The sequence below is a fragment of the Ferruginibacter sp. SUN106 genome, assembly GCF_050611765.1.
Taxonomy (GTDB): domain Bacteria; phylum Bacteroidota; class Bacteroidia; order Chitinophagales; family Chitinophagaceae; genus Ferruginibacter.
In genome coordinates, this window is record NZ_JBODJC010000001.1 from 1 (window position 1) to 115,343 (window position 115,343).

A 115,343-nucleotide genomic window follows, 5' to 3' on the forward strand; every position below is an offset into this window, starting at 1 on the left:
CCATTAAAATTATATCGGGTAAATGAAGGGGATTAATTCTGGAAATCATATCCTTACCGTTTGCTGCATCGAAAAGAACCTGATAGCCTGGTAACAGGTTTACTAATGCGCTTAGCCCTTTACGGAACATGGCGTGGTCATCTATAATTGCTATTAATTTTGAGTCATGCATATGGCAAATTAACGCTTATCGTGGTTCCCTGATTAACAGAACTCTCAATTTTCCCATCGCCTCCCAAGAGGCTTGCCCGATTAATGATATTCTGCAGGCCAAGGCCGTCTTTTTTATTGATCAAATTGGTATCGAACCCAATTCCATCATCTTTTATCTCAAATCTAAATTGGGAAAGGTCATAATAGAAAAGTACTTCAATAGAAGTTGCTCTGGCATGTTTTAAAATATTCTGCAACCCCTCCTGTATGATACGTAAAATAATAAGTTTTTTTTGTTCTTCAATGCCTATTTCTTTTCCGAAGGAATAAAAGGAAGTTGTAATGGTACCCAACCGACCGATACGCTGTAGCTCATGATTGGTTATTTCAGCAAGACTGTTCAATTTTAAACGGTCGGTATTAAGGCTTTTGGCAATGTCTCGCAAGTCAGTCAATGCCTTGCTTATGGATTCCTTTATGTCACTAAGCAAGAGACGGTTTAAGTTTTCACCCTGTTCCATTATACTTATCTGCACCTTGGCAAGGCTCAACAATTGTCCTACGTTATCATGAATCTCTTCACTGATGATATTGAAGGTATGCTCCTGCATTTCAACCTGTGATTGCAACAACTGCTCCTTAAAAAGTACTTGAAGGTGTTCCTTTTCAAGCATAAACTTTTTCTTCCGGTTGTTGGCATAACTAATAAGGATGAGAATGAAAATTCCAGCGATTAGCAAAACAATAATGGCAGCGACTACGCCTGCAACGATCGAGTAGTTTTCCGTTGGCATATGAAAGCAATGATTAAGCAACCGTACAAAATCAGGTTTAGTGCGTAGTTGATATAAGTACCGATATCAAACCTTATTTTTTTATTATAAAGAGCCAGCAAATTCGAAAAATGATAAAATAAAGCGCTTCCAAAAGAGTATAATAGTATACCGGTAGCCAGCCAGAAATAACTATAACTCATCAAATGAATGTGTTCTTCGCTTTTCACTAGGCCAAACAAAAAATAACAGCAGATCACTGAAAGGATGATGTCGGCAACTGATTCTGAATAACTGTTGTAACTCCAGAACCTCTGGAAAAACAAAAGATTGATAACAGAAAAAATGAAAAAAAATAACCCAGCAGCGAGCAGCCATTTTTTTACTTTTTCCATGCCTCTAGCGAAAGAAAAAAACCATATAAAAAAAAGGTCACCAATTATCATCAGTAAGTTGAATGGGAGTGCGTTTGCAGGCCGGTGCAGATGAACATAAAGATACCAGCCGGTAGTTTCTGTACAAATAGAAATAAACAGGAGGACAATAAAAAGCTGCCATCGTTTAGTGTCTCTGTCTAACAAAAGCAAGGACATTATAAAGGCGCACCATTCGGCAAGTACAGTAATATTTAAATAGCTGTTGATCATTTAAGGTTCAATTATAGGGCAAAAAGTTGGGCACAATTGACCGTTATCAAGGATTAGTACCGCTCTTTTTTGAGCCCTGGTCATTTTCTTGAGATCATACGGTGTAAATGCCTTCATTGATCTTCCCTTGGTTCGCAAAGAAGCATCCAGCCTACAGTCATAATCAGGTTGGTCTTCTAAATAAAACACTTCTTTAGTTTGACCTGCATCAACTAAATAATCAAATTGTATAAAAAGCCTGTTTTTATAAACAGGTTTTGAACCACTGCCATCTTTGCCAAAAGTAGACAAGCTGATTTTATAAGCTGAAATATTTTTTCCGCGTGATGGTGATTGCTGGTATTTTTCCTCTTTTGTAAAAGCCTCGACAATTTGTTTCCAGGTATAAAAAATACTTTTTGTATCTGAATATCCGCCTGGGCTTGTAGCATCTGCATTTTCCTTGGCAGTCTTATCGAGCATTGTTTTTAGGCCAGGCTGATTTTCGGTACTAAAATTTGCGATCCAATCATGAGCGCATTGTGCACTAACGGGATATAACATGTCATCGTTGTTGTTTAAAAAATAAAAATCTGTTGGTTTGGAAGTCTCAAATTCGGTAGCAAAAAGCAATATCATCGTGCCCGAAGCAACACTTGCTGGCAGAGTTGTACCTGTGCAAGGACTATAACGAGCAAAATAGACCCTAATGCCCAAATGATTATTTATTTTAGAAATCAGGTCATCCATAGCTTTCCTTGTAAAAATATAGAACAGTGGCTGAGATCCATTTTTATCTACCAATATTTGATACTTTGATGGAATTGTGCTGGAAAATTCAAATATCCTTTCATTACCGGCTACCTTATCAACAAACATCTCAGGAATTGGAGGATAATTAATTCCTTGTGTACAATCAGCTTGGGCAGCACAGAAGGACCATGCAAAGGCCAGAATAGAACTTAAAAGAATGATGCTGGTAAATCTTTTCATAAAATAAAATTTACTGGTTTAAGATTATTGATGAATTTACTAACTTATAAATTCTGGTGCAAGTTGCAAATTCAATTTTTTTTCATTAATAGTTGATTTCCGCTAAAACCACCGCTCTTTTACGGGTGCAGATTCCGTGATAATACCCTCTTCATTTTTTTTTACTGGTAATAGCTTTACAAAATAACCGACAGTTTATTAATTGCTATTTTTTATAGCAGGCTGAAATAACTGCATGGGATCATTTTTTAAACCATAATAAAATCTACAACAATGAACAGTATTAAAACATTCAGGTTTTTTATTTTATGCTGCATTGCAGCGCTGGTGTGTTCATGTACAAACCTCGAACAGCAAGTGGACCGCTCAGTAAATGACCTGACGGCTGCAGAAAGGCGCATTGATGCCAATGTCGCCAATTCTGTGGAGGTACTTAAAGGTATTAAGGATGATTACCCGAAAGAAGTCAAAAGTATTATTAATAATGATATTGACCGGCTGTTGAAGACGACGATTGGTACTGCCGGTACAGAATTCAGGTGCGAGGCTGATTTTTTAAGAAAGCGTATAAAATTAGGCATACAAAACACCATTATAAAATTAAAGAATCTCCTTGTGAAAAAAGGAGGTACACCTGCTCCGCTGTTAACTTTTCCGCCTTCTTTTTGTAACTGCAACCCTGAACAGATAGATCTTAATGAAGCCAACACCAAGCCACTTATCATTTTTGGCTATGATTTCGACAATTTCAAAAAAATCAAAGTGATGGCAACTGCAATGGATGGCTCGAAAAAAGACATCAGTCAATTGCTTGCAAAGCCTTCTGATTACTCGCTTACTTTAGGAACTAACGACCAGTCAAATTTTAAAGATTTTAATAAAGTGGAGTTCTTTTTTAATGATACCAGTTTATATAGTTTGTTGATTATACCAAAGGCTCCGCAATTCTGCCATGAAGAAGACAAAGTGATTTCACCCGTCCCGCAAAGTATAAATTTTTTCGCAATTGGTTGCGGAGGAGATCCTGAATATGCGGGAGATGTTGATGTAAATATCAGTGCCAGGCTGGAATTAAGCACTGATCAAAAATCAATTAATTGCCATATTTCGTTCAGGGCAAATGAGAGTGATGGGGATACCCGAGGCTGTTACGAAGGTGATCAGATTGTTTATACCGCACCTACCGGGTTTAAGATAAAAAACATACTGACCCCAAAGATTTTTGGGTTAGCCTACACCCAGAAAGGTAATGATCCGCTTCCTGTCGGGGGAAATGGATTTGTGGTAAATGGAACAGTAAGAGCCGACCATAAGGGAGATGACGTTCCCGGTTACACAGGAGCACAGTTGAACCTTGCCAATATTACAGTGGCTTTAATTGAAGATGGGACAGATTGTGTGGAAAAGGCTGTGTATATAAAAGAACACCCTGTACAATTGAATAGTGCAGTCGAGCAGGTGAAAAAGATGGTTAGTGACAAACAATTGTTACTGATAAAACAGATTGATAACTCAAAAAAATAGTATCACCATGGATAATGTAACAGTAAATCCAGGAGAAAAGAAAACAGCCTTCTGGTATATTAATCTCAGTGGCAGACTGTTTTTTAAAATAACTAGTAAATCAGGTACCAATCGATTAAGTGCTTCCTGGATAAAAGGTCCTTTTGGTTCCGAAGAAAATATTGGAGAACTGACTGGTTCAGGAAAAATTGATTTCAAAGGAATATTGTGGGGTAAATTAAAAGTCTTTAATGCCGACTCCGCAACAGTGATCCAAGTTAGCGAAGATGCTTCGGTTGCACACAATTTTCCGCCCGTCAATTTTTAATACTGCGAATAAATTAAGCGTGTAAATATTGCCAATAGAATTAGCTAATAACTCAACCATGAAAAAATAGTAAAACCCCTTTTTATTGTGGCAGCAACATTTTATTTCTACCACCTCTTCATAACCAAAGTGAGCAAAACTTTTGCAAAGCACTATTCAAAAATCATTATTTAACTTAAAATAAATAACATGGAAGAATTAACAAAAGGCATAATGCCAAAGGGTGCAGAGCCACCCAAAATGCCAAGAGGTGCACAACCATCACCAAGATACAAACTTGCAGAAGCAAGTCCACATCAAATTATTGGACTTACTCCTGACAATTATTTACATGTTGCCCAAAACTTATCATTTTGGGGTAACAATATTTATGGGGATTGTGTAACTGCTGAAGAAGCCTTTGCAAAGGGATGTGGCAATCCCGAAGTTTTTATCCCCGAACAATTAGCAATTGATTGGGCAAGTGATAATGGTTTTTTAAATGGAGCTGTCATTTCAGAAGTGTTAGACAGAATGACTAAAGTTGGCTTCAGAATTAATGATTCCACTTATAATGATGGAAACTTTAATGGTGTTAATTGGACAAATACATCGGTTTTGCATAATGCTATTGCAATGGCCCCCGTTAAAATTGGTATTGCTGCTGACCAATTAGAAATAGCATATCATCGCAGACCAACAAATGCCGGTTGGTTTGCTACAGGATTCAGTCCTGAAGCAAATGAAGATCATTGTATCAGTCTTTGTGGCTATGGAACACTAGCCTGGTTAGCGTCACAATTTCATGTAACACTTCCATCTGGGTTAAATGGACAAGATATTGGCTATGCCTTTTTTACATGGAATTCGATTGGAATTATTGATAGAAACTCCATGCTGGCAATAACTCATGAAGCATGGTTAAGAAACCCTACCACACAAATTACTAATGTTTTTATTTTGAAATTACAAGCACATGGTGGAGAAACAGGAAAATATCTTTCACATGCTCACGCCAATGTATATCTTAATGACCACTATGGAGGATGGGGAGAAGCTTGGATATGTCATATTTTAGGAAACAATGAGATTTCTATTGAATGCCATGGAGCAGAAAAAGGATTATATCTATCGCATGCATATGGAAATATAGGTTTACAAAATGGATATCAGGGTGCAGGCGAGGCTTGGGCTATGCATAATTTAGGTGATGGCAAATTTTCGCTAGAATGCCTTGGAGGTGAGAGAGGTAGATATTTATCACATGCATATGGAAATATAGGTTTACAAAATGGATATCAGGGTTCAGGAGAAATGTGGTCAAACACTGGTCGTTATTAAATAAATTTTATTTTATGGAAGAAATAAGAAAAATAGTTTTTTGGATAGCTGGAATAATTTTATCTCTTATTATAGTTTCAATCATTTTTTTGACATATAGTATCTCAATGATGAAATTACCTTTAAGTCCAAATACTACTGTCAGCTCAAATACAAGTGAGCAGGAAGCAAAGACAAAAGAAATTGCAAATTACAAGCAAGTAGTTGAAATATTGCAATGGCAAAAGACAAATGTCTACGATTTTATAGTTATAAGAACGTTATTGCCCTTATTTAACTACTTTATTGCCTCAATTTTGGCTTTTGTCTTTGCCAAATCTGCCTATGAAATTTTTCAGATTTATTATGCAAGAAAGAAGGGGGGGTAAAGGCAAATAAGCGGCACACAAAAAAAATGCTTCAATTGGATCTGGTTGTAGAGTGCCCTCATGGAGTCAATACCTGCTCGAAATATGAACTTAACTGATCTTATTGGACGAATTTTTCCTGGTGCAGTTATTTACTGCACCAGATTAATAAATAAACTGGTACAAACCTATTTTTACCAGGTAACCGCTTTACATGGGGAGCTACTTTTTTTGTCACTACTGACTTGGAAGTTTCTGTTACGTTTTCCATTAGTGAGGTAATCCAGAAGCAGGCCTAAGACAAGTTGCACAGCTTCAAAATTTTTCTTACCAGCCTTTTTGGACAAGGCTCCCATATTTCTTGTCGCATCATATAATAAAGTCTCAGCGACCCAAAATTGCTGGGCAATTAAATTAAATACTCCCATACTGGGCCATCTTTTATCACTCTCCAGTTGGCAAGCAACAGTTCTCATATTACAAAGACCCAGTGGCTGCCCCAAACTTATATAAGCAACTTTACTATTTAAAAACCTTGACTATGCTCCTTGGTACATTCTACGTTTGATAGTTTTATTTTTTTTCTGACTCGTAGTAAAACAAGAGGCTAGTGATTAATCTATAATGAAAAGTCAGACTTCTTTTATTACTTTGCATTAAGAATTACTGCCACAATCATTAATCAGCAACTAAAGAATGAATTCGATTGCCTTTATTGATACTGAGATTGATCCCCAAAGCCGAAAGATTCTCGACATAGGAGGTGTAAAGGATAACGGCAGTTCTTTTCACTCGAATTCTGTTTCTGACTTCACCATCTTCCTCAAAGGTTCGCAGTTCGTTTGCGGACATAACATTTTCAACCACGATTTAAAATATATCCAGAAAGCAGTTACTGATGCCGGAATAAAATCGGCCAATATTATTGATACTTTATTTCTTTCCCCGCTACTTTTCCCTGCAAGGCCCTATCATGCCTTACCGAAAGATGACAAATTCCAAATGCATGAAATAAATAATCCGCTTAACGATTCTGTAAAAGCTAAAGATCTTTTCTTTGAAGAAATCGCAGCGTTTCAACAATTAGACGAAATACTTAAACAAATTCTGTATTTGCTATTGAATGACAAAAAGGAGTTCCACTCTTTTTTTCGTTTCATTGCATACACAATCATCGATACGAATCTTGAAAAACTAATTCGGGAAAAGTTTCATTCTGAAATTTGCGAACATTCAAACCTGGCAAAACTAATTTTAGAAAATTCAATTGAACTAGCTTATTGTCTGGTTTTAATAAATTGCCGAAATCGTTATTCAATCACACCACCATGGGTGTTGAAAAATTATCCCGAGATAGAGCGTGTAATGAACGCATTAAGAAGCAAACCGTGCTTAACGGGTTGCGTGTATTGTGATCAAGCTTTGGATATTCACAAGGGACTAAAAACATATTTTGGCTTTGATTCTTATCGAACATACGCGGGAGAGCAATTACAAGAAAACGCAGTTAAAGCTGCTGTTGATAACAAATCTCTTTTGGCAATTTTTCCGACAGGTGGGGGCAAATCAATTACATTTCAAGTTCCTGCTTTAATAAGTGGAGTTGCAACAAAAGGTTTGACTGTTGTAGTTTCTCCTTTACAATCTTTAATGAAGGACCAGGTTGACAATCTTGAAAAAATTGGAATTACAGAAGCCGTTACAATAAATGGTTTGCTTGACCCAATAGAAAGGGGGAAATCTTTTGAAAGAGTTGAAGACGGTTCTGCCTCATTACTTTACATCTCTCCGGAATCTTTGCGCTCCAAAACAATTGAAAGACTTTTATTGGGAAGAAAAATTGTTCGCTTTGTTATTGATGAAGCTCATTGTTTCTCATCATGGGGGCAAGATTTCAGAGTTGACTATCTATACATTGGAAAATTCATAAAGCGAATTCAGGAACAGAAAAATATTGAAGAGGCAATTCCAGTTTCATGCTTTACAGCAACGGCTAAGAGAAAAGTTATTGAAGATATTTGTGCTTATTTCAAAGACGAACTCTCTATTGATTTAGAAATTTTTAGTTCCAATGCTGCGAGAACAAATTTGCGATACAAAGTTTTTGAGAAGGGAGATGATGAAGAAAAATATAATTCTGTAAGAGACTTAATAGATGAAAAAAAGTGTCCTACTATCATTTATGTTTCAAGAACCCAAAAAGCGTATTCACTTGCAGAGAGGTTGACAAAAGACGGCTTCAATGCTAAACCGTATCACGGTAAGATGGATACAAAAGAAAAAACTGCAAACCAAGACGCTTTCATAAAAGGAGAAGTTCCCATAATGGTTGCTACTTCTGCTTTCGGGATGGGAGTTGATAAGAAAAATGTTGGGATGGTTATACATTATGATATTTCCGATTCGTTGGAGAATTACATCCAGGAAGCCGGGAGGGCAGGTCGTGATGAGAGTATAACAGCAGATTGTTTTGTATTATTTAATGAGGAAGATCTTAGCAAACATTTCATCTTGCTAAACCAAACTAAACTTTCAATCAAGGAAATACAGCAGGTTTGGAAAGCAATAAAAGACATAACAAAATTCCGTTCGTCGGTTTCAAATTCAGCATTAGAAATTGCAAGAAAAGCTGGTTGGGATGATAATGTAATGGAGATTGAAACAAGAGTAACAACAGCCATTGCAGCACTTGAGGATGCTGGTTATTTAAAACGAGGGCAAAATATGCCACGGGTTTTTGCTAATAGCATTCTGTCAAAGAATGCACAAGAAGCTATTGATAAAATATATGCTTCAAATAGATTTGATGAGAAGCAGAAAGAAAAAGGAATTAGGATAATTAAGAAGCTTTTTTCTAGTAAAAGCAGAAAACAAAGTAATGATGAGGCAGCTGAATCAAGAATTGATTACATTTCCGATCATTTAGGTATTGTAAAGGAAGAAGTGATAAACATTGTAAACTTGCTTCGTGAGGAAAAAATTTTAGCAGATGCAAAGGATTTAACTGCATTCATAAAGAAAGGAGAAAACATAAACCGCTCATTGAAGACTGTAGAGATTTTTAGTCAGATTGAAAATTTCCTTTTGCCAGTGTTTGAAGAAAAAGAAAGAACATTTCATATAAAGGAATTAAATGAAGATGCGGAACAAAAGGGTTGTAAAGAAGTTACACCTAACAAATTAAAGACCATAATCAATTTTTGGGCAATCAAGAATTGGATTAAACGGTACAACGAGGAATATTCAAAGAATCATGTTGTGATCCTTTGTGTTCAACCGAAAGAGTCATTAAAAGAAAAATTAGAAAAGCGACATGAATTAGCCAGTTTTCTTGTTGAATATCTCTATGCGAAAAGCAATTTAACCATTCCAGGAGTTGAAAATGAAAAGGAAGAAGTATTGGTTGAATTTTCTGTTCATGAACTAAAAGACGAATTTGAGAAAAAGCCGAAACTATTTGAAATTAAAGTTTCAATCGAAGATATAGAAGATACACTTTTTTATCTTTCAAGAATTGATGCGATAAAAATTGAAGGTGGGTTTTTGGTTGTTTACAATCGGCTTACTATTGATAGAGTTGAGCAAGACAATAAAAGACGATATAAAAATGAGGACTACCAAAAGTTAAATCAGTTTTACCAAAATAAGGTTCAGCAAATTCATATTGTGGGTGAGTATGCCAATAAAATGATTGGTGATTATAAAGGGGCATTACAATTCGTTGATGACTATTTCCAATTGAACTACACTTCATTTCTCAACAAGTATTTCAAAGGCAGTAGACAAAATGAAATCAAAAGAAACATTACTCCTGCGAAGTTTAGGCAATTGTTTGGTTCATTGTCTCCGACACAATTAGAAATCATAAAAGACAATGAGAAGAATACTCAAGACAATAAACCTAATCATATTGGAGTTGTGGCTGGACCTGGAAGTGGGAAAACAAGAATATTGGTTCACAAATTAGCATCCCTGCTCTTGATGGAGGATGTTAAACATGAACAATTACTCATGGTAACCTTTTCAAGAGCGGCAGCAACAGAATTTAAAAAACGTTTAATTTCACTCATTGGTAATGCTGCTCACTATATTGAAATAAAGACCTTTCATTCTTACTGTTTTGACTTATTGGGCAGAGTTGGAAGTTTGGAAAAGTCAGATGCCATCCTGAAAAATACTATTGAAAAGATTAGGAATGGTGAGGTTGAAGCAAACCGAATTACAAAAACGGTTTTGGTAATAGATGAAGCGCAAGATATGAATGCTGATGAGTTCGCATTAATTAATACATTAATAGAACAGAATGAAGAAATGGGAGTGATTGCGGTAGGAGATGATGATCAAAATATTTACGAATTCAGAGGAGCAAGCTCAAAATATTTGGAGGAGTTCATGACAGAAAGGAAAGTGGCCAAACACGAACTTATAGAAAATTATAGAAGCAAAAACAACCTGGTTGAATTCACAAACGGGTTTGTGAAAAAGATCCGCCACCGTTTGAAAGAAACTCCTATTGCAGCAAAACAAACCGACAACGGAAATGTCAAGTTGGTGCATTATCAAAATGGGAATCTTATTTCTCCATTAACGCAAGATATACTTTCAACAGAACTTGCAGGAACTACTTGTGTGCTTACAAAAACAAATGACGAGGCATTACAGATTGCAGGTTTGCTTTTGAAAAATGGAATGCAAGCAAAGTTGATTCAAAGTAATGATGGTTTTAGCTTGCAAAATCTTTTGGAAGTTCGTTTTTTTCTGAATCAAATTGACATAGGAGATGATATAAAAATTATTAGTGATGAAGTTTGGGCTTCCGCTAAAAGCGAACTAAGGAAAAAATTTCAGCAGAGTTCAAAACTGGAAGTTTGTAACAACCTCATTAAGCAATTTGAAGATAGCAATTCAAAGAAGAAGTATAAATCAGATTTGGAAGTTTTCGTAAGAGAATCAAAACTTGAGGATTTCTACAATGAAAACGGAGAGAAAGTTTTTGTTTCAACAATTCACAAAGCAAAAGGAAAAGAGTTCGATAATGTTATCATCATGCTTGAAAACTTCAATCCTACAACTGATGAAGCCAAACGGCAATTGTATGTTGCAATGACGAGGGCTAAACGAAATCTTACTATTCATTTAACTGGGAATTATCTCGACAACATCATTGTAAAAAATTTAGAAAGAGTTGAAGATAGGGAAAAACACATGTCTCCTAATGAAATGGTAATGCATTTGTCTTTCAAAGATGTTTGGTTAGATTATTTTCTTGCAAGGCAACATCTTGTTTTACAAATGACAAGTGGAGATACTTTGACAATAAACGGTGATGAATGTACAACGGCTAAAGGACAATCGGTATTGAAGTTTTCAAGGCAGTTCCTCAATACTATAGAAACATTAAGGCAAAAGGGTTATCACTTAAAACAAGCAAAAGTCAATTTCATTCTTTATTGGAAAAAAGAAGATACAGAACGAGAAGTGAAAATTATTTTGCCTGAATTATATTTTGAGAGATAAATTATATATTACCTGAATTGCAACCATTAATTGGTTATTTACGCCAACCCAATTTATTTAATTATAGGCAAATAAGAAATATTGCTTCGGTGTTCTCATCAGACAGTTTCTGGTGGTAGTTTAAGCCAGAATCATAGGTAGTTTGCGAATGGGCTATGGGCCAATTTGTCTGGATTTAATATTTTCCAGGCTTTTCTGGGTTAAAGACAATCTAAAAAATATGGGTAAACCAGGTAGACTCAGAGGTATACCATTTTTTATTTAGTGATTGATACATCTACCCCAATTTCCAATTATCGGCTCTTAATACGTCTTAAATTAGGTCGGTTCAAGTTTGGGTTTTCCAAATGTTTCAAGAAATTGCAGCCTGACCAAACTATTTTTAAATACATAATTCGAAGTTGACTATTTTTTATAACTAAATAATGGATTCACTGATTTAATATAAAGACTTCCTCCTTTTATAGGCAGCGCAAAACTTTCTCCAAGACAGTCAAAGATGCCATAATTCAGTAATTTTTTTATCAGTTTGACATCCGGATATTCGTACCAATATTCGAGTGTCAGGTATTCTTCGCCTTTTCTGTCTACGGTAACTATCCTCGACTCCAGTAATTTCTTTGGTGGTAATACTTCTTTATTATCCTTCAAAAGGAAAAGCTGCAGGTGCCTTTTGTTTTTTGGATTTAATATAACACGTTCTTTTATTAACCCCTGTTTAATATATTTGTTCAGTAAGGGGCCAGTGATATTGAAATAACTTTCCATTTCATCTGTTGAATACCAGCTTTCCTTGTTTTTTGCAAGGGCAGCCGGAATGATCTTTTCATTAATTGCGTTTTGGCAAATCATGCATTTAATGCCATACTTATCATACCATGAGTTGTCGCCTTTTGCGGTGCCCTCGCATATCTTACAACGATAACTGTTTTCGTCAAGATGATAACCTTTTGGAAATTCTTTTAGTTTCTCTTCCCGAATCCATTCTTCTTCCATTAACTCCAGGGAAATATCAGCTAGAATTTGTAGATCATGTATTGCTTTCCTGGATTCTTCCCAGAAGAATTCACGACCATGCTGCTCTTGCAGCATTTCCTTCATTTCCTGTATTTCTTTATCTCTAATGTTCCGGGGGTCTCCTGCAAACAATAAATCATTAGCCATGCTATTAAATTTATGTTTTTACATCAAAAAATGTTCCTTTTTACTATTGGTTGAATGAATTCCGATTAACCTTACAAGACTTTTTGCACTAACCTGATCTTCAAGTGTGCTGAGATAATTTTATTACAGATATTAGCTTATATATATTGTATTATGTAGTACGCAAAAGAACTTCAATCGGAAAGATTGATTGATCTTTTAGTGCCAATTAGGAGTTAGACTTAGTAATAGGAAAAGTCAGACAGATCTTGTTGCCTTGTATTTTCTTGGCGAAGGTTAATATGATTATATTAGGCGTTAGAATTAAGACTCCGATATATTTGAATTTATTTAATTTGAATCTTTGTTTTATATGGCTTTATTGTTAAATTTGAATTACTTTCATCGTTCTTAATTAATTGCCCTTAATTAGATGTTAAACCTAAGCCTTTCGGTATTTTAAGTAAAATGCCAGAACAATAAATAACCAGCAAAACCTAATGGAATTTACCCTTATAATAATAATCTGTTTACTGCTGGCAAGTACTATTTTAATAATTCTTTTCCGTCCGAAACCTAACAATGACCTTTTAGAAATTCAAAGTAGAGTATTGGAGCTTCAAAACAATCTGGCTAAAATAGAGTCCAATTTAAAGGATGACTTCCGTATTAACCGGGAGGAAAATGCCGGCATTGCAAAAGACAACAGAATTGAGTTAAATAATACTTTAAAAACTATTACAGAGCAAAGCCAAAATGCATTGAAGGAGATTAATAAAACATTGGAAGATAAGGTAGGAGCCTTAATTACTAAAATTGAAGAAAACAATAAAACTAATCGGGAGGAGCTTACAAAGAATATTACTGACTTTGCCGGGGCCAATATTATCCAATTAGAAAAAATAAATAACCAGGCAAAAGAGGATAACAGGTTAGTTCGTGAAGCCATGTCGACTTCTTTCAAAGCATTCCAGGATACATTTGAAAATAGTATTAAATCCTTCAACGATCTGCAAAGGGAAAAGTTTGGGCAGATGGATGCTAAACAGAACGACCTAGTAAAAAATACGGAGACAAAACTGGAAAGTATAAGAGTAACCGTGGAAGAGAAACTTGAAAAGACGCTCAGCGAACGCCTGGGACAAAGTTTTGAAACAGTCGGTAAACAATTAATAGAAGTACAAAAGGGCCTCGGTGAAATGCAAACCATTGCCAGTGATGTAGGTGGATTGAAAAAGGTATTGAGTAATGTAAAACTCAGGGGAGGAGTGGGCGAAGTGCAGTTGGCGCTATTATTGGAGCAAATATTAGCCCCCAACCAGTACGATGCCAATGTTCGTACCAAAAAAGGTAGTACTGAACCAGTGGAGTTTGCTATCAAGCTACCAGGTCGTAGCGAAGATGAAAGCTCATTCGTTTACTTACCTATAGATGCCAAATTTCCCAAAGACGCTTACGAGCATTTGATAGCGGCTTACGAAAATGCTATTCCCGATGATATTGAAGCAGCTACAAAAAACATGGAAGCTACAATCCGTAAAATGGCGAAAGATATCAGAGACAAATATTTAGACCCGCCTAATACCACAGATTTTGCCATAATGTTCCTTCCCTTCGAGAGCATTTATGCGGAAGTAATTCGCCGATCAGCCCTGGTAGATCAGTTAAGAACAGACTACAAAATAACTGTGGCTGGTCCAACAACCTTAATGGCTATTTTAAACAGCTTGCAGATGGGATTCAGAACATTAGCTTTGCAAAAAAGAAGCAGCGAAGTATGGGGCGTGCTTGCCACCGTTAAAACAGAATTTGAAAAGTTTGGCGGCATGTTAGAAAAAGCCCAGAAAAATATTCAAACAGGCCTGGGACAATTGGATGATGTTGTGGGCGCAAGAACCAGGGCGATTAAAAGGCAACTAAGGAATGTAGAATCATTGCCAGCTGGCGATGAACAAAATATATTGCCAGAAATTAAAGGCGATGATATTATAGAAATTGAAGAATAGAATTATTAATGGAACAGAAGATATCAATGGAAATTAATTCCGACATAAATATTTTAGGAGGCTTACCAGATTTAAGTTTGATTAGTTACTTTTTAGGTAAAGATAGAAGTGGATTATTATTGAAGGAAGATCATCACACTTATACATCTATTAAAACTGATAAATCCGTAAAACGTTTTGAAAAGGCTATATTTTCAACATTCCTGAAATTTAAAAACAGTAACATTGAATTGATAATAAGTTCAATGCTTAATCAGGAATCAATATCAAGTGATAGCCTTATACTATTATTTTGGAATTCATCATATAATAATGATGTTTTAAAATACCTGAATGAGAATTTGTATTTTGTATCTTTTTATAGTGGAAGGATTACAATAAAGCAGGATGATGTAATTGCTTGCTTAAAAGATTTAAAGGAAAGAGAAATCGAATTAAAAAAATGGTCGGATTCAACTTTGAAAATTACTGCATCCAAGTATTTAACATTGCTAAAAAAGTTTCATTTGATGGAAGGGGCTTTGCATAAAACTATTGTTCATCCATACTTAAACGATAAGATGTTTATATTGTTTGTATATTGGATAACTGCAATAGAGTCTAAACAAAATCTGATGGAAAGCAAGTGGTTGAAATATTCTTTTTGTGAACGACCTCTGTTTATTGAAAGAGTTCTGCAAAAGAAATTCTCAAAATACTTTCAACTACAATACACCGGCGATAAGCTAAATATTGAAACCTCAATCCCTTACGAAAATATTTACCATGCCATTAAATAATCCAGCGCATTTAATAATGGAGGCTAAACGTCTTGTCGAATCCGACAGGCGTTCAGAAATAAGATTAAATGCTAATGGAGGTAATTCAATTTTGCTAGTTTGCGAACCAATGAAAGAAACGGAATACATTGCCCATCTGGGAGAGATGTTACCTTCCGAGAAATATTCAATAATTGATTTGAACCAATGTCTGGTTGATTTCGTGACTGATCACAAAAATCAATTGATAGAATTATATAATTTACTTCAATCTGCTACGCATGAAATCTTTAAGGCTCCCGCTGGTGAAGAATCTGATGATTTATTTAAAGCAATCATTTCGCAAATTCAAAATGCATTACAAAATGATAAAGTACCAGTTTTAATAAATACTGGCTCATTATATGGAACGGGTATTCATAACATCCATATTATGGAAAATGAAATCGTAATGAAAGCGGCTTTACCAGTTATTATTCTATATCCCGGTACAATTGAGCCTGATAGAATTATGTTCCTGGGTAAGCATCCGGCATCTAAGTACCGTTGTATGATTATTCAATAAAAAAGAAATTTCTGACATGCTTATAAAAGATATACTAACAATTGATTTAACGGAAGACATTAAGAATGTTATTGACTTAGAAGATATTTCAGAAGCTGCCATTCAATCTGAAATAGAAAGCTATATTATTACAGACGGCCTGGCAAAGGAGTATGGCAATTTTGTGTCTATTTATACTTCTAATATTATCGAAACTGGTGTCTGGCTTTCTGGTTTTTATGGATCAGGTAAATCTTACTTTGGTAAACTGTTGGGGTATATGATGAGCAACAGGCTTATCAGTGGCACACCCGCCAGGGATAGAATACTGCAACGTTTTACAGGCATTGATGATGAAGCACTGGTAAAAAATTCTATTGCCAAATTGAATAGCATCAATTCCCGTGTGGTGTTTATGGATATTGCAAAGCAGGATACTTCCAAAGGCTTTGCTTATGCTTTATTCCGTAACTTTTTAAAATCTTTGGAGCTGCCAGAAAATGAACATGGCTTTTTATTGTTCTCCTTAATGTGCGATGCTGCTTATAGCAACGTAACCGATTTTGTGCAAGACAAGCTGGGCAAGTCATGGACTGAGTTAAAAAACAATCGTACTGTTTATATTGGTAAAATAAAGGAGATACATCTGAGCTTAGGTAATTCAGAAGCAGACTACAACAATATTCTTACTACCATCCGCAGGGAAATTGATGAGTTCAGTGCATCAAAGTTGAAAGAAGAATTAAACAACTATTTTAATGCAGTAAAAGACGAAAAAGTTGTCTTTCTATTTGATGAAGCCAGTGAAGCAATCAATCAAAAGAAATTCACTTTACTCGATTTAGAAGGTTTGAGTGAATCACTTTCATCATTAGGTGGTAAGGTTTGGACTATTGCCATTGCCCAGGAAAAACTGGATGATGTAATCAACAACTCAAATGTAAGCAAAGCTCAACTCACGAAAGTTACTGACCGCTTTAAAACTAAAATACACCTGGAAGCTACTGAAGTAGATGTGATCATTCGCAGCCGTCTTTTGAAAAAGAATGATGCCGCTGTGAAGAAACTAAAAGAGCATTATCAAAGTAACTCGGGCAAAATCGCTGACCATAGTGGGCTTACCGGTGCAGGTAAAACTGAATCGGTAGATTCATTTGTTACTTATTACCCATTCTATCAAAACCAGTTTGGTCTGTTGCAGAATTTTTTGTTTGGCAGGCAGGGCTATGCTTCTACCAAAGTCGCAGCAAGGGGCATGATTATAACTACTTACGATATTCTGAAACATGAAATTCAGAACGAGAAAATATACAATGTGGCAACAGGTTGGCAAATTGCTAAAGAAGCACAACCACAGCCGCCGGTAAGGTTGGTAAACCGTTTTTCTAATGCAGAGACTATTTTAAGAAATGAGAAAATAGATTTACCGGGCCGTCATTTGTTAGAAACGATTCACTTTTTAACGGAAGCAGAAGTTGCTCCAACGTCGTTAAGCAATATTGTAAAAGCATATATCAAAGCACCGGAAGACTTCCATGCTTCACAGGCTATAATTACCATGGCACTTGAAGCATTGGTGGAACATAAGATATTGCTACTCTCCAATGGCACGTATCGCATTACTTCTGATATTGAACAACGTTTGTTGGATGAAATGAACCAATACCCGGTTCAGATATTCAAGAAAAAACAGCAAGTGATTGCGGCCTTCAAAAATGCAGCCTTCATCAAGGCATTGGGTAAGATCAATGATAACAACACACCTTATGATTTCTATATAACATCTGACAATGATGACGAATTAACTAATCCGGGTTTAAAGCAATTGAAGCTAAAAGTGAAAAGCCTTTACAGTTACGGGGATGATAGAAGTGCAGATATAGAGCAGATAAAAACACAGTTCCAAAATGACAAGGATGTAATCTGGCTTGCACCCGACAACAATCATTTCAAAGAAATTGACAAGTTGCTGGATGAAATAGAACGCATTAAATACCTTGAAGAAAAATATTCAAATCCAAATTCTGATGAGGGTATTATTGTTCGGGCTTTCCAAGCGGAACGATCTACAAAGGAAAACTGGCTTAAAGAATTGGTAGAGCAATCATTGGTTGAGGGTAATTCCATCTATCTGTATAATACGGCTCAGTTAGATAAAACCAATTGGCAAACTACAGTCAATGGATTGCAAAGACAGGTCATTCAGAATGTATACAGCCAACGCCTTTCTGCTCAATTATCTGATGCTGTTGCCGACCGCATTATTAAAGAAGGCAATAACCAACGCTTGCATACATTCTTTACCGGGCAAGGTGCAGATTTTCAATTTTTCGATGCACAAGGAAATTTCATTGGAGAATCATTAAAGCCGGCTGAACAAATCTTATTTAAAATACGGAATACGTTTGTAGACGGTGCTACACTTGAAAAAGACCTGGAGCAACCACCTACAGGGTTTGGGTTTGGTACAGTAATAACCACAGTAGCAGCTTTAATGCGTGGTGGAAAAATAATGGCCAAGCATAATGGTTCTGAAAAATTCTCCTGGAAGGACGATGGTGTGGCAAACATATTTGGTAACGCAAGAGAATTTAGAAAGGCTTCATTTAAGGCGATTGCAAAATCATTAAACACTACACAAAAGAACAGCATAGTTACTGCCTTGCAGGAAATGGAATGTGAAACCCATACAGGTAAAAAGATCGATTGGAATACCAACGATTTTGATTTGGTAAATGCTGTTCGGGAATTGGCTAAACGTTTTTGTGATAAGGTGGATGATATGAAGCGACAGAATAAAGATTTTGATTCCTTATTCAGCAACCTTGAAAACAGTAAAGATCAGATAGGAAATTTCACCGGTGCTGTAAGTGAAGCAAATTACATTGATAAGGCAGAAAGCTACCTTACTCAAACAGATATGTATGCTAAAGCTGTTAAAGAAATAGTGGATGCAGAAAAATTCATTCGTAATAACCTCGATAAGATACGCCAATGGAAAGCTTTTGCTGATGGTGTTTCGGATGAGTTAACCAAGGCAGCAAAGGCAGATGTCAATATCACCACATTGGTTGCCACTTTCAGCAGCTTGTATAAAGGCGAAGTGGTAAAGAACTTCAAATCATTACAGGATACGGTTCAGAAAATAAAAGATGCTTATTTTCAATTGATGCAGACTGCTGCAACGGATATGGCAGCTAAATACAGCATATTGAAAAAAGATGCGGATGCTTTATTGAAAGAAATTACTACGCTGCCAGCAGGTTTGAATGATGAAGCAAATGCCAAAGCAAATAACATTCTGCAATACGCTTCACAGCGTACCGCTGCATCAGTTGATATTGATTATGATGTTAAGGACAAGCAAACCAGGTTCACCTATTCTGAAATGCTATCATTCATTCAGTTATTCAATAGTAATAAAACAGAGTTAGAGATCATCAAGTCGGGTCTCATTAAAACGGCTCCACCAAAGCCAGTACCGGGAACACCACCAACCCCAACCAAAAAAACATTCTCAGCTACCTTACCCGGTAAGAAGGTAAAAGTGAGTGAGTATAAGATTTGGTTGCAAAATGAATTGCAAAAAATATCAGGAGCTGCAGCCGATGATGAAATTGAAATCAACAGTTAATAATTTAAGATGAAGCTATCTGATCATACCGAACACATACGAAAACTAATTGACTCCGCTTTCAGGAACAGATTGGGACGTATGGGCATTACGATAAATAAGTATACAGCAATTGAAGAAGTTTTAAAAGAATACCGGGAGGATCGGGAACGAGTTGAGACAATAAGAGAAGTGTTTCTTGAAGAAACAGGAAGCATAGCCGATGCTTATGAAAAGTTAGTAGAGGAATTTACATTCACTTTGTTCAACCGACTGGCAGCATTAAAAGTAATGGAAGCCCACACACTACATTCTGAAATTGTTACCCGAAGAAGCCAGCACGGTGATCGTTCTTTTGCCCACAAACATTGGTTAGAACAAAACCCAGATGGCCGCAGTGAGGAAATGGAAGGCTTAGTTCGTTTTATGGAAGATCAATTGGCTTCATTGTCTACAGATATTCCTTTATTCAGTCCGCAGCATCCTTATCATTTGTTGCCTACTGCCATTGAGTTGAGCGGCATCATGAATGCCTTTAACCAAGTGGAAACAGATACCCAGGTAGAAGATGCCATTTGGCAAAGCGATGATGTTTTAGGCTGGCTTTACGAAAGTTATAATAACACAAAGAAACAAGCACACAAGGATAGTGGCGAAAAAACTGAGTTTAATAAAGTAAGCATACAAAGCCAGGTATATACCCCCCGTTGGGTAGTGAAGTTTTTAGTGGACAACAGTTTGGGCAAACTATATCTGGAAATGTACCCCGACAGCGATATTAAAAATCGTTACAAAATTGCAAATGCACCGAAGACAAGAACAAGAGAACCAAAACCGTTGACAGAAATCAGGATGATTGACCCAGCCACAGGTAGCGGAAATTACCTGTTGTATGGCTTCGATCTGTTTTACGATTTATATACAGACCAGATTGAAAACTATGGTGCAGATTATGACGACCGCAAAATTGCGGAACTTATCATTGCTAACAATCTGCATGGGGTTGACCTGGATGACCGTGCAATACAGTTGGCTCAATTAGGTTTGTACATAAAAGCTAAACGAAAAAAACGTAATGCAAAAATTGAACACTTCAATATTGTAAGCTCCGATTTCTATTTGCCGGAATATGCTGCTGTAAAGCATTTGTTTGAGAGTGAACAGCGATTAAGCCCTGAACTGGAAAAAATTGTAACCGACCTTTGGGCCGATTTACAGCAAGCCCACAAGTTTGGTGCGTTAATACGCCTCGAAGAAAAATTCAGTTTGCGGTTGCATGGATTGGTACAGCAATTTGGACAAACGCAGACAAGATTGTTTGAAGAACAAACATTAGCTAATTACGAAAATTTCCGAGATAACTTCTTCACCAATCTGCAAAAAGCAGTGGCAAAAAATACGGCCAGGCAAGGGCAAAACTTCCTGAATACAAAAACCCAAGATGCCATTACGTTTCTTCAATTGCTTACGCAAAAATATGATGTGGCGGTTGCTAACCCTCCTTATACAGATAGTGCTGACTTTGGGACTGAGTTAAAATTATTTATTGATGCAAACTACCGACAGCCTTACAGATTCAATACAAATCTTTATGGAGCTTTTATTAAACGATGTTGCGAGCTGACAGACCAAACAGGTTATATTGCTCTTATTCATCCCCATACCTTCATGTTTATTCGGGCTTTTGAACATGTAAGGAAGTATATTATTGAACATACCCATATAGATATTTTGGTAGACTATGGTTTAGATAGAGTAAATCTCTTTGGCCCAGGTATATTATTAGATGCGGCCTGGTATGTATTGAGCAAGAAAGCGAAAGATACAGATGGGCTTTACTTTAATATCACGGCAAACCAACAAGAAAAAGCAAAGCAGAAATCTTTAGAAGTTGCTTATGATGATACAATCAATAATAGGAAAAATAATAGAGTTTATTTATTAGATCAGTCAAAGCTGAAAATCATTGACGGTTGGCCATTTATCTATTGGTTAAGTGATGAGTTCAGAGAAACATTTATGGAAAAAAGTTTGAAAGAATATGTTTCAGCAGGAGGAGGGCTCACGTCTGGGAATAATGAAAGATTTTTGAGACTATGGTGGGAGGTAGACTCGGAAAATATTTCACAATCAATTGAAGATAATAATAAATGGAAAAACTATCCTAAAGGTGGTCCATTTAATCGATGGTATGGCAATAATTGGCTTGTAGTAAACTGGGCAAATGGAGGGTATGAAATTAGAAACTATAAGGATGATAAGGATAGATACAAAGCCACATTACGAAGTGAAAAACTATACTTCTTGGAGGGGGTAACGTACCCAAATGCTGGTTCTAAAGGTGCATCTTTTAGATTATTGCCGGAAAATTCAGTATTTGATAGCGGCAGTGCCGGTATATTTCCCAATAAAAGCGAAAACTTATATTATTTCTTAGGGCTGTTAAATTCGAAACTCGTTTTTTATATTCTTCATTGTTTAAATCCCACAGTTAATACACAAGTCGGGGACATTGAAAGAATACCATATGTCTTAGCACCCCAACTAATCATGGATAACATATCAGCTTTATCCAAAGAAAATATTGATATCAAAAAACTGCTTTGTACTTATAAGATCATAGAAACTAATTATGAGTTAAATCCAATTTTGGCTTATACCAATAGTTCTCCAAAAGAACGTTTAATAACCTACCTCAATTATGAAAATGCTCAAATAACTCAGGTGCTATTGAATGAAGCTGTTATCAACCAGCTTATTTTCCAAGTATATGATTTAAGTGAAGAAGATCGGCTTCAAGTGGAAACCAAGATGGGCAAACCAGTCTGTGAATTACCGGTGTTAAATGTTGCCCGAAAAGCCTACCAATTGGAACATGCATCAGAACAGGAAATTGTAAATAAGCATATAGCCAACCTTGAATCAATTGAATTTGATGTACAAAAAGTTCAGGCAATTAAATCTGAGTTTGGCTCTTTGTATCAAAGTAATAATGATCTCGAAGAATTTTGTATTCGTCACCAGGTAAATCCCATCAATGTTTGGTATTGGTTTAAAGAAAGCAAAATATTGCCGCAAGCCCGTGCTGCTGAAATAGCTTTGGAGTTTTTGGCAGATGCCTTTCGTACTATTTTAATGTCTGATGAAGATGGCATTGTACCCTTGGTTGGATTACCCGGCGAGCCACGTTTAATGGATCGATTTGAGGAATATTGTTCCAGCAAGGGTTTTACCTCGGCACAGATCATGCAACTAGATGCCTTGGTGGGCCGCCCCATCAATGAGTATGTAGAGCAATATTTTTTCAAAAATTTCAGCGATCATCTCAACCTGTTTATGTACCTGCCCAAAACACCATTCATCTGGCATCTCAGCAGCGGAGAGCATCAGGGCTTTGAAGCATACATCATTATTTATAAATGGAACAGGGATAGTTTGTACAAAATAAAAAGCAATTACCTCAGCAAACGTACCGAAAGCCTGCAATACCGCTTACAGCAAATTGCAGATAATACAACCGGCCAGGCACAAACAGAAAAAGAGACCATCCGCCTGCAATTACAGGAAATAGAAGCTTTCGCCAAAAAGATAGATGCATTGATAGCAGAAGGCTACGATCCTAAACTGGATGATGGAGTAGGTAAAAACATTGCACCACTTCAGGCAAAGGGAATGTTGAAAGCGGAAGTGCTGAAAGCTTCCGGTAAAAATTCTCAATTACAGAAATATTTAAATGCAGATTGGTAAACCTTTATTATGAAAAAAAATAAATTTTATTCATTGTTTAAAAACAAAAGTTTCTTTCAGCTATATAATATCGGCGGCGACTTGGATAAATTATTTGATTTACTAACTGAAGAGGAAATAGATAAGCTTGTAGAATTAAATGTTCAATTTATAAGAAGTTGTTCACCATCTTCAACGATAATTTTACAAGATTTAATTGTCAATGGGCGGCTGACAATCATTAATGTTGATGTAGAACAAAAAAAAGTATTTACTCCAAAGGAATTCATTGCTATTCTTCTTCATGAAATAGGACATGTTTTTAATCCTGGAATCTCTGGCATTGAAGCAGAATATGCAGCTGATAATTTTGTGAACAGTAAAGGTTATGCCTCATCAATTAAGAGTGGACTTGAAAGAGGATTAAAAAATAATTTAAGTGGGTTTGAACAAATTAGTTGTGATTTACGAATCGATAATCTTTTGAAAACAAAATAGGAGATCATGACAGAACAATGGCTGATACAAGACATCAAAAAATTGTTGCGACACCGCAATCGTGTTGTAATGCTGGATCCTACAGGCCAGTGTAGTTTTTCTTTGCCTATTCTGCATCAAAACCACATTAATGTAATTCAAACAGATAACAGTATTACTGAACAATGGCAGCAAGAAAAAGAAGAACTGATGTTACGTCATGAAGCTGAAACAACCTTTAAAGATGGCCCCGTTGTTTTTTATGTTACCCGCCAACAAGATAAACTTAGTTTCCTTTTTGATTATTGCTTCACACATGGCTGCCTCGATCTGAGCCATCCCCAGGATTGGCTAAAGAAAAAAATATTTAATCATGCCGGTTTGCAGGTGCAGCTAGATAATCCAATGTTACTTACAGCAGCAAAATTGGGCATTGGTAAAGACCTTGCCTGGTGGAAAAAGATAGTACAGGATTTAGAAGAAGTTATCAACCTTGATGATGAGTTGTTGCCATTTGTACACAACCCTGATGCTTATTTAAATACCAAGGATGCCGACATTAAAAGATTGTTTGAAGAAAAACTGCATGAATTATTAAGTCAACAATATATCAGCAAGCCGCCAAAGACATTAGCAGATGAAGTAGTGAAAAGAATGTTTGATGGTTTGGTAAATAATGAAATTTCTGAAACGCTGTTGGCTTTGTACTATAAATGGGCCGACAGTGCTACTTACCGTCCATCGTTAGATACATATATCCGCAACTATAAATTGAACGGAACTGCAAACCCCTGGAGTGCTCATCCTGATCATTGCTTTGTAAAACTGGACCTGCTTGCATTAAAACAAATTGCAGAGAATGTCCGGGATAAATCATTTGTAAGCGATAAACTACAAAAACTAAAGAAGCGGATTTTCTCATCCAAGGCTCAACTTTTTCTACCTGCATGGTGGCAGGATGTCTGGTCCTTATTTCATGCCGATACCAATCCACTATCAGCCTGCAATAACCTGAATGCTTTTGTAGAATATTATACCGGCACATTCTCCAAGGTGGATAGAGCCATACGGAATCTGTACGAAATCTTTTTAAATGACGCAACCATCATCCGTCCTTTGCAGGAATACTATGAAGGATTGAATCATTTGTTACTTCAAACCTGGTTTGGTTTTTATTCCGAATACAAATCAGATCAGCAAGGTTATTTGCCAAAGTTGTTTTCTACTGCAAAGCCTAAAACAGCAGTCATCGTTGGCGATGGGGTCAGGTATGAAATCGCTGATTTTGTAGCCAACGAATTGCAAAAGCATTTTAAGGTGGAGAAGCAAATCATGATGGCCGATATGCCATCTGAAACAGAACACAATATGAGCGCTTTATATGTAGGGAACAGGAAGGTTCTTCCGTTGCATAAAGACCGTGAAGCAAGTTTGTCGCAAACAACGAGTAAAACTATTGTTTATATTCCGTTGGAACAACTGAACTATGGAATAGAAGCGGATTATCTTCTATTAACTTACAAAGACATTGACAGTGTCGGAGAAAAATTACAACAGGCTGCTATTAAGTTATTCTCAGAGTTTGAAACAGTGTTAGTTGATAAAATTGCACTGTTGTTAAATATGGGCTATCAGGAAGTGCACCTCATCACTGATCATGGTTTTGTGCTTACAGGTTTATTGGATGAAGCAGACAAGATAGACCCAAATGCAACTGGTAAAAAAGAAGTGCATGAACGCTTCCTTCGCACACAAGATAAACAAACTAACGGCGAATGGTTAGCTTTTGAAGAACCTTATGGAGAGTACAACTATGTGTATGCAGCAAAGAATCATCGCCCATTTAAAACTAAAGGGGTATATGGTTTTTCGCATGGAGGGTTTACACCACAGGAGATTATCATACCAAAATTCAAGTTTTCCAAAATAAAATCCCAAACGTCACAGTTAGAGGTTTTTATTTCCAACAAAACTGATTTGAATGAAGTACCAAGTGAATTGTTTATAATCAGGTTAGATGCTCCGAAAGCACCAACTGACTTATTTGGTGGTATTAGAAAAGTGCAGATAAAGTTATATGCTGGCAATAAGGAATATCAGTGCAGCGACATAATTTCTATTGATGCCAATTCGATTGTGGATAAGGAATTTTCCTTTGGCAGCAATACTCAAGTACAGGCAGTGCTAATTGATGCAGCCACACAAGAACAACTGGATACAGCAATAATAAAAAAATCAAACCTCCGTGATTTAGGGGGCCTTTAAAAGAACAACAATTTCTTTTAGTCACCATAACAATTAATAAAAAAATGGGAAAGTTAACAGAAGAACAAGAAATGCTGACTGATCATAGATGGTTTCACCAATTGGCAGAATGGTTACTGGATAACCACAAGTCACTATATGAAGAATTGAAGCGAGAGGATGACTTAGAACTGTGGATAGTAAAAAAACTTGAGACAGCAATCGAAATGAGGGATGGAATAGTAGCCGATGGGATACATCCTAGCCAAGCTGATGAATTAGCAAAAGAGGATATGTTTTCTCTTTAAAGAATTATACTTGTTAAATTGATAAAATGATATCATTATGATTGTCTTAGATGAATTAGATAAAAAAGCATTAGATCACTTTAGAGGTTTTGTTGTGAAAAAGGATTTAGTAGGTATCATCAAAGGTGGTGCAAATGTACCTGCATTTGTATTGGAATATCTATTAGCTAATACTTGCAGTACTGAGGATGAAGAAAAGCTAAAAGAAGGCATGGAGAATGTTAAAAAAATTCTTCGTGATCATTATATCAATCCGGAAGAAAGCACCCTTATACAATCGAAGTTGCGTGAAAAAGGGAGGTATAAAATAATTGATAAAATTTCGGTTGAACTCGATCCGCAGAGAGACCGCTATTGGGCAAATATCGCTAATAGTAATATTAGAAAAGCAAATATCAGTGACGAATTGGTACGTACCCATGAGAAACTAATGCTTGGCGGCATTTGGGCAATTATTGAAATGGAATATGATCCGATGATTACAATTGGCTCAACAGTATTTCCTTTTGTGGTTAGAGATATTAAACCGATCCAGTTATCCAGCTTTGACAACACGAAAATTTCTGATAAAAGAAAAGAGTTCACTAAAGAGGAATGGAAAACCCTGCTACTTCGTAGTGCAGGCTATGAGCCACAAAGTGAAGGATTGAATGATCGTAGTTTGAATTTACTCTTATGCCGTTTAGTACCGTTGGTAGAAGCCAATTTCAATATGGTTGAGTTGGGTCCCAGGGCATCCGGCAAGTCCTACATCTATAAAGAAATTACACCCTATGCCATTTTGATTTCAGGTGGCCAAGGTTCAGTAGCTCAATTATTCGTGAACAATACTACTGGCCGTGTTGGCGCTGTTGGTTTGTGGGATGCTATCTGTTTTGATGAAAGTACAGATAAGTTATTCAAAGACCGTGATGCTATTCCTTTGATGAAAGATTACATGGAGTCCGGTTCTTTTTCAAGAGCAAAAGGAGGTGAGATTTCAGGTTCTGCTTCAATCATATTGAATGGTAATATCAATCAGCCTGTTGAAACTGTTTTGCAAACTTCTCATTTGTTCAGCCCTTTATCCGATGAAGTGAATTATGATACGGCCTTTTTAGATCGTATTAATTTATTCTTGCCCGGCTGGGAAATAAGCAAATTTAGCTCTAAGAATTTCACCAATCATTTTGGTTTTAGTACAGATTTCTTTTCTGAAATACTAAAATCGCAGCGAAAGACTACTTACTATGATGCCATTGATAATTACTTTACGCTTGGTGCTCATCTAAAGCAAAGAGATTCTAAATCGGTTCGTAGAATTGTTTCAGGCTTCATTAAGCTACTGCATCCTGATGGCATTTATACAAAGGAAGACATTAGAGAATACTTGGTAACAGCAATGGAAATGCGTAGGAGAGTGAAGGAACAGTTGAAACGTATTGGCGGCATGGAGTTCTGGGATACCAATTTCTCATACATTGACAAGGAAACACAAGATGAAATTTTTGTTGGCCTGCCCGAAGAAAGAGGCTCATCTCTAATTGAAAGTAATCCCTTGCCACCCGGAGTATGTTATACAGCAACAAGCGATGGAGAAAACAATTCCTTAGTTAAAATTGAAGTGGTGGCAATCCGAGGTAGTGGTAAAGTAAATGTGACGGGTACAAACAGCCAAGAAGTAAAGGAGAATATAAAAAATACCTACAACTATCTCCGGGCAAATGAAAAAAGTATTCTCAATGAACAGCATTCGCTTGCTGGTTACGATTTGAACATCCAAATTAGTAACCTGATGGGTGCTTACATTTTTGGCGGTATTGGAAGTGCTGTTTATGTTGCCATCATCTCAGCTATCTATAAAAAAAATCTCAAAGCTGGGTTGGCTGTGTTAGGAAATATCTCAATTGGAGGAGCAGTAGAAAGAGCTCAAAACTTTGCTGATAAGGTAACATTGCTTTCAGAAAATGGGGCAAAGACAGTATTAGTACCAATGGATAACTTAGGGGAAATGACAACATTACCTTCCAATATTTTAGGTAAAACAGATACTCCTTTTTATGGGAATAGTCAGATGTTGTTGCAGAAGGCGGTACTAGGGGAGTGATATTTCTTCGATAAATAGCGATGACAAGGTATATCAATTCAGCAGAATGTATTGGAAAAACGTAAGCCAGCAGAACCTGCCCATTAAAATCAAATATCACGAAATGGTGGCCGAGGATATTCCATTGCCCCACCCACGAAAAACTACCTGACCACGGCAAGGAGAGCCTGTGGTTTTTATAAAATAGTATCTGAAAATATATGCCAAACTGGTTTGATAAATCGGATAATGAAATCTTAGCTGTTATTAAAAAACAATTAGAAATTGGAGATGACCTAATTGTTGTTGGCAGGTTTGTCAACTATAAGGGCAAGGACAGTTTTATTAATATCAGAAACAAAAATTTTATTCCCCTGACTTATGTTGGTCAAGGGAATGAACATATTGGGCAAAAAATAAAAATTGAGATTAGAGAAAAGCATTCATACATTTTGCAAAATGAATGGTATGAATTCAAAATAAAATTGGGTGAAGAAGGTTTGAGGAAATTTCTCAATAATCCTACCCTGATTACCATTGATTTAAGTTTTGAACCAAAACTATTTCAACCAAAAGAAAAAGAATTTGTTCTTAACCTATACACCCGAAAGGCACATCAAAATTTGGAAAGTGACAGAAACAATATTCAGTCGTTAAGAATTATAGAAAGAGAAATAAATAGAGTTAAAGAAGCATTCATTTATGAGTTGCTTCAAAATGCTGATGATTACCCCTTACCAAATAAAAAGGTTGATGTAAAAATATTTACAACTACAAACGAATTTATTTTTTCACACAATGGAAGCCCCTTCAAGTTCAATAATGTTTATGCACTCTGTAATATTAATGATGGAGATAAACAAGATGATGTTGACAAAATAGGGTATAAGGGAATTGGCTTCAAAAGTGTATTCGCTTATTCAGAAAAAGTATTGGTAAAGTCAGGTAAATACATTTTTAAATTTGACAAAAAACACCCAGAATTCCAAAGGGAAAAACCTTTTCAGATCATTCCAATTTGGATAGAGAATTTAAGTGCATTGAAAGAACTGCCAATTAAAGAGAATGTGAATGTTGTTATTGAATCTAAGCTTGGTAAAAGTAAAATTGAAGAATGGAAAGTATTATTGAATGACATTTTCTCACAAGAATCTAGTACACCAGTAATTTTATTTTTGCGAAATATCAGGAATGTTTCTATTGACAGAGTTCTTGTTTCACAAACAACTAGAGAGTGGTGGATTCGTGAATTCAAGCTAAAACTACCAGAGGAAATAAAATCAGAGATTAAGAAACTATTTGAAACAAACACAGGAAATATCCCTGAAAAACTTGTAGGAGTTGATGAAATAGAAATTCAATTTTCATTGAAACATTCAGATTATCAAATCATTCCTTTATCCGAAGCAATTCTGTACAATTACCTTCCTACAAAAGTAAACTTAGGATTTTCCTTTCTTGTAAACTCCGATTTCATTCCGACTGGTGATAGACACTACTTGTTTGAAAACGAGTGGAATAAATATTTGATGAAAGAAGTAGGCAAGAAATTCTTTAACTGGTTAAATACTCTTTTCACTGTAAAGCATAAAACAACAGAACAGATAATCTTCAAAAGAGATTACTTGAAATTGTTGCCAGGTTTATCGAAGAACATTCAAGAACTAAGATCAAAAACATCCAATAATTTGTTTCTTTTGGAAGCGTTCAAGCAGGGTTTTGATTTGTCACTTTTAGGAACTGAGACCAATCCTGCAATTCCATTTATCCCTACACAATCAGGAACTTTAGAAATTCTTTCAAATATTTTCATTGACGAAACGGGTTTGGCTGATTTATTGAAAGAAGATTATTTCACACTTACCGGCATCAAAGAAAAGTTGATTCACAATGAAGTTGGTGAAGGGATTGAAAAAATAAAAGCACTAATTACAGAATACGAACAAGGAGTTGTTTACGGAGTTGGAGACTTGAAAACCGACCTTAAAAAAGTTGAGTTTCAAGAGTGGTTAAAGATTCCATCAAATAACTTCAAGCTCATTCACTATTTTAATTCAAAAGAAGAGTTACAGAGTTTGATTGTAACAGAAAAAATAATTTTATCAGAAGGCAGACAACTACACAAATCATCTTCATTGTTTGGTAGAATTCCTGAAGAAGTAACTTTTATACCAACTGAAAAGATAAACAGTGAGCTTTTGACTTTATTGGATGAGAATAAAATTTCCCTGGTACTAAGAGAGTTTAATGCAGTCAAATTTTACAATAAAAATATTTTAGGAAAGCAGAAGACTGTAAACGCTGCTTTAACAGATGAAACAGATCTTCTCAATTTCTGGAAATTCATATTTGACCACTGGAATTTATTTGAGAAGGAAAAATTAATAACAGATTCATTACAACAGTTTGAAGTTTTATGCAAACCAAAAGGGGGAAACGAATTATTAAAAAAAGTTATTTCATCCGCTTACTTGTCAGCTGAATTTAATTTTGCCAATGAGATTGAAAGTGTCGTAAAAGATATCAGCACCGATGCAGTATTTATTTCTGAAAAATACATTGAGAAGAAAAGAGAAGCAGAAAAATGGAAAAAGATTTTCAAACAGGCAGCGGCAATTACCGACTTACAAAAAGTAATTGAAGTTTTGTTGCCAAAACTTCCAGCAATTGAAGTTCCTAAACACTTTGAAATAACAAAACAAATTTTCAGGTTTTGGAAAGACTCTACAAACAAATTATCAGATGCGCAAATTGGGTTAATAAAAACTAATCTGAAAATAAAATGCGGTGACAATGAGTTCCGAAAATCAACTGAGTGTTTTATTTCTGACTATTACAACAACAATCAACTTATTTCCTCATGGCTTGCCAATATAGAACTTACAAATCAAATTGCGCAAGAGTATGCACCAAAAACTAATCAGATTGCAGAATGGAAGAATTTCTTTGCGCTGATTGGTTGTGTTGAGTTATCAGACAAGCAACATGTATTTGATGCTAAACTTAATTTCTTCATAGACTTGCAGGATCAAATGCAAGCAAGGCATTTTGAATTATTAAAAAGTATTTCCGAATTACATAAAGGCAAAAAAGAAAATGGTTTAAACTTCGATTTCGAAAATTCTTTGTCTCAAATTAAATTACAAACAAGTAATGCTGAATGGCATTTGCCAAATAACATTCATTTGTCAAACCACTACAAACCAAAGTTGAGTTTACAGAATGAGGAAGCAATAAATTCCACATTACATTTTCTATGTGAGAAATACTTTCCAACTGAAATTGAAAAGTACTTTCTAATTGAAATGGGAGTTAATGACAGTTTTAAATTCTCTACAACTGAGCTGAAGCGTAACGAAATTCCATCTCAATATAGGCAAGCGTTTGAAAGAAAGAGTAACTATGTCGTTCAAAATGCTGCACGGTATGCAAATCAACATAGGTTGGTAAATCACATTGACTTGAATTACAAATCGTTGTTAAACGAATTCAAATATGCTGAAATATTTTGGAGCGAAGTAAAAAAGCAAAACTCAAAGCACATAAAGTATTTATTTGGAGAAAGTACATACAAGATGGCTTTTAATTCTGTTTCGTTTGAAAACTTTGTGGTCAATTACATAAAACAAAACGCAACTCTTCCAAATCAAGAAGATAAATTGAGAAAACCAAACGAATTGTATTCTTTTCAACTGATCGATTATATTACCGATAAGAATGATTTGCAGAAATTTGACTTGAGTGAAATATATTTTAACAATGACGAAACAAAATCACTGGAGGATATTTTAGGCATTCAGAAACAACTTTCCCAAAAACATTGTATTGAGTTATTAAGTAGAACAGAAAACAGGCTAACATATGAATATATAACGAAACTTCAACTTGTAAATATTCTATCAGTTTATGCTCCAAGCGATGATGAAAAAGCAGGGTTATTTTTACTCAATAAACACCTTGAATGGAAACCTATATCTACATTGTTCATTTCAATAGATGAACAATTTCAAATTGAGCCAGATCAACAACTTCACGAAGTTTTTCATTCTATGGCAGATAATTTTGATATTCAAAAATTATCAGAAGATAATCTGGTTCTGAAAACAACCCCAAAAACTCTAACAGTTACAGAAGAAATTGGGCTGTTCTTTAAAAGTAAGGCAAAATTTATCGCCTTCAAAATTGACCATTCAAATTATGTGGAGATTGAAATGGAATTAATTGAAAAGGTTACTCAATTTAGATTTTATGAAGTAACATCTATCGCAATGGTGTTTCCTGAAATCAACCCGATTTACAAGATAGAAAGTGGCTTTCATTTTAACGATGCGGAAAATGGAGTTCTTTATAAAGACAACTGGAAAACAAATGAAGAAATTAAGGACTTCTTATTTCGGCTAATCCAACATGAAAAAATTGAAAGGTTATGGTTTGAAAATTTAATTAATCGCTGGGATGATGAAAAGATAATTGAAAAGCTAAATGAGGAAGTCGGAGCAACGCCTAAAGAATGGAATCCTGCCCAGGAACAAGAGAAAGAAGAACCGTTAAGTGACTATTTAAAAGAAGTACATGACTTCATTGAGGGAATGAGAAAGGTTGAGGATATTTATGATGCTGATAAAATTGAAGAACTTAAATCCATTTTAGCTACCTTTAAAAACCAGCCTGAGGAAAAGAAAAAAACGTTTAATCTGCTCGCAAAATTGAAGCTGTGTAAACGTCTTGGTTTGAATTATAATAATGAATGGGGATTTAATAAGATAGAAGAAGGGACAAATAAATATTTCATACATAGTGCTAGAGGCTCATTTGCATATATACATCCCCATGAAATTATACAAATGAGAGATAATCAATTTAAAATGGCAATCGATTACGGAACAAAGGACATTAGAATATATAATTCATATTCTGAAATACTGGAGCTTTATCATAATTATTTAATGCTTTATCAAGGTAAGCCAAGTGAACAGGAAATTCTTCGAATATGTGAGGAGAACCAAGGTAAAGGAAAATTTCATTTCTTAATTGTTGATCGGGAAAAGCAAACAGATGATGCTTTAGCAATATTAAAAATACTTAATACTGATAATTATGAATAGGTTGAATCATCTTAAACATATTGAACTTATTCGGGATGAACTTATTTATCAAACAAATGAATTTAATAAATTACTTAATACACAGGCCGCAAAAATGTTTGTTAATGGACAATTGTATTTATGCCGTTACCAGGGTTTTGACGAAGCCAGAGGAAATCTGATTGTTAAGTTTGACCATAAGGTATGTTTACCTCCGAGGAAAAACGAACACTTTCAGTGTTTCGTTTCCGAGATTCAGAACGACGCAGTGAGAAATTGGGGCGGGTTAACCTACAAAGATTTAAGAACAAAAGTTACTGCACAATTTGAATCAAAAACAGTTTTCTTCACTTATGAAAAGGATCACTCTATTGTTGGCTTATCCGGTGTAAAAGTTGAAGATGTCGAAAAATATCAGAAGAATGCATTGGTATTTTTAGCACCAACTGACCCCCCACTAAATTATCTATTAAATCTTTTGAATTTCTTAAAGGAAACACCTGCAAATTCAAATGAGATATTGTCCTTAGATATTAATGAAGTAAAATGGAACCCTAAACCATTAGTTGTCAATGAAGATATTGTAACAAATATTCAAACAGATTTAATTCAAAATGAAATAATAATCGTACAAGGTCCACCCGGTACGGGTAAAACATATTTAATGGCGCAACTTTGTAGTGCGTTTCTAAAAACAGATTATAGGATATTAGTAACTGCATTAACCAATAGAGCTTTAGTTGAATTGGCGGAAAAGGAGCATTTGAAAACCGGATTAGCAGAAGGTAAGATATTTAAATCAGCTCTGACAGCCGATGAATCTAAGAACAAGAAAATAAGAGGTATAAAGGCTTTTAAAAGCCTTAGTCAGCAGAAGCCTCAAATGCTATTGTCAACCTACTACATCATGTCTCAGATTGCTGCAAAAGCAATGGTTGCGGATCACTTTGATTACATTATCATAGAAGAAGCAAGCCAGGCGTTTTTATCAACGATTGCTTTAGCGAGAAAACTGGGCAAGAAATGCATAATTATTGGCGACACAAAACAGCTTGAACCAATATTCCATAAAGAATATGCACAGGAAGATATAAACAATTGCCACTGGATGGTTTGTGGGTTAAAAGCAATTAGCTACTATTTGCCTAAAACAAAGCAATACATACTTACAAATTCATACCGGCTTACACAAAATAGTGTTGATGCAACTAACTCGTTTTATTCTGGAATGCTAAAGAGCAAATCAGATGCCCTGCTTCCATTGAACTTCAGCCAGTTTCCATTGCTAAAAAATACATTCCAAAATAATGGGGGTACTTCATTGAAGATGTTTGAATTACCAGATGGTCGAATACCTTCAGGCGAGTGTTCTAAATTTATTGTTGAATTGGTTAATGAGTTAAAGCAATATAATGCTAAAGCTGAAATCGCTGTATTGGCATTTAACCGGGATACAATTCGTTTTCTACAAAAAGAGATTTTTTCTAAATGCTCAAATACAGAAGACGTATTGGTAGAAACAATTGACAGAATACAAGGCTTAACAACAAACTTTTGTATTTTCTTTATTCCAACTGAAAGCATACCGTTTGCTTTACAAATCAATAGGTTTAATGTAGCCACTTCCAGAGCCAGGTTCTGTACATTGCTTATTGCAGATAAAGACATACTTCACTTTAAGTCGATTTCGGAAGAGGTGTCAAATTATTTTAAACATATACAAACGAAATAGTAAAATAAAAGAAATTAATATGAAAGTAAATGGGGCATTAATAATGTATGATTTATACACTCAATTCATTGAAACTTGCATCCTGCAAGGGAATAGCTTACTAACAGATGATAAGGACATTTTTACCATTGCAATTACTGATGAGGTTATTGAGAGATTTATTACCAAAGGCTTGGTTGGTGGAGATAACTTTGAAACAAAGATTCGCAAACAATTTGAGGGTGCAGATTACAAAACCCTTCTATTCTTTGCTCATGCAAATTGGCTTTGGGCAATGTCTCCAAGTGATATAACTCAATGGAGGAAACAGCAGGTTGTTAAGGACGTGATGAATGATCAGGGTATTATTTTGCATCAGGATAAATTTCCAGCTCAGGGTTTTGGTTCGGCAGGTCAATGGCATCGACAAAATAAACATGCCGAAATTACTTTCATCATATTTCTGATTAAGCAATTGCTTTTATCAAAGGAAGCTGGTAATTTAAAAACAGTTGAAGATGCCAATACCATTGCCGAAAAGATTTGTTTGAAGTGCAAATACGATTGGGATGGCGATAAAGAATTTATTGATGAAGCAATTTGGAAGGCAATTCCGGAAGGAAAACTTGCAATGTATAACATTTTACCTCATTTATGCAATCCAACCCATTATGAACCAATAGCATCAGAGAATCATAAACATAGAATTATTAATACATTCCACAGCTTACTGGCGGATGCACCAAAAGATATACTGGATGGTAATTCAGACGAGAAGATTTTAGCCATTCGACAGAAAATTGCAGAATACTGGGGTGAACCAGATTTTAGTTTTTACGAGGCTGAATTAATAGAGATATGGAATTATTATAGTGGAATTTCTGACTTCGATGCTTTTCAAGCAATTCAATATAAGAAAGCCATAATTTTTTATGGTCCTCCTGGCACGAGTAAAACACACTCAGCGGAGCAATTGGCTACCAACTTGATATATCAGCATTATTTTGCAAAACCAGAGAATGTAAGGGCTTACTTTAAGGATAACCCGGAAATTAAAAAAGATCGTATCCATCACCTACAACTACATCCAAATTACACCTATGAAGATTTTATTGGCGGTACGCAATTTAAAGATGGGAATACAATCAAACAGGAAGGTTATTTATTAGAACTATTAAAAAACGTAAGAAAGGATGATTACCCAAATGTTCTGATCTTGGATGAAATAAACCGCATTGATTTATCACGATTGTTTGGTGAACTGTTTTCAGCTTTAGAAAAAAGAGAAACAGATATTGCAACTTCAGTTGGGAATTTCATCATCAATGTTCCAAAAAACCTTTATGTTATTGGAACTATGAATGAAATTGACTTCTCATTAGAAAGGCTTGATTTTGCTTTGAGAAGAAGGTTTGTTTGGTTTTTCTTTGGATATAATCAGGAAATATTGAAAAACATACTTCGTCAAAAGCGTACTACATTAGGTAGCAATATTAAAGATGAAGAAATTGAGGAGTACATAGCAAAATGTACAGCTCTAAATATTGCAATTGAAGGCATTGAAGAGTTGGGAAAACAATATCAGATTGGGCACACATTTTTTGCAGAGATTGTAGATATTCATGAATCATTTAGAAACTTAGAAGGGTTCCCCCGTCTTAAACTGTTACGTAAAAACGCCTCGGTAAAAGTTCTTTGGGATATATCTGTTAGGCCAATGTTAGAAGCATTTTTAGGGAATATGGATAGGGCTACAAAAGAAGAGCATATTAATAAATTGGCTCAAATTCTATTGCCATAATGCAATTAAATGACTGTATAAATATTGAAACAAAAGATTGCAGCTTGATGCAAATTCCTTCTGAACATTTGGAAGCAATAAAGTCATTCAACACAAATGCTGTAGCATTTAATTGTTTTAATTTTAAAACAATTCCATACACAGAAGAAAGTACTTCTTTACTTGAATATGATTACAAAAATAATTCATGGTGGTCAAGTAGGTATATAGGCGAGGCAAACTTTAAATACAACGCTCAAGAATATAAATTGACTATTCAACCAAGATTTGGTGAATTATTTTTATTTAGGATGTTCGAGGAAATATTTAGTATTCGGCTTACCCATTCAACAAATAAAATTACCAAGTACAATGATATTCAATTTTTGATCCGAAAGGTAATCTCATTTATTTGGGTTCAGCTTTTAGCAAATGCAAATAAGCATGGTGTGCCAAAGAAAAATGTTACTCGTTCTTATCAAGGTTCAAAAATCAAAGGTAAAATTGACATCACAAAAACGATTCAGTCTTTGACAAAACGGAATTTAATTTCATCATCATACAAGGAGAAAGCTGTTGATGCCACAATTTCTAGTATCATTTTACGGGCCTACAAAATACTTAAAACTGATTATGGATTAGACAGCATAAACTTACCTGATAACGCACAGGATGCTTTAAATGATTTGTTTGCGGAAATGAAAGATGTAAATAATGTAAATAATCATCAATACCGGAACATTGTTTACAAGGATATTTATGTTTCTTTTAAACCATTAGTAGATTTTTCATGGGATATTATTCAAAGGAAAAATATTCTCAATCAAGAAAAAAGTAATAAGCAAAATAAAGGGTTTAGTTTTTTTATTGACATGGCAGAAGTATGGGAATTATATCTTAAGTCGCTTTTGAAAAGGAAATTGCAACCAGAAGGCTGGAAGCAGGTTGATGTGAAACATTTTGTATACAACGATAAATTTTATGGTAGAAGTATCATACCTGATATTGTTTTATTAAAAGCAAGCCAAAGCGTTGTATTAGATGCTAAATATAAGCGGATGTATTTTTTTGGAAAGGAGTTAGATCGTACTGATTTCTTTCAAATTCATACTTATTCTGGCTATTATTCAATAAATAGTAATTTAATTGCGGCTGGCTTATTATATCCGATAACTTCAAAATCAGATAGTATTAAGTTGTTATCTCATCATTCCAAAGGGTTGTTTGGCGAAACAGCCTCAAGCACAAATTTTATTGTAGATGGCATTGATATCTCATTTTTAAATGAAGATTCAATTTCTCATGATGAGAAGATAGTTTTGATGAAGGAAAAAGAAACTCAGTTTATAGACCGTCTGGCTTTGACATTAAAAGGCACAATCAATTAGGCATTTTACAAACAACAAAATAAGCCACATTTAACGGACTCAAAAACAAGGCCTGTACTGTGTAAGAATTTCAATCCCTATTCTCTCCGTCAAACCTTCATGTTTCCAATCCAACGGATGACAACTGGCACTACATTTAAAAAATAAAATAAACTGCAAAGATAGCACCGGCACAAAGCCAACGCTTCCCAGCATAAGCACAAGGCCAACAGACAAAACCATCCTTTATACTGCCACCAACAATCCCGGTGCTGTGAGGGTGCGGTTATTTTGTTTAAATCTATCACTCTGGCAGTCCTTGTTCAGGTTTGGCTAGTTGGTAGTATTAGATTGTCATGCTGATCCATTTTATCTGTTAGTTAAATTTTTTCACGACAGCTGACAGATTGAATTACCTCGCCATATTAATCTCCCAGTCAGGGTTATCACTATTCAGTTTTATATTATTCGATAAAGAAACTGGAATGATACCGTACTGCTTGAAGGACACCTCCTGCATTTCAGTCGTTTGGTCGTTTCACCTACGTGGAATCAGTCATTCAGTTGTTAGCATCCTGCAATTATTATCCTGCTCCGATTGCCCAACGGCAGCAGGTCAAAGCTATCCTAAAACTCAGATTGGGAAGTTATAAACCTTGGCTTCTATTTACAATATATGTTCATGAAATATGTAGTATAAGTATATTATTTTTTTTAATAAAAAAAATCTGATACATATACGTGTCAATTAACAAATGATGTTTATATTGTATGAGAATTGATTTACAATAAATATTTCAATTGTAGGCCTAAAAAAATAGCTATTTGTCGAGTAGATTCTTTCTGGGGAATTTTGAAAATAGCTTTTTCGCAAATAAAACTTAATATTTTAAAGTTATGTGGTTTAAAACTGAAGGCCATATAGAAATTGAAAATGGCAAATTGCAATTTGCAGGAAGAGACCTTGAGACTATTGCAAAGGAGTTTAACACACCAATCTATGTGTGCAATTTAAAAAGGATAAAGGATAATTACACCAGAGTAAAGACGACGTTTCAGTCTTATGCTATTGATGGGGTTGGTTCCAAAATTTACTTTGCAATGAAAGCAAACGGTGCGGAAGAAATTTTGAATGAATTGAAAACATTGGATGCAAACATTGAAGTATCTTCTCCTTTAGAATTAGAACGATTGTTAAAGCTGGGCTTTGACTCGAAGAAAATTCTGTTTACAGGAATTGGTTTTGGATTGCATAATACAAAGACTATTGCAGAATCAGGGGCATTGATAAACATTGATTCCTTTTCACAATTAGAGCATTTCAAAGAATTTGCACCGCTTGATATTTCCATCCGCTTAAATCCCGGAATTACATTGGGATTCAATGAACGACTTGAAATGTCCGGAGAAAAAGTTGGAGCAGGTAAATTGGGCATCCATAAAGACAAAATTATTAATGCATATAAAACTGCAAAAGGGTACGGTTTGAATCCAGTTGGCTTACATCAACACATCGGTTCAAATTGGTCTGCAGATAAGCTTCCAACTTTTTTCAAAGCAGTTGAGATTGCACTAGATGTTGTGAAGGAGCTGAAGCAACACGGTATTGAAATAAAGCAATTCAATTTGGGTGGTGGTTTAGGAGTTAGAAGTTCAGAGACCTTGAGAGAATTTCCTTTGGATGAATACTGCAAAGGCATTTGGAATTTAGTAAAGAAATCAAACTTAACTTTTGAGTCGGTGAACATTGAACCTGGGAGATATATAGTTGCTGATTCTTCAGTTTTATTGGCTACTGCCAACATGGTTGAAGAAAAGGGGGGCAGAAATTACGTTGGGTTAGATTGTGGTTTCAATACTTTTAATCACAAATTTCTTTATGGCATTGAGCCAGAAATAAGCAATGTTTCAAAGTTCAATGAAAAAGAATTTGACGACTATTGCGTAGTTGGATATTTGGGTGAATCAGGCGATGTTTTCAATGAAATAAAGGAACTTCCTAAAACTGATATTGGTGATATAATTGCAATTTTTCCTGCTGGAGCTTATTGTGCTTCTGAATTAGCAGACTATCACATGCAACAACTTCCCAAACAATTATTCTTAGATAAAGCAAAAAAAGAATTTGATATTTTCCCATTCTGTAAAGTTTGCCCAAAAAATTGTTGCTATATCGGAGCTGTGAATGTATTGCCTGATGAATACAAAAAAATAGTTGAAAGAACAGGCAGAACTGATGTATTCAAGGAGGAAGAAGGCTATTTCATAATTAACAAAAAAAAGGGGGAAGGCTGCCCTTTTTTATCTAAGGACGGAGTTACTTGTTCGATACAAGATATAAAGCCAACCGATTGTAAAGTTTGGCCTTTATACTTTGACCAAAATGGAGGTGTTGAACAAAATACAATCAGCACTGATTGTCCAGCACACAAATTTATGCCCTACGACTATTTAAGGGAATTGCAAGTTAAACTCAATGATATCCCGCAAAATTTGCGCAAAACATTCTATAACGATACTTTTCGCTTTGGATATAAAGTTGAACCTTTTAAAATAAAAAAAGATGATAACTGACAGCAACAACTCTTCGGAAAAATATAAATCCATTTACTCAACACTATTTGGGTTGGGAATAACCTATTTTCTGACTCATGCCTTCAAATACTGGACTTTTGTCTCAGGTCCAGAAGGAATTACTTGGAACATCAATATTGTAATGTTTGTTACTATTCAATTATATTTCTTCATCAACTATTTTCGTTACTTATTTGGACTTAGGAGATTTGCAGAAATGACAGGGGAGAAATTTATTCCCAAAGAAAGTGATTGGATGTCAACAAAAAGCAATTTGTTCGTCACTTCTGTAAAAAACATTTTGAAATTGCTAATTGTAAATGTCGGAGTTTTCCAGCTGCTTATTTTCTTTGCTATATCTTTCATAATAATTCCTGAAGTAGGCATCGAGTCTGTAGACTCAAGAAATGTATATAAATATTTAGATAGTAATTTAGTGGGGATTTATAAATGGTTTTTTAAATTAGACGTACTACTATTAGTCTTTGATGTTTTTGCTGTTATAGGGTTTAGATATTTAGATTCAGACATACAACCGAGTGAAAAGAATGAAGTTTCTATTTGGGTTTTAGCAAATGGTATAGAAATAGCATGTTGCCTTTTGGCTTTACTGGTTTTAAGAAATGGTAGCCAATCAGATTACACAGTAGCATTTACTTTTGTAATAATAAAATTCTTTATGCTAATAACTGAATTATTGGGTGGCTACTACATATTTCAGCGAATAAAAAACTCACTTCAACCCAAAATTGAAAATGCTGAAACTAAATAAAATTGGAAAATCATTCGGCTCAATTACAGCTTGCGATTTGATTGATTTGTCAATCAAACAAGGAGAGTTTTTTTTTATTCTTGGTTCAAGCGGTTGCGGAAAATCAACTTTGCTTAAAATCATTGCGGGACTGTTAAAACAAGATTCCGGCGACATAGAATTTGATGGAGTTTCATACAATGAAATCCCGCCTTATGAAAGACCGTTCAACATGGTATTTCAAAATTATTCTTTATTTCCTCATTTATCAGTGTTTAATAATGTTGCCTTTGGTTTGAAAATGAATAACACACCGAAGATTCAAATAAAAAGGAAAGTTGAAGAAACTCTTTCACTCTTTCAAATTTCAGAGTTAGCAGGCCGCAAGCCTGACCAGTTAAGTGGCGGACAACAACAAAGGGTTGCTTTAGCAAGAGCAATTGTAAATCAACCCAAGATTTTATTGTTGGATGAACCTTTATCAGCATTGGATGAAAAGTTAAGATTGAGTATGCAACAAACACTTAAAGAACTCAAAGCTAAATTGAATACAACTTTCATTTATGTAACCCACAACCAAGAAGAAGCTCTTTCAATGGGTGATAGGATTGCGATAATGAATAAGGGAAAGATTGAGCAGATAAGCACGCCAAGAGATATTTATTATTCACCTTTGACAAGGTTCATTGCGGAATTTATGGGTGAAGTAAACATTATTAACTATCGTGTCCTTTTCACTGATTGCAACATAGAATCAACTGAACAATTCAATGATGAGAAAGAATTTCTTTCGTTCAATCCTGATGGACTGAAAAGAAAAGAAATTGAAATTGTAAGACCAGAGGATATTGAAATTAATTCACAGCCGCTTAATATAAGTGAATATGCAGAAGTGAAAAAAGGGAAGGTAATTCAAATATTATTCAAGGGAACTACAACAGTATACATAGTGCAATGCGAAGATGGAATGGTAATGAAGTCAACAGATTTCAATGTAGGGTTTATAGGAAATATTTTAACTGACACTGAAGTTTACATAGGTTGGAAAAAAACAGCAATAAAAAATGTTGAAGCATAAAATTACATACAGCAGATTAAGGAATTTATTCCTTCTACCTTCGGTAGTATGGATAGCAGTTTTCTTTGTTGCACCTGTAATACTTGTGTTGGTTTTTAGTTTTTTCGAACGAGGTATTTATGGTGGGATTGAGTATAATTTTACTGTAAAAAACTTTTTATTGATTTTTGATGATTTGTATTACAAACCCGTCACGAGAACATTTTTTGTTGCTTTGTTAAATGCTACGATTTGCCTTTTGGCAGGTTATCCATTGGCTTACTATATCTCAACGCGGGGTAGCAACAAATTCAAGAATACTTTACTCATTCTTGCATTACTTCCATTTTGGACAAACTTCCTGATTCGGACATTTTCTTGGATGATGCTTTTAGGAAATGAAGGTCTAATCAATTCCACCTTAATGAAAATGCACTTGATACACGAACCATTGCAACTGCTTTTTACTCCTTTCGCAGTTCAACTTGGATTGCTTTACAATTATTTGCCGTTTATGGTTTTGCCTCTATATGCTTCAATAGAGAAGATTGATAAGAATTTATATTTAGCATCAAACGACTTAGGGGCATCGGGATTAAAAACATTTTGGAATGTTACATTGCCATTATCAAAGCCGGGAATTTTGACTGGATTATTTTTAGTTTTCATACCAACATTAGGTGAATTTGTAACACCTGATTTATTGGGCGGAGCTAAATCACCAATGCTTGGAAATATTGTCAAAGATCAATTTCTAACGGCAAGAAATTGGCCTTTTGGGTCAGCTTTAGTTTTTGTCATTATGATGCTAATACTTTTATCAATCATTCTTAGGGACAAAGTTTTCAAAATTCAATCAACATGAAGAAGAGGCTTTTATCCACATACTCATTGTTTGTATTTGCATTTCTGTATTTGCCTATTCTTGTATTGGTTATTTTCTCTTTCAATAAAGACAAAATAAATTCATCGTGGAGTGGCTTTACTTTGAATTGGTATTTCCGACTATTTCAAAACGAAGATTTACTAAATTCATTTAAACTTAGTTTCATGATTGCATTCACTTCTGCAATCGTGTCAACAGTCATTGGCACATTCACAGCGTATGCTTTATATAAATTTAATTTCAGAGGAAAGAAAGCATTTCAATCACTTTTAAATTTGCCAATCATTACCCCTGACATTGTAATTGGCATTGGCCTATTACTTTTCTATGTAATGATAAATTTTACACTTGGTTATTACTCTGTTTTATTTGCTCATATCACATTTAACATTGCATATACGACTCTAATCGTTTCAACAAGGTTCCACTATATTGATGTGAATCTTGAAAACGCTGCAATTGATTTAGGTGCAAAACCCTTCCTGGCTTTTCGGTATGCAATAGTTCCTGCAATAATGCCAGGGATAATTGCTGCAATACTAATTGCCTTTACGCTTTCTTGGGACGATTTTATTGTTTCATTCTTTACCTCGGGTGTTGGAACAACTACGCTGCCTGTTAGAGTTTATTCGATGATTAAGATGGGGGTAAATCCCCAGATAAATGCTATATCAACAATTACTTTGATTGTATCTTTGATATTAATAATAATTGCACTGAAATTACAAAAAAGTAAAATTGCAACTTAAATAAAATCAGAAAAATGAAAAATAATACGCCGGTATTTTCACTAATTTTAGTTGTATTATCAACTACAATTTTATTTCAATCTTGTTCTAATAATCAACAAGGCACAGAAGAGAAAAAACTTTCAGACAAATTGAATATTTATAATTGGGATGGTATTTTGGCACCGAATACTGTTCCTGATTTCGAAAAGGCAAACAGTTTAAAAGTTACCTATGATCTCTATGCAAGCAACGAAGAATTGCTTGCTAAACTACAAGCAGGGGCTAAAGGTTATGATTTAATTTTTCCAAGTGATTACATGATAGATATAATGAAAAAACAGAATATGCTTGAAAAGATTGACTTTTCAAACATTCCCAATTTCAAAAATATCAGCCCGAAATTCAAAGGACTTCCTTTTGACCTTCAAAATGAATATTCAGTCGCTTTTGAATATTCAGCTGTGGGAATTGCAGTTGACACTTCAAAAGTTAAAGGCTTTAAGAGAAGTTGGAGCATGTTGTTTGATGAAAAATATAAAGGACATATTTCAATGTTGGATGATATTCGCTACGGAATGGTTCCAGCTTTAAAATATTTAGGTTACTCAATAAACACAACTAATGAAACGGAATTGAATGCGGCAAAAGAGTTGATGATTAAGCAAAAGAGATTGGTTAGAGCATATTCAAGTGACACTTATAGAGATATGCTTAAATCAGGTGATGTATGGATTGCAGAAGGTTACACTGGCGATGTTTACCAAGTGATGAGAGAAAACCCAAACATTATTTATTTCATTCCGGATGAAGGTTCTGCATTAGCAGTTGAAAGTATGTGTATACCCAAAGGTGCTCCACACAAATACACAGCAGAATATTTTATGAATTACATATTGACACCAAAAGTTCATGGCACAATCACAAATAATTCTTTGTATGCAAATCCTAATGATTCGGCGAAGGCTTTTATTGATTCGAAAATTGTAAACGACAAAGCTATTTTTATTGACAATACAATTATTGACAAAAGTCAATACATTCAGGATGTTGGCAATTCAACCAAGTTTTATGATAAGGTATGGACAACCATTAAATCAAACTAATTTATATTAAGATAATAGTTTCCTAATCAATGGGGCACTAGGTCTGTAATCTAACTTGTGTCGATTGGAATATCTATGCGTAGGGTATAATTTAGGAAGAATTGAACTAAAAATGCCGAAAAAACATTGTTAATTTTATATAACCTTAGTTTTTTGCCAGAGAAGTCCATGCATTTTCCACAGCGATAAGATTTAATTTAAATTAACATACCTCCTAAAACTTCTTTTATCCCTATGTCCAGATATTTTCCTGACCATTTGCTTTCCTAAATGAAGCTGCTGGCTTATTGAAATAAATGCCCTGTGGGCCATATGTGTTGTAATGATTTCATGTTACCGGGAAACTTCGATACGCAAAAAACTCGCTCTTATAATTTAATGCGCCCGTTCGACTGCTGTTAATTACTTTATGTCTTCAATTCTTACGTATTCTTAAATAAGCGAATACTCTGAGCAACACTTTTTACCTGATGTCTTTCAATGAAATTCAATATATCAGAAAGTTTATAATAAAGTTTTCCACCAATTTTCGAATAGGTAATCTGCCCTTCTACTCTGAGATCGCAGGCGTGTCTTTTTGAGATTTTTAAGAAGTTGCAAAAATCAACCTCATCCAATATTACCTGATCAGGTGGTCGTTGCATATTATAAAGTTCATGACGAAGTTCTCTAAAGAACTCTTGGGCTGAAGTACTTTGAAAAATTTCGGAATTTTGCATAACAATATAAGTTTAACCTTTTTGGTTTTAAAGTAAAAAAAATCTATGATTTTTCAAATTAAATATTGATAATTTATTTGGCACGTAGTTAAGAAGAATCCTGTCCTTTCTTCGTCTCTTCATCAAAATCACATAATTATATTACAAAAAAAATGGTGAAACATTTCGATTTTTCCTCTAAAAATGTTGCTTTTTTATAGATTTTATTATAATAGTTTTGAAAAAAGTAATCAATAAAATCCCTTTACGGACAATGGCATTATACAATCAAAAATAGAGTATCGTAAAATTCATATCGGATTTTATATTTGTTCTACCCTGCGAATGAATGAGCCATCTATTGAGTTAATCAAAAAAAATAAAGTAAATAATCTGCTTATTTATCAGAGCAATCTTTCAATCATCTTAAGAATTCATGTTCGGCATTAATGAAATGATAGACGAAGTTTTTAGTTTTTTTTGACAAAAAAGGGAAAGAACACAATATGCAAGCTATATTAGAATTGTTGTTGCCCCATATTCGTAATCAGTATAGTTATTCTTGTAGCTTCAGTTAGTTTGAACAAGCGACTTTGTAGTATTTTGAATAACGGGCTGTTATTGTGATAAAGCCAGCCGTACTACAGATGACAGTTAATAACTGTTTTCAAAATTTATTTGAGACATCAAATGGTAAATATTCTCTCCTCAATACTAAGCAAACCACTCGAATTTTCTGTTATTATTTTAAAATGGTGATACACTATATTCCCGTTTTCATCAAGCTTTTTGAGGCTGGCGAATTCTTCGAACTTTCCGAGATCTTCCTTTTCCGGGAACCGGATATCATCGGCATTTGTTTTCCTGGTAACCAGCTTTCGCCAATTTCCGGTACTGGTCATGCTATAGAGATGGTAACTTCCGTTGTGTACAGTTTTCTCCCATTTCAAAACCAAATCAGCGATACGGATCGGTCTATTATCCGGCCCCATAATAACCGTTCCTTTTTCCTTCGTAATAACTGGTGCGGGGGGATTGTTCTGATCAATGATACTGGCTACAATAAGCTGGCTGGGTAAGGAAGGAACGTATTCGGAATTCCCATTTTCGTTTTCTATTTCACGCAAAGCGACTACCCTGTAATACAATGGCTGACCGAATGGTGGTATCGGGCTATCGCTAAAATCATCTGTCAAAACGTTTGTATCGGTTTCGGCAACCTGTTTCATGTTTTGAATTTTTACGGCAGCAACCGGATCGTAAGCGCGGTATAAGCGGATTTTTTTTACCCGCTCAGTTTCAATAAACGGGATAACAGAAATAGAAACCGACTGGGAAGAGTTTGTGGTATTGCCATTTCCATTTGCCTGTTCTTCGACGATCTCAACATGACCAATCTTTGGACTTTCCGGCGGAGTGGTGTCGACTGGTTTTACCAGCACTACGGCAGAGCGTGCAGACAGGTTTGAATTGACGCCAATTTCTTTTACAAAATAGAAGAAAATATTCCGGTTATTTCCTTCAAATGAATAATCCGTATACCGGACATCGGTAAACTTGTCCGGTACAGATAAATTTACCGCCATGGGAAATGGATCGAATCCCTGATCGTTGGCATTGAGCAAATGCCCGGCAAGGTCACGCAATCGCGGCAATGCCGCTGAGGTCTGCCCGGTATATTTCAAAAATTGAAAAATGACCGGAACCTGTGTAAGTGGTGAGAATGCGTCTTCGATGGCCCTGGTCACAAAATGTATCTTGTCAACCAGTTTTTCACCGGCCTTTAACGGAAATGGATTGGTTATACATTCTTCAATCGGTTTTAAAGGATCAGGAATAAATACGTTTGTATTGGGATTGTCCGGATTGGGAAACCTGTAATTTCCAAATAACAGGAAACTATTATTTGCTGCATCTGTTTCCGCGTTTAAAAGACTTATCCATCTTGATGCAAACTCGGGGTCGGTCGATATCCTTACTTTTAATTCCTGCATTACCAGTTGCAAGGTGCCGGGTGCATAGATTGCTGAAAGAATGGATGAATCGGTTGCCCTGTATACCAGCATGGCAAAAGGTATCCTGCCATCGCGGTCGTCCAGTTTTATATCCAGTGTATATGTTGATTTCTTAAAAACGTCCGGTCGGGTGGCGTAGGCCGGAGAGGATACCTGTACCGGCGGCAATGGCAGTGCGAGATTTCTTGCCAGCAATACGGCCGGCGAAGTAAGCGGCGAGTTCAATGGAATGGTGGAGTCGATACTTCGTGCAGCAAGGTAATTATGATTAAAGCTCTTATGCTGTGGCGGCATGATGGCATGGCTGTCAAATACACCGGGTTCGGGAGAAAGATAGACACGATAACCCGGGTGGAAATTCACCAATTGATTTCCTGTGTCAACCCTGTTATCCTGATCAGTAAAATACCCGGGATCAAAAGCCACCAAACCGAGTGGGGAAGTGGACGTGATAGAGATGACGGCAAGACGTTTTTTCCGGGTATTATCAACCTGGAGGAAAAGCCGTACTGAACCCTTTGTCCAATTGACCGCAGGATCGGGATGAGGGTTGAGATCGGTTCCGGGTTGAAATAGTATCTTATATCCTCCAGTGGGGTTTCCGTCGGCGTATATTTCCCGGATATCCGCCTGGCCGTAGATACCTCCGATAAATTCTTCGTGCTGGCTCCCATCCGGTTCTATCACTATTTCTTTCGTTTTGCTGAATGGGATCAAGGTTACGGTTTGGCTTAGTCTCGTCCAGGCCGGATCGGAAGCATCATTTTTTTCGATAATGGAAAATTTGTCACCAACACGCGGTTTCTGATGATCAGGGAATAATACTACCGGTTCGGAAGGACTTACAGATACGGGTACACGCATCTGTGTATTCCTGACGGTTATAGCAGGCGGATTGATGCTAACGATCGGGAATTGCCCGACTCCGGTATTGAATATACTGCCGGTGTATTTTGGAATGTCTGCTGCAGCGATCACCGGTGTTATTGTTACCGGCTTAGATACACTGCTGATCGTAAATGGGTCCATTATCACGAGCGATTCGTCTTCCTTTCCAGTGACAGGCAGCACTTCTTTAACCAATCCTTCGATTTTAGCAAGCGGTGTTTTTCGAAAGAAAAATTCGACTTTATCCGCAAACTGGTAAGCGTTGTTTTGAAAATTATCCCAATCAAAGACCACACGGGTCTTGCAATGATCACCGTCTGGATCGGCCTGTTCTGCAGCTGCCAGATCCTGCTGTTCAACAGAGGTGGTGAAAATGAGCGGATCTTCTTTTTGAATGTATTGCACCGCAAGGTTGGAAGGAGGAAAAAGCGTATTTCTTTTTTTAAATAAGGTAATATCCGTAGCGAGAATATTACTGATTGGCGACGCACGACTGAACCAATTGATCGCATACACGCCATATTCGTGTATGCCTTGTTCGATCTCACCATGTGTATAGAAAAATGACCGTTCATGATCGGGGATCGTAATGACTTCATTCACGCCCAGCGGATCAGTAAAAGTGGGGTCATTCAAAATTTCAGGACTATGAAAAAGGGTTTCATTTTGCCGGCGGTATTCTATACCTGCTGTGCATACGGGACTGTAAATGGTACTGTCGAATGCATCATTAAGGGGAATTGAATCCCTGACAGGTTGCGGAAGCTGCTGATTCTTTTTGTGAAGATTGATGTACCTGGTATTTTCGAAGAACGAGTAACCCATCGGATCGGATAATAAGACGGGATCATTACCATCTTCATTCGTTTCAGCGTAATGACCGTAAGAAATTCTTTCCAGTAAAGGAGTGCTGGGCAGCCGGGACTCAAATTCGGTTGTTGGCAATGACATAAAAATGTGATCGTTCAAAGCACCAGACATGGGAAGGGGAGCCAGGGTTTGATAAAATGCAGCATAGATAAACCCGTTGTCACCTGACGTATTTTTGTCCAGGTATCCTAATCCCAGCATCCTGGCCACATGGAAATCGGAAGCGGCAAGCTTCAGCATGTCAAGCATGCTAACTGTTATCCCGGGCATATCATCGGGAGACGATTTCAGATGAACGAGGGCGCTAGGATTATCTTTCGAACTTAATTCAAGGTATTTTTCAACGGCCGCTTTCAATCCCTCTTTCTCTAAAAGCCACTTTGTCGCATAATTAGCCGGGTTCACTTGTGCCACATCGTTATATTTCGGCCAGCTTAATTGCAAAAGACCGCCTGTATATGGAAATCCCTGCAACCTCGTGAAAACCTCATTGTCATCGAGGCTAAGACCAAAATCTTCCACGTGTTCCCATCTTTCGGTTTGTTGCACACCATCGAAATAATCCTTATAGGTCTGTATGAACAGGAAGGATGGCCCACCGAACTCACGCGAATGGACAAGCCGTAATGATTGAATATTCTCACCTGTTATTTGTACCTGGCTACCACCTTCGAATGGATGAGCCGAATCATAATACGATCGCCTTATCACTTCCCTGGACGAGTTTTCCATCGTGTTTTTAAGTGAAATACATTCCACATGCAGAAATTCGTTATCAGGAATAGCATTCTCATATATGATGGCAGCCTTAAAAAATAGTTTACGTGGTATACTTATTTCTAGCAGGCCGGTGTATTTGGTTAAGAGATCTTTAAGGGGATGTGTGGAAGACAATCCTGGTATAAGCTGGCCAAGCTGGACCGGATCGGCAAACCTGAATTCGACATTATTTGTTTTATTCGTATGGGTAATTTCGGCTTCATAAGTGACCGTATCGCCAGCATGGAAAAACTGGCCCGGTAATACGGGAGCGTTAAGATCAATTTTTGTAAACCATTTGGACTGATAACTGGTTCGATAAAGCGATACAAAATCGTTCTCGCGGTTAAAACTTCCTTCTTCCATGCCTACCGGCTTGAACAGCTTTCCTTTTGGGATATGCTGGGTTCCTAATTCACGCAGGTAATCCCATCGCACATGTATACCGCGCTCGGATCCGTCATCTCCCCTGGAACCAGCCGCCTGGCAATACAGGAAGGGGGATTGTAATCTCACCGTATTCGTAACAGGAATAGTAGTCATAAAAATGATTTAAGGTATCACCTTTTGTTGTTCAAGGGTTAAGGGGACATTGACAGATTGACCGACCTGGTATACTTTACCATTAAACAGGATATGCCGGAAAAGAAGGTTGATCGTTCTTTCAGGCAGATCCATATTATCATTCGATATAAAAACAGATGCACTGTCATTTCCAAATACGTACCGGAATAGTTCCGATGGATTGGCCGGCTCACTGACCCGGAGCGTTCGCTGAAGTTCCGATGCTGGTAATTTGGGATCATTGAAAGGTTCCGGGCTCCTTGCCAATACACCTATGATCCGCGACTTTTGCTGGCCGGTTATGGTAAAACGTATGATCGCGAATTCTGTATTTGTCAGCGCCTCCAGTTGTTTCAAACCAAGTACACCCGATACGATACGATCGAGGACAGAAGCGTGACTATTGAAAAGTGGATCGGCGGCGGGAAGCTTATCCTGTAGCAGAGCCTGCATTTTTTCAACCAACATCGTTACCGATTCCGGTGCAGCCACTTCAATGTTGATCGTGTAAATGGCCTTGATAATGGTTTCCTGATCGCCCGATCGTTGGCGGCTGATATAAGAATTCACATGTTCGGTAAAATCGCCGTATCGTGATGTTTCGAAGGGATATGAATGGACCGTCGATTGTTTTTCACCAGCATTTTTCCCATGCACAGCGTTGAAAACAGCCGTATATAATTTTTGAGGGGCAATATCATCCTGGCGCTCCAGTATGGCACTCAGGGTAGGGGGCCTGAGCAATGCTATATTCTCACGACAGGGCGTGTTGCCCTGGTGGAGTATGTTACTGATGATTGTTATATCAGGCGTTCCCGTTTCTATCGAATCTTTTCCTTTGTGAATGATCCAGCCCAACTGTTGCGGTGCAATGATATTCCCGTTTTGTTTGTCCAGCGGATCTTTTATCAACGACAACAGCTTGTATTCTTCAGGGTCATTTCCCCTGTATTCCCCCCAGGTAGTAAAGAACTCATAGACATAGGGAATTGTAAAAAACAGTCCCAATTCTGGCTTTTTATAATAAAGCGGTTTTGCATTCAGCAGTTTTCCATCAGCATTGGGGAACGATCTTCCGTAATCTATATAGTGTTTGAGATTGGCCAGTTTATATTGATCTTCTTTACCTTCCGACAGGAGTTGCTTGTATTGTGTATGCTCCTGGTGAAAGAAACCTAGCGAACCGGCCGTACGGAAAACGGCAGTGGAGGAATTCCTGAAGTCAATTCCCTGGCCCGGGAGGGAATCGTTGGTTGTGACTTCAATGGCGAAATAGCTGTTGGGACGCCATAAAGGTGGCAGGGTTTCATTGATGGCCATAGCCAGGGCGTTCAGGTCCGCATCGATCGTCTCCTGGTTATTTTCTTCCACTATAATATTATGGGCAGCCTGTGCACGGGTCAGCCAGCATACTTTATGCAGGAAGATAAAACACCGTCTATCTTCCAGTGCCCTGGTCGAAAAAGGTGAAGACAAAAAAGCCAGCCATTTTTCCAATGTCTTTTTTTCGGCTTCAGTGGGATTGGGGTGCTTCAACATAGCACTTCCCGGTTGGGTTAATAGATGAATATAATCCGGGATACTGATTCCGGAAGATATATCCGCATTGCAGGAGGGGCTTTGAATCCCGATTTTATCAAAAGCTATTTCACTGCTTTCAAATACGATGGGATTTTGTAATTCTATAGTGCTGTATTCTTTTGTTTCAATAAGCCGGTAAGAGAAATTGATTATTCCACTGATGGTTTTGGGTTCGATAAATATCTTTTCGTAATAACTTATCCTTACCGGGCGAAGTGATGTCAGAAGAAGTTCAACGCTGACGATGGGCTCGGGAAAAAAGAGTTCCGAAGCATGACCCACATTTATTTTCAGCGACTGATTTACCAGGAAAACATTAGGAATTGAATCGACAACGCCATCTTCACCCCGTAGGAACAGTATTATTCCGCGATCGCGGACCGGTTGTTCGGCAGGGTAGATGGTCAGCGGGTCGGTCCCGATCCAGGTTTGGCAAGTGCGTACGGCCGGTACAGCCGGGCAAAGTATATGATGGGACAAAAGACCTGATTTCTCCGGAATGATACTGTTCGTAACTGAGAATGGGCTTTGTGAAAGTATCCTTAAGGAAGTGTATTTGCCTGGTTGATTATTATATTGCCAGTGTCCATACGGAAAGGCCGATATATTCGAAGGTGTAAGACCGCTTTTTTCAAATGATACTTTGAGTGCCTCCCATACATCATAGGTCTCCCACCGTTTAGATGATCGGTTCCAAATATAAAGGGAAATATTTTCTACGAGGAGGTCATGAGATAACTGGGGATACCGGGCTCTTACCGGGGCCACATTTTCCCTGAAAGAAGGCAAGGGGTTTAAACCGCCACCGTACCGGGTTGTAAATGGTTTTACCGGCCGGCTGAATTCGATATCAAAAAAACTATCCATCGGGATCCGGAAATCATTCCATCGGCTATCGTTGGTTGGATCTGGATTCCACTGTAGAAAAGTTTTACCCTCGGGTGGTTCAATGGTATTTACCATAAAAGCTTCCTGCGACAACATACTGATAGCTTTGAATGGCGTTTTGCCTGTATTGCCTTCTAATAAAGGAATTTCTACTGGTCGGAACTCCGTGTTAAACGCCCATACCAGTTCCACTCTGATGCGGATCTTTAAGAACCAGGCGAGCCGGAGCTTGAATTCCATGTAGCCTGCCAGTACAAATGGCGAAGGCGCTTCAGCGGATACCCCGACAGCTGCCTGTGCTGCATAACCGAATCTTCCAACCGATATACTTACGTTGCCGGCCATTAAAACGGCACCACCAATCTGTACAGGTTTGAAACTGATAGACCCTCTTGCATCAATAAAAGCGACAAAACCGAACCGGACAGGTCCAAGGTTTTTTTGAATGGAGAGTTTGGCACCTCCACCGGCCCTGACGCCGGTATGGTTGATCATCATGAATGCGTACGCATCGAATATCCGCAGCATCCTGGCCTGGATACGTTTTTCTTCCGGCTGATCTTTCCCGAGATTGATATACCATGCGGAGGAATCATTGAAAAAAAAGCCTGCCTGCAGGTCGCCCTTCATATCCAGGATATCACCGCGGTGGCTGCCGTTATCGGGCACAAGGTAATTGATGCCAAGGGCCGCCTGTATCGATTCTTTATCAATAAGCAGGAAACCGTAGAATGGAGGATCTTCTTCATTGTCCACACCCAGCCGTTCATGCAGGATATTCGCTTTGCCCTCCACCAGCAATAATCCCGGCAGGCTCAGCAGAACAAATACTTTACTGCTGAACGCCCAGCCGTTGTCACCCATTGTTGCAATGCTGGCCCCGGCCCCGAGTGAAACACCTTCTTTTTGCGGATCGAACTTTTCAATTACTATCCCGTCCTTTTTTGATTTTGGTACTTTCTTTTTCAGGAATTCATACCAGCTATCTTCCTCTTTCATTCCGATATAGGTCTTGGAGGGGATATAATGACTTCCCAACAATCCCCTGAACCCATAGATGCCCAGCCCGGTGGAACCCAACGGGATCGGCGTCGGGATGTCCAATTCAATATCGACGATGAAAGAAGGTATCTTCGGACTGAGTTTCATCGACGCTTTCGCTGCAATCGATAACGAGCGGATATCGAGTGTTACCGAACCATAATATTCGGGTGGCTGCGAAGATTCTACACCATTGATATCCGGCCCGGCGCGAAGCGAGAGGTAGCCTTTTATAATTATATCGGCTTCCTCGGCAGTAGCATTCCCGGGGATACTGATGTCTACACCGATACCGACGATACGCAGGTAACAATGAAATTTGTGAATGTCGGCCGTGAAGTGAAATTCCACACCGTCTCCCCGGACAGACACGCCGGCTGAACCCGTATTTAATTCGCCGTTGAATCCAAGACAGTAATATTGCCTGTTCGTTCCATTGAATATACCTCCATGTGATCCGAACGATATATGCGATACTGCCAATGATACAGGCCCGATCGACATATGCAGGTTGGTGGGCAGGGTAATACCTCCGCCAGCGAATTCGATCTTCCCATCCTGCCATATTCGCAACCGTTTCACTTCGATCGGTTGCTTGATAAAATCGATTATTTCTTCTCCCGGCACAGTCGCTGTTATCTGTATGGTGCCGCTGACATCGAGGTACCAGCGCTTATCCTCTCGGCCGATACTCAATGAATGTATGGCAATATCGAGTGCATCAGGAATGCTGAATTTAAGCGGGTTCGAAGTGGCATCGGCAGAAAGTAAGAAATTACCATGGTTGTCGAAACTTGCTGTTACATCCAGGGTAGCGGCGTTGCCTGTATCTCCGTCCCTGAATCCAGGGACGATAAGTGTTCCTTCGATCTTGCTGGAAATAATGGTGTTTTGTTTCAATTGCAATTCAAAGCGATCCAATGTCAATGCGAAATGTTCATTATTGCCCGGCTCACCCAGTTTGAAAAGGGGACCTTCCTGCCCGGCTTCTTTGGCAAGAGAGAGCAGGCCGGAAATTCCTCCTGTTCCGATCAATACATTTTCCGCCTTGATCTGTGCTCTTTTCGAAGTGGGGTCTTCGTCCTGGTTCCAGAATGCAGGAAACCCGATCACGCCTTCACTTACGAATACACCCATGAAATCTGCAGGCCGGTTATCTGCTATGGCTTCAGCGATATTACTGGTTGAACTGAGGTCCAGTTTCATTTCTGTAAATGCCAGTGTCAGCCCCGTATTCCCGATCTGTGATTTGGAGAAACTCAGACTCTTCTCACTGTCAAAAACAAAGCCTCCCTCTGAAGAAAAGCCCATACTGCCGACACTGAATTCAAGGCGGGAGCGTATAGCGGGATCTTCGAAAGGTTCGTTATTTGTATCCAGGGGAACCAAGTATTCACGCGGAAACTCGATCGCCAGTATGACCTCGTCAAGAGAAGCCTCTACGTCTAGTTGCGGTTTGAACAGTTCTAAAAAAGACTGGGGTTGTGAAGTACCGGTAGCATCTGCTAAGAAGGAAGCCAATGCCTCCTCTGCTTCGGCAAAGTCGGCATTGGGAGTAACAACAAAGTCTAACAATACCCTGTCGAGGAATATACCTGCATTGACCAACGCCAGCATTATTTCATCCATTGTCGTTTCAGGATTGGCAACATAGGGTATTTCCAATGACGTACCGGATAGCTGGAAGTGCTCGTTAAAACTGGCGATGAGATCTTTCACAGATAGTTGTGTTTCTTCTTTTTCTGGGTCGATCCGTTCCAGTATGTCTTTTATAGTATCGTTGCCCCCCGGAAAGTCTGATTCGATACCGAAGTCCGCGATCACATCGGCGATAGTAATTGCTGCTTTTGCCAGTTCGACCCCGAAATCATCGAATGACTGGATGTTAATGGCTTTTAGTTCGGCAGGTGTGCCCGTTAGTGCGTAGTAGTCATTAAAAATCGCAATATATTTTTCAATCGTAATTTCTTTAAAAGGTATATTCCCTTTTTCAGACCTGCCGAGTTGAAGTGCGATGGCTTTTAAAAACGAAGTGTCGTCGATCTGGATAGTGTTTGTAATGAGATCGGCAAAAGCTTCAGCCGAAAAGGAAAACTGCGTGGGTGTGAAAGAGTTAGTATATCTTAATATGCCCAGTTGCCAGTTTATGCGCAAGTCAAGTCTGTTATTGCGCGGTTGCCCGGTTAGCGCATCATTCGGATTCAGCAACAGCAGCAAGTTTGTACCGGGTAACTCGAAGCCGATCTGCCTGTCGAGAAGCAGTGTTAGCCGGATATCTTTTTTATCACCGTCACGTGAAGAATTCATCCGGAAATTGTCGTAATAAGTATTGCTAAGAACGGACGTTCCAGCATCTTTAATAAATCCAAGGCTGTCCGGGAGATCGTCCAGTGTGACAAGTGTAGATAGACTCGGTAAATATCTTTCCATAATACTTATTTTATATCCGCGATTTTGGCGCGGGTAGAATTGGTATATCTGAAAACATCAAGTGTGTTCATTAGATTCAATACTTCTGGGATATTGGCAAATTTCGATTTCCGTACAGCATATACCAGGTAACGGTAGTCGTGCGTGTTGAAAGCGTGGATGAATCTTCTCGTGGATTCTCCGAGGCTAGGGTTTTTTGTATGGTAAGGGTTGAGACTACCGGCACCCTTATTATAAGAGGCTCGCAGGAAAACTACTTTTTCAATTTCATTGAGGAACTGATCTCCATTATCGTTATAAAAAGGTTTAAAGAATGGCTGGTAGATGGTCAATAACAGGGGTAGATTTTTTTCCGTTGTATAACGAATAGCGATCGCATTCAAGGACTTTTCTAAGTATTCATTCTTCATCAGTTTCACAGTTGCCGGTACCATTTTCTGGTAATCCATCAGGATATGCTTCCAAAACATGTCGAAAAAGGGGTAGAAATGACGCATTGCATCTTCCTGTATTTTTCCTATTGCTTTTACAAGTATCACATCAAACTCATTGAGAATTTTTGTAGTTTCTGGATCTGGTGAAATATATGCGAGCAAATTTTTTTTAGGCGTTTTTTCTTCTAGGCGTTTTCCTATGTCATACCCCAACCCGAATGTTATACCGGACTCGTTTCCTGAATTTCGCGGCCAGGAAAAATCGTAGAGATAGAATTCTTTTTTGTCGACTTCTTTAACAACAAATCCTCCTTTCCCTTTTATTTCAACGTACTTGGCACCGTTTTCCAGGGCTGTTTTCTGTATTGTTGTTATTATGTTACTCTGTAACAATTCTTCAAGATCTCTAGGACTGCCTTTGTCCACTTTGCCCCCCTTCACCGGGAGATGTGGCCGCGGATTGTATTTTTTTCTTGCGTTTTCGTATTCAAAATTCTTAACCATGTAAGCGGGAGTAACTGATCCAAACAACTCATGTTGCTGAAGACCCATTAATCGGTAATAATCTTTGTCGGAGTCCTTGAAATCGCCTCCTGCATAGTCTTTCTTCCATTTACCAGCATAATTTAATTCAGAGATATTTTTAATCGACGCGGTTCTGATTGAATTGGCGATTTTATAGCATTCATCAAATTTGGTGTAATAGGGATTGTTATCGTTGGTATAAGGTTGTGCTGCAATATTCTTCATGTAGAAAGGAAATCTGAATGCCATCTGGAAGGTCAAATCATCGATATTATTACTATAGAATGCATCCCTGATCTCCTGATTAAGCAGGTCTTTAGCCGTATCTGGGCTGCCAGGTGTAAGAGTTTCTGCCAAGCTGATAATATCTTCAAGGCCCTTTCGGATAATGTTAAGATCGGGGCCAAAAGGTTGATCACCAGAAACAGCGCCGGGGATGATATGGTTGTTCCAGGTTATCTTATCCTCAATCTTTAGAAATGCAGCTTCCGCATAGGCGTCTGTAAAAAAATTTCTGCCATCAATACTCCTCGCAATGATTCCTGTTTTAACAGTATTGCTGAGAATTTTACCCTGCACCTTCCTGCTGCCTTTCAATAAAAGGGTGACCTCAAAATAGTCGCGTTCTTTTGCCGTTACTTTGCGGATACCGGGTATTGTTTCATCATAGATTAAGAATGTCTTACTGCCTGGAATAAAATTAGCCGGATCGCGGATAAGATCATTGATCTTTATTTTCTCTGCTGTGGAATAAGCAACCGAAAAGAAAAGATCGATTGGGGAGGGACTCAGCCCGATTTGATCTATTGGATCCTTTATTCTCAATTCAAGAACCCGTTTCTGATTTGCCAATTCGATCTTGCGGATAAAGATCGTTTTCATCGGTACCTTATTGAGTCCCCTCAGAAGTATTGACTTCCCACTCTTTTCCGTTATCATCCATTTGAAATTATAGTCCGATATATCAGCCAGGTGATTATAAAAACAGGATGTTTTTTTGGGTTCGGGTCTCACCACTTCAAGGATAGCGGTCTTGCCTTCCCGCTGATCGATACCCTTGTTATCAGTTGGCATTTTAGGAATGAGTTTCACCTGCGACTTATAAGCAAATAAAACTTGGCCGCATTCATCGTTGATGGCACCAAGATCCACGGCAAACCCCACCTGGTGAAACTCTGCATAGCTGGTATAAGGCCTGGTTCTTTCGCTCATATTGTCAAGTTCTAAATTTATAATTCTGATTGTTCCGGTAGATGAATCTGGTTGGGTGAGAAAAGAGTCCCGAAACCGATCAGGACAGTATCGTTGGGATTACCGATGTATTCGGGATCTTCCAGCGCTTTTTTAGTCTGATATCGCAAAACCTGTACACGCAGATAAGATGCCACCGGTACTTTTACACCCTGATCGTCCACGGCTGATACGGCAAACTGCAGATCCGTGGTCCATCCGTTTACGACAGTACAGGCAGAAAAAAGAATATCCTGCCGGATAACCGGAAAAAGATCGGACCAATAGCCGCATTGCAAGGCGATCATTGGCGTGGGGTTATTTTCCGGTGCAATGGAAAGATTTATGATAAAAAAAGATTGGCTGTTCTTCACATGCGGGCTGTCGAAGCCTGCCAGCAATATATGGAGTGGAAAAGAAAATTGATTCCTGTAATTAATAGGAAGCGTAGAAGAAGCAGAGGCTGCGTTCGCTGTGATTTTAATCGTGGGATCCGCGCTTGCAAACCAATCAAGCGGGTTTCCTTCCTCATTTCTTAGGTCAACATATACCGTATTCTTTGTTGTAAATTTTTTTAACACAGGATAGATTAGATCCGATGTCATATTTTTTTTATCAATAACCACTTCTAAAGCTGCACAAAAACTTCCATAATACGCGGCAGGATCAATATACGCCAGAACGGATGACAGGGCTACATCTTCTTCTCCCGTTGTAGTCGCCGGGATATCGATTATATTGACATCTTTCTTTGCAATACCGATGCTGGCATTATAGCCGGGTTCGTCAAGAATTATCTCGAAGCCATAATCTGTGGATGCCCCACCGGGAACAAGACTGTCAAACCGGCCAAGACTAGTTCCAGCCCATACATGATGGAAGGTATTGTTCTTATCGAAAAATAAATTGTCAATAAGCATCGTATCCGGCAACTGCCCATAATTAAACACGGCTGCATTCTTACCTTCCTTAGCTTTCAGGATATGACTTATCAGTTCACTATCATTGGGTGCAGCTTCTTTTATTTCATCTTTGCTTTTTTTATAGAAATCATCTCTCTTCAAACCCCTGTAAATGAAGTATCGTACTGGTGGCAATCCCTTTGGTAACGAGTCGGGTTTTAAAACCAGGTTGATCTTACTGGTGCCGGCTTGTTTTACGAGGAAAATATGCCCAGACGTTACCGCAAAAGCCATGGGTTCCGCGGAAATGGCTACGCCATTAAAAACGGATGTAACACGGAATTGTGTCGGTGACATGGGGCCATAGCTATTACCAGCAATTTGCCCAGGTAAATCTTTTTCGGAAGAAAAAAAATGTAAAGTTGCCATTTAGGTAAAAAAGTGAACTGAAGGAAAATTTTCGCCTTCTAGTTATACAATAGAAAAAATCACAATTAGTTAAATTTATAAAAAAAAATAATATTAAACTTTTATTTTTTTGTGTACATGATCTAGGCCATGTTAAGAAAAGATACTATAGTCGAAATACTGTTAAAGAAAATTCTTACGAAAATGAACGAGGCAACAAATTGCTCAACTGTTTTAATCGCATTAAGAGTCGTAGGGTGTACTAAAGCAGCTGCCCGCACTTAAAAATTTAGAAATTTATTGGGATAGTAGATACGCCAAACCCACCACTCTCAAACACGGAACAAGAACATCATTTAGATTGTTTCAAAATTTTGTTATACCAAATAGCTTTGCAGTAAGGCTCTCATTGCGAAAAATAATTCCGTATATTAATAGTCCCAAAATCAACATTGTTACTCACATAATAGGCAACCTGTGGCATACTCTAATATTAGACTTTGCTTATCTATTTTTTGCAAACAATTAATTCCAAATTCAAGAAACATACTTATTAATGATTCCCCAGATCGTTTCCATTTATGGACTGACGACACTCTCATATTTCATTCTAGGTCCTTACCTAATATTTCAATAAAAATTTCTCTAATAAGATGGATATATTCAATGCGAGAAGGTTATATCAATAAACTAAATAAAGTCCTGATCTTTCTCCGTTTTCGCACCAAAATAAAATACTTCACTTTCAAAATTAAAAGTGGTGAAATATTTTGAACTTTGCTTCGAAAAACGTCGTTTTATATTTATACTAATACAATAGTTTGAACTAAACAACTACACGGTCTACTAAATGAACAATCACATAATATTATTAAGTGCGGTAGTCGCTAATAATAAACTTGAGATTTTTAATTTAGGCCAACATAGATGCCCATGCATTTGTCACAGCCACAAGATGAGATTTATTTAAATTAACATATCGCCTAAAACTCCTTTCATCTCTATGTCCAGATATTTCCCTGACCATTCGCTCCGCTACTCCAAGTTGCAGACTTATTGAAATGAATGTCCTGCGGGCCATATGTGTAGTGATGATCTCATGAAGACGCCAGGAAACTTCAGTTTTAATATTGTCATGATATTTTACCTTTTTTACAATTCTGTTCAATCCCGCCTGTTCTGCAATTAGTTTTAATTCGCGATTTATGACCTGATTGCAATAATGGGGTAAAGGAGTTGGCAAATGTTTGTATCTATCAAGAATACGAATTGCATTTGGATTGAGTGGTACTGAAATATGCGCTCCGGTTTTTTCAGCAATATAATTCCAAATTAACATTCCCATATCGACTGCTATGTCTTCGTTTTTAATTTTTTCAATGTCCCCATACCTTGAGCCCGTATAACATTGAAATAAGAAAACATCTCTGACCTGATTATGATATGGGTTGTTAGAATTAAATTGCTCTAATAGTTTTAATTCATGCTGGGTCACAATATTTACTAATTGCTCGGTCTCAGCAAGTTTAATTTCATCTAATTCAGCCTTTATTCTGAATCCCTTCTTTTTTAAATGAGTAAAGAATGTTTTTAGAGCAACGATATATTTGCAAACGGTATTATCGTTTAAATGTGAATTATCCCCAAATCTTACATCATTCATAAGATATAGCTTGAATTTTTTTAGCCAGTCGGTATTGTATAGCTCAGGAATAAATTTATCATGCTTTTGGAATTTAATAACATGTGAAATCGTCGAACGATATTTTTTTACCGTATTAAGTTTAACACTTGCTCCTCTTTTTGTTTTATGGTCGAAAAAAAATTGGTTTAATATTTCTTTCAAACTATAAGCTTCATTATTATTTCTTACTTTACGAAGAATTAATTCATATAATTCATCCTTTGAAACGGAACGATACTCTTCCCTTGCACTACTTATGAGTTTTTCTATTTCTGTTTTTTTTGCATCAAGCCATTCCCTGTCTACTATAGACTCCACAGGAGTTTCAGTGAGAATCTTTATTCGCATTGTCACCCTATCCCATAAACGTAGTTCAATAAATTTTCCGGTAGAAAAAATTTCTCTTTTCCCATCATAGGCTATTGAAATGATTATTGACCTTCTTAAATTCATTTCCAGATTGTACTGGCTTCGGTTTTCTTTTTTTAGTATCTGAAGAAATTCTTCTTTCGGTACGTTCTTTAAATAGTAATTAACTTTTGACATATATTTGATTTTTGGTTACACTTTGGCTACAATTTTTCTTGTAAGTGTAGTGTTCCAAAAATCAATAATTGTCACTAAATAATTGATTGTCAGGATATTTATATCAGGTTATTCCATATGTTATCACATGATGTTACCTGTTCAAAATAACTGGCGAGGCCACACAAGAAGAATGATGGTCGTTTTTAATTAAACGGCCATTTTTATTTCCACCTAAAACCCTTACTGCATTTGCAATGCAAGAGTAGACGGAAGTTCAATCAGTATAAATCACGATTTAAATTTTAATTATTGCTGTTCTCCGGATTCTGTAGAGTGATGTACCATTCTGTTTAAATCAACTATAGAAGGAGTGCTAGTAAAATCTGCTCCGCCACCCCAGATTTTATTTTTTCCATATCATCCAACCATTGTTAACGTTTATGACAAATACTTTTACCATAATAATCCTCTTAATAAATTACATAAGTAAAAAAAATACTTTACTATAAAAACTCCATTACCAATACAAAAAATAAACCTGAAACTTGCACTAAATAAAAAAAAAATCTATTTTCACTTTTTTAAATCGCATGGTGCTGAAAGTTAAAATGACCTTAACCTTAAAGTTATTTTGTGTTGCAAGTATCTTTTTTCTTGCTTCTCAAGAAATTTTTGCTCAATCTGATACGCTTGATTCAAAATGGTCAACCCTTTTAAAGCAATATCAATCAGGTAGATTAGATGACACCATGTATATGAAGGCGATAGAAAAATTGAGTGACCTGTACATTAAAAACATTACGCTTAAAGAAAAATTAGTTACCTATAAAAAAATCGCCTGGAGTAATGATGCTTATCAAAGACGCCGTGTACGTTACTATATGATGCTCTATGATAATTGCTTATACACTTACAGGCCGGGTGTTTCCTTTTATTATGTGGAAAAGGCTGAAGAGGAAAGAAAAAAAATAAAGGGTTATGTCAATTCGCTTTTTAGTTTGGTTGCCATTATATATAATTATGGAAGAACAGCAAGCGGGCGCCAGAGGTGTATAGAAGAATATAACCGTTACCTGCCTTTTTTACAACAATTGCCACAAAAGATAATTACAGACAGCGTACCAAGAGGTACTCTGATGAATTCCACATCTGCACTAACAGACATAGCTGATTTTTACCTTCAACTAAAAGATACAGCCAATGCATTAAAGGCATGTGTCCTTTCAGAAAATATCAGGAATAGCTGGCAAAGGAAAAGGGATATTCCAGATTCGCTATTGTACAGGCCAACTTATAATTATTACCTGGCTCAGTATTTCAAGAAAAGAATCCTCCATCAACCCGATAATGCAAAAAAAATGCTGGATTCAGCGTATGCCATTGCATATGCTAAACATATGAGCTATGATTATATATGGCGGGAAGCAGTTCGAAGTGATATGTGTTTATATCTTTTCGATTTTTTTATTGGTAAGGGGCAAACCGACAGTGCTGCGTTTTATCTCCAACAAATGAGAGAACGGCAAGATAATGCCGTGGACAATTTGTCGGATGGAACAGTTTATTTATATAACTACAGCATACTTAAAGCAAGTGAAAAAGACTATAGGGCAGCCTATCAGAATTTAAAGAACGCCTATGATATAAACGATTCGATAATAGGAATTAAAATTGCTGATATTAATAACAATATGTATGCACAAACACTTGCCGAAGCGAAAACAGAAGAACTGCAAAAGGCTCAGCAACTGGAGCAAAAACGCAATGTTCTTATTGGCATTATCTCTGCTATTTCTTTAATTGTTATTCTTTTTTTATACCTGCGTATAAGAATAAAAGATAAAGCTGCCAAAGAAAGGATTTCTAAATTGAATTATACCAGCCAGTTGCAAATTATGGAATTGGAAGAGAGAAGCTTTTTAATAAAACAAGAAGAACAAAAAAAATTAGGGATGGATTTGCATGATGGTTTAGCCGGTACTATTGCTGCGGCAAAAATACAAGTCGAATCAGAATTGATAAACAATCACAATAAGGAGCAGGTGGAGCGGCTAAAAAATATTGCTAAATTAATGACAGATATTTATGAAAGTACGAGAGAAAAAAGCCGTTTGCTCTATAATGGACAAGCAAATGAAATGGAAATAACCTTTTCAAAAAGAATAAGATTGATAATTGAGAATAGTATTACAGCTGACAAATACAAAATAGTGATTGAAGTGGACGATGAACTTATGAAAGAAGTCAGTTTGGAAATAAAAATTCAACTGTTGTATATCATACAGGAAGCAATTACCAACATCATTAAATACGCCTTCGCTAAAAATATCTGCATACTAATTTATGATGATAGCAATGAAATTGTTTTGCAAGTGTTAGACGATGGGAAAGGGTTTAACGTGCAATCGAAAAAAGGAATTGGATTGAATTCAATTCGTGACAGAGCTACTGCATTAAATGGCACGAGTGAAATAGTTTCAGGAAATGAGGGTACAGAAATTACAGTGAGCATTCCCACGGAATTTTAACAGTAATAACTGTAAGCAATTAATTGTTCATTGATTGGCGCCTCGATAAAAAAATTTACTATTTTAATTTAGGTTGTTTGTAAATACATACTTTACCAATTCTGCTGCAGTATGAAGGTCAAGTTTTTTCATAATATTTCTGCGGTGGGCCAAAACTGTATAAGTGCTTATAAAAAGTATCTCACTGATTTTATCCACTTTATATCCTTGTGCTATTAATTTCAATACAACAAGTTCTTTAGCAGTTAAATTTGTTTGAGCAGGAAAAAAAAGACTGTTGGCTAATTTGCTGTTTAAATCAGAGCTTACATACTTGTCTCCGGCATAAGTTCTTTCAAGCGCAAGATTTAGTTCAAAGACGCTTACAGATTTACTGATATACCCATCCACGCCCCAGGTAAAACATTCTTTAACCCTGTTTATTTCAGCAATAGTGCTTACAATAATTATAGTTAAATAAGGGTACTTTTTTCTGCATGTAGTTATAAATTCTTTGGTATCAGTGCCCGGCATCTGTAAGTCAATAAATAAAACATTGTAATTATTTGCCTGTAGTTCATTCATTGCCCTTTCTATATTGGTAAAATGAAGGCTGTTATTAAAAGCCATGGATTTCAATATCATTGCAAAACCATGGCCAAAAAGTTCGTGATCGTCAACTATAATCCCATTAAATGAGCTTAAGTCTAAGGGGTTTATCATATAATATAGTTTGGATTTTAAAAAACAAATTTATTACAGGACATAAGTTTTTTTTACATAAAATCAAACAGTAACATCCCGATAAAATATGTAGCAAATATCCAAATAATCGTAAACTTATGCAACTGACATTTTTTTATAATTTACCCGCTAAAAATAGGGGGCGCTTTTCTCAAAAAAATAATAATGAACTACATAGGGAATTTTAAAAACATACCCGGGCATAATAAAAACAACAGCAGGCATTTACTCACTATTATTAATTAGCTACTGCAAGAAACTTTTAAAATAATATTATCCGGGTAATTAGGTATTTATTATTTAAGATGGGTGAATAGTATAATTGAGATTGTAGTCTGAACAGACTAGTATAGCTAGTTGTTTATGGTAACTGCCGCACCTGTTGAAACTATAAAAAATATCAATGTAGTCTATTTTTTTCGGGGTTTGTTTTATTCAATTTTGCATGGCAATATTATCAGGTTTTTGATAGGCCGGAATTGCACATACTTAAGTTTGAATACCTTTTTGAGAAACCATTTTTTTAACGCTGAACGGTACCCTTTTTTAAAAAAACAGCGGTAAAGAAATACAAAAAAAAGAAAAATGAAAAAAACAACTACACGAAAAAAAATCCAGCTTTTAGCAGTATTGTTATTGCTGCTGGTAAATTACACTTTTGCCCAGGCGCCCGGCGGCGTATCTTCTCCCGCTGCAAATGTTCCCGGAATGCGGTACGAACTTTATAATGGCACCACAACAGTAGCCAACCTGGCTACTGCTAGTTATGGTACACTAAAGCAAACAGGGTACACCAGCTCGTTATATGATTTTGATGACAGGTTTACCAGTGAAATAGCTAACAGTTTTACCCTCGTAGGTAAGGCTGGCTTTACTATTACTGTTGCAGGTAGTTATTCTTTTAGTATGAATGCCCTGGACGATGCTGCTATTATTTTAATAGATGGTGTTACCGAAGTATACAGGGGAAATGTATCTGCAGGATTAGGTACGGTTGCTACTACCATAACACCGGTTACACTAAGTGCCGGAATGCATACCATTGAAATACGTTTTACGGATAATGGTGGTGGTGTTACCTGCGAACCTACATGGAAAGGTAATGCAGCCGGTCTGGATGCCGGTACTTCATTTGTACAAATGCCCGATAATAAATTTATACTAACCACTGCCGCATTAGGTACCTGGCACAAGGCAGATGCCGGCATAGTTGCCGTTAGTGATGCTATTGCTTCTTCATGGGCTGATCAATCGGCCAACACATTTAAAACTGATATGACAAGCATTGTTGGTACAGGACCGATCTATCGTAGCGCTGCTACCGGCTTGTTTAATTTTAATCCAACATTACAGTTTACAAATAATGGGGCAATGCGTAGTAATGATGATGCCTATAACTTAGCTTATGCCACACAGGGCAGAACTACTTTTGTGGTATCATCCAGTGCCAATACAACAGACCAGGGCAACATGATGTCGTATGGCAGAGATAATGGTACAGCAACAAGTGCGTTTGTATTGGAAAATGTTGATAAACTTGTCAGCGGGTTAACATTTGGTACTAATGTAAATACAGCTAATGTATTTAATGTAGCCAATCAACCCGTATTGTCGGTTGCTAAATACCAGAACACATCCATTACAGCTTCAAATAATAATTCTCAATATGCCAATGGCTATTTACGCGGTACCACCACGCAAAGCGGTACTGGTGTAGAGATAAACGATAACCAGGATTATTTCATTGGTACATTGGTTGATAATGGCGGTAGTATTGATTATTTAGAAGGTAATATTGCCGAAGTAATCAATTATCCCTGGGATTTATCAAATACAGAAAGAAATAAAGTGGAGTCTTATCTTGCCATTAAGTATGGCATCACATTGGGCAATACCTCCAATTTAGTTAATTATACCAATTCTGCCGGTACAACCACCTGGTCAGCTGATGCAGTTTTTCAAAATAATATATTAGGTATAGCAAGGGATGATGCTTCAGCATTAAATCAAAAACAATCGCAAAGCCAGAACCAGGGTACAGCCTTAATCGTTAGTAATGGCACTGCAGGCTTTGCAGTTACAAATAATGCCAACAGCAATAGCTTTAGTACAAACCTGCAATCGCTGATTATGGGGGATAATAATTTGAGTACTGCTATGAATGTAAATGTTTCAGGTATTACATACAGAATGGCCGAAGCATGGAAGGTACAGGATGCAGGTGGTGTAGGTATTGTTACACTGGCTTATCCTGTAACTGCTTTCAGCAGTGTTACAAACCCACAACTTATTTATGCTAACAATTCAGCTTTTTCTGGTTACGGGCTTATTGCTAATGCAGGTACAGCAATGGTAAATGGTGTGGTATGTTATCTTTTCAATTACGATTTTAGTGATAATGCTACCAGTTATTTTAGTTTTGGAGGTACTGCTACCGCACCGGGAGGTGTGTTGGCACCAGCTGCAAGTGTTAACGGAATGAAGTATGAAATATACAATGGTGTTGTGGCTGATCGTGCCACTATTATTGCCGGTACTTATGGCAGTTTAAAACAAGTCGGTTACACTAATACAATGTATAACTTTAATACAGTTCTGCAGGGTTCAGGCTCAAGTTCAGAGTTTCCCGGAGGTAATTTTACAGTAGTGGGGAAAGCCAGTTTAACAATAACTAATGCCGGGGCCTATCAATTTCAAATGCAGAATATTGATGATTATGGCGCTATATTTATCGATGGAAATCTTGCGTATGCCGATGAATTTGGTGGCGCTGCAGCAACAATTAATACCCAAAACTTATCGGCAGGGGCTCATAATATAGAGATACGTTTTAGCGGGGGTGCACTTCCAAATCTTTGCCAGCCTCAATGGAAAGGTACTACTGCCGGTTTAGATGCCGGTACCAGTTTTGCCCAGCTACCCGACAGCAAATTATTTATGGATCCATTATTGGGTACCTGGCATAGAGCAGATGCAGGTGTTACCGGTAGCGAGGGGGTAGCAGCCAGTGCCTGGGCAGACCAATCTGCCAATGGTAATCTAACAAATCTTACTGCAGGAGGAACTTCACCCATTTACCGTACAAGCACCAACCTGCAAAATTTTAACCCAACTATTGAATTTGGAGGAGCAGGTTATTTTGAATCAGCAGATGATGCCAACAATTTGCCTTATGCCCAACAAGGTACAACCAGTTTTGCTGTTGCATCAAGGTCGGGCATTGCAACTGGAACTACTGATGTTATATTCTCTTATGGAGATGATTTTGGAACTGCATCGATGAATTTTATTAATAACGTAAGTAATAAATTAAGAACGGGTACTAATAACTATCCTGCTACTGCGGTTCAAAGTACTGCCGATGCATTTACATCTGTATTAAAACCTGCAATTGGTGTTCAGAACTATCAGAACAATAACCTGGTGGCTACATTAAATAATAGTCAAATGGTGGATGGCGCTTCATCTGCAACGGCTATTACAGATGCAGGAACTTACAGGTTTTTGAATGATAACAGGGATTTTAATATAGGAAGAGAAGTGGATGGCGGAAATCCATGGAATGGTTCTATTTCGGAAATTATCACCTATCCGTGGCCGTTAAGTACTACAGAAAAATTAAGGGTAAATTCTTACCTCGGTATTAAATACGGAATTACACTGGCAGCAGGCACAAGCAGCTATGTGTTTTCTGATGCAAGTGGAACAAATGATATGTGGACGCCTGCAAACAATACAGGTTATATTAATGATATAGCCGGTATCAGCCGTGATGATGCTTCCGGATTATACCAAAAGCAATCTCAAAGTGTAAACGATAATGCATTTGTAACATTGGGCCTTGGTACTATTGCAATAAGCAACGCCGCAAATAACAATACCATATCCTCGGATAAGTCATCTTTAGTATGGAGTGCTAACCAGGCTACCGCACCTGTACTTACAGATAATGCTAATTACAGCGTTTCTGCACAAGGTTTCAATACTATACTGGATAAAAAATGGAAAGTACAACTTTCCGGTTCAGGGCTTGCAGGTAAAACTATACGTGTAGGTATTGCTGCCACCAATGGTATAATACCTGCAACAGAAAGTTATTTAATAGTAAGTACCACAGGTGCATTTAATGCTACTAATGAAACTTATTATCCGTTAGCAACCAACAGCAATTATATATATGCAGATGTGCCAACCAGTGTATTATCCAATGCAACGTATTTTACCTTTGGGCATAAAATAATTGCACCTGGCGGCGTTACCCCTAACCTTAGCGTATGGCTTAGTGCAGATTCCAACTACGTTGCCGGGGCAACCGATACCTGGACAGCCAGGAATACAACCGGCTATAAAGTACAGCAGGCTACGGCGGCCAAAAAGCCTGTATTCAATACCGTTACCAATGCTTTTAACTTTAACCCCGTGGTAACTTTTGACGGATCGAACGATGAACTTATAAGTGCAGCCGGCAATATTCCGCTTAGTGCAATTACAACCACTTCAGGTGATGCGCCTTCTTCGCAATTCGTAGTATATAAATCATCTTCAACAAGCGGTTTGGCCGTATACAATTATGCTTCAAACTCCGGGGGTATATATGCTGCTACCTATACTGATGCCGGTACTTTTTATATTCAGCAAAATACAGTTACAGCTGCTACTACTGTTGCTAATAAAGTAACATTGGCTTCTATGGCCGGTGCAAGAAATACAGCTACTGGTCAGAAAGGTTTAAATGGCAATATGAGTACCGCGACTTTTGGTAATTTCGGAACCTATTTAACATCCGATCAATTATTGAACGTTGGTTCAGGTGGCGGCGCTAATTATTTACCGGGAAGTATTGGAGAAATCATCCTCTATAATAACCCGGTTAGTATACCCAACAATGTGCAAAGGGTAAATTCTTACCTGGCACTTAAATATGGTATCACCCAGGGTAGCACAGCAAGCCCGGTAGATTACCTCAACACAAGGTCAACTGCTATGTGGACCGGTAATGCCACTTATCAAAACAATGTTGCCGGTATTGGGCGTGATGATAACGAAGCATTAATACAAAAACAAAGCCGCAGTGTAAATACACCTGTAAACAGGCAGGTAACTATTGGCTTAGGTACTATTGCAACTACTAATGCAGGTAACACTAATGTATTTGCTAATGATCTGAGCTATCTTGTTTGGGGCGATAACGGGCAAACCAATACATTAGGTGCGGATATAACAGCGGCTACCGCTCCAACATTTGTATACAATGCACCAGGTACCAATTACAGGATGCAGCGTGTATGGAAAGCCGTTACAACTAATTTTGGCCAGGCGGTTAAAGTAAGTGTGGATGGCACAGGAGTGATTGGTACCGTTTCTTTAATTGGTTCTTGTACAAAATTGTGCCTGGTAACTGCAAGTGATGCAGCATTTACCACAAATGTTACCACTACAATTCTTACGGTAGAAGGATCAAACTACGTTTGTAATACGGTATTCCCTGCAGGTACATCCTACTTTTCATTTGCAAGAGTGCAGGTAAAACCGGAGGGTACTGTTTATTTACCAGTTGCTGCTAGTACTGCAGTGCCTGTGTACAGCGGTTGCCCGCAGGAAGGATGGCAGTATTACTATTCAGATGGTACGGCAGCAAGTGGTACTACTGGCTTAAGCCTTGGTGATGGTACAAGGAAAATTTTTGCACTGTATGCCAACGGAAACACAATTCCGGCAAATCTTACAGGTAATGTAACCTACCAGGCAGCTCCTTATAGTGTAAGCAACGGTACGCCAAGTACACTTAATATTATGGGACGTTTGCTGACAATAACTGATCCTACCGCAGGTACATACAGTGCAGGTGGCGGTATGAAAGTAAGAGTGTTTTATGACCCGGCAGAATTAAGTGCTTCACTTGTGCCGGCACCCGTGATCAGCCAGAAATGGTTTAAGTTTGAAGGTGATGCAACGGCTGCTGTTGCAGCTAATACAGGATCAACTATTACCGGAGCTGCTTTCTTCACAGGTTTAACTACCGGCACCGAAGATGGAATTAGTTATGTAGAATATGCAGGCATTCAAAACTTCTCTACGTTTGGTTTTGCAAGCAATAACGGCTTGTCAAATCCGCTGCCGATTGTTTTAAATGAATTTGCTGCAAAGCTACAGGATTGTAAAGTGCTGCTTAACTGGAGGAGTGCTGATGAACCCGGTTTTAGCCTTTATGAAGTGGAGTATAGCAAAGACGGTGTGAATTTTAGTACTATTGCACAGGTAACAGCAAAAGGAAATAACAGCAGTTATCAATATACATATCCAGCACCGGACGGCAGGTCTTATTATCGCATTAAGCTTTTAAGTTCCGATATTGCTACCGCTAAATACAGCCAGACGGTAACGGTTAACTCAAATTGTAATAGTACTAAAATACTTATTTTCCCTAACCCTGTAAATACTGTAATAAATGTAAACCTTAGTAATTACATAGGCAAGGTTAACGGACAATTATACAACGCACAGGGACAATTAGTACAAAACATTAGTTTAATAAACGGTGCTAATACAATTAATTGTCAGAATATAACTTCCGGCATTTACAACTTACGTGTTACAACCGTAGAAGGGAAAAGTGAAGTGTATAAAATTCAAGTAGTACATTAATTTTTTGAATAGAAATACATTGCAGTTTTGCAGGCATGTGATAATTGTTGAGTAAGATTATTCTTTTGTGGAATGCCGCAAGCTGTGTTTTTTCTTTTGCAGCAGTTTAAATAAAATAAGTACGGGATAGCCAAGCAAAGAAAGGAGTCGTCATTAAAATGGCGGCTCTTTTTCTATTCAAAACTTTTAAATTTTAGCAAAGACCAAATGAACACAATGATAAAAAAATAGCTCTTTAAACCAAAATTTGTAATCAATAATTATAACTAAAATAGTTTGTTAAGACTACCAGATGCTCATTCAGTGTGAGATGGAATATAATCTAGGGATTATTTTTTTGTCAAGCATACTTATAAGTGTTTTCGTAATAGTTATGAGTGACTCCGAAAGATCCCGCTAATGACGATGATGATAATCAAATTTAATGAGAGCCCTGGTGAGGACACCAATAAAAAACCTGCTCCCAACTAGCTGAAAGCAGGTTTTTTATTGGTTTGCTATTACACAGTTGTGGCAGTAAGCATTTTCTCTGCTAAAGGAAACAGCAGGTTATTTTCTAAATGTACATGCTTGTGCAGGTCTTCTTCAAATTCTTTTAATTCGGCCAGCGCTACTTTAAATGTGGTACAGGCGTCAAATGGTGGTGTATAGTTATTAGTAAGTTGCCTTATTTCATACAACAATTCTCCTGCATGCTCATGCTCCTCTTCCATTACATTTACAGGGCCGCTGATATAGCCGCCTGCAAGGCCGGCCTTTTGTTGAGTATTATACAGTTGCCCTACTTCTTTAATCCTGGGGAACAAGATCATTTCTTCTTTTTGCATGTGCGATGTCATTTCTTCTTTTATGTCGGTAAAGAGTTGCCCTACTTTAACCATGTAAGGATAACGATCACCATGTTTAGTCGCCACTTTTTCTACATGCGATAAAATTGTGGGCATACTTTGTTTTACATAAAAGTGGTGATGTATAAGGATATAACTGATCAGTTGTTGTTCATCCATATCAGTAAAAGGCAATTGGTTTTTTTGCACATTGTCTGTTGCATTTTCCAGTTCAGTTAACAATGCTTCAACAGCAATACCTTTTTCTATACAGGCATCCGACAATGTTCTTTTTCCTTTACAACAAAAATCAAGATTATACTTTTCCAGTACAGGTACTGTTTGATGGTTTTGTGTTACGATAGTGGCTAATGTTTGTTCAGCTAAATTTTTCATAATAATTATTTTTACAAAGGTGTTACTGTTTGCAATGATCATTTGTGATTCAAATCACTTTTGCGTTTTTTATTTTGACTTACCAGTAATAGTAATAAACCAGTAAACATAATAAGAGCTGCTGCTAACAGCGCTTCATTGATAAAAGGAATATTGGTATAGGTTAATGCCGCAACACCCTGTGTCATTAAAAATATTTCGTTGATAATGATGCCGGAAGTAAAAATAATAGCCCCGGTTATTGTTTTTTTATTTATAGTTATCACATTGTATGCAAGCATATAACCAAGGAGAAATAAAGTGATCATACCCAGCAAAACCAGGTGCAGGTAACCAATTACAATGGGCCTGAACCCAAAAGCAAGATTGCTAAGCGAAGGAATAGTGGAACCCAGCTGCAACAATAATTTGATAGTTAACGCAGTTGCTGAAAAAATTAGTAACCATTTTGCAATTGGCGGCATACTGCTTTTTAAAACTGGTAATTGATTTTTTATAACTCCTAACGTATATACCCAGGCAATCACTTGTGCAAAGGCGGCAACTATTACCAATACATATACCCAGGTGGGAATGTTCATCCACAAGGCAGATAAAAAATAAGCTGGTACAACTGCAGTAACAAACAATAAAAAAATTCTTTTTAAAATAAAGAGGTCCGCATGGGCAGAAAGTTTTGCGGTGAGTAAACCCATGCAGGCAAAAAAGAACCAGCCATTATATTGAAAGTGCAAATAAAAATATTCTGCCGCCAGGTACCAGTTTTGATGAACGATCTTTGCTACCATCATCGCTGCTAAGGCAAAAGCACCTAATGAAGAAAGTGCATTAAAAAAAACTGCCGCTTTAAACCAATATAGTACAGTGCTTTTAATTTTTAATTTGTTCAGGTCTCTCCAGTAGTACACTGCAAAAAAATAAGTTACAAAAATAGAAAGCGTGGAGAAAATAATAGAATACAATCCATAACCTTCAACTGGAAAAGTAATAAGCATGCCATAAGCAGTAAACAGGTTGGCATACAATAGCCAGCGGTATCTTTTGTAAATAGTTTCACCTCTTTGAGTTGCCAAATAAGCTACCAGCAATATCATTATGGCCTGGGATATCCATCCTGCAAATGCAAAATGAGAGTGGCCATGCAATAAATGTTTCTGATCGATAAAGGGAAGAGAAAAAGCAATTTTATACCGTAACACCACTCCGATAGAAGCCACAATAAATAAATTGAACAGGGCAATTTTTATCCAGCGCCGTACGTACAATGACATAAAAAATATTTGCACAAAGAAACAACGCTTAAAAAGCGGCGGCTATGATTCAAATCATAATCAGCAATATACTTTTCCTTTTTCTATGGTTAGCTGTCCTTTTAGTTGCAGATTTTTTATCGTGCGGATAACAGTTTCCACTCTTAAGCCCGTCATATCAGCAATCTGCTGGCGGGTGAGTTTTATGCGGTTGCACTTGGTGCAGATATTCTTACGGGTTTGTTTAAAATAGCTGAGCAGGGTAGAGATGCTGTGTTCCGGATCATGATTAGCCATCTCCTTTAAAATAAAGAATTTAAAACGTAATCTTTCGCTTAACAGTTTACTGAATGCAAAATGTATTTCAGGATTTTCTTTTATCAATTCGTGAAAAGTGCTGCGATGTAACCTTATAATTACTGAATCTTCATCTGCAATGGCAGTGGCTGCAAAGGGTTCATCGTCAAACAAAGGTAATTCCCCAAAACATTCACCGGGTTCAATCATTACCTGTAAAAATTCTTTTCCTTCATCATTGATATTTACCCAGCGAATACTACCGCTAACCAACTGGTAGTAGAATTGCGCTGCAGTTCCTTCACGGAAAATTACTTCATTAGCGGAGAGCTTTTTAAAAGCGCCTCCCCAGGCCAGTAATGTATCAACGTCAATCATTGTCATAGCTTATTATCTTGGATAAGGTATAAAAATATTCTTCCTGTGCATTTCAGTAACTGACAGTAGTTACCCCCGGGTATGATTATAATCACATTAAGCAAAGAACAAAGGCGGAATTCCTTTTAAATCTGTAAAAAATGCCTGGTTTATACCAAAAAACCACGATTATCTTTTGCTTATGATTCAACGCATAAATAAAAAAATGCAGCTGCTGTAATCTTGTGGTATCATTTAAAATCAAAAAAGAATTATCATGAAAAAATTAGCAATCATTTTAAGCATAGTAGCTTTTATATCAGCTTGCGGCGGATCGGGTAGCGACAAAAAAGGTACCGATCCTTATGATGCAAAATCAGCAGGATCAAATGGTAACCCATCTTATGATCCCAACAGGGGCGAAGGAAAATTTACCAAGGTAGAAGTGGGTGCTGCATTAGATGCAACACTAGCAGCAAATGGTGAAAAAGTGTACAGCGTAAAATGCAGCAGCTGCCATAAACTTACAGAAGAAAAATTAGTTGGTCCGGGTTGGAAGGGTGTTACAAGCCGCCATGCTGCAGAATGGATCATGAACTTTATTACCAACACAGATGAGATGCTGAATAAAGATCCCAAAGCACAGGCACAGCTGGAAATATGCCTGGTGCGTATGCCCAACCAGAATTTATCAGATGATGATGCAAGAGCCCTATATGAATTTCAGCGTAAGAATGATGGCGTGAAATAAAATAATTATCTAAAACAAACAATATGAAAAGTATACGAATTATAGCTGCTGCTGCTTTTAGTTTCAGCTTGTTGATGAGTTTTAATTCCTGTAAACCAAAAAATGCAGGCAATGCGGTAAATGCCGATGCTGCTTCAAAAGCTTACGTAGCACCGGGAAAATATGATGAGTTCTACAATTTTGTATCGGGAGGCTTCAGCGGGCAACTGGCTACCTATGGTTTACCATCGGGAAGGTTGCTTAGAGTGATTCCTGTTTTTTCTGTTGACCCCGAAAAAGGATGGGGTTATAGCGAAGAAACAAAACCTATGTTAAACACATCACATGGTTTTGTGCCCTGGGATGATCTGCATCATACAGAATTATCTCAAACCAATGGAGAAATTGATGGCCGCTGGGTTTTTGGCAATGCCAATAATACACCACGTGTGGCGAGAATAGACCTGAAAACATTCCGCACTGCGGAAATAATTGAATTGCCTAACAGCGCAGGTAACCACAGCTCTCCTTTTATTACAGAAAATACAGAGTACGTTGTTGCAGGTACAAGATTCAGCGTTCCACCCGATGATAAAAACGGTGATGTACCAATTAATACCTACAAACAAAATTTTAAAGGCACTATAAGTTTTATCAGTGTGGCTAAAGAAGATGGCAAGATGGATATTGCTTTCCAGATCCAATGCCCTGGTGTGAATTTTGATCTGAGCCACGCCGGCAAAGGCAAATCTCACGGATGGTTTTTCTTCAGTTGCTATAATACTGAACAGGCGAATACTTTGTTAGAGGTAAATGCTTCGCAAAAAGATAAAGATTTTATCATGGCTGTGAACTGGAAAAAAGCAGAAGAATATTTAAAAGCTGGTAAAGGAAGAAAGCAGGCAGTTAAATATGCTCACAATACTTACAGTGATAAAACACATTCTGCAACATCAGAAATAAAAACAGAAGTTACTGTACTGGATGCAAAAGAATTGAAAGACATCTGTTATTTTATTCCTTGTCCTAAATCTCCTCACGGATGCGATGTGGATCCAACAGGCGAATACATTGTAGGCAGTGGAAAATTAGCCGCTTTAATTCCGGTATTCAGTTTTGATAAAATGATCAAAGCAATTGCTGATAAAGCTTATGCAGGCGATTATGATGGTATTCCAGTTATAAAATACGAAGCTGCTTTATATGGAGAAGTACAAAAACCAGGTCTTGGACCATTGCATACTGAGTTTGATGGTAAAGGTAACGCCTACACTACTTTTTTTGTGTCCAGTGAAGTGGTAAAATGGAATATCAAAGATCTGAAAGTACTGGACAGAGCGCCTACTTATTATTCTGTCGGCCACTTATGTATTCCCGGTGGCGACAGTAAAAAGCCTAATGCTAAATATTTGATCGCTTATAATAAAATCACTAAAGACAGGTATTTACCAACAGGTCCTGAACTGGCACAAAGTGCACAGCTCTATGATATCAGCGGCGATAAAATGCAACTGATACTCGACTTCCCTACCATTGGTGAGCCGCATTACGCACAAGCAGTATCTGCTGACCTGATAAAAGGTAACTCTGTAAAGTTTTTTAAGATTGATGAAAACCAAAATCCTTATGTTTCTAAAGGAGAAGGCACCACTAAAGTAGTAAGAACAGGCAATAGGGTAGATGTAAACATGACTTGTATCCGTTCGCATTTTTCTCCTGATAATATTGAAGGTATAAAGGCAGGTGATGAAGTGTATTTCCATGTTACTAACCTGGAACAGGATTGGGATGTACCACATGGCTTTGCTATAAAAGGTGCCAATACCGGAGAGCTTTTAATTATGCCCGGAGAAACACAAACCTTAAAATGGACAGCAGAAAAAGCGGGCATGTTCCCATTCTATTGTACCGATTTCTGCAGCGCACTGCACCAGGAAATGCAGGGTTATATAAGAGTATCACCAGCGGGAAGCAATGTGCCATTGTTATTCAGTACAGGTAAAAATTATCCTGTTGCAGATACCGCAGCAAAAAAATAGTTTTTTGAGCAGGTGAAAAGGGGCAGGTGTTTACCTGCTCCTTTCTTCCTCTCCTCATTATAAATTAAAAAAGATGAAAACTGTAAGGATACAAAACTGGGTGAGATTGATATTACTGCTTTGCGGAGTGGGATTGATTGCAGTTTTGTTTGTGCCGATGTGGAGAATTGATTTGCAGGCGCCGCAATACCCCGAAGGGTTGATGTTGCTGATCTACCCCAATAAATTAGCCGGTAATGTAGATATCATAAATGGATTGAATCATTACATCGGTATGAAAACTTTACACTCCGAAGATTTTATGGAGTTTAAAGTATTGCAATACATCATCGGTTTTTTTGCGTTATTCTTTTTCATTGTTGTTATAACCGGCAAAAGAAAATTACTCAATATTTTATTTATAGTATTTGTATGCTTTGGTATTTTGGCGATGTATGATTTCTGGAGATGGGAATATAATTATGGCCATAACTTAAATCCTGATGCAGCCATCATTGTTCCGGGTATGGCTTATCAGCCACCATTGATCGGTTTTAAACAATTGCTGAATTTTGGTGCTTACTCAATGCCTGATATTGGGGGGTGGATCTTTATCAGTGTAGGTGCTTTATTGCTTTTGGCAGTGGTGGCAGCATGGAGAAAGAATAAAGGGCAGCTGATAAAATTTAATACTGCAGCTATTGCGCTACTCTTAACCATATCGCTGGCTTCCTGTAATGCAGTACCGGAACCAATTAAAGCAGGTGTTGATAATTGCTATTTCTGTAAGATGACTGTTACTGATAACAGGTTTGGTGCAGAGCTGGTAACAACAAAAGGTAAGATTTATAAGTTTGATGATGTGTACTGTATCTTATCTTACCTGAAAACAAAAGACGTTGAAACTGCTAACATAAAAGATATTTACCTCACCGATTTTTGTAACACCCATCAACTGATCAATGTAAACCATTTGTCTTTATTAAAAAGCGAAGACCTGAGAAGCCCAATGGGTGGAAATATTGCTGCCTTTGATAATAAAGACAGCCTGGCAAAAACACAACAACGTTTTGCAGGTACCATTGTTAACTGGAACGAACTGATAAAAGAATGAAATCATTTATTTCAATATTGCTGTCTTTAATTTTTATCAACGCTGTTGATGCAGCAATAATACATGCAGGCAAACAACGGGCTGTAAAATCTGTTCAGCAGGCAATACAAATTGCTGCAAAAGGAGATACGGTGATGGTGGATGCAGGAGAATATCACGAAAAGAACTTAATCATCAATAAAACTATTTTTTTAATTGGTATCGGTCATCCTGTACTGGATGGCGATCATCAATACGAGATCATTTCCATTAAAGCCAGTGGTGTGGTGGTGGATGGGTTTAAGGTAATTCATTCCGGTGTATCAAGCATTGAAGATTTTGCAGGCATTAAAATTTATAACACGAGGGATGTTGTGATCAGGAATAATATCCTGGATGATACTTTCTTCGGTATTTATTCTCAGTATGGCACTAATTGCACTATCGAAAGCAATACACTAACTGCATACAGCAAAGAAGAGCAGCAAAGTGGCAATGGTATTCATTGCTGGAAGAGCGACAGTATGCGTATCATCGCCAATACCGTTTCTGGGCACAGGGATGGCATTTATTTTGAGTTTGTTACCAACTCCATTATCTGGCGCAATACATCGTTCAACAACCTGCGTTATGGTTTGCATTTTATGTTCAGTAATAATGATGCTTATATCACTAATATTTTTAAGAATAACGGAGCCGGTGTTGCTGTAATGTTCAGCAACCATGTAAAAATGTTTCATAATTTTTTTGAAGAGAACTGGGGCGATGCATCTTATGGCTTATTGCTGAAAGAAATTTCTGACGGGTATATCGATAACAATCATTTTACAAAAAATACTACCGGCATACATATGGAGGGCACCAGCCGTATCAGTATGGAAAAAAATGTATTTGATAATAATGGCTGGGCATTAAAAATACAGGCCAGCTGTATGGATATTGCTTTAACCAATAATAATTTCCTCAGCAATACTTTTGATGTAGGTACAAATGGAAGTTTGGTGTTAAATACTTTTAATAATAATTACTGGGATAAATATGATGGCTACGATTTGAATAAAGATAAGATCGGCGATGTGCCTTATCGCCCTGTGAGTATGTATTCCATGATCATCGAACAAAATCCGCCAGCCATGATGTTGTTCAGAAGTTTTATGACGGCGTTGTTGGATAAGACAGAAAAAATTATTCCCACACTTACACCGGAAAATTTAAAAGACGACCATCCATTAATGAAACCTTTGCCGCTATGATTATCGCAAGTAATGTATCTAAAAAATTTGGTAAACTAACCGCATTAGATAATGTTTCGGTAACCTGTAACAAAGGTGAATGCGTTGCGTTGATTGGCCCCAATGGTAGTGGTAAGACAACACTCATCAAAACCATTTTAGGTATGGTGGTTTGTAATAGTGGCTTTATCACTTTCAATGGAAAAAATATTCTGCATGATTGGCAATACAGGGCTCATATTGGTTATATGCCGCAGATAGGCCGTTATCCTGATAATATGAGTATTGGCCAGATGTTGTCGATGATGAAAGATATCCGTCATCAAAAAAATGCAGTGCTTGATGAAGACCTGGTGATAGCATTTAAACTGAATGAAGTGCTGGATAAACGAATGCGTACTTTATCTGGCGGTACCAGACAAAAAGTAAGTGCAGCGCTGGCATTCTTGTTTAATCCTGATGTATTGATATTAGATGAACCTACCGCAGGATTGGATCCGGTAGCTGCAGAAATTTTAAAAGAAAAGATCATCAGAGAAAAGCAAAAAGGAAAACTAATACTCATCACCTCTCATATTTTAAGTGAACTGGATGATCTTGTAACACAGGTAATTTATATGCAGGATGGGGTATTACAATTTCATAAAAGTATTGAAGACCTGCGTAAAGACACCGGGCAGGAAAAATTATCTAAAGCCATTGCCAGCGTAATGATAAAAATTAACGGATGAAAAAGATAATAAAATACGTGATCATTGATATACTGCGTAATAAAATTATGCTGGCGTATACTTTGTTTCTGTTACTGATCTCATTAAGTGTTTTTAACCTGGAAGATAATTCTGCTAAAGGATTACTTAGTTTACTCAATATTATTTTAATTATTGTACCATTGGTAAGCATTATGTTTTCTGCCATCTATGTATACAACAGTGCAGAGTTTTTAGAGTTATTAGTGAGCCAGCCTTTAAAAAGAAGAACCATCTGGCTAAGCGTATTTACAGGGCTAGGTACTTCTTTAGCTTTGGCTTTTTTTGTTGGTGCCGGTATTCCTATTTTATTGTACGAGCCTACAGCTACAGGCTTTATGATGCTGGGCACAGGTTTACTTTTATCTGTAATTTTTGTTGCTATTGCTATGCTTGCAGCTGTAAAAACAAGAGATAAAGCCAAAGGCATTGGGGTAACAATTTTACTGTGGTTGTATTTTTCATTATTGTTTGATGGCCTGGTATTATTTTTATTATTCCAGTTTTCTGATTACCCCATGGAAAAATTTATGGTAGGTGTAAGTGCACTAAACCCCATTGACCTGAGCAGGATATTGATCTTACTCAAGATGGATGTATCTGCATTGATGGGTTATACCGGGGCGATCTTTAAAAATTTCTTTGGTACGCAAACGGGTGTTGGTGTATCTTTTTTAATATTGATCATGTGGATTGTAATACCTTCCTGGTTATCGCTGCGAAAGTTTAACCGGAAAGACCTTTAATTTTTTGTTATGAAAAGACACGAAACATTAGCGCCATTGTCAAGAGAGCATCATGGTGCTTTAATATTAGCCCGTTTATTGCAAAAAGATGCACCTGCCTACAAGGGTTTGCCACAAGATACGGAAACGAAAGCAGTATATGCAATGAATTTTTTCAAAACAAATCTCCAGCAACATTTTGATAAAGAAGAAATATTACTGCACCAGGTAAAAAAATACAATAGTGCCATTGAAATTTTAACCGGAGAAATAATACTGGAGCACCTGCAATTAACAACCTTGTTTGATGCGCTGCAGCATACAAAGGAATTGCCAGCTGCATTAGATAAATTAGGCAGGTTGCTTGAAGATCATATCAGGAAAGAAGAGCGGATCCTGTTTCCGCTGATACAGGAGCACTGTGCGGAAAATATATTAAACGCTATAGAGTGGTGAGTAAAGAAAATAAGGCAACATGAAAAAAGATATTGAGTCAAAAACAGATATAGAATTACTGGTGAATGCATTTTACGAAAAAGTAAAAGCAGATGAAACTATTGGTTATATTTTTACTGATGTGGTAAAAGTAAACTGGGAAAAACACTTACCGGTAATGTATAATTTTTGGGAAAACAGTTTGTTTTATACCGGTACTTACGAAGGAAATCCTATGGAGATGCATAAACATTTACACCATGCTATTTCTTTATCTGCTGAGCATTTTAAACAATGGGTATTGCTTTTTGCCAATACTGTTGATGAATTGTTTGAAGGTAAAACGGCTAACCTTGCAAAGCAACGTGCTATCAGCATTGCTACAGTTATGCAAATAAAAATTCTTGCAGATCGCTCTGCAGCAGATAAAATATTTTAGATCATTATTATTTTAAGTGAAAAATAAAAAAGCAACTTTATTAAAGCTGCTTTTTTATTAATAGGCTGTTGGATTGAAATGAATTTTATTTAGCCGGTGGAAGTAATACTGCATCTATAACATATACAATACCATTAGATGCCGGAATGGTGGCGATAACATTGGCAACGCCATTTACTTTTATCTTACCATCTTTTTTACTGATGGTGATATTGCCTCCGTTCACCTGGCCGATCGATTGTCCATCCTGCAACATATCCTCTTTAAATACGCCTACCGAAACATGATATTGCAAAATATCAGTCAGTGCATCTTTCTTTTCGGGTTTTAATAAACCATCCACGGTGCCTGCAGGCAATTTATCAAATGCGGCATTAGTGGGTGCAAATACAGTGAAGGGGCCTGCATTGCTTAACGCATCAACCAATTCAGCGGCTTTAACTGCTGCAACTAAAGTGGTGTGGTCTTTACTGCCAATGGCAACCTGTACCACATTCTTGGCAGATTGATCGTCTTGCACTCCAGATTGCCCCGAAGGTGCAGGTGCTGCTGATGATGTAGCGGCAGCGTCGCCTTTTGTGTCGGAAGAATTACAACTTAGCGTAAATAATAATGTACTAAAGGCGAGGGCAGTTTTTATTGAACTTTTCATATTCCTGTTTTTTAATTACAAATAAAATTATCAGGTAAATCTACTTTTGCTAACTGTTTTTAAATATGATTGCAATCACAATTGATCAGGTAATTGCTATTGTGTTTAATGGTAAACAGGCTTTGTTTTTCTTTCGCAAATTTTTATATTTCTTGGATAGCTATCATATCCTTCATAATTTCGTTTCAAATATGTATTGTCATATCTATGTTTGAAGTATCACGTATAACTGAGGCAGGTTTTGATAAAGTCATTCTAAAAGATGCTGCTACCGATACAAGGGTGGAAATTATTCCTTCCTGCGGCGCCATACTAAACACCTTTACAGTTGCAGTAAACGAAACTTTTATTAATGTAATTGATGGTTTTGAAAATGAAGAAGATTTTAGGGTTAACGTAGCAGCCAAAGGTTTTAAAAGCTGTAAGCTTTCACCTTTTGCCTGCAGGATAAATAATGCCACGTATGCATTTGGCAAAAAGGATTATACCATAGAAAAATTTTTACTGAATGGCAGTGCCTTACATGGCTTGTTGTATGATGCCGCATTTATCATAACCGCAACATGGGACAATGAAAAAAGCGCAGGCGTTAGTTTACAACATCAATATTCCGGAAGCGATAAAGGTTATCCGTTTAAATATACCTGCGCCGTTACGTACGAATTAAAAAAAGATAACGCATTAACCATTACTACCACTATTACTAATAATGATGAAGGGTTGATACCGGTACAGGATGGATGGCATCCTTATTTTAGTTTTGGCGGAAACATTGATGAACTGCAATTAGAATTTCAGAGTAAAGAAATGGTGGAGTTTGATACCGCATTAATACCTACAGGAAAATTATTGCCCTACCAGGAATATGGGGCACTTCAAAAAATTGGTGCTGCTGAATTTGATAATTGCTTCACAGTAAACTTTGCCGAATGTCAACCACTTTGTGTTTTAAGAGATCCTGTAAATAAAATGCAGTTAGCAATTTATCCAGATAAAAGCTATCCTTACTTACAAATATATACGCCACCACACCGCAAGAGTATTGCCATAGAAAACCTTAGTGCAGTGCCGGATGCATTTAATAATGGCGTGGGTTTAAAAGTACTGGCACCCGGCGCAACCGAAAGTTTTATCACAACATATACCATCACTTCTTTACCTTAGTTACATGAACAGTATTGCAACCAGTGTAGTCAACATTTTCAAAAACAAATTTTCTGCCGAACCCAACATATATTATTCTCCCGGCCGTATTAATTTAATAGGAGAGCATATTGATTACAACGATGGCTATGTAATGCCTGCCGCAATAGATAAAGGCGTTTATTATGCGATAGCTGCTAATGGTACTGATACCATTAATTTTTTTGCAGCTGATTTTAATGAAAGCTTATCCATCACTTTAAAAGAAGTTACCAAATCGGATAGCTGGAAAAATTATGTACTGAGCGTAGTGAATGAATTTGTATTGCTGGGTAAAACAGTTAACGGGTTTGATTGCGTTTTTGGTGGCGATATTCCCCGAGGCAGCGGCATGAGTTCATCGGCTGCAGTAGAAGGCGGGCTGGCATATGCACTGAATGATATTTTTAATTATGGTATGAACCGTGTGGAACTGGCATTGCTTTGTCAGCGTGCCGAACATAATTATCCTGGTGTTAACTGCGGCATTATGGATATGTATGCCAGCATCAATGGAAAAAGAGATCATGTTATTTTACTGGATTGCAAAAATATTACGCATGAATACTTTCCATTGAAATTAGATGGCTATAAGATCGTTTTACTCAATACTAAAGTACACCACACTTTAGCCAGCGGCGAGTATAATGTGCGCCGCAAAAGATGCGAAGCAGGTATGGTGGTATTGAAAAAGGAATTGAATATACAATCCTTCAGGGAAATTAAAAGTGCCGCTGATGTGGAATTGCATAAAGATAAAATGGCGCCGGAAGTATACAACTGCTGCAAATTTGTAGTGGAAGAAATTGCCCGTACTCAAAAAGCTGCTGCATTATTGCAGCAAAATGATGTGAAAGCTTTTGGCCAGTTAATGTATGCCGGCCATGAAGGATTAAGCAAATTATATGATGTGAGCTGCCCCCAGTCTGATTTTTTAGTGGCGCTTGCAAAAGATAACGATAATGTTATTGGTGCCAGGCAAATGGGCGGTGGCTTTGGCGGCTGCACCATCAATATTATAAAAGATGAAGCCATTGATGATTTTATTGCAACTACAACTGCTGCTTATCAAAAAGAATTTGATATTTTGTTAGAGGCTTACGTAATGCAGTTGAGTAATGGCACAGAAAAAATAAGTGCCTGACCATAAAGGGCGGAGCGCTATCCTTAGCAAAGCTAAGGAGCGACCTGAACCTTCTCCCAAAAGAGACCACCTTCTCAGCTTTTGGTTACAATTATTCTTTAAAAAATGCAGTATTTCGGTCGGTGAAGACACCGACCGAGGACGACCGGGTCGGGGTGCTACCCTTGGCAAAGCTGAGGGGCGACCTGAACCCTCTCCCAAAAGAGACCACCTTCTCAGCTTTTGGTTACAATTATTCTTTAAAAAATGCAACATTTCAGTCGGTGAAGACACCGACTGAGTAGTAAATAAACAGCCTCTTTATCAATTACTTTGTTTAGTAAAATCTAAAGTCACATCATCCGGATCATTCCAACCTGTTGCAACAGCTTTTAAGCTCAGCTGTTTACCATCATAAGAAACCACTTTGTAAATATCAATCTTAGGAGGACAGCTTTGATTTACTCTCAGCGTACTTTTCGTCATAAAAGTTTTATTATCCAGCCAGCGGATTTTTAAAGTATCAGGATCATCGCATGCAATTTCGTTTGTCCAGAGTATTGTGGTGTTATTAATGAAATTGAAGCCTGCACAATTTGATTGGGATAATATAAAACGACCGGTGATATTAGTGTTATTGAAGTCATCGGGGATCTTCGTTTTACGTACCTCTCTATTGTGTATCGTATCTGCCGGGTTTACAAGTTCATTATAATTAGTTTTACCAGGATGTACAATACCGTGAAGAAGCCATCCTGCCAGAAATGTTGCCAATGCAATGGCCGATGTTATAAGAATAGTTAATCGGGACATAAGGTTTGTAGTTTTTAAATAGTATTCAGTTCCTGTAATTGGTTATTGTTTGCTGTGTACCGTGAACATACCAGCCGAAGGAGAAACAGCCTGATTGTTACTTCATTGTAACAGGCTCCACTATATACCCCAATGCTTCAATTTGTTTTACAAGGCCACATTGATTACAAAGATGGCCAAAGCCAACAGCAATAAAACAATTATTATTTTCTAAAAGTTGCGGCAGTTGTGCAAGCCATGCTTCATTTCGCTTTTTAATGAATTCATCGTTAGTTATGATACTTCCTTTAAGAAAATTACAAGTATCCTGAAATTTATAATCAATATCCAGCGAAGCGTATTGATTTGCACGAAAACAGGCAAATTCATTGGTCTTTGGGTTGCGGTATTGCTGAAGAATGATTGGTAAATTCCTTCTTGCAAAATCCCAGTTATATTTACTAAAGGAGGTTGCTATCATTTTCATTTGAAATGAATCAGTTTCAAAACTATGCAATTGTTTGCCATTCTTTGCACCGAGAGTTTGAACATATTCATCCATTGAAAATTTATCAGTAGGATCAAAGACACTGCACCTGGATCTTGGGTAATAGGTTTGTAATTTAATTACAAGCTCACCGGGAGAAAATTTTGATATTGGAATCGTATTATTTTTCTTAAACAGCTCAGCAACATAATCCACATCTTCTTTTGATAAGATAAGATTTATGGAATCTGATGCGGCACGGGTATTATATGATGCCGTAATAGCCTTTCTGTCCATTTTTGTTTCTGTAATGATTAAATCACTGGCCAGTAATTTTTGTTTTATAACCGGAAAAGAATTTACAAAAGACTCTCCGAAGAGATGATTAGTGCCTAACAGGTAAGATACTTTATGAGTTTGTTTGCTGCTTATTTTCCATAAAATGGTTTTTTGGCTATATAGCAATGTGGAGAAGAAAAAACTAATAAGCAGTAAGATCGTTTTCATTTATCGTACAAGTTAGTTTAGGTGAACATAAATCGTTTTAAATAATTTACACCCTGATATAGATCTTTTTCCTATCCAGCAACCAGGCAAAAAACCACATCATGGTAATAAAGCACAACGCATAAATTAAAGAACCGATATTAGGCTGTGCAGGAAAGACAGGCTTGCACAAATGTTCATAAAACCATCCCAGCGGATGAGTGGTTTTGGGCAGGCCTTCTTTATCAAATCCATTGGGTAGATGAATAATTAAAGAGGTTTTTAAAATAAGATTGCTGAGTGCAAAAATGAATAACGCATTTTTACCAAATACATCAAAAAAGCGGCTCCATACACCTTTGCGGTTTTTAAATTCTATAAGGTAGATCATTACCGATAGAATTAAAGTGGCTAACCCGGTGGTATAAACGGTATAACTGCTGGTCCATATTTTTTTGTTGATTGGAAAAACCATATCCCAGCAAAAGCCCGTGAGTATTAAAACGCAGGCAGCAACAAATAAACCATTCAGCATTTCGGGTGTTTTGCCTTTTTGCACAATGTAATTACCAATTAAATAACCCATCACTACCTGTACAATGGCCGCAAAAGTATTCATCAATCCTTCGGGGTCAAAGGCAATGCCTTCGCCATGGTACATATGGATTTCGCCTAAAATGGCTTTATCCACAGCAGTGCCAAACCAGCCAGTAATACTAAATGGATCAGCAGGATTTGCCGCCACACATAAAAACCAGTAGAATAATAAAATAAATGCACCGGCAATAAAAGACCCTCTTACTTTAAAAAAATGAACGATTACTGATGCAAAAAAATAACTGAGTGCAATACGTTGCAGTACGCCAAATATTCTAACGCCCACAATTTGCCCTTGTGCAGTTATGCCTGCATGCCCCCATGTTTTAACGGTTAAAATATTATGTTCATAAAAACAAAAAGGAAACCAGTTTAAAAAAAGCCCGATCAAAAAAATGAGTATCGTTCTGGTAATAGTTTTTTTCCAGAAAGCTGCCTCACCTGCAACTGCTAATTTAGGCATTACAAAAGCCATAGCATTACCTACTGCAAATAAAAAAAACGGGAACACCAGGTCGGTAGGTGTGCAGCCATGCCAGCTGGCATGATCGAGTGGCGCATATATATGTGCCCAACTGCCGGGATTATTTACCAATATCATCAGTGCTACTGTAGCACCACGAAAAACATCAAGTGAATAAAAGCGTTGGTTCATGTGTTTTTATTGAAGGGATTTTTTTTCGGGTTTTTCCTGTTGTCAATAAGGTTTATGATAATCAATTTATTCTTTTCAACCCGATAGTAAATCCTGTTTTGATATCCTTTACCAACAAGAACAGCTTTAGTATTTTTAATAGATGTGTTAGCACCAATGTTTGGTTTAGCCGCAATCAAATCTAATTTACTGATTACTATTTTGTTAAAATCTTCCGCAACGGTCTTGCCCCATTCTTTTTTTAAGTAGGAGGTAATTTTTTTAAAACTATTAAGAAACCTTTTCTTAGCTACAATTTGGAGACCCATTCGTTCATTTCTTTTTTTAACTCCTCAAATGTAATCGTGTCTTTATCGGGGTCTTCCGTGGCAAGCTCTTCCAGCTCTGCCCTGTCTTGAGGAGAAAGATCGGAAAGGTCATCAAAGTTTGCTTTTGCTTTAGTTTGATATGCAACAATCTCTTCTTTAACCATATTTAATACCTCCTCATCATCCAGGTTATCTATAAGTTTATGGAGTTCTTTTTTTAAAGCTGCTTTGCTCATACAAAGTGTTTTATCAAATTTACTAAAAAGCTTTGTAAACAAAGCAACCGGACTTATTAGCCCGGTTGCTTTATTTATAATAATTGCTTTTGCCCATTCACGCCTCACAATATCACATCCGCTCACTCAACTCCAGCCACCTCATTTCTTTCTCATCCAGCAGGGAAACAATTTCTCCTATCCTGGCGGCTGCTTTTTGCAACTCTTCAAAATTTAAACTGCCGGTATTCATATTTTCTTCTAATGTTGCTTTCTCTTTTTGTAAAGCCGGCATTTCTTTTTCTATCGTTTCAAATTCGTGTTTTTCTTTAAAAGAAAGTTTAGCATTACGGGTCGCTGGTTGCTTATCGGTCTTCGCCTCTTCGCTTACGTTCTTTAACTCGTCATTCGTAACCGGCTTTACCTCGTATCCTGTAAATTTAGCATTCGCAACTGCCTCACGGTACTGGCTATAGTTGCCCGGAAAATCTTTTATCACGCCATCACCTTCAAAGGCAAATAAATGATCTACCATGCGGTCCATAAAATACCTGTCGTGACTTACAATTAAAATACAACCCGGATAGTCCAGTAAAAATTCTTCCAGCGTTCTCAAGGTTTGCAGGTCAAGATCGTTGGTAGGTTCATCTAAAATTAAAAAGTTAGGGTTCACAAACAGTACACTCAATAAATGCAATCTTCTTTTTTCTCCGCCACTTAATTTGCTTAATGGGGTGTATTGCTGTTCGGCATTAAAGCCAAATTTTTCCATGAATTGCGATGCTGATATTTTGCTGCCATCGGCCAGTGGAAAAAATTCTGCAAAATCTTTTACATATTCAATAGCCCGTTTATCTTCTTTATACTTTAATCCTTCCTGGTCAAAATTACCAAACACCACCGTGTCACCATGATTGATCTTGCCACTATCAGGTTGCTCCTGGTGCAAAGCAATTTTTAAAAAGGTAGATTTACCCACACCATTCTTACCCACAATACCTACACGTTCGCCTCTTTTAAAAGTATAATCAAAACCTTTTATTAAAACCTTATCGCCATAACTTTTGTTGATCTTTTTCATCTCTAAGATCTTACCACCCAGCCTTGTCATTTTTACCTGAAGGCTTACTTCTGTATCATCTTTTTTCTGGCTTACCCTTTCTTCCACTACTGCAAAGGCATCCTGGCGGCTTTTACTTTTGGTAGTTCTGGCTTTGGGTTGCTTGCGCATCCACTCCAGTTCTTTTCTAAAGATGTTTTTATCCTTCTGCAGTTCACTTGCCTGCACTTCCTGCCGTAAACTTTTTTGCTCTAAAAAATAATCGTAGTCACCTTTGTAAGTAAATATCTTTTCTTCATCCATTTCTAAAATCTCATTACAAACAGCATCTAAAAAATAACGATCATGCGTTACTAAAAGCAATGTTACTTTTTGTGCACTTAAATAATCTTCCAGCCATTCAATCATACTAACATCTAAATGGTTGGTAGGCTCATCCAATATTAATAAACAGCGGCCTTCATGCAATTGCATTTCTATTAATGCCTGTGCCAGTGCTACTCTTTTGCGCTGGCCACCGCTTAAATTTTTAACGGGCTCATTTAAATGATGCAGGTTAAGCTTGCCTAATATCTGTTGTAACTCACTTTCAAAATTCCAGGCATTGTTTTCATCCACCAATGCCATCAGGTTGGTAAGTTTTTCTATATTATCAGGATCTTCTTCCAGGCATTGTTCATACGCTTTTACCACTTTTACCACGGGGTTTTCCATCCTAAGCACATTATCCCATATACTTTTGTTTTCTTCAAAAGGTGTATCCTGCTGCAGCATGATCACTTTAATGTCTTTATGTACCCAAACAGTACCGCTATCTGAATGATCGAGCCCTGCAATTATTTTTAATAAGGTAGATTTACCGCTGCCGTTACGGGCAACAAAAGCAATTTTATCACCTTCCTCCACATAAAAGCTGATATTTTTAAAAAGGGTACGTATCCCAAACGATTTACTTAAATTTTCTACTGAAGCGTAATGCATAGCGGCAAAGGTACTGTACGATTACTTATTCTGATGATTGATTTGAATTTGTATGAGTTATTTTTGTAAAATGCTGAAGGTCAAAAAAATAATTATATAGTAATTCAAGATAAAATGCGGGCAGGCTTGTTATTTAAATACTGGTATATAAAAATTTGCAGATACCTGTTGCACAAAAAATATCTTTCCATTATGGCCGGCCCGCTAAAAGGTTACCAGTGGTCGGTTAGCAGAAGTTATGATTATATCACCGGCACCAACGAACCAGCAGCAGTGATGGATGAATTTTGCTCCTGGCTGGGTTCAAACACTGTGTTTTATGATATCGGCAGCAATATTGGGTATTACTCCTTTATTGCCAATACATTTATAAGTACCGGTAAAATTTATGCCATTGAACCTACTGCATTTAATAACGAATTGTTTCAGCAACTTATGCTTATCAACAAAAAAAAGTTGCCACACAATACCATACAAGTTTGTGCCTTTGCTATTGCTGATACTGCAAAAGAAGTAATGTTTTCTAATAATATTGTTTTTGCAGAAGGCAACAGTTATGTACCTGTTGCAAACGATGATAAAGCCGAAAAAATAAAAGTGCAATGTTATTCCATCGATGGATTATTGCAAATGGGTTATGCCATTCCGGATGTAATAAAAATTGATGTGGAAGGGGCAGAATATGATGCGCTGGTTGGCGCAACAGCAACATTGCAAAAATACAAGCCTAATCTTTTGCTGGCCACACATGATTGTATTGTGCCGGGCATTAAAGAAAGATCGGTGCAGTATTTGGAAGGTCTGGGATATATCGTAAAACACACGGGATATCATAATAAATCAATGGCAGGCCTGGATGATTATATTGCAGTACATAAAGACAAATTGAAAAGGTAGATGACGGAGAACAAAAACAAAATAAAATTACTCATCATTACGCCCACGCTGGAATGTGGTGGCGCAGAAAAATATGTAGCACTGCTATGCAACCATCTTAATCCACAGCAATTTGAACTTACCGTGGCGGTGGTAAATAACTCTAACCCATTTTATACCATCAATAATAGGGTAACCGATTTAAAAACAAAACACGTTAGAAATTCTTTATTCGGCATAAAGGCATTGGTAAAAAAATATCAGCCGGATATTATTTTTTCAACAGCTAATCACCTCAACATTTACCTGGCTGTTTTCCGTTGGCTTTTTCCTGCAAAAACAATTTTTATTGCAAGAGAATCCAGCGTGGTAAGTATCAACAGCAAAAGGGCAAAGCTGCCTGCTTTGTACAACCGGCTGATAAAAAAATATTATCAACGTTTCAATTGCATTATTTGCCAGTCGCAGTATATGCAGCAGGATCTGACAGATCATTACCATATTAAAAAAGAACAAACCGTTGTTATTAATAATGCAGTGGAACAAGAGTCCAATAAAATTATGGCAGCTGCAAAAAATAAATTTGTCACTATTGCCCGTTTATCGCCGGAAAAGGGCATAGACAGGTTGCTACATGCAGTGGCCGGTCTCACTATTCCTTTCAATTACCATATCATTGGTGAGGGTAATGAAATGGTAAGGTTAAAGGAGCTCGTTGATAGCTTTCACCTGAATGATAAAGTTTTTTTTTATGGAAAAAAGGATAAGCCATTTACAGGTATGGAAGATGCCAGCCTTTTTTTAATGGGCTCGCAGTACGAAGGTTTCCCCAATACTTTGCTTGAGGCAGGAGCATTGGGTATACCGGTGGTAGCTTTTAATGCGCCCGGAGGTATTGGTGAAATTTTATACAATGGCGAAAATGGTTTACTGGTAAATGAGAGTGGGGAAAAAGCCTTTGCGCAGGCGATAGAAAAAGCTTTGCAAATTCCTTTTAACAGGCAGCAAATAAGTGAACATACATTACAACGGTTTTCTTTACAACAATGCATTGAAAAAACAGAACATGTTTTTGTACAGCTTTACCAACAGGCACAAAACGGGCAATAGCTATAGAAAACATCTTTCAGCAAATAAAAAAAATGCCTCATATTTGCGGTTATTGGATAGCCGAATAAATGAAAACAAATGAACGGAGTACGACCAAAGCTATTGATATTCATTAACACTTTACAATCTGGTGGAGCCGAAAGAGTGGTGTCGCTTTTACTGGAACATTTACGTGCCGATTTTGAAATTCACCTGGGGCTTTATACCAACATGGTCGATTATGCTATTCCTCCCGAAATAAAAATACTGGACCTTAAACAACCGCTGCAACAAAATAAATTTATCCGGTTTTTAAAAATGCCTTACCAGTCTTACAGGGTGTATAGCTACTGTAAAAAAAACAACATTAAAATTTCTGTAGCTTTTTTATACCGGCCCTGTTATATCAACGCTTTAATGAAAAGCCTGTGGGGCTATAAGGGTAAGGTGATCATGTGCGAAAGAACACATCAAACCACCATGCAGCAAAGCCATTCTGCCATTTACAGGATGTTCTCCAAATTTATGGTGATGTTCTCTTACAAACGTGCCGACCTGGTGCTGGCCAATTCTTACGCTATGCAAACTGACCTGGTAGAAAACTTCAGGATCAAAACACCGGTAAAAGTAATTTACAATCCTATCGACCTGGGTTTTATCAGGGCACATATTGATGAAGCGCCGCCTTTTATTTTTGATAAAAATATTTTTTATTTCATCAATGTAGGAGGCTTTAGAAAAGAGAAAAATCATTTACTGTTACTACAGGCATTTTTCATTATGAAAAACCTGCCATGTAAATTATTAATTGTTGGCGGCGGTTTAATGGAAGATGACCTGAAACAAAAAGTATCTGATTTTGGAATGAATGACAAAGTAGTTTTTTGTGGATGGGATAATAACCCGTTTAAGTATGTAAGCCGCTCCAATTGTTTTGTTTTAAGTTCCGACGTGGAAGGCTTTCCTAATGTATTGATAGAAGCCCTTGCTTGCGGTAAACCGGTTATTTCAACCGACTGCAGCTCGGGCCCCCGGGAATTGCTGGCACCGGCCACCGATCTGCACCACCGGGCTATTGCCAATTACGAAATTGGGGAATACGGTATTTTAACTCCCGTTAATGATGTGGTGGCACTGGCTGCCGCCATGAAAAAAATGTACGAAGATGCTGCTTTACGTGCCCGGTTTGAAGAAAAAGCCAGGGGCAGGGCGCAGCAGTTTGACGTGGATGAAATAAAACAGTACTTCCATGTAGCATTTACCGCAGTTTAATGGGTCATTAGCCAAGTCCTTTGGTTAATATTGTCTATTTTTGCCACCTCATATAATATTTAAATGCATACTATTTTACTTACCGGCGGGGCAGGATTCATTGGGTCGCATTTAACACGTTTATTTGTTACAAAATACCCGGAATACAAAATTGTAAACCTGGATAAACTTACTTATGCCGGCAACCTTGAAAATTTAAAGGATATAGAAGATAAACCCAATTACCATTTTGTAAAAGGGGATATCACCGACCTGGCACTGGTGCGGCAGCTTTTTAAAGAACATCAATTTACCGCAGTATTGCATTGTGCGGCCGAAAGCCATGTAGACAGGTCGATCACTGATCCGCTGGCATTTATTAATACTAATGTGGTAGGTACGGCTTCTTTATTGCAGGCTGCAAAAGAATTTTGGGGAACAGATTTCAGTAATAAAATATTTTACCATATTTCTACAGATGAAGTATATGGTTCATTGGGCGAAACAGGCTTTTTTACTGAACAAACTGCCTACGATCCCCGTAGCCCGTACTCGGCGTCCAAAGCTGCTTCCGATCATATTGTAAGGGCATTTTATCATACCTATCATTTTCCTGTTAAGATCAGCAATTGCAGCAATAATTACGGGCCTTATCATTTTCCCGAAAAGCTGATACCGCTTTGTATTCATAATATCATCAATAATAAACCACTGCCTATTTATGGCAAAGGGGAAAATGTGCGTGACTGGCTATTTGTAGAAGACCATGCCCGTGCTATTGATGTGATCTTTCATAAGGGGAGGATTGGCGAGACCTACAATATCGGCGGCCATAACGAATGGACCAATATTGCGCTGGTGAAAGAATTGTGTAAACAGATGGATGAAAAACTGCGGAGAGAAAAAGGCACGTCAGAAAAACTGATCACCTATGTAAAAGACAGGGCAGGTCATGATTTGCGCTATGCCATTGACGCCACTAAACTGAAAAATGAATTGGGCTGGTTGCCATCTTTACAATTTGAAGAAGGCATCAGCAAAACGATAGATTGGTACCTGAATAATAAAGAATGGCTGGATGAAGTGACTTCTGGTAACTATCAGAAATATTATGCAAAGCAGTATGATGGGGTTTAGGGGTTAGGGGTTGATTGTTTTTAATACGAAGCAGATACGGCTTTGCTATGGCTTAGCTACGGAGTAATACTGGCTTCGCTACGGAGTAACCCTGGCATTGGCACGGATTAAGCCGGACTTACATAAGAATAGATAGTTTAGTGTTTAGAAGGATTTAGAGTATTTTGTAATTCTGATTAATTTAATATAGTACCATGAAAATTTATTCATTTGAAAAATTGGATTGTTGGCAACATGCCCGCCAATAGCATATTTGTCTGATGAAAATTATAAAGCGGGTAGAGAAATGATTGAAAAGCAAACATTATTAATTGCAGGATTAAGAAAGTCGCGACAACGAACAAAGTTTTTGTCTTTCCTAAACTTTCTAACCCTCTAAACTTCTAAACCAAAATGAAAGGAATAATACTAGCAGGCGGCTCAGGTACCAGATTGTACCCCATCACAATGGGGATAAGCAAGCAGCTGATGCCTATTTACGATAAACCGATGATTTATTATCCGTTGAGTACGCTGATGCTGGCAGGAATAAAGGAAATATTAATCATCACCACACCTGATGACCAGGCTCAGTTTATAAGATTGCTTGGTAATGGCAGCCAGTGGGGATGCGCTATTGAGTATGCAGTACAGGAAGTGCCCAATGGCCTGGCACAGGCATTTGTAATCGGCGAAAAATTTATTGGTACCGATAGTGTGGCATTAGTACTGGGAGATAATATTTTTTACGGCAGTGGTTTTAGTAAATTATTGCAGGAAAGTATTGACCCCGACGGGGCGGTAATTTTTGCTTACCCCGTCAGTGATCCGGAACGTTATGGCGTAGTGGAATTTGATAAGGATTTTAATGCCATCAGTATTGAGGAAAAACCCGAAAAACCTAAAAGCCAGTATGCGGTACCCGGCTTATATTTTTATAATAATGAAGTGGTGGAAATTGCCAAAAAAATACAACCCAGTGCAAGAGGGGAATATGAAATTACCACGGTTAATGATACTTACCTGCAGCAAAAAAAACTGAAAGTAGGTGTATTGAACAGGGGATTTGCCTGGTTGGATACCGGCACTTTTGATTCTTTAAGTGACGCCAGTGAATATGTAAGGGTGATAGAAAAAAGACAGGGTTTAAAAATTGGTTGCCCGGAAGAGATAGCCTACCGCAGAGGCTTTATTACCAAAGAACACTTGATTGAACTGGCAGAAGGCCTGAAGAAAAGTGGCTATGGCGAGTATCTTAAAAAAATAACAGCATAATATTTACCCATGGCATATTTTGCTCACCCCACAGCAGTTATTGATGATAATTGTACCATTGGAGAAGGTACCAAGATCTGGCACTTCTCTCATATTATGCCCGGTGCCGTAATTGGCAGCAATTGCAACCTGGGGCAAAATGTGGTGGTATCCCCAAAAGTAGTGTTGGGCAATAATGTACGGGTGCAGAATAATGTGAGTATTTACGAAGGGGTGGTTTGTGAAGATGATGTGTTTTTAGGCCCCAGTATGGTATTGACCAATGTGATCAATCCCCGCAGTGCTGTAAGCAGAAAAAATGAGTTTAAAACAACTTTAATTAAAAAAGGGGCGTCTATAGGGGCAAATGCCACCATCGTTTGTGGCAATACCATTGGTAATTATGCGTTTATTGGTGCCGGTACCGTGGTTACTAAAGATGTGCCGGATTATGCCTTGATAGTAGGCAACCCCGGCAGGCAAACCGGCTGGATGAGTGAGTACGGGCACAAATTAAAATTTGATGAAAATGGTATCGCCACCTGTGAAGAAAGCAAACAGGCGTACGTATTGGAAAATAACACTGTAAGAAAGGTTTAGAAATTTAGGGTTTAGAGGTTTAGTCCGGAGACTTTCAAATTGCCTGAGCCCTAAACTTCTAAACGCTAAACCCAAAAACTTATCCTAAACCTAAAAACAATTTGTACATGAAGAATTTTGCATTAATCGGGGCCGGGGGATATATTGCCCCCAGGCATATGAAGGCCATAAAAGACACCGGCAATAATTTGCTGGCAGCTTTGGATAAACATGATTCTGTAGGCATATTAGATAGTTATTTTCCTTCAGCTAATTTTTTTACTGAATTTGAAAGATTTGACCGTCACCTGGAAAAATTAAAAAGGCAGCATACCAAAACTGATTATGTAAGTGTTTGCAGCCCTAATTACCTGCATGATGCACATATACGTTTTGGCCTTCGTATAGGGGCCGATGTTATTTGCGAAAAACCTGTGGTATTGAATCCCTGGAACATTGAGGCGCTTTTGGAAATGGAAAAAGAAACCGGCAGAAAAATTTATACTATCCTGCAATTGAGGTTGCACCCGGCGATAATTGCATTAAGAGAAAAAGTAGCTGCAGCGCCACCCAATAAAAGGTATGCAATAAACTTACAGTACATCACTTCAAGGGGTAATTGGTACCATGCCAGTTGGAAAGGCGATCCACAAAAAAGTGGGGGAATAGCTACTAATATAGGGGTGCACTTTTTTGATATGTTAATGTGGATCTTTGGCCCTGTAAAAGAAAATAATGTTACAATGCATACAGATGATACCGCCAAGGGTAACCTGGTGTTGGAAAAAGCCAATATCAGCTGGATGCTGAGCATTGATGCCAATACCTTACCGGCTGATGTAAAAGCGGCAGGTAAGCGTACTTACAGAACATTAAGTATTGATGGCGATGAATTTGAGTTTAGCGAAGGCTTTACAGAATTGCATACTAAAAGTTATGAGGAGATCATTAAGGGTAACGGATTTGGTATTAGTGAAACAAAAGCAGCAATTGAACTTGTACATGATATACGAAAGTTTAAAGCATAACTGGTTGCTTTGAAATAACAATATGTTCGGGTTATATTTGCAATCTTAAATAATCTTGGTTAATAATAATTGATGAAAGTAGTAATATTAGCAGGTGGAATGGGAACAAGGATCTCCGAAGAGTCTCATTTAAAACCCAAACCCATGATAGAGATCGGCGGCAAGCCTATCATCTGGCATATCATGAAAATTTATGAGCATTACGGGTATAATGATTTTATAGTTTGCTGTGGTTATAAAGGCCATGTAATAAAAGAATATTTTATCAACTATTTTTTATACAATTCTGATATTACCGTAGAAGTAGGCAATAATAATATTGATGTACATTATTCCAATACCGAATCTTTCAAGGTTACCCTGGTTGATACCGGTTTGGAAACAAATACTGCCGGCCGCATCAAGCGTATTGAAAAATATGTAAAAGGGGAGACTTTTATGCTCACTTATGGCGATGGTGTTTGTAACATAAATATTAATGAGCTGGTTACTTTTCATAAGAAGAACGGTAAGCTGGCTACGCTTACAAGTATTCAGTTGCCCGGAAGGTTTGGTAATATACAAACTGATGCATCGGGTAATGTGGAAAAATTCCAGGAAAAGCCAGAAGGGGATGGCGTGTGGATCAACGGTGGCTTTTTTGTACTTGAACCCGGAATATTTAAATACCTGCAGGATGACATGGACAAAGTGCAGTGGGAAACTGATCCTTTAGTGAAAATAGCCAATGATAAACAACTGGCATCTTATAAACATAAAGGCTTCTGGAAATGTATGGACGCACTTAGAGATAAAGTGGAATTGGAACACTTATGGGAATCAAATCAGGCAGCATGGAAAATATGGTAGCGGATACATTAAGCGGATTTTATAAAGGCAAGAATGTTTTTCTTACGGGGCATACTGGTTTTAAAGGAGCCTGGATGCTGGCCATATTAAAAACATGGGGAGCAAAAGTAACGGGTTATGCCCTTGCGCCTGATCAAAATGAACATGCGTTATACAACGTTATCGGTGGTGAGACTACCTGTAATTCTATTATTGCTGATATAAGGGATGGTAATAAATTAAAGGAAGCTTTGATTGCTGCCCAACCAGATATTATTTTTCATCTTGCAGCGCAGCCTTTGGTAAGGTACTCTTACGAAAACCCCATTGAAACCTTTGAGGTAAATGCCATTGGAACTGCTAATCTTTTAGAAGCGGTTAAACTGCTTCCCAAAAAGTGCAGTGTGGTTATCATTACTACTGATAAAGTATACGAAAACAAGGAATGGGAATATCCATACAGGGAAACAGACAGGCTGGGGGGCTATGACCCTTATAGTGCCAGTAAAGCTGCAGCTGAAATAGTAGTGGATAGCTTCCGGAATTCTTTTTTTAATACCGGTGATTATCATTTGCATCAAAAAGCGATAGCTACTGCAAGGGCCGGCAATGTGATTGGCGGAGGAGACTGGAGTGCAGACAGGATAATTCCTGATATAATAAAAGCATTGGAAAATAAAAAATCCATTAACGTACGCAATCCCAATGCCGTTCGCCCATGGCAACATGTATTGGAACCACTTTTCGGCTACTTATTATTGGCTTTTAAATTGAGTGAAACCCCAAAAGATTATTGCGGTGCCTGGAATTTCGGACCGTATAGCCAGGATACTTTTACGGTTATGGAGTTGGTAAAAAAAGCTATAGAGATATGGGGTGAAGGCGAGTTTGCAATTGCCGATACTAAAGGCCAGCCGCATGAAGCAGGCCTTTTAAAACTCGACATTAACAAGGCCATCAATAAACTGGGCTGGCTGCCACGGCTTTCGGCCAATAGCAGCATCATCAATACCATTGAATGGTATAGGGCGCAAGACAAACAGGCGCTAACTTATCAGCAAATCAAAAACTATTTTAGTACTACTGCTTATGGAAGTTAAGACGGGCAACAGGCTGGAGTATCTGGATAGTGCAAGGGGCCTTGCTGCTATTTTTGTGGTATGGGGTCATTTTATATTCCAGTATGGCATGCAGGATAGCTTTCCCATTGTAGCATTCAGCCCGCTGCGTTTTTTTTATAATGCCATCCCTTCTGTTTCCTTTTTTTTTGTGTTAAGCGGAATGGTGTTATCGTATAAATATTTTTCTAAAAACCTGCAGGTAAACTATACCGAATATGTTATTGCCAGGTTGTTTAGAATATATCCTGCCTTTTTAGTAGTGTTATTGCTGAGCTTTTTTTTACAGTATTTTTTTTACCATCCTGTTATTACTGATCCTGCAATGGCACAAGGCCGTGATTTTTGGATAGAACATGTACCTCCGGCCAGTCTGATAAAAGAAAGCATATTGTTTTCAGATATTAAGGGAAGCAGCACATTAGTATCTCAAAGATGGTCGTTGATAGTTGAAATACAAATTTCCCTGTTGATCCCGTTCATGATATTAATAACTCAAAAAAGCAAATACTGGCTTATGGCCTTTGTTGCTTGTGTTATGATAATATTCCATGAATCTTTTCCGGCGGTTTATTTTCTTCACTTTGGATTGGGCATTTTAATTGCGTTAAAAAATAAAGACATTGCTGCAAAGTGGATAACATTAGGCAGGGTACAAAAAATCCTGGTTTTCATAGCGGGTATCATGCTGTATAACTATCGTTATATGGTACCACACTTTATGGAAACTTATGTTACGGGCCAATCATTTAAAGGGATAATAAATCATGAGTTGATCATTAAGATATCCGAAGGATTGGGAGCGGCACTTTTATTAATTACATTGATCGGTTCTTTGTTTTTTCAAAAAATATTGCAACATAAGTACCTCACTTTTATTGGCAAAATATCTTACAGCATTTACCTGTGTCATTTTATTGTATTGCTGGCAGTAACACCACTTTGTATCACAATGCTCAACAATATGGGCATGAGCAATAACTTAATGGTATTATTTATTGCTTTGATAATTACAACAGCCTTTGTAATAGGGCTATCAGCTTTATTATATTACCTGGTGGAAAAACCTTTTATTCAATATGGTAAAAGAACAGCTGCGATAATTGTAAAACGAAAAACAAACCGTAATGAAATTTAATAAAACTTCTTTGGAGGGTGCTTATACCATTATACCAGAACCTTTTATTGATAACAGAGGTTTTTTTCTCCGCTCTTTTTGTACAGAGGAATTTGCACAACAAGGTTTAGTAAATACTTTTTTACAGATCAATCATTCAGGTACCAGGGGTAAGGGCAGTATCAGGGGAATGCATTTTCAATTTCCACCTTTTGCCGAAGTTAAAGTAGTAAAATGTACAAAAGGTGCCATTTTTGACGTGATAATTGATTTGCGCAAAAATTCGCCTACCTTTTTACAATGGGAAAGTTTTGAATTAAATGAGGAGAACAAGCATACGGTATACATACCACAAGGTTTTGCACATGGCTTTCAAACTTTAACGGATGAAGCTGAAATTATTTACCTGGTAAGCCAGGTGTATAATAAGGCAAGTGAGGGGGGAATCAGGTATGATGATGCTGCTGTTGGCATTAAATGGAAACTTCCTGTAGCAACCATTTCTGAAAAAGATGTGTCTATTCCTTACATTGATTCAACTTTTAAAGGAATAGACTTATGAGAGCAGCCATATCTGGTGCAAATGGTTATATCGGAAGTTATCTTGCCAGCTACCTGTTAAAACAAGGTTGCGAAGTAATTGCTATATCCAGGAAGTTTAGTACAATAATAGAACAACAACTGGAAGGTGCAACATTTATCAGGGCAGATGTATTGACTGATGAATTTGAAAACATGGCCATTAGTTGCGACACTTTTATTCACGCCGCATCATCAAATGATATTCTTTCTAAAGATTTAAAAAAAGGGGTTGATCTTTCATTATACGGCACAAAAAATGCACTTAATCTTTGTATTAAAAACGGCATAAAAAACTTCGTCTTTTTTTCTACCATACAGGTTTTGGGTACCGAATTAAAAGGCAGCTACAACGATGCGTCTAAAGCTGTAATAGAAAGTAATTATGCTTTTAATCATTTCATTGCCGAAGAATACCTGAAGTTTTTTGTGGCCAAAAATGAAATAAACGGCCTTATAATAAGGCCGGCAAATATTTATGGTGCTATGCTGGATACTTCCATAAACAGGTGGACATTGGTGCCCAATTGTTTTTGTAAAGAAGCTGTTGAGAAGGGAACAATCACTTTGTTGTCATCAGGCAGACAGAACAGGAGCTTTCTATCTTTGGAAAATATTTGCAAGGGTACATATAACGCTATTATTAAATTTAGGGGCGAAAAGCTAAAAACGCTTAATTTCGCCAACACAAAAAACTACTCAATAGTACAACTGGCAAAATGGAGTAAAGAGGTATTAGAACAGGAGTTAAAAATTTCAGTTGATCTTTTAATCAAATCCGACCAGCCGGCAGAAGGTAATGAGTTTACTATTGATATTTCTTCATTGCACAATAACAATATCTATTTTGAAGAAACAGAAGCCAATTTTAAAAAAGAAGTAATAAAAATTATTCATTCACTAAAAACAAAAACAAATGAATCCGATTGAACAGTTTAATCAGGAAAGAAAGGCTGATATTAAAAGTATGGGGCAGGACGAAGAGTTAAAAAAGAAGTCGCTGGATTGGATGCTGCATGCCGATAAATATAAATACACTTATAATTTTGAATGGATGGGAAGGCCTATTATCAAATACCCTAATGATATTGTAATCATGCAGGAATTGATATGGAAATTAAAACCAGATGTAATTATTGAAACAGGTATCGCTCATGGTGGCAGTATTATTTTCTCAGCTTCAATGCTGGAATTAATTGGAAATGGAGAAGTGGTGGCCGTAGACATCGATATCCGTAAACATAACAGGGATGAGATAGAAAAACATCCAATGATGAAACGCATTACCATGTATGAAGGAAGTAGCACGGATGCAACTATTTTTGAAAAGATCAAGTCTCATTGCGAGGGTAAAAAAACAGTAATGGTATGTCTTGATTCTTTACATACACATGCCCACGTATTAGACGAGCTTAATCTATATGCTCCATTGGTAACAGTAGGTTCTTACATTGTATGCCCCGATACATTTATTGAATTTTTCCCTAAGGGATATTATGACAACCGCCCATGGGATGTGGGAGATAACCCCCATACAGCAGCTATGGCATTCTTAAAAGCAAACCCCAACTTTGAAGTTGATACCCAGCTTAATGACAAATTAATGATCACTGAAGGTATTGACGGATATTTAAAAAGGATAAAATAAAAATTATGGAAGATATACTAAAGAGTACTTTAAATGAACTTATTAGTTCATCTGAAGTAAATGCTCTATTAAATCTATTAGTTCAGTTGGAAAAAAAAAGTGATTTTAATAGTAAAATAAGAGAAAACGTTACCGGAAAAATAGTTGATGCAATATTCAAAAATACGATACCAATTAAGAAAACTCTGGAAAATGGGTTAGTGTTTGAATTTATTCATCAAAATAGAATTACAAGGGATTTTTTACTTTCTTCAAAAACAAAGCCCAATCATGTTTGGGAGCCGCAAACAACAAGGTTGTTATTACATTTTAGTAAAAAAGTAAATACGGTAATTGTTGGCGGAGCTTACATAGGAGATCATGCTGTAATGATTGCTAATGAAATTAAAGAATCTGGAATTTGCCACACATTTGAACCAGATAAAAACTCTGTTCACTATCTTCAAAATAATGCAAAGCTCAATAACTTAAACAATATCAAGATAAATCCAAAGGCATTATGGGATGAGTCGGGGAAATTTATTGTTTTAGAAGGGGATGATGTTTTAGGTAGTTCGATAGAAGTTACGAACGCAACGCCAGGAAGCATAGTTACTGTATCTGTTGATGACTATGCAAAAGAAAATCAATTATCAGAAATTGGTTTAATAATGCTTGATTTGGAAGGAGGAGAATACAATGCACTGAAAGGAAGCATTAATATATTGAAAACAATGAGTCCTATTGTGGTTTTTGAAACTCATAGTTTGTATAATGATTGGTCTAAGGGTATTCAAAATTCAGAAATAATGCAATTCATGCAATCTCAAGGCTATAAACTTTTTGCAATCAGAGATTTCCATTCGAATGTAGATACTAAAAGTATACCGGTGGAATTAATACCGGTTGAGAGTATAAATACAGATGGCCCTCCGCATGGTTTTAATATGCTTGCAGTAAAGAATACAAATGTCCTGGACACAGACTTTTTTTCAATTGTAGAAAACCTAAGTCCTAAATTATTTATTGATCGTAAAGAACTCATGAATTATCCTTCTGAATGGCTGAGCCAATAAAGAATAATATTTTTCTGTTTTCATCTAAACAATAAATTTGAAAAGATATTTTATGAACATTATTTCAAAAACGGCGCAGATTTCAGCTCTGTGCGATTTGGAAATCTCTTCGGTTGGCTCAATAATACAAATTGGCGAAAACAGTATTGTTGATTCTTTTGTGAAAATGAAATTTTCCGGAGGAATAGGCGATATTATAATAGGGGATGATTGTAAAATAAATTCTGGTACAGTACTCTATAGTGGTCATGGTATAAGAATAGGCAATTCGGTTTTAATTGCAGCAAATTGTACTTTTTCTGCAACTAATCACGAGTTTATTTCAAAACACAAAACAATAACTGAACAACGGTTTAAACCGTCACGGGGAGGTATTATAATAGAAGACGATGTTTGGATCGGGGCGAATTGTATCGTTCTTGATGGAGCTATTATAAGAAAAGGCTCTGTTATAGGAGCTGGATCAATTGTAAGAGGCGAAATTGCTTCGTATACAATTAATGTTGGAAACCCTTTGGTTAAAATTGGAGAACGCTTGTAAAGAGTTCTGATTTAATAAATAAACCCATAGTATATTATAAATACCTAGTTGAAAAAGATAGCTTCCAATATTATTGCTAATTTTTTCGGCAAAGTATATATTGCATTACTGGCAATAGTTATGGTGCCCATTTATATCAGGTACCTGGGTATTGAGTCGTATGGATTGGTAGGATTTTATACCACCTTACTTGGCTCATTTGCTATACTGGATTTTGGATTAAGTACCACCCTTAACAGAGAAATTGCAAAAGCCAGGGCCACTTCTGCCGATCCGTCGCAGTTACGTAACCTGGTGTTTACTTTAGAAACGGTGTATTGGGTGATGGGGGTTGTTATCTGCCTTGTCATTCTGCTACTGTCTGGCACTATTGCTAACCACTGGCTTAAAGCAGAGCATATAAGTGCTGTTACCATTCAAAGAAGTATTTTTTTAATGGGCCTGGTCATTGCATTTCAATGGCCTGTTGGCTTATATCATGGCGGCCTTATGGGAATGGAAAAGCAAGTACTGTTCAATGTCATTTCAATAATCATGATGACGCTTAGAGCAGTTGGGGTATTACTGATACTCATCTTTGTTTCATCAACTATTGAAGCTTTTTTTATTTGGCAGGTAGCTATCAATTTATTGTATGCGCTATGGATGAGATATGTTGTATGGAAACATTTAACTGTAGAAAAACCAAAAAGAAAATTTTCAGTAGCATCTCTAAAGTTGATATGGAAGTTTGCGGCAGGGTTGACTTCTACAGGCATTGTTGCATTTTTTTTAACCCAGGCAGATAAAATTTTATTGAGCAAAATTTTACCCCTGCAGGAATTTGCTTATTACACGCTTGCCTTTACAATAAGCAGTAGCCTTACAAATTTTACTACGCCAATAAGTTCAGCCGTTTTTCCTAAATTTTCGGGTTTAGCCGCAAGCCATCAATTTGATGCATTAAAAAATATATATCACCAGGCCAGCAGGCTTACAGCTTCTGTTATTATTCCCGTAGCGTTAACGTTAGTGCTTTTTGCACCGGAAATATTAATGGTGTGGTTAAAAAATGCGGATACTGTGGCTCATACCAGCAACCTGGTTAGGTTGCTGGTAATTGGTACTATGTTCAATTCTTTTATGATGACGCCATATTTATTAACCCTTGCTTTTGGATGGACACGTTTTTCATTTTATCAGAATTTAATTGCAGCTATTATATTGGTTCCATTGTTATTTTGGTGGACTCATCTTTATGGTGCCCTTGGGGCTACATTTGTTTGGTTATCAATTAATGTTTTTTCTACGTTAATAAGTGTGCCTTTAATACATAAAAGAATTCTACCCGGGCAAACTAAAAAATGGTACCTCCAGGATAATTTAATTCCGCTATTTTTTTCAGGTTTAATAAGTGTAGGGATGTATATGTTATATCGCAACTGCTTTGGCGATTTTAAATTTAACTATGTTTCATTGGTGATTTTATTTGTGTTTAGCTGTGCAGTATCATTTTTGCAATTTCCAAACCTGAAAAACTATGTCAGAAATCTTTTTGCAAACAAAAACGTTATTCGTGAATAAAGATCCATTAGTAAGTGTAATCATTACGTCTTATAACAGAGGTAATTTTATTGATAAGGCCATTCAGTCATCATTGAACCAGGATTATGCTAATATAGAAATAATAGTTAGCGATAATTGCAGTACCGATAATACACCATCGGTATTAGAAAAGTATAAAGAAGATAAAAGGGTAAAGTACTATGTTAACGATACCAACATTGGCATGATACCTAATTTTAAGCTTGCTACAGAACGAACCAGTGGTAAATACATAACTTATCTTAGTAGCGACGATTATTTTTGTAATGATAAATTTATTTCACTGGCGGTTGATTTAATCAATAAGCATTTAAATATTGTACTGGTTGCGGCTAAAAATGCCACTTTATTTGAAGATTTAAATGAAGTGGTTGAAGATGCTACGGCTGACATTTTTCAACATGAGTTTATGAAAGGCTCTGATCTTTTTCAGCAATTTCCAAAATGCTTTGCACCGGGCTGGGGCGCAGTACTGATGGACAGAGAAAAATTAATGGCCACCAGGGTATTTGAATCAAAAGCTCAATCGCTGGATTACGAAGCCAATTTAAAGATAATGTTGCAGGGTAATGTGGCATTTATAAAACAGCCTAGTTATGTATGGAGAAAACATTCTTCGCAGGCATCGGGAACAATGAATTTTGAAACCATTATTAACAATTTTGATTTTATTGAGAATGTGTACAGCTTTGCGAAACAAATAAATGCACCTGTAGATATTGAAAACTGGAGGTTACAGGTTTACTATGCTTATTTAAATGGTGTAAGCAGAAGAATGATAAATCAAAAAGGTAGTATAGTTAAAGTAATGAATTGTGCTAAAGCAAAAAGCAATATTCATATTAAACTATTAAAAGAACCCAAGTATTTTATCCTTTTTACAATTTATAAAAATTATGAGACACTTGGTCCATTGCTAAAAGTTATTTATCCTTCTTTATATCGTTCAATAGAAAAAGATAAATAAAACTTTAAAAGGGCTTTTTTTAAAATAAGGGCGCAAAAAAATGAATGCAAAAAATATTCTTTTTATTATTCCTGCAATGCAGCAAGGTGGTGCAGAGCGGGTGTTATCCCTGATGGCAAATTATTGGGCAGAAAAAGCATGTACTGTTTCTATAATGGTGTTTAATGAAAAAAGATCTTTTTATCAGCTTCATCCCGGTGTAAATTTCTATTTGCTTAACTCCGCAGCAAACTCATTTGGCGTATTCAATTTTATAATAAACAATTTTAAAAGAGCAAAGAATTATTTTAAATACATCAAGCAAATCAATCCCGATATTATTATCAGTTTTACAGATAATGCTAATGTATATGCTGTTTTATACAACAGGTTTAAAAAAAAACCATTAATTATAGCACAAAGAACTAATCCTTACTATAATACTTTACCCCGTTTTATACGCTTTCTTCCCCGCCAGATTTATAAACGGGCGCATGCAATGGTAGTGCAAACATTGCAAACAATAGATATTTACCAAAATCTTAAAATACCTTTGCCCAAAATTGTAAAAGTCATTTACAACCCGTTAAATGAAGCTATTTACAAGCCCCGGCCTGAAGTTAAGCGAACGAATATTATCCTGGCGGTTGGCAGGTTGTACAATAGAGATAAGCATTTTGATAAGCTTATAGATATTTTTCATGCCACTGGTGACCATCAATGGCAACTACATATTGCCGGCGAAGGCCCCGATAGAAAAATACTGGAAGATAAAATAAAATTGCTGCAACTATCAGACAAAATATTACTACTGGGAAGTATAAGTGATCTAGCACCATTGTATCAAACGGCAAGAATATTTGTTATGACATCGGAATTTGAAGGCTTTCCTAACGCTTTATGTGAAGCCATGGCCAATGGCTGTGCCTGCATTAGCTATGATTGCGCCACGGGCCCTGCAGAGGTAATAAAAAATAACAGCAATGGCATTTTAATAGCACCGGGTAAGCAAGCGGAATTTACCCGGCAATTGAATGATTTAATGAATGATGACAACCGGATTGAGCAATTTTCTAAAGCTGCCAGTAATTTGCGTGAGGTATTGAACGAAAAAAAAATTATGCAACAATGGGAAGAGCTTATTGATAAGATAATACCACTAAAAAATTAATCATGTGCGGAATAGCAGGGTATATTGATTTTAAAAATAACAGCAGCAAGGAGGTGCTTATCAGCATGACTGATACACTTACTTACAGGGGACCGGATGATTCAGGTTACCAGGTGTGGGGTGCTGGCAACGCAACTATAGGCTTTGGCCACAGGCGCTTATCTATTATAGACCTTTCGCCATTGGGGCATCAGCCAATGAGCATTAATGATGAGCTGCATATTATTTTTAATGGCGAGATTTATAACTACCAGGAAATACGTGATGAATTATTGCAGAAAGGGTATCAATTTAAATCGCATTCCGATACAGAGGTAATATTAAACGCTTACCGGCAATGGGGTATGAAAATGTTAACCAGATTCATTGGCATGTTTTCTATGGCCATATACGATGCAGCAAATAAAAAAGTTGTTTTGGTAAGAGACCGGGCTGGAGTAAAACCCTTGTATTGCTATTGGCAAAATGACCTTTTCCTTTTTGCATCAGAATTAAAAGCATTTCATCCGCATCCTCAGTTTATAAAGGAAATTAACAGCGAATGTTTACAGTCTTATTTGAAATATGGATATGTACCGGCTCCGGATTGTATATTTTTAAATACGTTTAAATTATTACCCGGCCATTATCTGGAGTTTGATATTGTAAATAAAAAATTTGAAAACATTACCTATTGGGCTGTTGCTGACTTTTATCAAAAACCCGAAAATAAAATATCTGAAGAAGAAGCAATTGAAGAAACTGACAGGCTGCTGTTAAAAGCCTGCCAGTACCGGATGGTGGCAGATGTGCCCGTGGGGGTATTTTTAAGCGGCGGCTATGATAGTTCAGTAGTAGCGGCTATCTTACAAAAAAACAGTACTCAAAAAATAAAAACCTTTACTATCGGTTTTGAAGACCAGCAATACAACGAAGCGGTACATGCAAAAAATGTAGCTGCACATATTGGTACAGATCATTATGAACATTATTGTACTTCCAGGGAAGCAAAAGACATTATACCAACCCTGCCGTTTTTTTATGACGAACCATTTGGCGATTCATCTGCAATACCTACTATACTGGTAAGCAAATTTGCCCGGCAGCAGGTGACCGTAGCATTGTCTGCAGATGCCGGAGATGAAATTTTTGCCGGCTATAATAAATATAAAGGGGTTTTGGATATTTTAAATAAAATAGAACGGGTACCCAGGAGTTTAAGAAGTTCAGCCGCATTTGCGCTTAAAAATTTACCAGCATCGGCGTTAAAAAAAATGACCGGACTTAATGATACAAGTAAGGAAAATATTACTAAAGTGGCCCGTTATTTTAAAGATAACGTGGATGGTGTTCAGATAATGGATGAGTCTAACTATAGCAGCCCTGTTGAACGGATAAATAAATTTTTGACCCACGAATACAAAGTTCAACCAGATTATTTTGGTATAACCAGATGGCGCAGTAACACGGATATACTTAAAGGTATGCTGGCTGTTGATTATGTTTCTTATATGGCAAATGATATTTTAACCAAAGTAGACAGGGCCACCATGAGTGTATCTTTAGAAGGCAGGGAACCATTACTTGATCAGACCATTGTGGAATGGGCTGCATCTCTCCCTTCCCGGCTTAAGATTAATAATGGAACATCAAAATATTTATTGAAAAAAGTGGCCCATAAATATATCCCTTCTCAAATAATGGAAAGGCCTAAAATGGGATTTGGTGTGCCTGTTATTGATTGGTTCAGGAACGATCTGAAACCTCTTTTTGATCATTATTTCTCAAAAGAAGCGCTTAGCTGGCATGGTTACTTTAGCGAAAAAGAAATGCAACAGGCTGTAAAGGAATATTATGCCGGCGCTAATGAAAAATTTGTTTTGCTTTGGTATATATTAATGTTTCAGATGTGGTATGAAAAATGGATGAAATAATTTGTGGTATTTTATATTTCAAAAATTGAATAGTATATAATGGAGTTTAAGGATTTAAAAAAACTATTAAAAAATAATTTTTCAGAGTTGCCTGTAATTAAGGTGGCTGTACTGGCCGATTCTGCCTCGCAATTATTTTGCCAGGCGCTTAAAGGCTATGGGTATACACAGGGCATACACCTGGATATATGGGAAGCAGATTACGACCAGGTGTACCAAACAGTGTTGGATGCTGACTCAGCCTTGTACATTACGGCGCCGGAGTATGTTATTATTTACCAGTCATCAAAAAAATTACTGCCTTCATTTTATAAAAATAACCTGCAGCAAAAAAAAGAGTTTGCAGATAAGCAAATTGATTTTTTAAAAACTATTACCACAACAATTGATACAAGAATAAACACCAATATTATTATAGTAAACTATGTTGAAATAAATGATGCTGTGTTTGGAAATTTTGCGAATAAAACAGACAGCTCTTTTACTTACCAGCTTCGCAAATTAAATGTTGGTTTGATGGATTTAGCTATAAGTAAACCTAATATCAATATTTGTGATTTAGCAGCCATTCAAAATTTATTTGGCAGTAATACTGTAGTTAGCGAAAGGTTATACGTAAATACAGATAACGTATTAGATATTGAGCTGCTGCCCGTACTGGCAAAAAATATTACTGCTATTATTTTAGCTTATTCGGGAAGATTTAAAAAGTGTTTGATATTAGATTTAGATAATACTACCTGGGGTGGTATTATTGGCGATGATGGGATGGAGGGCATACAGATTGGAGACCTGGGCATTGGTAAAGCATTTACTAATTTTCAAAAATGGGTATTGCAGTTAAAAGAAAGAGGTATCATACTGGCTGTATGTAGTAAAAATACAGAGCACATTGCCAAAGAACCTTTTGAAAAACATCCGGATATGGTTTTAAAACTGGAAGACATCGCAGTATTTATTGCCAACTGGAATAATAAGGCAGATAATATCCGGCACATTCAATCTATCTTAAATATCGGTTTTGATTCTATGGTTTTTTTAGATGATAACCCGGCCGAAAGAGCAATTGTAAGGCGGGAGATACCAGAAGTTACCGTGCCGGAATTGCCTGAAGATCCGGCAGATTACCTGTCTTTTTTATATCAGGAAAACCTGTTTGAAACCACTTCGTTTACGGAGGCCGACAGTAAACGTAACGAACAATACAGGGAAGAAGCAGGCAGGGCGGTGCTGCAACAGGCATTTACCAACGAAGCGGAATTTTTAGAAAGCCTTGAGATGACGGCAGAAGTAAAACCCATTGATAAATTTACATTGCCAAGAGCAGCCCAGTTAACCCAAAGAAGTAACCAGTTTAATTTAAGAACCATCCGGTATACAGAAGAGCAGCTGAAAGAGCTTTGTAATGATAAAAATATATTTACTTTTACCGTTTCGCTAAAGGATAAATTTGGCGATTACGGCCTGATAAGTTTACTCATCTTAAAAAGAACGGGCGATGATAGCCTGTTTATTGATACCTGGATAATGAGCTGCAGGGTATTAAAAAGAAATGTGGAAGAATTGGCTTTAAATCAGTTGATTGTACTGGCGCAAAAAGAAGGGTGTAAAACAGTAACAGGGGAGTTTATACCTACTGCAAAAAATGGCCTTGTAAAAAACCATTTTGAAAATTTAGGTTTTAAAGAGTCAGGGAATAACCTCTGGAAAATGGATGTTGATCTTTATACACCTAAAAGCAATTTTATACAAATTAAATAAAACAAAATAATGAATACAGTAAACGAAATTTTAGAACAGGTAAATGAAATTTTCAGAGATGTGTTAGATAATAATGATATTGTTGTGTACGAAGCAACTACGGCAGAAGATATTGCAGAATGGGATTCTCTTTCGCATATACAACTGGTGGTGGCAGTGGAGAAGCATTTCAAGATCAGGTTCACTTCCTCTGAGATCAATGGGTTTAACAACGTTGGTGAAATGTGCGAAGGGATTTTAAAAAAGCAGGCCGCAAAATAATTACACATGAAGGAAGGAGATAAATTTGAAATAAAGTATACCGTTACACCTGAAATTTACCAGGCGTACATAAAATTCTTTGACGACAGAAACCCTCTTCATACCAATGAAGCATTTGCAAAAGAAAAGGGATTTTCGGCTGTGGTGATGCATGGGGGTATACTCACCGGGTTCCTGTCTAATTTTATTGGTGAGCAATTGCCTTTAAAAAATGTGATCATTCAATCTTATAAAATAGCATTTGCAAAACCCGTTTATTTAAACACTGTATTACAATTTAAAGCAATGGTAACCGGGGTGTTCGAATCAGTAAACTGTGTTGTTTTCAAATACTCTTTTGAAAACGAAAGTACAGTAGTAAGCAAGGGTGAAATTTCAATTGGTATTATATAAATAGTAAATAATGAATTTTCTTATCACTGGTGGTGCATCGGGTTTGGGTTATGCTATAACAAAAGCTGTGGCATTGCATTACCCCGAATCAAAAGTGTATTTTACTTTTTTTTCATCGGGTGCAGGAAAGGAGCAATTGGAGAAAGAGTATAAGAATACTACAGGAATACAATGTAATTTTTTGCAGGAAGCAGATATTAATAACCTTATTGAATTAATTAAAACCAGCCAGGTTGATGTATTGGTAAATAATGCCGTTACAGGGCTTAAAAAACAATATGTACATAAACTAACCGAAAGCGAAATTACAGATTCATTCAAGGCAGATATTGTACCGGTATTAAAAATAACAGGGGCTTTTATCAGTGCAGCAAGGCAAAGAAAATCGGGCAAGATCATTACTGTTTTATCTGCTGCCATTGTTAATATACCGCCAACAGGGTGGGGTGTATACGTGGCTAATAAAAACTATTTACTGTCTATGCATAAATCATGGGCAGCAGAAAATAAAAATTTTAATATCAGTTCCAATTGTATCTCTCCCGATTTTATGTTGACGCCATTGAACGGAGATGTAGATGAAAGGGTGGTGGAAACGATGATTGCCAGGCATCCGCTTAAGCAACTGCTTACGGTGGATGAGGTAGCACAAACAGTTGTTTTTTTATGCGGTGCATCAGCACAATTAAATGGCCAGAACATTATTTTAAATGCGGCACAGTTTTAAAGGTTAAATCAAGGTTCTAAAATGTTATTTAATTCATTAGAGTTTTTATTATTTTTTGTTATTGTAACCGGTATCTTTTTTATTTTACCGCATAAATTCAGGTGGTTTCATTTATTAATAGCTAGTTGCTATTTTTATATGGCATTTGTGCCGGTATATATTTTTATACTGGCAGGTACTATAGTGGTGGATTATTTTGCGGGCATCTTTATTGAAAATGCGCCGCCATCAAAGAAAAGATTATTCTTATTGCTCAGCCTGGTTGCCAATATTGGCGTGCTGGCCGTTTTTAAATATTATAATTTTTTTATTGAGAATATAAATCTTGCCACCACTTCTTTTCAGCTACCCTATCTTAAAATGTTATTGCCTATCGGCTTGTCATTTCATACTTTCCAGGCTATGAGTTATACCATAGAGGTATACAGGGGAAATCAAAAAGCAGAACGGCATTTTGGTATTTACGCACTGTACGTGATGTTTTATCCGCAGTTGGTAGCAGGTCCTATAGAAAGGCCGCAGAATATACTACACCAGTTTTACGAAAAGCAGGTGTTCAATCAAAATGACTTTTTTGTTGGCTTTAAGATGAT

At 37.1% G+C, this 115,343-nt stretch carries 81 protein-coding genes (1 of these 81 running past the window's edge); 60 read left to right on the top strand and 21 right to left on the bottom strand.

The window, feature by feature from the left end; translation table 11 throughout:
* Positions 1–164: 164 nt before the first annotated feature.
* Both ACQ334_RS00005 and ACQ334_RS00010 read right to left on the bottom strand, forming a co-directional pair.
* Positions 165–947, bottom strand: coding sequence for a sensor histidine kinase (locus ACQ334_RS00005; protein WP_430986088.1), 783 nt, complete (start codon positions 945–947; stop codon positions 165–167).
* Positions 948–1,573: 626 nt separating this feature from the next.
* Positions 1,574–2,545, bottom strand: coding sequence for a hypothetical protein (locus ACQ334_RS00010; RefSeq protein ID WP_430986089.1), 972 nt, complete (start codon positions 2,543–2,545; stop codon positions 1,574–1,576).
* A 273-nt stretch (positions 2,546–2,818) separates the two neighbouring features.
* On the opposite strand from ACQ334_RS00010, the gene ACQ334_RS00015 reads away from it, so the two are divergent.
* From ACQ334_RS00015 to ACQ334_RS00030, 4 genes are all read left to right on the top strand, one after another.
* Positions 2,819–4,069: a hypothetical protein gene (locus tag ACQ334_RS00015; RefSeq protein ID WP_430986090.1), complete on the top strand. Its 1,251-nt coding sequence runs from the start codon at positions 2,819–2,821 to the stop codon at positions 4,067–4,069.
* 7 nt (positions 4,070–4,076) lie between these two features.
* Complete coding sequence (locus tag ACQ334_RS00020) at positions 4,077–4,376, top strand: hypothetical protein (RefSeq protein WP_430986091.1); 300 nt, start codon at positions 4,077–4,079, stop codon at positions 4,374–4,376.
* A gap of 189 nt (positions 4,377–4,565) precedes the next feature.
* Positions 4,566–5,696: a hypothetical protein gene (locus ACQ334_RS00025; protein WP_430986092.1), complete on the top strand. Its 1,131-nt coding sequence runs from the start codon at positions 4,566–4,568 to the stop codon at positions 5,694–5,696.
* Positions 5,697–5,710: 14 nt separating this feature from the next.
* Positions 5,711–6,064, top strand: a complete 354-nt coding sequence (locus ACQ334_RS00030; protein ID WP_430986093.1) for a hypothetical protein — start codon at positions 5,711–5,713, stop codon at positions 6,062–6,064.
* 173 nt (positions 6,065–6,237) lie between these two features.
* Here the strand turns inward: ACQ334_RS00030 and ACQ334_RS00035 are convergent, their stop codons facing one another.
* Entirely contained in the window at positions 6,238–6,471 is a 234-nt protein-coding gene (locus tag ACQ334_RS00035; protein ID WP_430986094.1) for a hypothetical protein, read from the bottom strand.
* A 268-nt stretch (positions 6,472–6,739) separates the two neighbouring features.
* Between ACQ334_RS00035 and ACQ334_RS00040 the strand changes: the two genes are divergently transcribed.
* On the top strand, positions 6,740–11,560 hold the full coding sequence (locus ACQ334_RS00040) for a RecQ family ATP-dependent DNA helicase (protein WP_430986095.1): 4,821 nt from the start codon (positions 6,740–6,742) through the stop codon (positions 11,558–11,560).
* Positions 11,561–11,965: 405 nt separating this feature from the next.
* Here the strand turns inward: ACQ334_RS00040 and ACQ334_RS00045 are convergent, their stop codons facing one another.
* The gene (locus ACQ334_RS00045; RefSeq protein ID WP_430986096.1) at positions 11,966–12,724 is read right to left on the bottom strand and encodes a hypothetical protein; all 759 of its coding nucleotides are present in this window, start codon (positions 12,722–12,724) and stop codon (positions 11,966–11,968) included.
* A gap of 479 nt (positions 12,725–13,203) precedes the next feature.
* On the opposite strand from ACQ334_RS00045, the gene rmuC reads away from it, so the two are divergent.
* The 19 genes from rmuC to ACQ334_RS00140 all read left to right on the top strand — a co-directional run bounded on the left by rmuC (position 13,204) and on the right by ACQ334_RS00140 (position 45,488).
* The gene (gene rmuC / locus ACQ334_RS00050) at positions 13,204–14,709 is read left to right on the top strand and encodes a DNA recombination protein RmuC (RefSeq protein WP_430986097.1); all 1,506 of its coding nucleotides are present in this window, start codon (positions 13,204–13,206) and stop codon (positions 14,707–14,709) included.
* Between the two features lie 8 nt (positions 14,710–14,717).
* Entirely contained in the window at positions 14,718–15,488 is a 771-nt protein-coding gene (locus tag ACQ334_RS00055) for a BrxA family protein (protein ID WP_430986098.1), read from the top strand.
* On the top strand, positions 15,475–16,032 hold the full coding sequence (locus tag ACQ334_RS00060) for a hypothetical protein (protein WP_430986099.1): 558 nt from the start codon (positions 15,475–15,477) through the stop codon (positions 16,030–16,032). The genes ACQ334_RS00055 and ACQ334_RS00060 overlap by 14 nt, the downstream gene beginning before the upstream one ends.
* 16 nt (positions 16,033–16,048) lie before the next feature.
* Positions 16,049–19,645: a BREX system P-loop protein BrxC gene (gene brxC / locus ACQ334_RS00065; protein WP_430986100.1), complete on the top strand. Its 3,597-nt coding sequence runs from the start codon at positions 16,049–16,051 to the stop codon at positions 19,643–19,645.
* A 9-nt stretch (positions 19,646–19,654) separates the two neighbouring features.
* A complete protein-coding gene (pglX, locus tag ACQ334_RS00070; RefSeq protein ID WP_430986101.1) occupies positions 19,655–23,371 on the top strand; it encodes a BREX-1 system adenine-specific DNA-methyltransferase PglX in 3,717 nt (1,238 codons plus the stop codon).
* A 9-nt stretch (positions 23,372–23,380) separates the two neighbouring features.
* Entirely contained in the window at positions 23,381–23,848 is a 468-nt protein-coding gene (locus ACQ334_RS00075; RefSeq protein WP_430986102.1) for a hypothetical protein, read from the top strand.
* A 6-nt stretch (positions 23,849–23,854) separates the two neighbouring features.
* Complete coding sequence (locus tag ACQ334_RS00080) at positions 23,855–26,092, top strand: hypothetical protein (RefSeq protein ID WP_430986103.1); 2,238 nt, start codon at positions 23,855–23,857, stop codon at positions 26,090–26,092.
* A 44-nt stretch (positions 26,093–26,136) separates the two neighbouring features.
* Entirely contained in the window at positions 26,137–26,379 is a 243-nt protein-coding gene (locus ACQ334_RS00085; RefSeq protein WP_430986104.1) for a hypothetical protein, read from the top strand.
* 37 nt (positions 26,380–26,416) lie between these two features.
* On the top strand, positions 26,417–28,465 hold the full coding sequence (gene brxL, locus ACQ334_RS00090; RefSeq protein WP_430986105.1) for a protease Lon-related BREX system protein BrxL: 2,049 nt from the start codon (positions 26,417–26,419) through the stop codon (positions 28,463–28,465).
* 200 nt (positions 28,466–28,665) lie between these two features.
* A complete protein-coding gene (locus tag ACQ334_RS00095) occupies positions 28,666–33,549 on the top strand; it encodes a sacsin N-terminal ATP-binding-like domain-containing protein (protein ID WP_430986106.1) in 4,884 nt (1,627 codons plus the stop codon).
* The gene (locus ACQ334_RS00100) at positions 33,542–35,260 is read left to right on the top strand and encodes an AAA domain-containing protein (RefSeq protein WP_430986107.1); all 1,719 of its coding nucleotides are present in this window, start codon (positions 33,542–33,544) and stop codon (positions 35,258–35,260) included. Before ACQ334_RS00095 ends, ACQ334_RS00100 begins: the two co-directional genes overlap by 8 nt.
* A gap of 19 nt (positions 35,261–35,279) precedes the next feature.
* Entirely contained in the window at positions 35,280–37,040 is a 1,761-nt protein-coding gene (locus ACQ334_RS00105) for an AAA family ATPase (RefSeq protein WP_430986108.1), read from the top strand.
* Positions 37,040–38,407 (top strand): 5-methylcytosine restriction system specificity protein McrC, encoded by a 1,368-nt coding sequence (locus ACQ334_RS00110; protein WP_430986109.1) that lies wholly within the window; start codon positions 37,040–37,042, stop codon positions 38,405–38,407. Before ACQ334_RS00105 ends, ACQ334_RS00110 begins: the two co-directional genes overlap by 1 nt.
* Before the next feature lie 876 nt (positions 38,408–39,283).
* Complete coding sequence (locus ACQ334_RS00115; RefSeq protein ID WP_430986110.1) at positions 39,284–40,960, top strand: alanine racemase; 1,677 nt, start codon at positions 39,284–39,286, stop codon at positions 40,958–40,960.
* The gene (locus ACQ334_RS00120) at positions 40,950–41,732 is read left to right on the top strand and encodes a hypothetical protein (RefSeq protein WP_430986111.1); all 783 of its coding nucleotides are present in this window, start codon (positions 40,950–40,952) and stop codon (positions 41,730–41,732) included. The genes ACQ334_RS00115 and ACQ334_RS00120 overlap by 11 nt, the downstream gene beginning before the upstream one ends.
* Entirely contained in the window at positions 41,716–42,789 is a 1,074-nt protein-coding gene (locus ACQ334_RS00125; RefSeq protein WP_430986112.1) for an ABC transporter ATP-binding protein, read from the top strand. The genes ACQ334_RS00120 and ACQ334_RS00125 overlap by 17 nt, the downstream gene beginning before the upstream one ends.
* A complete protein-coding gene (locus tag ACQ334_RS00130; RefSeq protein WP_430986113.1) occupies positions 42,776–43,633 on the top strand; it encodes an ABC transporter permease in 858 nt (285 codons plus the stop codon). Before ACQ334_RS00125 ends, ACQ334_RS00130 begins: the two co-directional genes overlap by 14 nt.
* A 185-nt stretch (positions 43,634–43,818) precedes the next feature.
* On the top strand, positions 43,819–44,403 hold the full coding sequence (locus ACQ334_RS00135) for an ABC transporter permease (RefSeq protein ID WP_430986114.1): 585 nt from the start codon (positions 43,819–43,821) through the stop codon (positions 44,401–44,403).
* A gap of 14 nt (positions 44,404–44,417) precedes the next feature.
* Positions 44,418–45,488 (top strand): ABC transporter substrate-binding protein, encoded by a 1,071-nt coding sequence (locus tag ACQ334_RS00140; protein WP_430986115.1) that lies wholly within the window; start codon positions 44,418–44,420, stop codon positions 45,486–45,488.
* 422 nt (positions 45,489–45,910) lie between these two features.
* Here ACQ334_RS00140 and ACQ334_RS00145 read toward each other — a convergent pair whose 3' ends face one another.
* The 6 genes from ACQ334_RS00145 to ACQ334_RS00170 all read right to left on the bottom strand — a co-directional run bounded on the left by ACQ334_RS00145 (position 45,911) and on the right by ACQ334_RS00170 (position 62,951).
* Positions 45,911–46,207 carry a helix-turn-helix domain-containing protein gene (locus tag ACQ334_RS00145; RefSeq protein WP_430986116.1) on the bottom strand — a complete coding sequence of 99 codons (297 nt, stop codon included), beginning with the start codon at positions 46,205–46,207 and terminating at the stop codon, positions 45,911–45,913.
* Positions 46,208–46,872: 665 nt separating this feature from the next.
* Positions 46,873–51,261 carry a hypothetical protein gene (locus ACQ334_RS00150; protein WP_430986117.1) on the bottom strand — a complete coding sequence of 1,463 codons (4,389 nt, stop codon included), beginning with the start codon at positions 51,259–51,261 and terminating at the stop codon, positions 46,873–46,875.
* A gap of 9 nt (positions 51,262–51,270) precedes the next feature.
* Entirely contained in the window at positions 51,271–57,222 is a 5,952-nt protein-coding gene (locus ACQ334_RS00155) for a hypothetical protein (RefSeq protein WP_430986118.1), read from the bottom strand.
* Between the two features lie 5 nt (positions 57,223–57,227).
* Positions 57,228–59,393 carry a hypothetical protein gene (locus ACQ334_RS00160; protein ID WP_430986119.1) on the bottom strand — a complete coding sequence of 722 codons (2,166 nt, stop codon included), beginning with the start codon at positions 59,391–59,393 and terminating at the stop codon, positions 57,228–57,230.
* A 17-nt stretch (positions 59,394–59,410) separates the two neighbouring features.
* The gene (locus ACQ334_RS00165; RefSeq protein WP_430986120.1) at positions 59,411–60,742 is read right to left on the bottom strand and encodes a hypothetical protein; all 1,332 of its coding nucleotides are present in this window, start codon (positions 60,740–60,742) and stop codon (positions 59,411–59,413) included.
* Between the two features lie 892 nt (positions 60,743–61,634).
* Positions 61,635–62,951, bottom strand: a complete 1,317-nt coding sequence (locus ACQ334_RS00170) for a tyrosine-type recombinase/integrase (protein ID WP_430986121.1) — start codon at positions 62,949–62,951, stop codon at positions 61,635–61,637.
* A 737-nt stretch (positions 62,952–63,688) separates the two neighbouring features.
* On the opposite strand from ACQ334_RS00170, the gene ACQ334_RS00175 reads away from it, so the two are divergent.
* Entirely contained in the window at positions 63,689–65,461 is a 1,773-nt protein-coding gene (locus ACQ334_RS00175; protein ID WP_430986122.1) for a sensor histidine kinase, read from the top strand.
* Positions 65,462–65,524: 63 nt separating this feature from the next.
* On the opposite strand, the gene ACQ334_RS00180 is transcribed toward ACQ334_RS00175, so the two are convergent.
* On the bottom strand, positions 65,525–66,163 hold the full coding sequence (locus ACQ334_RS00180) for a response regulator (protein WP_430986123.1): 639 nt from the start codon (positions 66,161–66,163) through the stop codon (positions 65,525–65,527).
* Between the two features lie 606 nt (positions 66,164–66,769).
* Between ACQ334_RS00180 and ACQ334_RS00185 the strand changes: the two genes are divergently transcribed.
* Positions 66,770–72,829, top strand: a complete 6,060-nt coding sequence (locus ACQ334_RS00185; RefSeq protein WP_430986124.1) for a T9SS type A sorting domain-containing protein — start codon at positions 66,770–66,772, stop codon at positions 72,827–72,829.
* A 500-nt stretch (positions 72,830–73,329) separates the two neighbouring features.
* Here the strand turns inward: ACQ334_RS00185 and ric are convergent, their stop codons facing one another.
* From ric to ACQ334_RS00200, 3 genes are read right to left on the bottom strand one after another with little or no spacing between them, the layout of a single operon-like run.
* Positions 73,330–74,052: an iron-sulfur cluster repair di-iron protein gene (ric, locus tag ACQ334_RS00190; protein ID WP_430986125.1), complete on the bottom strand. Its 723-nt coding sequence runs from the start codon at positions 74,050–74,052 to the stop codon at positions 73,330–73,332.
* 38 nt (positions 74,053–74,090) lie between these two features.
* The gene (locus ACQ334_RS00195) at positions 74,091–75,323 is read right to left on the bottom strand and encodes a hypothetical protein (RefSeq protein ID WP_430986126.1); all 1,233 of its coding nucleotides are present in this window, start codon (positions 75,321–75,323) and stop codon (positions 74,091–74,093) included.
* Between the two features lie 60 nt (positions 75,324–75,383).
* A complete protein-coding gene (locus tag ACQ334_RS00200; RefSeq protein ID WP_430986127.1) occupies positions 75,384–75,977 on the bottom strand; it encodes a Crp/Fnr family transcriptional regulator in 594 nt (197 codons plus the stop codon).
* 256 nt (positions 75,978–76,233) lie between these two features.
* Here ACQ334_RS00200 and ACQ334_RS00205 point away from each other — a divergent pair, with 256 nt between their 5' ends.
* The 8 genes from ACQ334_RS00205 to ACQ334_RS00240 all read left to right on the top strand — a co-directional run bounded on the left by ACQ334_RS00205 (position 76,234) and on the right by ACQ334_RS00240 (position 83,377).
* Positions 76,234–76,707, top strand: coding sequence for a c-type cytochrome (locus tag ACQ334_RS00205; protein WP_430986128.1), 474 nt, complete (start codon positions 76,234–76,236; stop codon positions 76,705–76,707).
* Positions 76,708–76,730: 23 nt separating this feature from the next.
* Positions 76,731–78,725, top strand: a complete 1,995-nt coding sequence (nosZ, locus tag ACQ334_RS00210) for a Sec-dependent nitrous-oxide reductase (RefSeq protein WP_430986129.1) — start codon at positions 76,731–76,733, stop codon at positions 78,723–78,725.
* Positions 78,726–78,798: 73 nt separating this feature from the next.
* Entirely contained in the window at positions 78,799–79,818 is a 1,020-nt protein-coding gene (locus tag ACQ334_RS00215) for a nitrous oxide reductase accessory protein NosL (protein ID WP_430986130.1), read from the top strand.
* Entirely contained in the window at positions 79,815–81,050 is a 1,236-nt protein-coding gene (locus tag ACQ334_RS00220) for a nitrous oxide reductase family maturation protein NosD (protein WP_430986131.1), read from the top strand. The genes ACQ334_RS00215 and ACQ334_RS00220 overlap by 4 nt, the downstream gene beginning before the upstream one ends.
* Positions 81,047–81,760, top strand: a complete 714-nt coding sequence (locus ACQ334_RS00225; protein ID WP_430986132.1) for an ABC transporter ATP-binding protein — start codon at positions 81,047–81,049, stop codon at positions 81,758–81,760. Before ACQ334_RS00220 ends, ACQ334_RS00225 begins: the two co-directional genes overlap by 4 nt.
* Positions 81,757–82,524 carry an ABC transporter permease subunit gene (locus ACQ334_RS00230; protein ID WP_430986133.1) on the top strand — a complete coding sequence of 256 codons (768 nt, stop codon included), beginning with the start codon at positions 81,757–81,759 and terminating at the stop codon, positions 82,522–82,524. Before ACQ334_RS00225 ends, ACQ334_RS00230 begins: the two co-directional genes overlap by 4 nt.
* A gap of 9 nt (positions 82,525–82,533) precedes the next feature.
* On the top strand, positions 82,534–82,959 hold the full coding sequence (locus tag ACQ334_RS00235) for a hemerythrin domain-containing protein (RefSeq protein WP_430986134.1): 426 nt from the start codon (positions 82,534–82,536) through the stop codon (positions 82,957–82,959).
* A gap of 19 nt (positions 82,960–82,978) precedes the next feature.
* Complete coding sequence (locus ACQ334_RS00240) at positions 82,979–83,377, top strand: group III truncated hemoglobin (protein ID WP_430986135.1); 399 nt, start codon at positions 82,979–82,981, stop codon at positions 83,375–83,377.
* Positions 83,378–83,462: 85 nt separating this feature from the next.
* On the opposite strand, the gene ACQ334_RS00245 is transcribed toward ACQ334_RS00240, so the two are convergent.
* Positions 83,463–84,029, bottom strand: coding sequence for a fasciclin domain-containing protein (locus tag ACQ334_RS00245; protein ID WP_430986136.1), 567 nt, complete (start codon positions 84,027–84,029; stop codon positions 83,463–83,465).
* 207 nt (positions 84,030–84,236) lie between these two features.
* Between ACQ334_RS00245 and ACQ334_RS00250 the strand changes: the two genes are divergently transcribed.
* Positions 84,237–85,193 carry an aldose 1-epimerase gene (locus ACQ334_RS00250; protein ID WP_430986137.1) on the top strand — a complete coding sequence of 319 codons (957 nt, stop codon included), beginning with the start codon at positions 84,237–84,239 and terminating at the stop codon, positions 85,191–85,193.
* A 4-nt stretch (positions 85,194–85,197) separates the two neighbouring features.
* Positions 85,198–86,355, top strand: a complete 1,158-nt coding sequence (galK, locus tag ACQ334_RS00255) for a galactokinase (protein ID WP_430986138.1) — start codon at positions 85,198–85,200, stop codon at positions 86,353–86,355.
* Between the two features lie 303 nt (positions 86,356–86,658).
* Here the strand turns inward: galK and ACQ334_RS00260 are convergent, their stop codons facing one another.
* The 6 genes from ACQ334_RS00260 to abc-f form a co-directional block, all read right to left on the bottom strand.
* On the bottom strand, positions 86,659–87,147 hold the full coding sequence (locus ACQ334_RS00260) for a hypothetical protein (RefSeq protein ID WP_430986139.1): 489 nt from the start codon (positions 87,145–87,147) through the stop codon (positions 86,659–86,661).
* A gap of 97 nt (positions 87,148–87,244) precedes the next feature.
* Complete coding sequence (locus ACQ334_RS00265; RefSeq protein ID WP_430986140.1) at positions 87,245–88,120, bottom strand: TraB/GumN family protein; 876 nt, start codon at positions 88,118–88,120, stop codon at positions 87,245–87,247.
* A 46-nt stretch (positions 88,121–88,166) separates the two neighbouring features.
* Positions 88,167–89,351 carry an acyltransferase family protein gene (locus ACQ334_RS00270; protein WP_430986141.1) on the bottom strand — a complete coding sequence of 395 codons (1,185 nt, stop codon included), beginning with the start codon at positions 89,349–89,351 and terminating at the stop codon, positions 88,167–88,169.
* Positions 89,348–89,659 carry a type II toxin-antitoxin system RelE/ParE family toxin gene (locus tag ACQ334_RS00275; RefSeq protein ID WP_430986142.1) on the bottom strand — a complete coding sequence of 104 codons (312 nt, stop codon included), beginning with the start codon at positions 89,657–89,659 and terminating at the stop codon, positions 89,348–89,350. The genes ACQ334_RS00270 and ACQ334_RS00275 overlap by 4 nt, the downstream gene beginning before the upstream one ends.
* The gene (locus tag ACQ334_RS00280; RefSeq protein ID WP_430986143.1) at positions 89,641–89,895 is read right to left on the bottom strand and encodes a hypothetical protein; all 255 of its coding nucleotides are present in this window, start codon (positions 89,893–89,895) and stop codon (positions 89,641–89,643) included. Before ACQ334_RS00280 ends, ACQ334_RS00275 begins: the two co-directional genes overlap by 19 nt.
* 112 nt (positions 89,896–90,007) lie before the next feature.
* On the bottom strand, positions 90,008–91,915 hold the full coding sequence (gene abc-f, locus ACQ334_RS00285) for a ribosomal protection-like ABC-F family protein (protein WP_430986144.1): 1,908 nt from the start codon (positions 91,913–91,915) through the stop codon (positions 90,008–90,010).
* A gap of 192 nt (positions 91,916–92,107) precedes the next feature.
* Between abc-f and ACQ334_RS00290 the strand changes: the two genes are divergently transcribed.
* From ACQ334_RS00290 to ACQ334_RS00405, 24 genes are all read left to right on the top strand, one after another.
* The gene (locus tag ACQ334_RS00290; RefSeq protein WP_430986145.1) at positions 92,108–92,812 is read left to right on the top strand and encodes an FkbM family methyltransferase; all 705 of its coding nucleotides are present in this window, start codon (positions 92,108–92,110) and stop codon (positions 92,810–92,812) included.
* Positions 92,813–93,901: a glycosyltransferase gene (locus ACQ334_RS00295; protein WP_430986146.1), complete on the top strand. Its 1,089-nt coding sequence runs from the start codon at positions 92,813–92,815 to the stop codon at positions 93,899–93,901. It abuts the gene before it with no gap.
* A gap of 78 nt (positions 93,902–93,979) precedes the next feature.
* A complete protein-coding gene (locus ACQ334_RS00300; protein WP_430986147.1) occupies positions 93,980–95,152 on the top strand; it encodes a glycosyltransferase in 1,173 nt (390 codons plus the stop codon).
* 63 nt (positions 95,153–95,215) lie between these two features.
* The gene (gene rfbB / locus ACQ334_RS00305; protein ID WP_430986148.1) at positions 95,216–96,268 is read left to right on the top strand and encodes a dTDP-glucose 4,6-dehydratase; all 1,053 of its coding nucleotides are present in this window, start codon (positions 95,216–95,218) and stop codon (positions 96,266–96,268) included.
* A gap of 393 nt (positions 96,269–96,661) precedes the next feature.
* A complete protein-coding gene (gene rfbA, locus ACQ334_RS00310; RefSeq protein WP_430986149.1) occupies positions 96,662–97,522 on the top strand; it encodes a glucose-1-phosphate thymidylyltransferase RfbA in 861 nt (286 codons plus the stop codon).
* A 9-nt stretch (positions 97,523–97,531) separates the two neighbouring features.
* A complete protein-coding gene (locus ACQ334_RS00315) occupies positions 97,532–98,101 on the top strand; it encodes an acyltransferase (RefSeq protein WP_430986150.1) in 570 nt (189 codons plus the stop codon).
* Positions 98,102–98,208: 107 nt separating this feature from the next.
* Positions 98,209–99,108, top strand: coding sequence for a Gfo/Idh/MocA family protein (locus ACQ334_RS00320; RefSeq protein WP_430986151.1), 900 nt, complete (start codon positions 98,209–98,211; stop codon positions 99,106–99,108).
* 72 nt (positions 99,109–99,180) lie between these two features.
* Entirely contained in the window at positions 99,181–99,957 is a 777-nt protein-coding gene (gene rfbF / locus ACQ334_RS00325) for a glucose-1-phosphate cytidylyltransferase (protein ID WP_430986152.1), read from the top strand.
* Entirely contained in the window at positions 99,942–101,036 is a 1,095-nt protein-coding gene (gene rfbG / locus ACQ334_RS00330; RefSeq protein ID WP_430986153.1) for a CDP-glucose 4,6-dehydratase, read from the top strand. The genes rfbF and rfbG overlap by 16 nt, the downstream gene beginning before the upstream one ends.
* Positions 101,026–102,192, top strand: a complete 1,167-nt coding sequence (locus ACQ334_RS00335; RefSeq protein ID WP_430986154.1) for an acyltransferase family protein — start codon at positions 101,026–101,028, stop codon at positions 102,190–102,192. The genes rfbG and ACQ334_RS00335 overlap by 11 nt, the downstream gene beginning before the upstream one ends.
* On the top strand, positions 102,182–102,733 hold the full coding sequence (rfbC, locus tag ACQ334_RS00340) for a dTDP-4-dehydrorhamnose 3,5-epimerase (protein WP_430986155.1): 552 nt from the start codon (positions 102,182–102,184) through the stop codon (positions 102,731–102,733). The genes ACQ334_RS00335 and rfbC overlap by 11 nt, the downstream gene beginning before the upstream one ends.
* On the top strand, positions 102,730–103,680 hold the full coding sequence (locus tag ACQ334_RS00345; RefSeq protein ID WP_430986156.1) for an NAD-dependent epimerase/dehydratase family protein: 951 nt from the start codon (positions 102,730–102,732) through the stop codon (positions 103,678–103,680). Before rfbC ends, ACQ334_RS00345 begins: the two co-directional genes overlap by 4 nt.
* Positions 103,667–104,398, top strand: coding sequence for a cephalosporin hydroxylase family protein (locus ACQ334_RS00350; RefSeq protein ID WP_430986157.1), 732 nt, complete (start codon positions 103,667–103,669; stop codon positions 104,396–104,398). The genes ACQ334_RS00345 and ACQ334_RS00350 overlap by 14 nt, the downstream gene beginning before the upstream one ends.
* 5 nt (positions 104,399–104,403) lie before the next feature.
* On the top strand, positions 104,404–105,453 hold the full coding sequence (locus tag ACQ334_RS00355; RefSeq protein ID WP_430986158.1) for an FkbM family methyltransferase: 1,050 nt from the start codon (positions 104,404–104,406) through the stop codon (positions 105,451–105,453).
* Positions 105,454–105,490: 37 nt separating this feature from the next.
* Positions 105,491–105,994: an acyltransferase gene (locus ACQ334_RS00360; RefSeq protein ID WP_430986159.1), complete on the top strand. Its 504-nt coding sequence runs from the start codon at positions 105,491–105,493 to the stop codon at positions 105,992–105,994.
* 48 nt (positions 105,995–106,042) lie between these two features.
* Positions 106,043–107,557, top strand: coding sequence for an oligosaccharide flippase family protein (locus ACQ334_RS00365; RefSeq protein ID WP_430986160.1), 1,515 nt, complete (start codon positions 106,043–106,045; stop codon positions 107,555–107,557).
* Positions 107,514–108,545, top strand: a complete 1,032-nt coding sequence (locus ACQ334_RS00370; RefSeq protein WP_430986161.1) for a glycosyltransferase family 2 protein — start codon at positions 107,514–107,516, stop codon at positions 108,543–108,545. Before ACQ334_RS00365 ends, ACQ334_RS00370 begins: the two co-directional genes overlap by 44 nt.
* 40 nt (positions 108,546–108,585) lie before the next feature.
* Positions 108,586–109,695 carry a glycosyltransferase family 4 protein gene (locus ACQ334_RS00375; RefSeq protein ID WP_430986162.1) on the top strand — a complete coding sequence of 370 codons (1,110 nt, stop codon included), beginning with the start codon at positions 108,586–108,588 and terminating at the stop codon, positions 109,693–109,695.
* Positions 109,696–109,697: 2 nt separating this feature from the next.
* Positions 109,698–111,608: an asparagine synthase (glutamine-hydrolyzing) gene (asnB, locus tag ACQ334_RS00380; RefSeq protein WP_430986163.1), complete on the top strand. Its 1,911-nt coding sequence runs from the start codon at positions 109,698–109,700 to the stop codon at positions 111,606–111,608.
* Between the two features lie 39 nt (positions 111,609–111,647).
* The gene (locus ACQ334_RS00385) at positions 111,648–113,369 is read left to right on the top strand and encodes an HAD-IIIC family phosphatase (protein ID WP_430986164.1); all 1,722 of its coding nucleotides are present in this window, start codon (positions 111,648–111,650) and stop codon (positions 113,367–113,369) included.
* A 9-nt stretch (positions 113,370–113,378) separates the two neighbouring features.
* A complete protein-coding gene (locus ACQ334_RS00390) occupies positions 113,379–113,630 on the top strand; it encodes an acyl carrier protein (RefSeq protein ID WP_430986165.1) in 252 nt (83 codons plus the stop codon).
* Between the two features lie 6 nt (positions 113,631–113,636).
* Entirely contained in the window at positions 113,637–114,023 is a 387-nt protein-coding gene (locus tag ACQ334_RS00395; protein ID WP_430986166.1) for a MaoC/PaaZ C-terminal domain-containing protein, read from the top strand.
* 10 nt (positions 114,024–114,033) lie between these two features.
* Positions 114,034–114,750, top strand: a complete 717-nt coding sequence (locus tag ACQ334_RS00400; RefSeq protein ID WP_430986167.1) for an SDR family NAD(P)-dependent oxidoreductase — start codon at positions 114,034–114,036, stop codon at positions 114,748–114,750.
* 21 nt (positions 114,751–114,771) lie between these two features.
* On the top strand, positions 114,772–115,343 hold the beginning of the coding sequence (locus tag ACQ334_RS00405) for an MBOAT family O-acyltransferase (RefSeq protein ID WP_430986168.1). It continues 838 nt past the right edge of the window; 572 of the gene's 1,410 nt are visible here — the first part of the coding sequence; its start codon is at positions 114,772–114,774; its stop codon lies off the right edge, out of view.

Excerpts from the sequence above, each read along its gene's own strand:
- ACQ334_RS00215 (WP_430986130.1), top strand. The coding sequence starts at position 78,799 with ATGAAAACTGTAAGGATACAAAACTGGGTGAGATTGATATTACTGCTT.
- ACQ334_RS00160 (WP_430986119.1), bottom strand. The coding sequence starts at position 59,393 with ATGAGCGAAAGAACCAGGCCTTATACCAGCTATGCAGAGTTTCACCAG.
- ACQ334_RS00345 (WP_430986156.1), top strand. The coding sequence starts at position 102,730 with ATGAGAGCAGCCATATCTGGTGCAAATGGTTATATCGGAAGTTATCTT.
- ACQ334_RS00230 (WP_430986133.1), top strand. The coding sequence starts at position 81,757 with ATGAAAAAGATAATAAAATACGTGATCATTGATATACTGCGTAATAAA.
- ACQ334_RS00125 (WP_430986112.1), top strand. The coding sequence starts at position 41,716 with ATGCTGAAACTAAATAAAATTGGAAAATCATTCGGCTCAATTACAGCT.
- ACQ334_RS00105 (WP_430986108.1), top strand. The coding sequence starts at position 35,280 with ATGAAAGTAAATGGGGCATTAATAATGTATGATTTATACACTCAATTC.
- ACQ334_RS00205 (WP_430986128.1), top strand. The coding sequence starts at position 76,234 with ATGAAAAAATTAGCAATCATTTTAAGCATAGTAGCTTTTATATCAGCT.
- ACQ334_RS00385 (WP_430986164.1), top strand. The coding sequence starts at position 111,648 with ATGGAGTTTAAGGATTTAAAAAAACTATTAAAAAATAATTTTTCAGAG.
- ACQ334_RS00315 (WP_430986150.1), top strand. The coding sequence starts at position 97,532 with ATGGCATATTTTGCTCACCCCACAGCAGTTATTGATGATAATTGTACC.
- ACQ334_RS00095 (WP_430986106.1), top strand. The coding sequence starts at position 28,666 with ATGCCAAACTGGTTTGATAAATCGGATAATGAAATCTTAGCTGTTATT.
- ACQ334_RS00110 (WP_430986109.1), top strand. The coding sequence starts at position 37,040 with ATGCAATTAAATGACTGTATAAATATTGAAACAAAAGATTGCAGCTTG.
- ACQ334_RS00335 (WP_430986154.1), top strand. The coding sequence starts at position 101,026 with ATGGAAGTTAAGACGGGCAACAGGCTGGAGTATCTGGATAGTGCAAGG.
- rfbC (WP_430986155.1), top strand. The coding sequence starts at position 102,182 with ATGAAATTTAATAAAACTTCTTTGGAGGGTGCTTATACCATTATACCA.
- ACQ334_RS00245 (WP_430986136.1), bottom strand. The coding sequence starts at position 84,029 with ATGAAAAGTTCAATAAAAACTGCCCTCGCCTTTAGTACATTATTATTT.
- ACQ334_RS00020 (WP_430986091.1), top strand. The coding sequence starts at position 4,077 with ATGGATAATGTAACAGTAAATCCAGGAGAAAAGAAAACAGCCTTCTGG.
- ACQ334_RS00390 (WP_430986165.1), top strand. The coding sequence starts at position 113,379 with ATGAATACAGTAAACGAAATTTTAGAACAGGTAAATGAAATTTTCAGA.
- ACQ334_RS00180 (WP_430986123.1), bottom strand. The coding sequence starts at position 66,163 with ATGATAAACCCCTTAGACTTAAGCTCATTTAATGGGATTATAGTTGAC.
- ACQ334_RS00370 (WP_430986161.1), top strand. The coding sequence starts at position 107,514 with ATGTCAGAAATCTTTTTGCAAACAAAAACGTTATTCGTGAATAAAGAT.
- rfbA (WP_430986149.1), top strand. The coding sequence starts at position 96,662 with ATGAAAGGAATAATACTAGCAGGCGGCTCAGGTACCAGATTGTACCCC.
- nosZ (WP_430986129.1), top strand. The coding sequence starts at position 76,731 with ATGAAAAGTATACGAATTATAGCTGCTGCTGCTTTTAGTTTCAGCTTG.
- ACQ334_RS00220 (WP_430986131.1), top strand. The coding sequence starts at position 79,815 with ATGAAATCATTTATTTCAATATTGCTGTCTTTAATTTTTATCAACGCT.
- ACQ334_RS00280 (WP_430986143.1), bottom strand. The coding sequence starts at position 89,895 with ATGAGCAAAGCAGCTTTAAAAAAAGAACTCCATAAACTTATAGATAAC.
- brxC (WP_430986100.1), top strand. The coding sequence starts at position 16,049 with ATGCTTATAAAAGATATACTAACAATTGATTTAACGGAAGACATTAAG.
- ACQ334_RS00290 (WP_430986145.1), top strand. The coding sequence starts at position 92,108 with ATGGCCGGCCCGCTAAAAGGTTACCAGTGGTCGGTTAGCAGAAGTTAT.
- ACQ334_RS00395 (WP_430986166.1), top strand. The coding sequence starts at position 113,637 with ATGAAGGAAGGAGATAAATTTGAAATAAAGTATACCGTTACACCTGAA.
- ACQ334_RS00030 (WP_430986093.1), top strand. The coding sequence starts at position 5,711 with ATGGAAGAAATAAGAAAAATAGTTTTTTGGATAGCTGGAATAATTTTA.
- rfbG (WP_430986153.1), top strand. The coding sequence starts at position 99,942 with ATGGAAAATATGGTAGCGGATACATTAAGCGGATTTTATAAAGGCAAG.
- ACQ334_RS00085 (WP_430986104.1), top strand. The coding sequence starts at position 26,137 with ATGGGAAAGTTAACAGAAGAACAAGAAATGCTGACTGATCATAGATGG.
- ACQ334_RS00260 (WP_430986139.1), bottom strand. The coding sequence starts at position 87,147 with ATGTCCCGATTAACTATTCTTATAACATCGGCCATTGCATTGGCAACA.
- ACQ334_RS00270 (WP_430986141.1), bottom strand. The coding sequence starts at position 89,351 with ATGAACCAACGCTTTTATTCACTTGATGTTTTTCGTGGTGCTACAGTA.
- ACQ334_RS00195 (WP_430986126.1), bottom strand. The coding sequence starts at position 75,323 with ATGTCATTGTACGTACGGCGCTGGATAAAAATTGCCCTGTTCAATTTA.
- ACQ334_RS00045 (WP_430986096.1), bottom strand. The coding sequence starts at position 12,724 with ATGGCTAATGATTTATTGTTTGCAGGAGACCCCCGGAACATTAGAGAT.
- ACQ334_RS00225 (WP_430986132.1), top strand. The coding sequence starts at position 81,047 with ATGATTATCGCAAGTAATGTATCTAAAAAATTTGGTAAACTAACCGCA.
- ACQ334_RS00080 (WP_430986103.1), top strand. The coding sequence starts at position 23,855 with ATGACAGAACAATGGCTGATACAAGACATCAAAAAATTGTTGCGACAC.
- ric (WP_430986125.1), bottom strand. The coding sequence starts at position 74,052 with ATGAAAAATTTAGCTGAACAAACATTAGCCACTATCGTAACACAAAAC.
- ACQ334_RS00175 (WP_430986122.1), top strand. The coding sequence starts at position 63,689 with ATGAAGGCGATAGAAAAATTGAGTGACCTGTACATTAAAAACATTACG.
- ACQ334_RS00275 (WP_430986142.1), bottom strand. The coding sequence starts at position 89,659 with ATGGGTCTCCAAATTGTAGCTAAGAAAAGGTTTCTTAATAGTTTTAAA.
- ACQ334_RS00250 (WP_430986137.1), top strand. The coding sequence starts at position 84,237 with ATGTTTGAAGTATCACGTATAACTGAGGCAGGTTTTGATAAAGTCATT.
- ACQ334_RS00140 (WP_430986115.1), top strand. The coding sequence starts at position 44,418 with ATGAAAAATAATACGCCGGTATTTTCACTAATTTTAGTTGTATTATCA.
- abc-f (WP_430986144.1), bottom strand. The coding sequence starts at position 91,915 with ATGCATTACGCTTCAGTAGAAAATTTAAGTAAATCGTTTGGGATACGT.
- ACQ334_RS00185 (WP_430986124.1), top strand. The coding sequence starts at position 66,770 with ATGAAAAAAACAACTACACGAAAAAAAATCCAGCTTTTAGCAGTATTG.
- ACQ334_RS00320 (WP_430986151.1), top strand. The coding sequence starts at position 98,209 with ATGAAGAATTTTGCATTAATCGGGGCCGGGGGATATATTGCCCCCAGG.
- ACQ334_RS00025 (WP_430986092.1), top strand. The coding sequence starts at position 4,566 with ATGGAAGAATTAACAAAAGGCATAATGCCAAAGGGTGCAGAGCCACCC.
- ACQ334_RS00145 (WP_430986116.1), bottom strand. The coding sequence starts at position 46,207 with ATGCAAAATTCCGAAATTTTTCAAAGTACTTCAGCCCAAGAGTTCTTT.
- ACQ334_RS00165 (WP_430986120.1), bottom strand. The coding sequence starts at position 60,742 with ATGGCAACTTTACATTTTTTTTCTTCCGAAAAAGATTTACCTGGGCAA.
- ACQ334_RS00300 (WP_430986147.1), top strand. The coding sequence starts at position 93,980 with ATGAACGGAGTACGACCAAAGCTATTGATATTCATTAACACTTTACAA.
- ACQ334_RS00075 (WP_430986102.1), top strand. The coding sequence starts at position 23,381 with ATGAAAAAAAATAAATTTTATTCATTGTTTAAAAACAAAAGTTTCTTT.
- ACQ334_RS00355 (WP_430986158.1), top strand. The coding sequence starts at position 104,404 with ATGGAAGATATACTAAAGAGTACTTTAAATGAACTTATTAGTTCATCT.
- ACQ334_RS00060 (WP_430986099.1), top strand. The coding sequence starts at position 15,475 with ATGCCATTAAATAATCCAGCGCATTTAATAATGGAGGCTAAACGTCTT.
- ACQ334_RS00200 (WP_430986127.1), bottom strand. The coding sequence starts at position 75,977 with ATGATTGACGTTGATACATTACTGGCCTGGGGAGGCGCTTTTAAAAAG.
- ACQ334_RS00055 (WP_430986098.1), top strand. The coding sequence starts at position 14,718 with ATGGAACAGAAGATATCAATGGAAATTAATTCCGACATAAATATTTTA.
- ACQ334_RS00035 (WP_430986094.1), bottom strand. The coding sequence starts at position 6,471 with ATGGGAGTATTTAATTTAATTGCCCAGCAATTTTGGGTCGCTGAGACT.
- ACQ334_RS00235 (WP_430986134.1), top strand. The coding sequence starts at position 82,534 with ATGAAAAGACACGAAACATTAGCGCCATTGTCAAGAGAGCATCATGGT.
- asnB (WP_430986163.1), top strand. The coding sequence starts at position 109,698 with ATGTGCGGAATAGCAGGGTATATTGATTTTAAAAATAACAGCAGCAAG.
- ACQ334_RS00170 (WP_430986121.1), bottom strand. The coding sequence starts at position 62,951 with ATGTCAAAAGTTAATTACTATTTAAAGAACGTACCGAAAGAAGAATTT.
- rmuC (WP_430986097.1), top strand. The coding sequence starts at position 13,204 with ATGGAATTTACCCTTATAATAATAATCTGTTTACTGCTGGCAAGTACT.
- ACQ334_RS00155 (WP_430986118.1), bottom strand. The coding sequence starts at position 57,222 with ATGGAAAGATATTTACCGAGTCTATCTACACTTGTCACACTGGACGAT.
- ACQ334_RS00400 (WP_430986167.1), top strand. The coding sequence starts at position 114,034 with ATGAATTTTCTTATCACTGGTGGTGCATCGGGTTTGGGTTATGCTATA.
- ACQ334_RS00015 (WP_430986090.1), top strand. The coding sequence starts at position 2,819 with ATGAACAGTATTAAAACATTCAGGTTTTTTATTTTATGCTGCATTGCA.
- ACQ334_RS00115 (WP_430986110.1), top strand. The coding sequence starts at position 39,284 with ATGTGGTTTAAAACTGAAGGCCATATAGAAATTGAAAATGGCAAATTG.
- ACQ334_RS00295 (WP_430986146.1), top strand. The coding sequence starts at position 92,813 with ATGACGGAGAACAAAAACAAAATAAAATTACTCATCATTACGCCCACG.
- ACQ334_RS00240 (WP_430986135.1), top strand. The coding sequence starts at position 82,979 with ATGAAAAAAGATATTGAGTCAAAAACAGATATAGAATTACTGGTGAAT.
- ACQ334_RS00150 (WP_430986117.1), bottom strand. The coding sequence starts at position 51,261 with ATGACTACTATTCCTGTTACGAATACGGTGAGATTACAATCCCCCTTC.
- ACQ334_RS00040 (WP_430986095.1), top strand. The coding sequence starts at position 6,740 with ATGAATTCGATTGCCTTTATTGATACTGAGATTGATCCCCAAAGCCGA.
- ACQ334_RS00005 (WP_430986088.1), bottom strand. The coding sequence starts at position 947 with ATGCCAACGGAAAACTACTCGATCGTTGCAGGCGTAGTCGCTGCCATT.
- brxL (WP_430986105.1), top strand. The coding sequence starts at position 26,417 with ATGATTGTCTTAGATGAATTAGATAAAAAAGCATTAGATCACTTTAGA.
- ACQ334_RS00120 (WP_430986111.1), top strand. The coding sequence starts at position 40,950 with ATGATAACTGACAGCAACAACTCTTCGGAAAAATATAAATCCATTTAC.
- ACQ334_RS00010 (WP_430986089.1), bottom strand. The coding sequence starts at position 2,545 with ATGAAAAGATTTACCAGCATCATTCTTTTAAGTTCTATTCTGGCCTTT.
- ACQ334_RS00135 (WP_430986114.1), top strand. The coding sequence starts at position 43,819 with ATGATTGCATTCACTTCTGCAATCGTGTCAACAGTCATTGGCACATTC.
- rfbF (WP_430986152.1), top strand. The coding sequence starts at position 99,181 with ATGAAAGTAGTAATATTAGCAGGTGGAATGGGAACAAGGATCTCCGAA.
- ACQ334_RS00100 (WP_430986107.1), top strand. The coding sequence starts at position 33,542 with ATGAATAGGTTGAATCATCTTAAACATATTGAACTTATTCGGGATGAA.
- ACQ334_RS00350 (WP_430986157.1), top strand. The coding sequence starts at position 103,667 with ATGAATCCGATTGAACAGTTTAATCAGGAAAGAAAGGCTGATATTAAA.
- rfbB (WP_430986148.1), top strand. The coding sequence starts at position 95,216 with ATGCATACTATTTTACTTACCGGCGGGGCAGGATTCATTGGGTCGCAT.
- ACQ334_RS00130 (WP_430986113.1), top strand. The coding sequence starts at position 42,776 with ATGTTGAAGCATAAAATTACATACAGCAGATTAAGGAATTTATTCCTT.
- pglX (WP_430986101.1), top strand. The coding sequence starts at position 19,655 with ATGAAGCTATCTGATCATACCGAACACATACGAAAACTAATTGACTCC.
- galK (WP_430986138.1), top strand. The coding sequence starts at position 85,198 with ATGAACAGTATTGCAACCAGTGTAGTCAACATTTTCAAAAACAAATTT.
- ACQ334_RS00375 (WP_430986162.1), top strand. The coding sequence starts at position 108,586 with ATGAATGCAAAAAATATTCTTTTTATTATTCCTGCAATGCAGCAAGGT.
- ACQ334_RS00265 (WP_430986140.1), bottom strand. The coding sequence starts at position 88,120 with ATGAAAACGATCTTACTGCTTATTAGTTTTTTCTTCTCCACATTGCTA.